This window comes from Mycobacterium sp. P4_H6 (assembly GCF_056400845.1).
Genome location: NZ_JBFUKN010000019.1, coordinates 1 through 85,761 on the forward strand (window position 1 = coordinate 1; position 85,761 = coordinate 85,761).

Annotated in this window: 85 protein-coding genes; 55 read left to right on the forward strand and 30 right to left on the reverse strand. The window is 68.5% G+C overall.

All coding sequences use genetic code 11. The features are described from left to right. Window positions 1–233: 233 nt before the first annotated feature. Together AC1DTF_RS10270 and AC1DTF_RS10275 are read right to left on the reverse strand one after the other, a co-directional pair. Window positions 234–839, reverse strand: coding sequence for a fasciclin domain-containing protein (locus tag AC1DTF_RS10270; RefSeq protein ID WP_235571324.1), 606 nt, complete (start codon window positions 837–839; stop codon window positions 234–236). A 124-nt stretch (window positions 840–963) separates the two neighbouring features. Continuing rightward, window positions 964–1,644: a fasciclin domain-containing protein gene (locus tag AC1DTF_RS10275; RefSeq protein WP_477474004.1), complete on the reverse strand. Its 681-nt coding sequence runs from the start codon at window positions 1,642–1,644 to the stop codon at window positions 964–966. Between the two features lie 85 nt (window positions 1,645–1,729). Between AC1DTF_RS10275 and dxr the strand changes: the two genes are divergently transcribed. The 6 genes from dxr (at window position 1,730) to AC1DTF_RS10305 (ending at window position 8,779) form a co-directional block, all read left to right on the forward strand. Next, window positions 1,730–2,935, forward strand: coding sequence for a 1-deoxy-D-xylulose-5-phosphate reductoisomerase (gene dxr, locus AC1DTF_RS10280; RefSeq protein WP_477474005.1), 1,206 nt, complete (start codon window positions 1,730–1,732; stop codon window positions 2,933–2,935). Beyond that, window positions 2,932–4,167: a M50 family metallopeptidase gene (locus tag AC1DTF_RS10285; protein WP_057168645.1), complete on the forward strand. Its 1,236-nt coding sequence runs from the start codon at window positions 2,932–2,934 to the stop codon at window positions 4,165–4,167. The genes dxr and AC1DTF_RS10285 overlap by 4 nt, the downstream gene beginning before the upstream one ends. A gap of 29 nt (window positions 4,168–4,196) precedes the next feature. After that, on the forward strand, window positions 4,197–5,354 hold the full coding sequence (gene ispG / locus AC1DTF_RS10290) for a flavodoxin-dependent (E)-4-hydroxy-3-methylbut-2-enyl-diphosphate synthase (protein WP_057168646.1): 1,158 nt from the start codon (window positions 4,197–4,199) through the stop codon (window positions 5,352–5,354). 56 nt (window positions 5,355–5,410) lie between these two features. Continuing rightward, window positions 5,411–6,265: a GNAT family N-acetyltransferase gene (locus tag AC1DTF_RS10295; RefSeq protein WP_057168647.1), complete on the forward strand. Its 855-nt coding sequence runs from the start codon at window positions 5,411–5,413 to the stop codon at window positions 6,263–6,265. 75 nt (window positions 6,266–6,340) lie between these two features. Further along, a complete protein-coding gene (locus AC1DTF_RS10300) occupies window positions 6,341–8,185 on the forward strand; it encodes a penicillin-binding transpeptidase domain-containing protein (RefSeq protein ID WP_057168648.1) in 1,845 nt (614 codons plus the stop codon). A 12-nt stretch (window positions 8,186–8,197) separates the two neighbouring features. Beyond that, on the forward strand, window positions 8,198–8,779 hold the full coding sequence (locus AC1DTF_RS10305) for a DUF1707 SHOCT-like domain-containing protein (RefSeq protein ID WP_057168649.1): 582 nt from the start codon (window positions 8,198–8,200) through the stop codon (window positions 8,777–8,779). On the opposite strand, the gene AC1DTF_RS10310 is transcribed toward AC1DTF_RS10305, so the two are convergent. Then, window positions 8,776–9,153: a PaaI family thioesterase gene (locus AC1DTF_RS10310; RefSeq protein ID WP_477474006.1), complete on the reverse strand. Its 378-nt coding sequence runs from the start codon at window positions 9,151–9,153 to the stop codon at window positions 8,776–8,778. The two genes, AC1DTF_RS10305 and AC1DTF_RS10310, sit on opposite strands and share 4 nt — an antisense overlap. Before the next feature lie 104 nt (window positions 9,154–9,257). Here AC1DTF_RS10310 and map point away from each other — a divergent pair, with 104 nt between their 5' ends. From map to AC1DTF_RS10365, 11 genes are all read left to right on the forward strand, one after another. After that, window positions 9,258–10,115 carry a type I methionyl aminopeptidase gene (map, locus tag AC1DTF_RS10315; protein ID WP_057168651.1) on the forward strand — a complete coding sequence of 286 codons (858 nt, stop codon included), beginning with the start codon at window positions 9,258–9,260 and terminating at the stop codon, window positions 10,113–10,115. After that, window positions 10,112–11,602: a cobyric acid synthase gene (locus tag AC1DTF_RS10320; protein WP_477474007.1), complete on the forward strand. Its 1,491-nt coding sequence runs from the start codon at window positions 10,112–10,114 to the stop codon at window positions 11,600–11,602. The genes map and AC1DTF_RS10320 overlap by 4 nt, the downstream gene beginning before the upstream one ends. A 5-nt stretch (window positions 11,603–11,607) precedes the next feature. Beyond that, the gene (locus AC1DTF_RS10325) at window positions 11,608–12,270 is read left to right on the forward strand and encodes a hypothetical protein (protein WP_477474055.1); all 663 of its coding nucleotides are present in this window, start codon (window positions 11,608–11,610) and stop codon (window positions 12,268–12,270) included. A gap of 64 nt (window positions 12,271–12,334) precedes the next feature. Beyond that, window positions 12,335–12,910 (forward strand): alpha/beta hydrolase, encoded by a 576-nt coding sequence (locus tag AC1DTF_RS10330; RefSeq protein ID WP_057168653.1) that lies wholly within the window; start codon window positions 12,335–12,337, stop codon window positions 12,908–12,910. 102 nt (window positions 12,911–13,012) lie between these two features. After that, the gene (locus AC1DTF_RS10335) at window positions 13,013–14,377 is read left to right on the forward strand and encodes a glutamine synthetase family protein (protein WP_477474008.1); all 1,365 of its coding nucleotides are present in this window, start codon (window positions 13,013–13,015) and stop codon (window positions 14,375–14,377) included. Next, window positions 14,364–15,122 (forward strand): gamma-glutamyl-gamma-aminobutyrate hydrolase family protein, encoded by a 759-nt coding sequence (locus AC1DTF_RS10340; RefSeq protein WP_477474009.1) that lies wholly within the window; start codon window positions 14,364–14,366, stop codon window positions 15,120–15,122. Before AC1DTF_RS10335 ends, AC1DTF_RS10340 begins: the two co-directional genes overlap by 14 nt. Next, a complete protein-coding gene (locus AC1DTF_RS10345; protein WP_477474010.1) occupies window positions 15,119–16,486 on the forward strand; it encodes an aldehyde dehydrogenase family protein in 1,368 nt (455 codons plus the stop codon). Before AC1DTF_RS10340 ends, AC1DTF_RS10345 begins: the two co-directional genes overlap by 4 nt. Further along, window positions 16,486–17,268 (forward strand): 3-oxoacyl-ACP reductase, encoded by a 783-nt coding sequence (locus AC1DTF_RS10350; RefSeq protein ID WP_057168657.1) that lies wholly within the window; start codon window positions 16,486–16,488, stop codon window positions 17,266–17,268. The genes AC1DTF_RS10345 and AC1DTF_RS10350 overlap by 1 nt, the downstream gene beginning before the upstream one ends. A 13-nt stretch (window positions 17,269–17,281) precedes the next feature. Then, window positions 17,282–18,004 (forward strand): FadR/GntR family transcriptional regulator, encoded by a 723-nt coding sequence (locus AC1DTF_RS10355; protein ID WP_477474011.1) that lies wholly within the window; start codon window positions 17,282–17,284, stop codon window positions 18,002–18,004. A gap of 10 nt (window positions 18,005–18,014) precedes the next feature. Further along, window positions 18,015–18,335, forward strand: coding sequence for an ArsR/SmtB family transcription factor (locus AC1DTF_RS10360; RefSeq protein ID WP_057168659.1), 321 nt, complete (start codon window positions 18,015–18,017; stop codon window positions 18,333–18,335). A gap of 48 nt (window positions 18,336–18,383) precedes the next feature. Then, window positions 18,384–19,214, forward strand: coding sequence for a class I SAM-dependent methyltransferase (locus AC1DTF_RS10365; RefSeq protein ID WP_477474012.1), 831 nt, complete (start codon window positions 18,384–18,386; stop codon window positions 19,212–19,214). 2 nt (window positions 19,215–19,216) lie between these two features. On the opposite strand, the gene mtr is transcribed toward AC1DTF_RS10365, so the two are convergent. Both mtr and AC1DTF_RS10375 read right to left on the reverse strand, forming a co-directional pair. Beyond that, the gene (mtr, locus tag AC1DTF_RS10370) at window positions 19,217–20,611 is read right to left on the reverse strand and encodes a mycothione reductase (RefSeq protein WP_057168661.1); all 1,395 of its coding nucleotides are present in this window, start codon (window positions 20,609–20,611) and stop codon (window positions 19,217–19,219) included. Between the two features lie 11 nt (window positions 20,612–20,622). Further along, window positions 20,623–21,642, reverse strand: a complete 1,020-nt coding sequence (locus AC1DTF_RS10375) for an alpha/beta hydrolase (protein ID WP_477474056.1) — start codon at window positions 21,640–21,642, stop codon at window positions 20,623–20,625. A 67-nt stretch (window positions 21,643–21,709) separates the two neighbouring features. Between AC1DTF_RS10375 and mqo the strand changes: the two genes are divergently transcribed. From mqo to AC1DTF_RS10410, 7 genes are all read left to right on the forward strand, one after another. Next, window positions 21,710–23,203 (forward strand): malate dehydrogenase (quinone), encoded by a 1,494-nt coding sequence (gene mqo / locus AC1DTF_RS10380; RefSeq protein ID WP_477474013.1) that lies wholly within the window; start codon window positions 21,710–21,712, stop codon window positions 23,201–23,203. Further along, window positions 23,200–23,661 (forward strand): GNAT family N-acetyltransferase, encoded by a 462-nt coding sequence (locus AC1DTF_RS10385; RefSeq protein WP_057168663.1) that lies wholly within the window; start codon window positions 23,200–23,202, stop codon window positions 23,659–23,661. The genes mqo and AC1DTF_RS10385 overlap by 4 nt, the downstream gene beginning before the upstream one ends. Before the next feature lie 17 nt (window positions 23,662–23,678). After that, window positions 23,679–25,574, forward strand: a complete 1,896-nt coding sequence (locus AC1DTF_RS10390; RefSeq protein ID WP_477474057.1) for a magnesium chelatase subunit D family protein — start codon at window positions 23,679–23,681, stop codon at window positions 25,572–25,574. Window positions 25,575–25,582: 8 nt separating this feature from the next. Continuing rightward, window positions 25,583–26,197 carry a cob(I)yrinic acid a,c-diamide adenosyltransferase gene (gene cobO / locus AC1DTF_RS10395; RefSeq protein ID WP_057168665.1) on the forward strand — a complete coding sequence of 205 codons (615 nt, stop codon included), beginning with the start codon at window positions 25,583–25,585 and terminating at the stop codon, window positions 26,195–26,197. Next, the gene (locus AC1DTF_RS10400) at window positions 26,191–27,558 is read left to right on the forward strand and encodes a cobyrinate a,c-diamide synthase (protein WP_477474014.1); all 1,368 of its coding nucleotides are present in this window, start codon (window positions 26,191–26,193) and stop codon (window positions 27,556–27,558) included. The genes cobO and AC1DTF_RS10400 overlap by 7 nt, the downstream gene beginning before the upstream one ends. After that, complete coding sequence (gene cobA, locus AC1DTF_RS10405; RefSeq protein WP_477474015.1) at window positions 27,555–28,760, forward strand: uroporphyrinogen-III C-methyltransferase; 1,206 nt, start codon at window positions 27,555–27,557, stop codon at window positions 28,758–28,760. The genes AC1DTF_RS10400 and cobA overlap by 4 nt, the downstream gene beginning before the upstream one ends. A gap of 129 nt (window positions 28,761–28,889) precedes the next feature. Further along, window positions 28,890–30,380, forward strand: a complete 1,491-nt coding sequence (locus AC1DTF_RS10410; protein ID WP_235571327.1) for an MFS transporter — start codon at window positions 28,890–28,892, stop codon at window positions 30,378–30,380. On the opposite strand, the gene AC1DTF_RS10415 is transcribed toward AC1DTF_RS10410, so the two are convergent. Further along, on the reverse strand, window positions 30,343–31,245 hold the full coding sequence (locus tag AC1DTF_RS10415) for an alpha/beta fold hydrolase (protein ID WP_477474016.1): 903 nt from the start codon (window positions 31,243–31,245) through the stop codon (window positions 30,343–30,345). The genes AC1DTF_RS10410 and AC1DTF_RS10415 overlap by 38 nt on opposite strands. Before the next feature lie 237 nt (window positions 31,246–31,482). Here AC1DTF_RS10415 and AC1DTF_RS10420 point away from each other — a divergent pair, with 237 nt between their 5' ends. The 3 genes from AC1DTF_RS10420 to AC1DTF_RS10430 are packed head-to-tail and all read left to right on the forward strand — an operon-like array spanning window position 31,483 to window position 35,395. Beyond that, complete coding sequence (locus AC1DTF_RS10420; RefSeq protein ID WP_156409275.1) at window positions 31,483–32,967, forward strand: MFS transporter; 1,485 nt, start codon at window positions 31,483–31,485, stop codon at window positions 32,965–32,967. Then, window positions 32,964–33,626 carry a VOC family protein gene (locus AC1DTF_RS10425; protein ID WP_477474017.1) on the forward strand — a complete coding sequence of 221 codons (663 nt, stop codon included), beginning with the start codon at window positions 32,964–32,966 and terminating at the stop codon, window positions 33,624–33,626. Before AC1DTF_RS10420 ends, AC1DTF_RS10425 begins: the two co-directional genes overlap by 4 nt. An 11-nt stretch (window positions 33,627–33,637) precedes the next feature. Further along, window positions 33,638–35,395, forward strand: a complete 1,758-nt coding sequence (locus tag AC1DTF_RS10430) for a proline--tRNA ligase (protein WP_477474018.1) — start codon at window positions 33,638–33,640, stop codon at window positions 35,393–35,395. On the opposite strand, the gene AC1DTF_RS10435 is transcribed toward AC1DTF_RS10430, so the two are convergent. Together AC1DTF_RS10435 and AC1DTF_RS10440 are read right to left on the reverse strand one after the other, a co-directional pair. Continuing rightward, window positions 35,392–35,874 (reverse strand): ferritin-like domain-containing protein, encoded by a 483-nt coding sequence (locus AC1DTF_RS10435; RefSeq protein ID WP_477474019.1) that lies wholly within the window; start codon window positions 35,872–35,874, stop codon window positions 35,392–35,394. The two genes, AC1DTF_RS10430 and AC1DTF_RS10435, sit on opposite strands and share 4 nt — an antisense overlap. Continuing rightward, entirely contained in the window at window positions 35,871–36,410 is a 540-nt protein-coding gene (locus AC1DTF_RS10440) for a hypothetical protein (protein WP_477474020.1), read from the reverse strand. The genes AC1DTF_RS10435 and AC1DTF_RS10440 overlap by 4 nt, the downstream gene beginning before the upstream one ends. A gap of 136 nt (window positions 36,411–36,546) precedes the next feature. On the opposite strand from AC1DTF_RS10440, the gene rimP reads away from it, so the two are divergent. The 7 genes from rimP to AC1DTF_RS10475 all read left to right on the forward strand — a co-directional run bounded on the left by rimP (window position 36,547) and on the right by AC1DTF_RS10475 (window position 44,337). Beyond that, entirely contained in the window at window positions 36,547–37,098 is a 552-nt protein-coding gene (rimP, locus tag AC1DTF_RS10445; protein WP_477474021.1) for a ribosome maturation factor RimP, read from the forward strand. Next, window positions 37,095–38,099, forward strand: a complete 1,005-nt coding sequence (gene nusA, locus AC1DTF_RS10450) for a transcription termination factor NusA (RefSeq protein ID WP_477474022.1) — start codon at window positions 37,095–37,097, stop codon at window positions 38,097–38,099. Before rimP ends, nusA begins: the two co-directional genes overlap by 4 nt. A gap of 167 nt (window positions 38,100–38,266) precedes the next feature. Then, the gene (locus AC1DTF_RS10455; protein WP_442928733.1) at window positions 38,267–38,497 is read left to right on the forward strand and encodes a YlxR family protein; all 231 of its coding nucleotides are present in this window, start codon (window positions 38,267–38,269) and stop codon (window positions 38,495–38,497) included. A gap of 112 nt (window positions 38,498–38,609) precedes the next feature. Next, entirely contained in the window at window positions 38,610–41,393 is a 2,784-nt protein-coding gene (gene infB / locus AC1DTF_RS10460; protein ID WP_477474023.1) for a translation initiation factor IF-2, read from the forward strand. Window positions 41,394–41,396: 3 nt separating this feature from the next. Next, window positions 41,397–41,882 (forward strand): 30S ribosome-binding factor RbfA, encoded by a 486-nt coding sequence (rbfA, locus tag AC1DTF_RS10465; RefSeq protein ID WP_477474024.1) that lies wholly within the window; start codon window positions 41,397–41,399, stop codon window positions 41,880–41,882. Window positions 41,883–42,032: 150 nt separating this feature from the next. Beyond that, window positions 42,033–43,031, forward strand: coding sequence for a DHH family phosphoesterase (locus AC1DTF_RS10470; protein WP_477474025.1), 999 nt, complete (start codon window positions 42,033–42,035; stop codon window positions 43,029–43,031). Beyond that, window positions 42,994–44,337: an MATE family efflux transporter gene (locus AC1DTF_RS10475; RefSeq protein ID WP_477474026.1), complete on the forward strand. Its 1,344-nt coding sequence runs from the start codon at window positions 42,994–42,996 to the stop codon at window positions 44,335–44,337. The genes AC1DTF_RS10470 and AC1DTF_RS10475 overlap by 38 nt, the downstream gene beginning before the upstream one ends. Here AC1DTF_RS10475 and AC1DTF_RS10480 read toward each other — a convergent pair. After that, the gene (locus tag AC1DTF_RS10480) at window positions 44,334–45,293 is read right to left on the reverse strand and encodes an alpha/beta hydrolase (RefSeq protein ID WP_057168684.1); all 960 of its coding nucleotides are present in this window, start codon (window positions 45,291–45,293) and stop codon (window positions 44,334–44,336) included. The genes AC1DTF_RS10475 and AC1DTF_RS10480 overlap by 4 nt on opposite strands. A 107-nt stretch (window positions 45,294–45,400) precedes the next feature. Between AC1DTF_RS10480 and AC1DTF_RS10485 the strand changes: the two genes are divergently transcribed. Then, complete coding sequence (locus AC1DTF_RS10485; RefSeq protein WP_477474027.1) at window positions 45,401–45,955, forward strand: dihydrofolate reductase family protein; 555 nt, start codon at window positions 45,401–45,403, stop codon at window positions 45,953–45,955. A gap of 9 nt (window positions 45,956–45,964) precedes the next feature. Here the strand turns inward: AC1DTF_RS10485 and AC1DTF_RS10490 are convergent, their stop codons facing one another. The 4 genes from AC1DTF_RS10490 to AC1DTF_RS10505 form a co-directional block, all read right to left on the reverse strand. Next, window positions 45,965–46,777 carry an ABC transporter ATP-binding protein gene (locus AC1DTF_RS10490; RefSeq protein WP_477474028.1) on the reverse strand — a complete coding sequence of 271 codons (813 nt, stop codon included), beginning with the start codon at window positions 46,775–46,777 and terminating at the stop codon, window positions 45,965–45,967. Window positions 46,778–46,788: 11 nt separating this feature from the next. After that, window positions 46,789–47,832: an ABC transporter substrate-binding protein gene (locus tag AC1DTF_RS10495; RefSeq protein WP_477474029.1), complete on the reverse strand. Its 1,044-nt coding sequence runs from the start codon at window positions 47,830–47,832 to the stop codon at window positions 46,789–46,791. A gap of 29 nt (window positions 47,833–47,861) precedes the next feature. Beyond that, window positions 47,862–48,737 (reverse strand): ABC transporter permease, encoded by an 876-nt coding sequence (locus AC1DTF_RS10500; RefSeq protein WP_057168688.1) that lies wholly within the window; start codon window positions 48,735–48,737, stop codon window positions 47,862–47,864. A gap of 134 nt (window positions 48,738–48,871) precedes the next feature. Then, complete coding sequence (locus AC1DTF_RS10505; RefSeq protein WP_477474030.1) at window positions 48,872–49,903, reverse strand: LacI family DNA-binding transcriptional regulator; 1,032 nt, start codon at window positions 49,901–49,903, stop codon at window positions 48,872–48,874. 185 nt (window positions 49,904–50,088) lie between these two features. Between AC1DTF_RS10505 and AC1DTF_RS10510 the strand changes: the two genes are divergently transcribed. Genes AC1DTF_RS10510 through AC1DTF_RS10525 form a run of 4 tightly spaced genes read left to right on the forward strand, consistent with a single transcriptional unit; the run spans window position 50,089 to window position 54,375 of the window. Further along, window positions 50,089–51,255, forward strand: a complete 1,167-nt coding sequence (locus tag AC1DTF_RS10510) for a Gfo/Idh/MocA family protein (protein WP_057168690.1) — start codon at window positions 50,089–50,091, stop codon at window positions 51,253–51,255. Continuing rightward, window positions 51,252–52,448, forward strand: a complete 1,197-nt coding sequence (locus AC1DTF_RS10515; RefSeq protein WP_477474031.1) for a dihydrodipicolinate synthase family protein — start codon at window positions 51,252–51,254, stop codon at window positions 52,446–52,448. The genes AC1DTF_RS10510 and AC1DTF_RS10515 overlap by 4 nt, the downstream gene beginning before the upstream one ends. Continuing rightward, entirely contained in the window at window positions 52,445–53,275 is an 831-nt protein-coding gene (locus AC1DTF_RS10520) for a sugar phosphate isomerase/epimerase family protein (RefSeq protein ID WP_477474032.1), read from the forward strand. Before AC1DTF_RS10515 ends, AC1DTF_RS10520 begins: the two co-directional genes overlap by 4 nt. Continuing rightward, window positions 53,272–54,375 (forward strand): glycerate kinase, encoded by a 1,104-nt coding sequence (locus AC1DTF_RS10525; RefSeq protein ID WP_477474033.1) that lies wholly within the window; start codon window positions 53,272–53,274, stop codon window positions 54,373–54,375. The genes AC1DTF_RS10520 and AC1DTF_RS10525 overlap by 4 nt, the downstream gene beginning before the upstream one ends. Here the strand turns inward: AC1DTF_RS10525 and deoC are convergent. The 8 genes from deoC to AC1DTF_RS10565 all read right to left on the reverse strand — a co-directional run bounded on the left by deoC (window position 54,369) and on the right by AC1DTF_RS10565 (window position 63,151). After that, window positions 54,369–55,058 (reverse strand): deoxyribose-phosphate aldolase, encoded by a 690-nt coding sequence (gene deoC, locus AC1DTF_RS10530; RefSeq protein ID WP_057168693.1) that lies wholly within the window; start codon window positions 55,056–55,058, stop codon window positions 54,369–54,371. The two genes, AC1DTF_RS10525 and deoC, sit on opposite strands and share 7 nt — an antisense overlap. A 39-nt stretch (window positions 55,059–55,097) precedes the next feature. Beyond that, window positions 55,098–56,102 carry an ABC transporter permease gene (locus AC1DTF_RS10535; protein WP_477474034.1) on the reverse strand — a complete coding sequence of 335 codons (1,005 nt, stop codon included), beginning with the start codon at window positions 56,100–56,102 and terminating at the stop codon, window positions 55,098–55,100. Beyond that, the gene (locus AC1DTF_RS10540; protein ID WP_235571329.1) at window positions 56,095–57,567 is read right to left on the reverse strand and encodes a sugar ABC transporter ATP-binding protein; all 1,473 of its coding nucleotides are present in this window, start codon (window positions 57,565–57,567) and stop codon (window positions 56,095–56,097) included. Before AC1DTF_RS10540 ends, AC1DTF_RS10535 begins: the two co-directional genes overlap by 8 nt. 10 nt (window positions 57,568–57,577) lie before the next feature. Beyond that, a complete protein-coding gene (locus AC1DTF_RS10545) occupies window positions 57,578–58,549 on the reverse strand; it encodes a sugar-binding transcriptional regulator (protein WP_057168696.1) in 972 nt (323 codons plus the stop codon). Beyond that, window positions 58,549–60,102 carry an FGGY-family carbohydrate kinase gene (locus AC1DTF_RS10550; RefSeq protein WP_477474035.1) on the reverse strand — a complete coding sequence of 518 codons (1,554 nt, stop codon included), beginning with the start codon at window positions 60,100–60,102 and terminating at the stop codon, window positions 58,549–58,551. Before AC1DTF_RS10550 ends, AC1DTF_RS10545 begins: the two co-directional genes overlap by 1 nt. A 2-nt stretch (window positions 60,103–60,104) precedes the next feature. Next, window positions 60,105–61,193: a galactitol-1-phosphate 5-dehydrogenase gene (locus AC1DTF_RS10555; RefSeq protein WP_477474036.1), complete on the reverse strand. Its 1,089-nt coding sequence runs from the start codon at window positions 61,191–61,193 to the stop codon at window positions 60,105–60,107. Between the two features lie 51 nt (window positions 61,194–61,244). Continuing rightward, window positions 61,245–62,246: a substrate-binding domain-containing protein gene (locus tag AC1DTF_RS10560; protein WP_477474037.1), complete on the reverse strand. Its 1,002-nt coding sequence runs from the start codon at window positions 62,244–62,246 to the stop codon at window positions 61,245–61,247. 137 nt (window positions 62,247–62,383) lie between these two features. After that, on the reverse strand, window positions 62,384–63,151 hold the full coding sequence (locus tag AC1DTF_RS10565) for an enoyl-CoA hydratase (protein ID WP_477474038.1): 768 nt from the start codon (window positions 63,149–63,151) through the stop codon (window positions 62,384–62,386). 44 nt (window positions 63,152–63,195) lie between these two features. Between AC1DTF_RS10565 and AC1DTF_RS10570 the strand changes: the two genes are divergently transcribed. Together AC1DTF_RS10570 and AC1DTF_RS10575 are read left to right on the forward strand one after the other, a co-directional pair. Beyond that, window positions 63,196–63,459: a DUF2277 domain-containing protein gene (locus AC1DTF_RS10570; protein ID WP_057168991.1), complete on the forward strand. Its 264-nt coding sequence runs from the start codon at window positions 63,196–63,198 to the stop codon at window positions 63,457–63,459. Then, window positions 63,456–64,004: a DUF1802 family protein gene (locus tag AC1DTF_RS10575; RefSeq protein WP_477474039.1), complete on the forward strand. Its 549-nt coding sequence runs from the start codon at window positions 63,456–63,458 to the stop codon at window positions 64,002–64,004. Before AC1DTF_RS10570 ends, AC1DTF_RS10575 begins: the two co-directional genes overlap by 4 nt. Here AC1DTF_RS10575 and AC1DTF_RS10580 read toward each other — a convergent pair. Then, window positions 63,993–65,642, reverse strand: a complete 1,650-nt coding sequence (locus tag AC1DTF_RS10580) for a CocE/NonD family hydrolase (protein WP_477474040.1) — start codon at window positions 65,640–65,642, stop codon at window positions 63,993–63,995. The two genes, AC1DTF_RS10575 and AC1DTF_RS10580, sit on opposite strands and share 12 nt — an antisense overlap. Before the next feature lie 20 nt (window positions 65,643–65,662). Continuing rightward, window positions 65,663–66,235, reverse strand: a complete 573-nt coding sequence (locus AC1DTF_RS10585) for a DUF3558 domain-containing protein (RefSeq protein WP_057168703.1) — start codon at window positions 66,233–66,235, stop codon at window positions 65,663–65,665. A 140-nt stretch (window positions 66,236–66,375) separates the two neighbouring features. On the opposite strand from AC1DTF_RS10585, the gene AC1DTF_RS10590 reads away from it, so the two are divergent. The 4 genes from AC1DTF_RS10590 to AC1DTF_RS10605 all read left to right on the forward strand — a co-directional run bounded on the left by AC1DTF_RS10590 (window position 66,376) and on the right by AC1DTF_RS10605 (window position 69,814). Then, entirely contained in the window at window positions 66,376–67,332 is a 957-nt protein-coding gene (locus AC1DTF_RS10590) for a metallophosphoesterase family protein (protein ID WP_057168992.1), read from the forward strand. Continuing rightward, window positions 67,332–67,988 carry a 4'-phosphopantetheinyl transferase PptT gene (gene pptT, locus AC1DTF_RS10595; protein ID WP_477474041.1) on the forward strand — a complete coding sequence of 219 codons (657 nt, stop codon included), beginning with the start codon at window positions 67,332–67,334 and terminating at the stop codon, window positions 67,986–67,988. Before AC1DTF_RS10590 ends, pptT begins: the two co-directional genes overlap by 1 nt. Continuing rightward, window positions 67,985–68,914, forward strand: a complete 930-nt coding sequence (truB, locus tag AC1DTF_RS10600) for a tRNA pseudouridine(55) synthase TruB (protein ID WP_477474042.1) — start codon at window positions 67,985–67,987, stop codon at window positions 68,912–68,914. The genes pptT and truB overlap by 4 nt, the downstream gene beginning before the upstream one ends. Before the next feature lie 279 nt (window positions 68,915–69,193). Continuing rightward, on the forward strand, window positions 69,194–69,814 hold the full coding sequence (locus tag AC1DTF_RS10605; protein WP_057168705.1) for a type II toxin-antitoxin system Rv0910 family toxin: 621 nt from the start codon (window positions 69,194–69,196) through the stop codon (window positions 69,812–69,814). On the opposite strand, the gene mntR is transcribed toward AC1DTF_RS10605, so the two are convergent. Then, window positions 69,811–70,509 (reverse strand): manganese-binding transcriptional regulator MntR, encoded by a 699-nt coding sequence (gene mntR, locus AC1DTF_RS10610; RefSeq protein WP_477474043.1) that lies wholly within the window; start codon window positions 70,507–70,509, stop codon window positions 69,811–69,813. The two genes, AC1DTF_RS10605 and mntR, sit on opposite strands and share 4 nt — an antisense overlap. A gap of 81 nt (window positions 70,510–70,590) precedes the next feature. On the opposite strand from mntR, the gene AC1DTF_RS10615 reads away from it, so the two are divergent. The 7 genes from AC1DTF_RS10615 (at window position 70,591) to AC1DTF_RS10645 (ending at window position 78,036) form a co-directional block, all read left to right on the forward strand. Then, window positions 70,591–71,565: a bifunctional riboflavin kinase/FAD synthetase gene (locus AC1DTF_RS10615; RefSeq protein WP_477474044.1), complete on the forward strand. Its 975-nt coding sequence runs from the start codon at window positions 70,591–70,593 to the stop codon at window positions 71,563–71,565. A 98-nt stretch (window positions 71,566–71,663) separates the two neighbouring features. After that, window positions 71,664–71,933, forward strand: coding sequence for a 30S ribosomal protein S15 (gene rpsO / locus AC1DTF_RS10620; RefSeq protein WP_057168708.1), 270 nt, complete (start codon window positions 71,664–71,666; stop codon window positions 71,931–71,933). Window positions 71,934–71,983: 50 nt separating this feature from the next. Beyond that, window positions 71,984–72,433, forward strand: a complete 450-nt coding sequence (gene lppU, locus AC1DTF_RS10625; protein WP_057168709.1) for an LppU family putative lipoprotein — start codon at window positions 71,984–71,986, stop codon at window positions 72,431–72,433. Between the two features lie 271 nt (window positions 72,434–72,704). Further along, window positions 72,705–74,942 (forward strand): polyribonucleotide nucleotidyltransferase, encoded by a 2,238-nt coding sequence (locus AC1DTF_RS10630; protein ID WP_477474045.1) that lies wholly within the window; start codon window positions 72,705–72,707, stop codon window positions 74,940–74,942. Next, a complete protein-coding gene (locus AC1DTF_RS10635; protein WP_477474046.1) occupies window positions 74,884–76,263 on the forward strand; it encodes a M16 family metallopeptidase in 1,380 nt (459 codons plus the stop codon). Before AC1DTF_RS10630 ends, AC1DTF_RS10635 begins: the two co-directional genes overlap by 59 nt. Window positions 76,264–76,277: 14 nt before the next feature. After that, window positions 76,278–77,180: a class A beta-lactamase gene (bla, locus tag AC1DTF_RS10640; RefSeq protein ID WP_477474047.1), complete on the forward strand. Its 903-nt coding sequence runs from the start codon at window positions 76,278–76,280 to the stop codon at window positions 77,178–77,180. Window positions 77,181–77,235: 55 nt separating this feature from the next. Then, window positions 77,236–78,036 (forward strand): VOC family protein, encoded by an 801-nt coding sequence (locus tag AC1DTF_RS10645; RefSeq protein ID WP_057168713.1) that lies wholly within the window; start codon window positions 77,236–77,238, stop codon window positions 78,034–78,036. Window positions 78,037–78,107: 71 nt separating this feature from the next. Here the strand turns inward: AC1DTF_RS10645 and ald are convergent, their stop codons facing one another. Beyond that, window positions 78,108–79,235, reverse strand: coding sequence for an alanine dehydrogenase (gene ald, locus AC1DTF_RS10650; protein WP_057168714.1), 1,128 nt, complete (start codon window positions 79,233–79,235; stop codon window positions 78,108–78,110). Window positions 79,236–79,327: 92 nt separating this feature from the next. Between ald and aldR the strand changes: the two genes are divergently transcribed. Both aldR and AC1DTF_RS10660 read left to right on the forward strand, forming a co-directional pair. Beyond that, a complete protein-coding gene (gene aldR / locus AC1DTF_RS10655) occupies window positions 79,328–79,843 on the forward strand; it encodes an HTH-type transcriptional regulator AldR (protein ID WP_057168715.1) in 516 nt (171 codons plus the stop codon). Then, window positions 79,840–80,625: a hypothetical protein gene (locus AC1DTF_RS10660; RefSeq protein WP_477474048.1), complete on the forward strand. Its 786-nt coding sequence runs from the start codon at window positions 79,840–79,842 to the stop codon at window positions 80,623–80,625. Before aldR ends, AC1DTF_RS10660 begins: the two co-directional genes overlap by 4 nt. Here the strand turns inward: AC1DTF_RS10660 and AC1DTF_RS10665 are convergent. After that, entirely contained in the window at window positions 80,603–81,163 is a 561-nt protein-coding gene (locus tag AC1DTF_RS10665) for a TetR/AcrR family transcriptional regulator (protein ID WP_477474049.1), read from the reverse strand. The two genes, AC1DTF_RS10660 and AC1DTF_RS10665, sit on opposite strands and share 23 nt — an antisense overlap. A 50-nt stretch (window positions 81,164–81,213) precedes the next feature. On the opposite strand from AC1DTF_RS10665, the gene AC1DTF_RS10670 reads away from it, so the two are divergent. Next, window positions 81,214–82,158 carry an SDR family oxidoreductase gene (locus tag AC1DTF_RS10670; RefSeq protein ID WP_477474050.1) on the forward strand — a complete coding sequence of 315 codons (945 nt, stop codon included), beginning with the start codon at window positions 81,214–81,216 and terminating at the stop codon, window positions 82,156–82,158. Here AC1DTF_RS10670 and AC1DTF_RS10675 read toward each other — a convergent pair. The 4 genes from AC1DTF_RS10675 to AC1DTF_RS10690 are packed head-to-tail and all read right to left on the reverse strand — an operon-like array spanning window position 82,155 to window position 85,653. Then, window positions 82,155–83,057: an NAD-dependent epimerase/dehydratase family protein gene (locus AC1DTF_RS10675; protein ID WP_477474051.1), complete on the reverse strand. Its 903-nt coding sequence runs from the start codon at window positions 83,055–83,057 to the stop codon at window positions 82,155–82,157. The genes AC1DTF_RS10670 and AC1DTF_RS10675 overlap by 4 nt on opposite strands. 9 nt (window positions 83,058–83,066) lie before the next feature. Then, window positions 83,067–83,822, reverse strand: coding sequence for an META domain-containing protein (locus tag AC1DTF_RS10680; RefSeq protein WP_477474052.1), 756 nt, complete (start codon window positions 83,820–83,822; stop codon window positions 83,067–83,069). Next, window positions 83,813–84,646 (reverse strand): DMT family transporter, encoded by an 834-nt coding sequence (locus tag AC1DTF_RS10685; RefSeq protein WP_477474053.1) that lies wholly within the window; start codon window positions 84,644–84,646, stop codon window positions 83,813–83,815. Before AC1DTF_RS10685 ends, AC1DTF_RS10680 begins: the two co-directional genes overlap by 10 nt. 44 nt (window positions 84,647–84,690) lie before the next feature. Next, entirely contained in the window at window positions 84,691–85,653 is a 963-nt protein-coding gene (locus AC1DTF_RS10690) for a tripartite tricarboxylate transporter substrate binding protein (protein ID WP_477474054.1), read from the reverse strand. Window positions 85,654–85,761: the final 108 nt, after the last annotated feature.

Here is an 85,761-nt window from a genome sequence, read left to right on the forward strand (position 1 = left end):
GGCCACCGCGCCCGACCCTGCGGCTGCGGTGGTCCCGGCCGGGGCGCCGGAGAAGAAGATCACCGGCAGCACCGGCAGGATGCACGGCGAGATTCCGGTGATGAGACCGCCGAGAAAGCCGATCGCGATCAGAGTCGTCATATGAGTTATTCGTCACCACAACACTTTTGGATGGCCAGACAGCGAATCAGCCCGGCCGTGGAAACGGCCGGGCTGATATCGGTGAGTGTGGATCACATCGGGGGCATCAGCACCGTGTCGACGAGGTAGACGGTCGCGTTGGCGGTCTGCACGCCACCGCACGCCACGGAGGCGTCGTTGACCTTGAGGTCGGCGGGCATCATTCCCATGGCCGCGTTGGTGACGGTCACGTCGGCGCCCTGCATGGTCTTGTGCACGCCGACGACCTGCTCGGGGCTGGCCTGTCCTTCGACCACGTGATAGGTAAGGATGCTGGTCAGCAGCGCCGAATCGGTCTTGAGCTTGTCGATGGTGGCCGGATCGATCTTCGCGAACGCCTCATCGGTGGGCGCGAACACCGTCAGCGACGGCGCGCTGTTGAGCGTGTCGACCAGGTTGACGTTCGGGTTCAGCTGACCGGAAAGGGCCTGCGTCAGGGTCTTGAGCATCGGGTTGTTGGACGCCGCGACGGCGACCGGATCCATGGCCATGCCGGTCACCGAGGCCGGGCCTTCCGGGTTCTGCGCAGCGTAGGCGGCACAGCCAGGGCCGACGAGTTCGGCGTTCGCGACACCGGTGGAGGCGAACAGCAGGCCGGAGGCCGCTGCCGCGGCACATGCGACGCCGGCGATCTTCTGGGTGTTCATCGAGAAATTCATCGAGTTGATCCTTCGTGTGATCGTCTTGGCTTCTGGTTGGTGGAAACGGTTCCGATGGGGCGAGGCAGCCAGGTCGGGGGAAAAGGCTGCCTCGCCGGCTCATCGGTCACCCGTGCAGCGCGGCTCAGGCTGCCGGGGGCATCAACACCGTGTCGATCATGTAGACGGTGGCGTTGGCGGTCTTCACGCCACCGCACACCAGGCCGGCGTCGCCGACCTTGAGGTCGTCACCGGCACCGGTGACGGTGACGGTCTCGCCCTGCACGGTCTTGTGGTCACCGGCGACCTGGTCGGGGCTCGCCTGGCCGGGCACCACGTGGTAGGTGAGGATCGACGTCAGCAGGTCCGAGTCGGTCTTCAGGGTCTCCAGCGTGGCGGGGTCGATCTTGGCGAACGCATCGTCGGTCGGGGCGAAGACGGTGAACTCGCCGCCGTTGAGCGTGTCGACCAGGTTGACATTGGGGTTCAGCTGGCCGGAAAGGGCCTGCGTCAGGGTCTTGAGCATCGGGTTGTTCGACGCGGCGACGGTGACCGGATCTGCGGCCATGCCCGTGACCGAACCGGGGCCGGTCGGCACCTGCTCGGCGTAGGCGGCGCATCCGGTGCCGATCAACGCACCGGCGGGCGCGGCTGCGGCGGAGCTTGTGGTCTCCGGCGCCATCGACGACGTCATGGAGGAGACCGACGAGCTGGCCTCACTGGCACTGCTTTCGGTGGACGAACTTCCGCCCGAACACGCGGACAACCCGAGAGCTGCCACCGCGGCAACTCCGGCGATGGCGATCCGATGGGGTGTGAGAGTCATAGGGCTCAACTTCCTTGTTGGCGGGCCGGCCGGTGCCGGGCCCGTGTCGCCGTACATCAGTCATTCGGCGCACCGGGGCGTCCGGATGGGTCGGACTTCACATCAGGGGCACAATGAACCGGTGACTTCTTCCGGCGCACGCTGTCGCGTCCTGATCCTGGGCAGCACGGGATCCATCGGTACCCAGGCGCTCGAGGTCATCGCCGCCAACCCGGACCGCTTCGAACTCGTCGGGCTGGCCGCCGGCGGTGCCAACCCCGAGGTGCTCGCCGCGCAGCGCGCGCAGACCGGGGTGACCAACATCGCCGTCGCCGATCCGCGGGCCGCCGATCAGCTCGGCGACGTGCCGTATGTCGGGGAGCAGGCGGCCACCCGGATCGTCGAGGAGACCGAGGCCGACGTGGTGCTCAACGCACTGGTCGGCGCGCTCGGGCTCAAACCGACGCTGGCCGCGCTGCACAGCGGAGCCCGGCTGGCGCTGGCGAACAAGGAGTCACTGGTCGCGGGCGGGCCGCTGGTGCTTAAGGCCGCCGCGCCCGGTCAGATCGTGCCGGTGGATTCCGAGCATTCCGCGCTGGCGCAATGTCTGCGATCGGGGGGCGCCGATGAGGTGGACCGGCTGGTGCTGACCGCCTCGGGCGGGCCGTTCCGGGGCTGGGCCGCCGCGGACCTGGAGGCCGTCACCCCCGAACAGGCCGGCGCGCATCCGACCTGGTCGATGGGCCCGATGAACACCTTGAACTCGGCGTCGATGGTGAACAAGGGCCTGGAGCTCATCGAGACGCACCTGCTGTTCGGGATCGACTACGACCGCATCGACGTGGTGGTGCACCCGCAGTCCATCGTGCATTCCATGGTGACCTTCACCGACGGTTCGACCATCGCCCAGGCCAGCCCGCCCGATATGCGGCTGCCCATCGCGCTGGCGCTGGGCTGGCCGGAGCGGGTGCCCGGCGCCGCCACGGCGTGTGACTGGACGACCGCGTCGACCTGGACGTTCGAGCCGCTGGACGATGCGGTGTTCCCGGCGGTGAACCTGGCCAGGGAGGCCGGGCGGCGGGGTGGGAGCCTGACCGCCGTCTACAACGCCGCCAACGAGGAGGCCGCCGAGGCGTTCCTGTCGGGGCGCCTCAAATTCCCCGCGATCGTGCGGACCGTGGCCGATGTGCTGCACGCCGCAGATCAGTGGGCGGCCGAACCCGCTACCGTGGAAGAGATACTTGATGCGCAGGACTGGGCCCGCGACCGGGCCCGGAGTGCGGTAAACCGGGAGGTAGTAGCAAGCCGATGATGTTCGCGTTCGGCATCGTGGCGTTCGCGCTGGCCATCCTGGTGTCGGTGGCTCTGCACGAATGCGGCCACATGTGGGTGGCCAGGGCCACCGGAATGAAGGTGCGCCGCTACTTCGTGGGCTTCGGGCCCACGTTGTGGTCGACGCACCGGCCCAACAGGCTCGGCAGCACCGAGTACGGCGTGAAGGCAGTGCCGCTGGGCGGCTTCTGCGATATCGCGGGCATGACCTCGGTGGAGGAGATGGCCCCCGAGGACCGCCCGCACGCGATGTACAAGCAGAAGGTGTGGAAGCGCGTCGCGGTGCTGTTCGCCGGACCGGCGATGAACTTCATCATCGGGCTGGTCCTCATCTACTCCATCGCCATCATCTGGGGCCTGCCCAACCTGCATCCGCCGACCACCGCGATCGTCGGTGAAACCGCTTGTGTGGCACCGCAGGTCGCCAAGGGCGGGGAAGATCCCTACGGTCCCTGCCCGCAGCCGGGACCGGGGCCTGCCGCGCTGGCCGGCATCCAAGGCGGTGACACCATCGTCAAGGTCGGTGACACCGATGTGGCGACGTTCGCCGATATGGCGGCCGCCATCCGTCAGCTCGACGGCCCCGTACAGGTGGTCTATGAACGCGACGGGCAGCGCCTGTACACCGTCGTCGACGTCGCGCAGACCCAGCGCTTCACCTCGACCGAGGCCGAGACCCCCGACACCGTCGGTGCCATCGGCGTCAGCGCCGCGCTGCCGCCGGGCCCCACGCACTACAACCCGCTGTCGGCGATCCCGGCCACCTTCGCGTTCACCGGCGACCTCGCCGTCGAACTCGGCAAGGCGCTGGCCAAGATCCCGACCAAGATCGGCGCCCTGGTGGACGCCATCGGCGGCGGCGAACGCGATCCCGAGACGCCGATCTCGGTGGTCGGTGCCTCCATCATCGGCGGCGACACCGTCGACCACGGTCTGTGGGTGGCGTTCTGGTTCTTCCTCGCGCAGCTGAACTTCGTCCTCGGCGCCATCAACCTGATCCCGCTGCTGCCGTTCGACGGCGGTCACATCGCGATCGCCGTCTTCGAGAAGATCCGCAATATGATTCGGGCGGCACGCGGCAAAGTCGCCGCGGCGCCGGTCAACTACCTCAAGCTGATGCCCGCCACCTATGTCGTGCTGGTGTTCGTGGTCGGCTACATGCTGTTGACCGTGACTGCGGACCTGGTCAATCCCATCCGACTCTTCCAGTAGCTCTGCACAGCCAGTAGGAGACGATCCATATGACGTCCATCGGTCTGGGCATGCCAGCCCCGCCACCGCCCACGCTGGCCCCGCGCCGCAAGACCCGTCAGCTGATGGTCAAGGATGTCGGCGTCGGCAGCGAGTACCCGATCGCGGTGCAGTCGATGTGCACCACCAAGACGCACGACATCAACGCGACGCTGCAGCAGATCGCGGAACTGACCGCATCGGGCTGCGACATCGTCCGCGTCGCCTGCCCCCGGCAGGAGGATGCCGACGCGCTGCCGGCGATCGCCAAGAAGGCCAACATCCCGGTCATCGCCGACATCCATTTCCAGCCCAAATACATCTTCGCCGCCATCGACGCGGGCTGCGCCGCGGTCCGGGTGAACCCGGGCAACATCAAGGAGTTCGACGGCCGGGTCAAGGAGGTCGCGAAAGCGGCTGCGGCAGCCAACATCCCGATCCGTATCGGGGTGAACGCCGGTTCGCTCGATCCCCGGCTGATGAAGAAGTACGGCAAGGCCACCCCGGAGGCGCTGGTCGAGTCGGCGCTGTGGGAGGCCTCGCTGTTCGAGGAGCACGGCTTCGGCGACATCAAGATCAGCGTCAAGCACAACGACCCCGTCATCATGGTGGCCGCCTACGAGCAGCTGGCGGAGCGGTGTGACTACCCGCTGCACCTCGGCGTCACCGAGGCCGGGCCGGCCTTCCAGGGCACCATCAAGTCCGCGGTGGCCTTCGGTGCGCTGCTGTCCAAGGGCATCGGCGACACCATCCGGGTGTCGCTGTCCGCGCCGCCGATCGAGGAGATCAAGGTCGGCAACCAGATCCTGGAGTCGCTGAACCTGCGTCCCCGCGGGCTGGAGATCGTGTCCTGCCCGTCGTGTGGGCGGGCCCAGGTGGACGTGTACAAGCTGGCCAACGAGGTGTCGGCGGGCCTGGAGGGCATGGAGATCCCGTTGCGCGTCGCGGTGATGGGCTGCGTGGTCAACGGACCCGGAGAGGCGCGCGAGGCCGATCTCGGGGTGGCCTCGGGTAACGGCAAGGGCCAGATCTTCGTCAAGGGCGAAGTGATCAAGACGGTGCCGGAGGCGATGATCGTCGAGACGCTGATCGAAGAGGCGATGCGGATCGCCGAGGAATCCGACGCGCAGGGAAGTCCCAGCGGCCCGCCGGTTGTCACCGTAAGCTGAAGCTCGACCCTGTGAGCGGGGTCACCTGATCCGGCTGGCCAAGAAAGAGTGCTCCAATGTCGGCTCCACCGCTGTCACGTGTCACAGACGACCGACAGGTGTCGGTGGTTCGCGACCTGGATGCGGTGCGTGGGGTGCTCGAAGCCGATCCGGTCGCGTCGTGCATGGTGGCCTGCCGGGTGCTCGACTTCGGTGTCGACCCCAATGCGATCGGTGGCGAGCTGTGGACGCGCCGGAACCCGGCCGAATCCCTGTGCTACGCCGGAGCGAACCTGATTCCATTGCGCGGCAGTGCCGATGACCTGTCAGCCTTCGCCGACAAGGCGCTCAGTGCGCCGCGCCGATGTTCCTCGCTGGTGGGCCGGGCCGAACTGGTGCTGCCGCTGTGGCAGCGGCTGGAGCCGGGCTGGGGAACCGCCCGCGATGTGCGGGCCGATCAGCCACTGATGGCGCTGAACGGGCCTTCGCACTGCGAGGCCGACCCGGCCGTGCGGCCGGTCCGGATGGAGGAGTTGGACGCCTATCTGGTCGCGGCCATCGAGATGTTCATCGGTGAGGTGGGCATCGACCCGCGTCTCGGTGACGGCGGCCGCAGCTACCGGCGCCGGGTGGCCGGGCTGATCGCGGCGGGCCGGGCCTGGGCGCGGTTCGAGCGCGGCGAGGTCGTCTTCAAGGCCGAGATCGGTTCGCAGTCCCCGACGGTCGGCCAGATCCAGGGCGTCTGGGTGCACCCGCGGTGGCGGGGCCGCGGCCTCGGAGCGGCCGGCACCGCCACGGTGTCGGAAGCGGTACTGCGCAGCGGGCGGATCGCCAGCCTGTACGTCAACGGGTTCAACGAGGTCGCCCGGGCCACCTACGCGAAGATCGGCTTCACCGAGGTCGGCACCTTCGCGACCATCCTGCTCGACTGAGTCTCAAGGCCGTAACGGTTCCGTCTCGGTGCGCCTCCGACGGATGCGGCCGTCACACTCTTAACATCAGCCACAATGACATCGCTGGCATCAATAACCTCAACAGCATCACGGGCATCGCGCGTGCTGAGTACGGCCGCGATCCTCGTCGCCGTCGCGACGGTTGCTTCTCTGACTGCCTGCACCCCCAAACCCGATGGGCCCGAACCGGTTGCCGCGCAGTTCTTCGAGGCACTGGTCACCGGGGACACCGCGGGTGCCGCCCACCTGTCCGACAAGCCCGCCGAGGCGCAGTCCGCCCTCAACGAGGCCTGGTCCGGGCTGCAGGCCCGGCGGCTGGACACCCAGATCACCGGCTCCAAGTACGCCGTCGACACCGGCACCGTGAAGTTCCGCTACACCTGGCACCTGCCCAAGGACCGGACCTGGACCTACGACGGCGAGCTGAACATGGTGCGCAACGAGGGCCTGTGGCAGGTGCGCTGGAACACCACCGCGCTGCACCCGGGCCTGGGCGCCAACCAGACGCTGGCGCTGCGCGCCGATCCGCCGGGACGGGCCTCGGTCAACGAGCGCGGCGGCAGCGATGTGCTGGTGCCCGGCTACCTCTACCACTACGCGTTGGACGCCCGCGCCGCTGGCGCCGACCTGATGCCGACCGCCCGCGCGGTGGCCGATGCGCTGCGCCCGTTCGACCCCGCCATGGACGCCCAGCGCCTCGCCGAGGAGGCCAGCTCGCGCACCACCCCGCTGAGCCTGATCACCCTGCGCAAGTCCGACTATGACCGGGTGTTCCCGGCCCTCGGCAACCGGCCCGGTGTGGTGATCACCCCGCAACCCGAAATGCTGGCCACCGACGACACTTTCGCGCCCGCCATCGTGCAGGAGGTCAAGAAGGCGGTCACCGAGGACCTGGTCGGGGAGCCCGGCTGGCGGGTGGTCAGCGTCAACCAGAACGGCGTCGACGTCGCGGTGCTCAACGAGCAGTCCGGCACCCCGGCGCCCTCGGTGACGATCAGCCTGGACCGTGCCGTGCAGAACGCCGCCCAGGATGCGGTGGACATGGTCGGCAAGAAGGCGATGATCGTCGCGATCAAACCGTCGACCGGTGAGATCCTGGCCGTCGCGCAGAATTCCGCCGCCGACGTCGACGGGCCGACCGCCACCATGGGCCTGTACCCACCGGGCTCGACGTTCAAGATCGTCACCGCCGCCGCGGCGCTGGAACGCGATATGGCCACCCCGAACACCCTGCTGGGCTGCCCGGGCACCCTCGACATCGGCCACCGCACCGTCACCAACTACAACGCCTTCGATCTCGGTACGGTCCCGCTGTCGCGGGCCTTCGCGAACTCCTGCAACACCACCTTCGCCGAACTCGCCAGCACCATGCCGCCGCGCGGACTGACCACCGCGGCCGCCCGGTACGGGCTGGGTCCGGACTTCGTCGTCGACGGGGTGCCCACGGTGACCGGGTCGGTGCCCCCGACGGTGGATCTGGCCGAGCGCACCGAGGACGGCTTCGGGCAGGGCAAGGTGCTGGCCAGCCCGTTCGGCATGGCCATGGTCGCGGCGACCGTCGCGGCCGGCAGGACGCCGGTGCCACATCTGATCGAGGGACGCGAGACCGAGGTCAAGGGGGAGACCGGTGAGCCGGTCAGCCCGGAGATCATGGACGGCCTGCGCCCGATGATGCGGCTGGTGGTGACCAACGGCACCGCCAAGGATCTCAACGGCCTCGGCGATGTCCGCGGCAAGACCGGTGAGGCCGAATTCAACGGCGGCTCGCACGCCTGGTTCACCGGGTACCGCGGCGACATGGCCTTCGCGGCCCTGATCGTCGGCGGCGGCAGTTCGGAGTACGCGGTGCGGATGTGCCGCGACATGCTCAACGGATTGCCGCCGGATTATCTGGCCTAATCTGTCTGTGGGATGAACAACGACGACCTCACGACACTGCGGGTGTCCGACGCCGACCGCAACGGCACCCTGCGCCGGCTGCACAATGCGGTGGCGCTCGGGCTGATCGACATCGGTGAATTCGAGGAACGCTCGGCGCTGGTGTCACAGGCCCGGCTGCACACCGATCTGGAAGCACTCGTCGGCGACCTGCCCGGACCCGGCGCCATCATCACCTCGGCCGCCGACCGGGTGGAACTGCGCGGTGTGCTGGGTTCGCTGAAACGTCATGGGGAATGGGTGGTCCCGACCCGGCTGGCGCTGCACCGCCGGATGGGTTCGGTGGATCTGGACCTGACCCGGGCGCGTTTTGCGGGCCCGATGATCGTGGTCGAACTCGATCTGCGGTTCGGTGGGCTGGACCTGCGTCTGCCCGACGGCGCGAGCGCCTCCATCGACGATGTCGAGGTGGTGGTGGGCAGTGCCAATGACCACCGCCGCGACGCGCCGGCCGAGGGCTCCCCGCACATCGTGCTCACCGGCAAGGTGGTGTGCGGTTCGGTGGATATCCGCGGGCCACGCCGGAACTGGAAGCCCGGTTTTCGCCGGTCCTAACGCGGTTCGAGCACCGCGAAGGTCAGCGTCGCGCGCGCGGCGAGCCGGTCGCGGGTGACATCGGTGACATCGACCGAGGTCACGATGAGCCGTTTTCCGGCCCGCACGATCTTGGCCTCGGCGCGGGCGGTGCCCATGATCGGGGCCAGGAAGTGGATGTTGAGATCGGCGGTCGTCACGTCGTGGCCGACGCCGGTGGCGTTGCCGGCCAGGATGCCCGCCGCGATATCGATGAGCGTCGCGACCAGCCCGCCCTGCAGTGCGCCACGGACATTGGCGAGATCGGGCCGGTTCTCCATCTCCAGCACCAGCCGGTCATCGGTCGATTCGATCTCCCGGTAGCCCAGCCGGTCCAGGATGTGGGTTTCGCTCACCGCCGTACGGTAACACCATTACCGCATCCGGAGAATGGTGCTCTCCGCGGGTCGGTGCCCCGCGCTGCAGGCACCGCCCGTGAGCCGACGATTAGGCTGTCCCCATGCCTGTGCGCGCGCCCCTTCGGTCCGGTGAGCTCTCCCCGACACTGCCGGTGCCCAAGTCCATCCCGCGTCCCGAGTACGCATGGAAGCCGACGGCGGTCGAAGGCCACGAACCGTGGGTGCAGACGCCGGAGGTCATCGAGAAGATGCGGGTGGCCGGACGGATCGCGGCCGGCGCCCTCGCCGAGGCCGGCAAGGCGGTCGCGCCCGGGGTGACCACCGACCACCTGGACCGCGTCGCGCACGAGTACATGCTCGACCACGGCGCGTACCCGTCCACCCTGGGCTACAAGGGATTTCCCAAGTCCTGCTGCACCTCGCTGAACGAGGTCATCTGCCACGGCATCCCGGATTCCACCGTCATCGAGGACGGTGACATCGTCAACATCGACGTCACCGCCTACCGCGACGGGGTGCACGGCGACACCAACGCCACCTTCCTGGCAGGCGATGTCTCCGAGGAGCACCGCCTGCTGGTCGAACGCACCCACGAGGCGACCATGCGTGCCATCAAGGCGGTCAAACCCGGCCGGGCATTGTCCATCGTCGGCCGGGTCATCGAGGCCTACGCGAACCGGTTCGGCTACAACGTGGTACGCGATTTCACCGGTCACGGCATCGGCGAGACCTTCCACAACGGCCTGGTCGTGCTGCACTACGACCAGCCCGCGGTGGAGACCGTCATCGAACCGGGCATGACCTTCACCATCGAACCGATGATCAACCTCGGCGCCCTGGACTACGAGATCTGGGATGACGGCTGGACGGTGGCCACCCGCGATCGCAAGTGGACCGCCCAGTTCGAGCACACGCTGGTGGTCACCGAGGACGGTGCCGAGATCCTGACGCTCGTGTGAGCGCACTGCTGATCGCCGGCACCACCTCCGACGCCGGCAAGTCGATGGTGGTCGCCGGGCTGTGCAGACTGCTGGCGCGCAGGGGAATTCGGGTCGCGCCGTTCAAGGCGCAGAACATGAGCAACAACTCCGCCGTCACCGTCGAGGGCGGTGAGATCGGCCGCGCCCAGGCCATGCAGGCGCGTGCGGCCGGGCTGGCGCCCAGCGTGCGGTTCAACCCGGTGCTGCTCAAACCGGGCAGCGACCGGACATCGCAACTGGTGGTGCGCGGTCAGGTCGCGGGCACCATGGCCGCCGGCGACTACCTGACCAAACGGCGTCAACTCGCCGATATCGTCAACGGCGAATTGGCCGCACTGCGAACAGAATTCGACGTGGTCATCTGCGAGGGCGCCGGGTCGCCGGCGGAGATCAACCTGCGGGCCACCGATCTGGCGAACATGGGACTTGCCCGCGCCGGCGATCTGCCGGTGGTGGTGGTCGGCGACATCGACCGCGGTGGCCTGCTGGCCCACCTGTTCGGGACCGTCGCGGTGCTCGAACCAGAGGATCAGAAGCTCATCAGCGGATTCCTGGTGAACAAGTTCCGCGGTGACCCGGCGCTGCTGGAACCTGGGCTGCACCAACTGCGCGACCTGACCGGGCGGCCCACCTACGGCGTCATCCCGTACCTGGACGGGCTGTGGCTCGACACCGAGGATTCGCTGTCGGTGCAGGCCGGGCAGAGCCTCGGGCAGCCGATCCCGCCTCGCGGCGCGGACTGGCTGACGGTGGCCGCGGTGCGCCTGCCGCGCATCTCGAACTCCACCGACGTCGAGGCGCTGGCCTGTGAGCCGGGGGTGGCGGTGCGCTGGGTCGCCGACCCTGCCGAGGTCGCCGAGGCCGATGTGGTGGTGCTGCCCGGCAGCAAGGCGACGGTCTCCGACCTGGCATGGCTGCGCGAGCGCGGCCTGGCCGCGGCGGTGCACGCGCACGCGGCGGCGGGCCGGCCGGTGCTCGGTGTGTGCGGCGGCTTCCAGATGCTGTGCCGGTCCATCGACGACCCGGTCGAATCCGGCGCCGGTGCCGTCGACGGGCTCGGCCTGCTCGACGCCGACATCGTGTTCGAGCCGGAGAAGACGTTGCGGCACTGGGAAACTCCGCTGCACGGCTACGAGATCCACCACGGTCAGGTCCGTCGCAGCGGCGACGACGACTGGCTGGGCGTCGGGATCCGCCGCGGTGCGGTCTACGGCACGCACTGGCACGGCCTGCTCGACAACGACGAGGTCCGGCGCGCCTGGCTGACCGAGGCCGCCGCGGCGGCGGGCCGGTCCGGCTTCGAGGTGGCCGGCGACGTCAGCGTGGTCGCCCGCCGCGATGCCCAGCTGGACCTGATGGCCGATGCGCTGACCACCCACGTCGATCTCGATGCGCTGCTGGGTCTGCTCGGCGGTGCTCCGCGGCGACCGGTCATCGCCTCGGCGCTGGGTAGCCTGGGCCCATGACGCCCATGGTTCGGTGGCTGCCGGCACTGCTCGCGGTGATGGCCACCGCGCTCACCGGTTGCACCAGCGCCGTACAGGGCAGCCCGACCTGGCCGGGGGAGCGACTGGAACGCGTGCTGCTGAGCTCGGCCGACTTCCCGGCGGGCGTGCAGTTCGACCGCATCATCGAGAACCCCGGCGAACCCGACGGCACCGGGGCGCCGCCGGCGATGCTGTCCGATCCGCCCGGGTGCAGCGAGGGCTTCACCAAGGTGATCACCGCGTCCGCCGAGCGCGGCGCCGGCAGCGCGGCCAAGTACACCGTCAGCTACGACGGGGCCCGGATGCTGGTGACGGTGCTGAGCTGGCCGCTGGACATGGAGGGGCTGGACGCCACCGCGCAGCGGTGCGCGAGCTTCGCGACCTACTTCGACCGCAACGCCGCACCCATCCCGATGACCACCGAACGACTGGACACCGAGCGCCCCGACGCGCTGGTCTATCAGCAGACGATGGATCTCGCCGGTGCGCAGAGCAGTGTCTGGTTCTCCTTCGAGAACGTCGATTCGATGGCCGTTTTCGCCGTCGCGTTCCCGACGGCCAACCCGTCGATCCCCGTCAAAGCCACGCTGCCGCAGACCTTTCTGGATGTCACCGGCAAACAAGCGCAACGTCTGCGGACACCCTGATGGCCGACGTGCAAGACCGGGAAAACGCCTGCGCCGAGCCCGCGGATGTCCTAGCGTGACCGACATGCCCCCCGAGACCGCTGGGTCGACCGTGACCGTCGACGGTTTCGCATTCCCGGTCGAGGTCGCAGGTCCGGAGAACGCCGGAGTGGTGGTGCTGCTGGGGTCCGTCCAGCATGCGCCGGCGGCCTACAGCGCGGTGTGTGAGCGGCTGCACACCGCATCGCTGCGCACCGTCGTCATCGCCCCGTCGCCCCGCCTGACCGCGGTTTCAGTTATCGCCATCCTGGACGCGCTGCAGGTGCGCTGGGGCACCCTGGTCGGCGACCGGGTCGGGGCCGAACTGGCCTGGGAGCTCGCGGCCACCCGGCTGGACCGGTTCACCGGGCTGGTGGTGATCGACCGCGGACATCCGCGCGCCCCCGATGAGGCCGGCGCCATCCGCGACGAGAACTGCCCGCCGGTGGAGGTGGCCACCACCGCGTTGGTGAGCACCGCCGCGGCGGCGAAAGTGGCGCGCGCCAGCCAGCGCTTCGTCTACGGCGACTTCCGTCTGGTCGAGCTGCTGGGGCGGCGCAACGCCGGCGAATCCACCGCGCAGCTGGCCGCCGAGATCGTGATGCGCACCAGCACCTGGTGACGGCGGGGCCCTCTCGCATTCCATTGGTCTGATGGCCTACCTTTAGAGGTGGCGCCGGGTCACCGCCGATCCCGCGCCGTAGCCGACGAGGGAGTGCGCCCCATGGTTGACACCGGAATGCTGTCGCAGGCCGATCTGGAACAGCTCGTCGCCGCCCGCGAGATCGACACCGTCATCGTCGCGTTCCCCGACATGCAGGGCCGTCTCATCGGTAAACGGGTGTCGGCGCGGCTGTTCGTCGAAGAGGTCGCCGCGCACGGCGCCGAGTGTTGCAACTACCTGCTGGCCGTCGATGTCGACATGAACACCGTCGACGGCTATGCGATGTCGAGCTGGGAGACCGGCTACGGCGACATGGTCATGACCCCGGATTTCGCCACCCTGCGCCTGCTGCCGTGGCAGCCGGGCACGGCGCTGGTGATGGCCGACCTGTCCTTCACCGACGGCCGGCCCGTCGCGGTTTCCCCGCGCACCATCCTGCGCACCCAGCTCGACCGGCTGGCCGAGCGCGGCCTGAGCGCGTTCGTCGGTACCGAGCTGGAGTTCATGGTCTTCGACGACACCTACCGCGAGGCCTGGAAATCCGGCTACCGCAACCTGACACCGGCCACCGATTACAACATCGACTACGCGATGCTGGCGTCCACCCGGATGGAGCCGCTGCTGCGCGACATCCGCCTCGGGATGGATGGCGCGGGCATGTACTGCGAGGGCGTGAAGGGCGAGTGCAACCTGGGTCAGCAGGAAATCGCGTTCCGCTATGACGAGGCCCTGGTCACCTGCGACAACCACACCATCTACAAGAACGGCGCCAAGGAGATCGCCGATCAGCACGGCAAATCGCTGACCTTCATGGCCAAGTTCGATGAGCGCGAAGGCAACAGCTGCCACATCCACATCTCGCTGCAAGCCACCGACGGGGCGGCGGTCTTCGCCGACGAGGATGATCCGGACGGCATGTCGGCGATGTTCCGCAGCTTCGTGGCAGGCCAGATCGCCACCCTGCGCGAGCTCACCTTCTTCTACGCACCGAACATCAACTCCTACAAGCGTTTCGCCGACGGCAGCTTTGCCCCGACCGCGATCGCCTGGGGGATGGACAACCGCACCTGCGCGCTGCGGGTGGTCGGTCACGGCCCCGGGATGCGGGTGGAGTGCCGGGCACCCGGCGGTGACGTCAACCAGTACCTGGCCGTCGCGGCGCTGATCGCCGGCGGTCTGCACGGTATCGATGAGGGCCTGGAACTGGAGGAAGCCTGCACCGGCAACGCCTACACCGGTGGCGCGCAACGGCTGCCGAGCACCCTGGCCGAGTCGGCGGCGCTGTTCGAGCACTCCGAGATCGCCAAGGCCGCGTTCGGTGACGAGGTGGTCGCCCACTATCTGAACAATGCGCACATCGAGCTCGCCGCGTTCAATGCCGCGGTGACCGACTGGGAGAGGGTGCGCGGCTTTGAGCGACTCTGAAGCCAGAGCGGTCCCGAGACCTGTCCTGGGCCTGACCACCTACCTGCAGCGCGCCCAGACCGGCGTCTGGGATGTCGACGCCAGCTTCCTGCCGGCCATCTACATCGACGGGGTGAACCGCGGCGGCGCCACCGCGCTGCTGCTGCCGCCGCAACCCGGCGGCACCGAGGTGGCCGACCGCGTCCTCGACGGCATCGACGGCCTGATCATCACCGGCGGCCGCGACGTCAACCCGGAAAGCTATGGCAGTCAACGGCACCCGACCACCGATGAGCCGATGGGCGAGCGGGACTCCTGGGAGTTCGCACTGCTCAACGCGGCGTTGCGGCGCGGTATGCCGGTGCTCGGAATCTGCCGCGGCGCCCAGGTGCTCAACGTCGCGCTCGGCGGCACCCTGCACCAGCACCTGCCCGATGTGCTCGGGCACAGCCGCCACCAGCAGGGCAACGCGGTGTTCAGCACCTCCTCGGTACGCACCGTGGCCGGGACCCGGCTGGCGGCCCTCATCGGTGAGACCTCCGATGCGCAGTGCTATCACCATCAGGCCATCGACGCGCTCGGTGCCGGGCTGATCGTCAGCGCCCGCGACACCGCCGACGGTGTCATCGAGGCGGTTGAACTCGAAGGCGACAGCTTCGTGCTCGCCGTGCAGTGGCATCCCGAGGAGCGCCTCGACGATGTGCGGCTGTTCACGGCGGTGGCCGACGCGGCACGCGAATACACAACAGAAAGGGTGTCCCGATGAGCACCTCGACGGTCATCAACCCGGCCACCGAGGACGTACTGCGCGATGTCGAACTGCTCGACATCGAGGCGGTGGACGATGCGGTGGCCCGCGCGGTCGCCGCGCAGCGGCGGTGGGCCCGGCTGGCGCCCGCCGAACGGGCCGGCGCGCTGCGGGCCTTCGCTGCGGTCGTCGACGCGCATATCGGTGAGCTCGCCGCCCTGGAGGTCGCCAACTCCGGGCACCCGGTCGGGCAGGCCGAATGGGAGGCCGGGCATGTCCGCGACGTGCTGACCTACTACTCGGCCGCCCCGGAACGCCTGCTGGGACAGCAGATCCCGGTGGCCGGCGGTATCGACATCACCTTCAACGAGCCGCTCGGGGTCGTCGGGATCATCACCCCGTGGAACTTCCCGATGACCATCGCGTCGTGGGGTTTCGCCCCGGCGCTGGCCGCCGGTAACGCCGTGGTGCTCAAACCGGCCGAATGGACGCCGCTGACCAGCCTGCGCCTGGCCGAGCTGGCGGTGGCGGCCGGGCTGGACCCCGACCTGTTCCAGGTGCTGCCGGGCGCCGGAGGGGTGGTCGGCGAACGCTTCGTCAGCCACCCCGATGTGCGCAAGATCGTGTTCACCGGATCGACCGCCGTCGGCACCCGGGTGATGGCCGGTGCGGCCGCGCAGGTCAAACGCGTCACCCTGGAACTCGGGGGCAAGAGCGCCAATATCGTGTTCGACGACTGCGACCTGGAGCGCGCGGCGGCCACCGCGCCCTACGGCGTCTTCGACAATGCCGGCCAGGACTGCTGCGCGCGCAGCCGAATTTTGGTGCAGCGCAACGTCTACGACCGGTTCATGGAACTGCTGGAGCCCGCCGTCGCGGGTGTGAAGGTCGGTGACCCGACCTCCCGCGACACCGAGATGGGACCATTGGTGTCGCGCACACACTGGGAATCGGTGCGCGGCTACGTCCCCGACGGTGCCCCGGTGGCCTTCCGCGGATCGGCACCGTCAGGTCCCGGCTTCTGGTTCCCGCCAACGGTGTTGACGCCGCAGCGCACCGACCGCACCGTCACCGAGGAGATCTTCGGGCCGGTGGTCACCGTGCTGCCGTTCGAGGACGAGGCCGACGCCATCGCGCTGGCCAACGACACCAGCTACGGGCTGTCCGGCTCGATCTGGACCGAGAACGTGTCGCGGGCACTGCGGGTTTCGCGCGCCGTGGAGGCCGGCAACCTGAGCGTCAACTCACACTCCTCGGTGCGCTACAGCACCCCGTTCGGTGGCTTCAAACAGTCCGGCCTCGGCCGCGAGCTGGGTCCCGATGCGCCACTGCACTTCACCGAAACCAAGAACGTCTTCATTGCGATAACGGAGAACATCTAATGGAAAACGTAGATCTGACCCAGCGACTCAAGGACAAGGTCGCCGTCATCACCGGCGGCGCCAGCGGTATCGGGCTGGCGGCCGCCAAGCGCATGCAGGCCGAAGGTGCGATCGTCGTCATCGGCGATGTCGACCCGGCCGCGGGCAAGACCGTCGCCAACGATCTCAATGTCCAGTTCGTCCAGGTCGATGTCTCCGACCCGGCTGCGGTGGACAACCTGTTCGACACCGCCTTCGACGTGCACGGCGGGGTGGACATCGCCTTCAACAACGCCGGAATCAGCCCGCCCGACGACGATCTGATCGAGAACACCAGCCTCGACGCGTGGCAGCGGGTACAGGACGTGAACCTCAAATCGGTGTTCCTGTGCTCGAAGGCGGCGCTGCGGCACATGGTGCCCGCCCAGAAGGGGTCGATCATCAACACCGCATCGTTCGTGGCGGTGCTCGGCTCGGCCACCTCGCAGATCTCCTACACCGCCTCCAAGGGCGGGGTGCTCGCGATGTCGCGCGAGCTCGGCGTGCAGTACGCCCGCCAGGGCATCCGGGTCAACGCGCTGTGCCCGGGCCCGGTGAACACCCCACTGCTCAAGGAACTGTTCGCCAAGGATCCCGAGCGCGCCGCGCGCCGGCTGGTGCACGTCCCCGTCGGCCGGTTCGCCGAGCCCGAGGAACTGGCGGCCGCGGTGGCGTTCCTGGCCAGCGACGACGCGTCCTTCATCACCGGGTCCAGCTTCCTGGTCGACGGTGGTATCAGCTCGGCCTACGTCACGCCGCTGTGAGATAGCGAACACCATGACCTCCCCGCCGGATCCGCAGACCACCTCGGAGAGCCTGCTGCGACCGGTGCGGCTGGGCAATGCCTTCGAGGACACCGTGGCGCGGTTGCTGCAGACCATCCGGCTCGGGGTGCTGGCGCCCGGCGAGTCGCTGCCACCGGAACGCGAGTTGGCCGCGCGCCTCGGCGTCAGCCGGGACACCGTGCGGGAGGCCATCAAATCACTGGCCGAGGCCGGCTATCTGGTGTCGCGGCGCGGACGGTACGGCGGCACGTTCCTGGCCGACGAGATACCCAGGCTGGCACCCGGCACCGAGGACGTCACCCGGGCCGATATCGACGATGCGCTGCGACTGCGCGAGATCCTGGAGGTGGGCGCCGCGCGGTCGGCGGCCGGCCGCACGCTGACCGAGACCGAGCGCGGCGAGCTGTGCGCCCGGCTCGACGATGTGCGCGGGGCCGCCCCCGAGGACTACCGCCGACTGGACTCCCGGCTGCACCTGGCGATCGCGGAGGCGGCGGGTTCGGTGTCGCTGGTGCCGCTGGTGGCCGAGAACCGGATGCGGGTCAACGCCCTGCTGGACCAGATCCCGCTGTTGCCGCGCAACATCGCGCACTCCGACGAGCAGCACGAGGCGATCGTCGGCGCCATCCTGGCCGCAGACGCCGCCGCGGCGGCCGACGCCATGTGCGCGCACCTGGCCGGCTCGGCCGCGCTGCTGCACGGGTTCCTGGACTAGATTGCCTTCCATGGAGGACGCGTCGGTGGTGCAGAAGGCGTCATCGGCGCTTGCCGACGTCGACACCTCCGAATGGGCGCGCCGGTTCGACCTGCTCTCGGACCCGCATCGCCTGGAGATCCTGCTCAGCCTGCACCGGGTTCCGGGCATCTGTGTCAGCGACCTGGCCGCCGCGCTGGGGCGATCCGAAAATGCGGTGTCGCAGGCACTTCGGGTGCTGCGCGGGCAGGGCTGGGTGACCAGCAGCCGAGCGGGCCGTTCGGTCAGCTACCGGCTCGCCGACGACATCGTGCACGACCTGCTGCATTGGATCGGTGCGGGTCACAACTGATCCGCGATTTCCGGACATTTCCGGCCAGGTTCGGATCAGCATGGATTCATGAACGCCACCGAGACGGATTCTGCCGACGCCGACCGCGCACTCAAGCTCAGACACCGCGCCCTGTGGGCCTCCGGCGACTACGTCGCGGTGGCCACCGAACTCATCCCCGAACTCGGCTCCGAACTGGTCAGGGCCTGCCGGGTCGGCGCCGGTGACCGGGTCCTCGACGTCGCCGCCGGCGCGGGTAATGCCGCCATCCCGGCCGCGTGCGCCGGGGCATCGGTCACGGCCGCCGACCTCACCCCCGAACTGTTCGCCGCGGGCCGCACCCGCGCCGCGCAACAGGGCGTCGGGCTGGACTGGGTGGAGGCCGATGCGGAGGCGATGCCGTTCGCGGACAACGCCTTCGACATCGTGATGTCCTGCGTGGGCGTCATGTTCGCGCCCCGGCACCAGGCCAGTGCCGACGAACTCGTGCGGGTATGCCGTCCGGGCGGCACCATCGGGCTGATCAACTGGACGCCGACGGGTTTCATCGGGCAGCTGTTCGCCACCATGAAGCCGTTCGCGCCGCCGCCCCCTCCCGGTGCGAGTCCGGCACCGTTGTGGGGTGACGAAACCCATGTGAGCGAATTGTTCGGTGACCGGGTCACCGGCGCCGACATGCAACGCCGGACGGTGCGCCTCGATCACTGCAGCGAACCGCTGGAGTTCCGCGAGTACTGGAAGCGCAACTACGGACCCACCATCGCGGTCTACGCAGCCAACGCCGACCGGCCCGACCGGCTTGCCGCGCTGGACGACGCCTTCCTCGAATTCCTGGCGTCATCCCGGCGGGATGACGGCTGGGAGGCGGAGTACCTGCTGGTGACGGCGACCAGGCGCTGAACTCAGTCCAGCAGACCCAGCAGTGCGTTCTCGATCACCTCGGGCAGCGCGGGGTGGATCCAATACTGGCCGGTGGCAACCTCTTTGGCGGTCTGGCCGAAGCTGATCGCCTGGATCAGCGGCTGGATGATGGAGGACGCCTGATGGCCCATGATGTGGGCGCCCAGCAGCTTGCCGGTGGCGCGGTCGCCGATGAGTTTCGCGACGCCGGTGTGGTCCTCCATGGCCCACCCGTAGGCGGTGTCGCTGTAGTCCTGCACCTTGACCACGATGTCGTGGCCGGCCTCGCGGGCCTCGGCCTCGGTGAGCCCGACGGTGGCCATCTGGGGATCGGTGAACACCGCCGACGGTACGAACCGGTGATCGCTGGCCACCATGGCCGCGGTGTCGTCCCAGTCGCGCAGCAGGTTGTGCCGGACCACCCGCATCTCGTGATTGGCCACATGTTTGAGCTGATACGCCGAGGACACGTCGCCCAGGGCCCACACCCCGCGCGCGGAGGTGCGCTGGTACTCGTCGACCACGACCATGCTGCCGTCGAGCTGGACCCCGGCCAGATCGGCGTCCAGCTGATCGCCGTTGGGCTTGCGGCCGGTGGCCACCAGCAACATGTCCGCGACCAGCTCGGAACCGTCGTCGAGTTCCAATACGACACCGTCACCGCCCTGCGGGCGCGACCCGACCACGTTGGTGTGCGTGCGCAGATCCCACTTGGCCGCCGCCAGATCGGTGAACCGGTGGCAGACCGTCTCATCGCAGTGGGTCAGCATTCCGGGTCCGCGCACCACGACGGTGATGCGCACTCCGAGCGCGGAGAACACGTGCGCGAATTCCGCGGCCACGAAACCGCCGCCGACGATCACCAGGTGCTCGGGCAGCGCCGCGATCCGCATGATGTTGTCGCTGGTGTAGTACTGCACACCGCATTCGGTGATGGCCGGCGGCACGACGGCGCGGGCCCCGGCGGCGATCACCACCTGATCCGAGCTGAACTCCGCACCGTCCTCGGCGCGCAGTGTGTAGCGTCCGTCGGCGGCGCCGGTGAACCGGGTGTGGCTGCCGTACACGTCGATGTTGGTCATGCTGCGCTTGTAGGCTTCGCCGCCGGCCGCGATCGGGTCGATACGGCCGAAGACCCGCGACACGATGTCGGGCCAGCGCACCTTGTCGATGTGGGAGTCGATGCCGAAGCGGGAACTCTCCCGGATGGTCTGCGCGACCTCCGCGGCGTAGACGAACATCTTGGTGGGGATGCAGCCGACGTTCAGGCAGGTGCCGCCGAAGGTGCCCTGTTCGCAGATCGCCACGCGCATATCGCCGTAGCGGGCGTCGAACTCGGCGTTGGGGATGCTGTTCCCCGAGCCGGTCCCGATGATGGTCAGGTCGTAGTGCTCCACGCGGGCCGTCCTTATCCGGAATGTGGTGTGGTCGATGGTGCCCCGGTCCTGAGATACCAGTCCAGCCACCTGTCCAGTTCGTAATAGGCGGCCGACCGCGGCTCGGCGAGCGACAGGAAGACATCGTGTTTGGCGTCGGTGATCGGTACCACCGTAAGCCGGTTGCCGACACAGCCCGCCCACCGGGCGATCTGGGCGACGTCGAGCACGGCGTCGCCGCGCTGGATGAGTTCCGGTTCGGGGGATTCGGTGACGCTGTGATCCGAGCGCAGGATCAGGCTGGGCACGCCGACGTCCAGGCCGCGGTGCAGTCGCAACTGGGCGCGCCGGATCGCGTTGATCCAGCCGAACGTCACCGGGAATCCGCCGACCGGCTTCCACTCCAGGTTGTATTCGAACTCCCCGGAGTAGTCGCGGTGCAGGCTGGTCCCGTATCCGCCCGCCGTCGGTTTGCGGACCACCTGCATCTTGCGCAGCCGAGCCAGCGCGATCAGCGCGGCCGAGGTCGGCGGGGTACGCAGGATCGCCGGTCCGTGCAGGTCGAGGAACGGGCTGTTGAGCACCAGCCCGCTGATCGGGGTGCTCACCTGGCGGCTGCGCAGCCGGTCCAGCCACAGCGACACGATCAGCCCGCCCGCCGAATGCCCGTACATCAGCACGTCGGCGGCGCCGACGGCGTCCAGCGCGGCTTCCAGCGCGCCGTCATAGTGCGCCAGATTGGAGGTGAAGTGCGGGGTCTGGCCGTCCCGGCGGGACCGGCCGCACTTGGGCAGATCGAGGGCATAGAAGGCGAATCCCCGGCCGGCGAAGTGATCGGCCAGCTCGGTGTGGAAGAAATAGTCGGTGTAGCCGTGCACCGCCAGCACGGCGCGCTCCCGGTGATTCTCCCCGTCGCTTCGCTCGCCCCGACCCGGCGGTTCACCACGACGGATGAGGGTGGCCACGAGGTCGCCCTCCCCATCGGGATCGGCGCCCAGGGCCAGCGGCCGCTGCCAATAGCCAGGTAATACGTCAGGCTCCCAGCCGGTCACCTCAGCCACTCTAGTGACCTGCACGGCCCGACCGCTTCTCTTGTCACCGGCGGGATAACCTTATTGCGTGTCTGACCCGAAAGTAGCCAAGACAGACGTCGTGCTCGTCGGCGCTGGAATCATGAGCGCCACGCTCGGTGCGCTGCTGCGCCTCCTGGAACCCGACTGGTCGATCACCATGATCGAACGCCTCGACGGTGCCGCCGCCGAGAGCAGCGATCCGTGGAACAACGCCGGTACCGGTCACTCCGCGCTCTGTGAGCTGAACTACACGCCGCAGAAGTCCGACGGCTCCATCGACACCGCCAAGGCCATCACGGTCAACGAGCAGTTCCAGGTGTCGCGCCAGTTCTGGGCCTACGCGGTGGAGAACGGTGTGCTGCCCGATGTGCGCAGCTTCCTCAACCCGATCCCGCACGTGAGCTTCGTGCACGGTGCGGCGAACGCGCAGTACCTGAAGGCCCGGCACGCGGCGCTGGTGACCAACCCGCTCTTCGCCTCGATGGAGTACATCGACGACAAGGACGAGTTCGCCCGCCGGCTTCCGTTGATGGCGGCCAAACGCGACTACACCGATCCCGTCGCGCTGAACTGGACACAGGCCGGCACCGATGTGGACTTCGGCTCGTTGTCGCGTCAGCTGATCGGCTACACCGCCAACAACGGCATGACCACCCTGTTCGGCCACGACGTGCGCGATCTGCACAAGGAATCCGACGGCAGCTGGACGGTGAAGGTCGTCAACCGGCGCACCGGCGCCAAGAGCAAGATCAACGCCAAGTTCGTGTTCGTGGGCGCCGGTGGCGGCGCGCTGCCGTTGCTGCAGAAGGCCGGTATCCCGGAGGCCAAGGGCTTCGGTGGTTTCCCGGTCGGCGGGCAGTGGTTGCGTACCGACAATCCCGAGCTCGCGGCAGCCCACCAGGCGAAGGTGTACGGCGCACCGCCGCTGGGTGCTCCGCCGATGTCGGTGCCGCACTTGGACACCCGCGTCATCAACGGCCGGTCCTACCTGCTGTTCGGTCCTTTCGCGGGCTGGACGCCGAAGTTCCTCAAGCAGGGAAAGTTCACCGACCTGCCGCTCTCGGTCAAGCCGAACAACATCGGTTCCATGCTCGGCGTCGGGCTCACCGAGATGAGCCTGGTGAAGTATCTGCTCGGCCAGCTTGCCCTCAGTGAGGCCGACCGTGTGAACGATCTGCGGGTATTCGCGCCCAGCGCACAGGATTCCGACTGGGACCTCGCCATCGCCGGTCAGCGGGTCCAGGTGATCCGCCGCAAGGGTGCCGGTGGTGTTCTCGAGTTCGGCACCACCGTGCTCACCGCCGGTGACGGCAGCATCGCCGGTCTGCTGGGCGCCTCCCCGGGCGCCTCGACGGCCGTGCCCGCCATGCTGGAGGTGATGGAACGTTGCTTCGCCGATCAGTACGAGGGCTGGCTGCCCAAGCTCAAGGAGATGGTCCCCTCGCTCGGCATCAAGCTGTCGGGGGAGCCCGCGCTGTTCCAAGAGGTGTGGGATTACGGCACCAAGGTCCTCAAGCTGGATGCGCCCGCGCCCGTATGACGGTCGCGCTGCGCCGAAGCTGGGCCAAGGATCTGGATGCGGCGACGCTCTATGAGCTGCTGAAGCTGCGCGTCGAGGTCTTCGTCGTCGAACAAGCCTGTCCGTACCCGGAACTCGACGGCCGCGATCTGCTCGCCGAGACGCGCCATTTCTGGCTGGAAGGCGTTGACGGTCAGGTGATCTCGACGCTGCGCCTGATGGAGGAACATCCCGGCGGGGAGAAGGTGTTCCGGATCGGCCGGGTGTGCACCAAACGCGCCGACCGCGGGCACGGGCACACCTCACGGCTGATGCAGGCCGCCATCGCCGAGGTGGGCAACTATCCGTGCCGCATCGATGCCCAGGCCTATCTGCAGGACATGTACAGCGCGCACGGGTTCGTGCGCGACGGTGACGAATATGTGGAAGACGGTATCCCGCACGTGCCGATGATCCGGCCGGGAGCAGTGGCGCTGTGACGCGATCTGTTGCCCCCGTGCACTATCCCTTCAGCGCGCTGGTGGGCCACGACCGGCTGCGCCTGGCATTGGTGCTCTGTGCGGTGCGCCCCGATATCGGCGGTGTGCTGATCCGCGGCGAGAAGGGCACCGCGAAATCGACTGCGGTGCGCGCGCTCGCGGCGGTCTTGTCCCAGGTCGACGACGATGCCCGACTGGTCGAGTTGCCGATCGGCGCGACCGAGGACCGGGTGGTCGGTTCACTGGACCTRCAGAAGGTGCTGCGCGACGGCGAGCACGCCTTCTCACCGGGCCTGCTTGCCCGTGCCCACGGTGGCGTGTTGTACGTCGACGAGGTCAACCTGCTGCACGACCATCTGGTCGATGTGCTGCTCGACGCGGCCGCGATGGGCCGGGTGCACATCGAACGCGACGGCGTATCGCATTCCCACGACGCGCGTTTCGTGCTGATCGGCACGATGAATCCCGAAGAGGGTGAACTGCGCCCACAGCTGCTCGACCGTTTCGGGTTGACCGTCGACGTGGCCGCCTCGCGTGATGTCGATGTCCGGGTGCAGGTGATCCGCTCCCGGCTGGCCTTCGAGGCCGACCCGCCGGGATTCGCCGCCCGCTACGCCGAGGCCGATGCCGAGCTGGCCAGGCAGATCGCTGCAGCGAGGCTGGCATTGGCCGATGTGGTGCTGCCGGACAACGAGTTACGGCGCATAGCGGCCCTGTGCGCCGCCTTCGACGTGGACGGTATGCGCGCCGATCTGGTGCTCGCGCGCACCGCGGTGGCGCACGCGGCCTGGCGGAGGAGTCAGGACGGGGACGAAGCGACGGGGAAGATCACCGTCGAAGAGGAAGACATCCGGGTGGCTGCCGAGCTGGCGCTGCCGCACCGCCGCCGGCGCGACCCCTTCGATGACCCGGGCCTGGACCCGGATCGTCTCGACGAGGCGCTCTCGCAGACCGAAGAGGCCCCCGAGGACCCCGAACCCGACCCGGAGCCGCCCGGTGGCGGCGGCGTGGATGATCCCGCGGAAAGCTCAGCGCCACAGACCGATTCGTCGGGCAACGGCCAGCAGAAGGACGGCGGGCAGCCGTCGGGTAACGGTGCCCCGCCCACCCGGTCCAGCGCACCGCCGTCGGCCACCTTCCGCACCAAGGCGCTGGTGGTGCCCGGTGTCGGCGAGGGCGCCCCGGGCCGGCGTTCGCGGGCCCGCAACCGCACCGGCAGTACCGTGGGCTCCACCGAGGTGCCCGGCGAGGGGCACGGCACCCACGTGTTCGCGACGCTGTTGGCCGCGGTCAACAACCAGCGCCGGCCGGGCCGGCCCCGGGTGCAACCCGATGACGTCCGCCGCGCCGTGCGGGAGGGCCGGGAAGGCAACCTGGTGATCTTCGTGGTCGACGCCTCCGGGTCGATGGCGGCGCGGGACCGGATGTCCGCGGTCGGCGGCGCCACGCTGTCGTTGCTGCGCGATGCCTACCAACGCCGCGACAAGGTCGCCGTCATCACCTTCCGCGGTCAGCGCGCCGATGTGCTGCTGCCGCCCACCTCCTCGGTGTACATCGCCGGACGGCGGCTGGCCCGCTTCGACACCGGCGGCAAGACGCCACTGGCACAAGGGCTGCTGGCCGCCCGCGATGTGGTGCTGCGAGAGAAGGCGCGCGATCGGGCCCGTCGCCCGCTGGTCGTGGTGCTCACCGATGGGCGGGCCACCGGTGGCCCGGACCCGCTGGGCCGGACCCGGACGGCCGCCCGCCTGCTTGTCGCCGAGGGCGCCGCTGCCGTCGTGGTGGACTGCGAGACGTCCTTCGTGCGTCTGGGTTTGGCCGAGCAGTTGGCCCAGCAGCTGGAAGCGCCCGTGGTCCGCCTGGCCCAGCTGCAGGCCGGCGAGCTGACATCGCTGGTCAAGACCGCCGCGTAGGAGGCACCGTGCCACAGGGACAACCGCTGACCGTGCCCGATGACGGGCTGACCACCAGGGCGCGCCGCAACGCCCCGCTGCTGGCGGTGCACACCGGTCCCGGTAAGGGGAAGTCGACGGCGGCGTTCGGGATGGCGTTGCGCGCCTGGAACCAGGGTTTCGATATCGCGGTGTTCCAGTTCGTGAAGAGTGCGAAATGGAAAGTGGGCGAGGAGAGCGCCTTTCGGGAGCTCGGCAAGCTGCACGAGGAGCACGGCACCGGCGGGCCCGTGCAGTGGCACAAGATGGGGTCGGGCTGGTCCTGGACCCGTAAGCAGGGCAGCGATGTCGACCACGCCGAGACCGCGCGCGACGGGTGGGCCGAGATCAGCCGCCGGATCGCCGAGCAGCGCCACGACTTCTATGTGCTCGACGAGTTCACCTACCCGCTCAAGTGGGGCTGGATCTCCACCGACGAGGTGATCGCGACGCTGGCCGACCGCCCGGGTAACCAGCATGTGGTGATCACCGGCCGGGACGCCCCGCAGGCGCTGATCGAGGCCGCCGACCTGGTGACCGAGATGACCAAGGTCAAGCACCCGATGGACGCCGGCCGCAAGGGCCAGCGCGGTATCGAATGGTGAGCACCCCCGCCGTCATCGTCGCCGCGCCCGCTTCCGGTAGCGGAAAGACCACCGTGGCAACGGGTTTGATGGGTGCGCTGCGCCGCGCCGGGCACCGGGTGGCACCGTTCAAGGTCGGTCCCGACTTCATCGATCCCGGGTACCACGCGCTGGCCACCGGTCTGCCCGGCCGCAACCTGGACCCGGTGATGCTGGGGGAGTCGTTGATCGGCCCGCTCTACCGGCACGGCACCGCGGGTGCGGACATCGCCGTCGTCGAAGGGGTGATGGGGTTGTTCGACGGCCGCATCTCCGAGGACGGGGTGGGCCCGGCCCGCGGATCCACCGCACACGTCGCCGGCCTGCTCGGCGCCCCGGTGGTGCTGGTGGTCGACGCGCGCGGCCAGAGCCACAGCATTGCCGCGCTGCTGCACGGCTTTTCGACCTACGACACCTCGATCCGGCTGGCCGGGGTGATCCTGAACCGGGTCGGGACCCCGCGCCACGAGCAGGTGCTGCGCCAGGCGTGCGAACACGCCGGTGTGCCGGTGCTCGGGGCGATTCCGCGCACCGCCGAACTCGAGGTGCCCTCACGCCACCTCGGACTGGTGACCGCCGTCGAATACGGTGCGCTGGCCGAACGTGCCGTGGGCGCAATGACCGATCTGGTGGCCCACCATGTCGATATCGCGGCCCTGGTCGCCGCCGCTGCCAGCGGGGTGAGCGCGGATCCGTGGTCGCCGGCGGCCGTCGAACCGAGCAGCAGGGTGACCGTCGCGCTGGCCGCGGGGCGGGCGTTCAGCTTCGGCTATGCCGAACACCGGGAGCTGCTGACCGCCGCGGGCGCCGACGTCGTCGACTTCGATCCGCTGGTCGACGGGCTGCCCGAAGACACCGCCGCCCTGGTCATCCCGGGTGGCTTCCCCGAGCAGTTCACCGCCGAACTGTCGGCCAACGAGACCGTGCGTGCCCAGATCCGGTCGCTGGCCGGCGCCGGTGCCCCGGTGCACGCCGAATGCGCCGGCCTCACCTATCTGGTCGATGACCTCGACGGAGTGCCGATGTGCGGGGTGCTCGCCGGTTCGGCCCGGTTCACCGAGCGGCTCACCCTGGGGTACCGGGATGCCGTGGCGGTCACGGATTCGCCGCTGCATACCGTCGGCGAGCGCGTCAGCGGCCATGAATTCCACCGCACCGCAGTGACTTTCGGCCAGGATTATCCCAGTGCCTGGGGTTTCAGCTCGGCGGCCGGCGCGCGGGTGGCCGACGGTGCGGTGCTCGGCGGTGTGCATGCCGGTTACCTGCATACACACCCGGCGGCGCACCCCCATGCCAGCTCCCGCTTCGTCGCGGCGGCCGCAACCTTTAAGCTCGGCGGGTGACAGAGAACGCCTACCTGGTCGGCCTGCGTCTGGAAGGCCGCAAGGTCGTGGTGGTGGGCGGCGGCACGGTGGCCCAGCGGCGGCTCCCGTTGCTGATCGCCGCCGGTGCCGATGTCCATGTGATCACCCGCGCGGCCACCCCGTCGGTGGAGGCGTTCGCGCCGATCACGTTGACGTTGCGCGATTTCCGTGACGAAGATCTCGACGGCGCCTGGTATGTGCTGGCGGCCACCGATGATGCCGACGTCAACGCCGCGATCGTGGCCGGCGCCGAACGCCGCCGCATCTTCTGCGTGCGTGCCGACGTGGCCATCGAGGGCACCGCCGTCACCCCCGCCTCCTTCGACTACGACGGACTGTCGGTCGGCGTGCTGGCCGGCGGCGAACACCGCCGCTCTGCGGCCATCCGCAACGCCATCCACGACGCCCTGCAGACCGGTGTGATCGCCGACCGCAGCGGTGACCCCGACGATGTGGTGCGCGAGGGCGTGGCGCTGGTCGGTGGCGGGCCCGGCGACCCGGAGCTGATCACGGTGCGCGGCCGCCGGCTGCTGGCGCACGCTGACGTGGTGGTCGCCGACCGGCTCGCCCCGCCGGAACTGCTCGCCGAGCTGGGACCGCATGTCGAGGTGATCGACGCCGCCAAGATCCCGTACGGCCGCGCGATGGCGCAGGAGGCGATCAACAACGTCCTGATCGACCGCGCCAAGGCGGGCAAGTTCGTCGTCCGGCTCAAGGGCGGGGACCCGTTCGTCTTCGCGCGCGGCTATGAAGAGGTGATCGCGTGCGTCGAAGCCGGGGTTCCGGTCACCGTGGTGCCGGGTGTGACCAGCGCCATAGCGGTTCCCGCGCTGGCCGGCGTCCCGGTCACCCACCGCCACGTCACCCATGAGTTCGTGGTGGTCAGCGGCCATGTTGCGCCGGACCACCCCGAATCGTTAGTGAATTGGGATGCGCTGGCCGCGATGTCGGGCACGATCGTGTTGCTGATGGCCGTCGAGCGCATCGAGCTTTTCGCCGCCGTGTTGCTGGCAGGCGGTAGACCAGCGGATACGCCGGTGATGGTGGTCCAGCACGGCACGACCGCCGCGCAGCGAACGGTGCGCGCGACGCTTGCCGATGTCGGCGAGAGGGTGCGTTCGGAGGGGATTCGACCGCCCGCAATCATCGTGATCGGGCCCGTGGCGGGCTTCGGCAGTTAAAGGATTCTTAAGATTACTGTAAGGTAACCCGGTATGACTGCTCTCAACGACGCTGGGCGCAAAGCCGGCCGCCGAGACGACGCAGATGGCAGCAACCGGGCCCTTCCAGTACACGTCGGCCGGGGGGATATGCGGCAAAACAGCAGGTTACCGGCATGGGTGCCGCCCTGGAACTTCATCGCCGCGGTCATTGCCATCGGCGGCATGCAGCTGCTCGCGACGATGGACAGCACCGTTGCGATCGTGGCGCTTCCTAAGATCCAGGATGAGCTGGGCCTCTCCGATGCAGGTCGTAGCTGGGTCATCACCGCCTACGTGCTGACCTTCGGTGGCCTGATGTTGCTGGGTGGACGCCTCGGCGACACCATCGGCCGCAAGCGCACCTTCATCGTCGGCGTCGCGCTCTTCACCATCGCCTCGGTGCTGTGCGGCGTCGCGTGGGATGAGGCCACTCTGGTCATCGCGCGCCTGCTGCAGGGCGTCGGCGCCGCCATCGCCTCACCGACCGGCCTCGCGCTGATCGCCACCACCTTCCCCAAGGGCCCCGCCCGGAACTCGGCCACCGCGGTGTTCGCCGCCATGACCGGCGTCGGCTCGGTCATGGGTCTGGTCGTCGGCGGCGCGCTCACCGAGGTGTCCTGGCGCTGGGCGTTCCTGGTGAACGTGCCGATCGGCCTGATCATGCTGTACCTGGCCCGCACTCACCTGACCGAGACCCACCGCGCCCGGATGAAGCTGGACGCCACCGGCGCGATCCTCGCGACGCTGTTCTGCACCGCCGCGGTGTTCGGATTCTCGATGGGACCGGAGAAGGGCTGGCTGTCGCCGCTCACGCTGGGCTCGGGTGCCGCGGCCTGCGTGTTCGGACTGGCATTCCTCTACGTCGAACGCACCGCGGAGAACCCGGTGGTGCCGTTCTCGCTCTTCCGTGATCGCAACCGGGTGGCCACCTTCATCGCGGTGTTCCTGGCCGGCGGCGTGATGTTCACCCTGACCGTGCTGATCGGCCTGTACGTGCAGGACATCATGGGTTACAGCGCGCTGCGCGCCGGTATCGGGTTCATCCCGTTCGTGGTCGCCCTCGGCGTGGGCCTGGGGTTGTCCTCGCAACTGGTCTCGCGGTTCGCGCCGCGCTGGCTGGTGATCTCCGGTGGCGTGTTCGTGCTCGCCGCGATGATCTACGGCTCCACGCTCAACGGCGACATCCCGTACTTCCCGAATCTGGTCATCCCCATCACGGTCGGTGGGTTCGGTATCGGCATGATCGTGGTTCCGCTGACCGTCTCGGCGATCGCCGGGGTGGGCTTCGACGAGATCGGCCCGGTCTCGGCGATCGCGCTGATGCTGCAGAACCTCGGTGGACCCGTGGTGCTGGCCATCATCCAGGCCGTCATCACCTCGCGGACGCTGTACCTGGGCGGCACGACCGGCCCGGTCAAGAACATGAACGAGGCGCAGCACAACGCGCTGGACGCCGGCTACACCTACGGCCTGCTGTGGGTGGCCGCGGTCGCCGTCGTGGTCGGTGCGGTGGCGCTGTTCATCCGCTACACCGCGGAGGAAGTGGCGCACGCCCAGGAGGTCAAGGACGCGATCGACGCCGGAGAGCTGGACGGCTGAGGAAGTCCCGCACCAGCGGCACGACCTCACCCAGATGCGTCTCCAGCAGCCAGTGCCCGCCGTCGAAGGTGTGCAGCTCGGCGTCCGGCAGATCGCGTAGATAGGCCCGCGCGGACGCTTCGGGCATGTACCCGTCGTGGATACCCCACACGATCAGCGTGGGTGGACGGTGCTCACGCAGGTAGGCCTGTTCGGCGTCGAATCGCTTGAGGGTGGATGGTTGGTCCTCCAGCAGCCGGATCAGGTTGGCGATGCGCTGCGGGGTCGACATCAGACCCCAGTGCAGGGTCCACAGATCGGGGCTGATCCGGTCCGCGAGTGCCGCGGGCAGTTCGCCGACGAACTCACTGCGAAACCCCTCCGGTGTCACGTGCTCGGCGATGGTGCGCCGGGCCTGCGGGCCGGGGTTCTCCCACGCCGCTTTGAGGAAGTCGTACTTCGGGCCGAACACGTCGGGGTAGATGTCGCCGTTCTGGATGATCAGACCGGTGACGCGGTCGGGCGCCGACATCGCCAGCTGCAGACCGAATTGCGAGCCGTAGTCGTGCAGCCAGAGTGTGTAGGAGTGCAGACCCACACCGTCGGCGAAGGCGCCCAGAAAGCGGGCGTAGGCATCGAAGGTGTAGCCGAAGTCCCGCGGCGCGGGCGTCGCACTGTGGCCGAAGCCCGGCAGGTCCGGTGCCAGCAACCGCCAGCGATCGCCCAGCGCCGGCAGCAGATTGCGGAACGCGTAGGACGAACACGGATAACCGTGGGGGAGCAGCACCACCGGCGCATCCGCGGGGCCTGCCTCCCGGTAGAAGGTGTCGATCCCATCGATGACGATGCGACGGTGCCGGACGGGGACGGGTGCCGGATCGGTCATGTGAGGTGTCTTGCCCACCGCCCAGGACACCAAACACGGAGCGAAAAAAATTCGCGGAATGCATGTTTGGCCCCGTGCGTTACAGGGTAGAGGCTGGTTGATGCCATCTTCGTGCGCCACATTGTGCGCACCCGGTAGTGCTGTGCGTCGAAATTACACCCATGTAACTTGTCCACACCTGTGCATGAATCGTGTGGATAACCTTCCCGTCGGTCGCCGTCGGTAGGGTTGGAACCCATGTCTGGGTCGCAGAGTTCGGGTACGCGGCTGTCGGAAAGCGTGCTCGGTCCGGCCATCGTCGCGATCACCGGAATGCAGCTGATGGCCACGCTGGACGGCACCATCGTCATCGTCGCCTTACCCCGCATGCAGGCCGAATTGGCGCTGTCTGATGCCGGCAAGAGCTGGGTCATCACCGCGTATGTCCTCGCGTTCGGCGGCCTGCTGCTGCTCGGCGGCCGGATCGGGGACGCGGTCGGGCACAAGCGGGCGTTCCTGGCCGGCGTCGGCACCTTCACCATCGCCTCTCTGGTGTGCGGCCTGGCCACCGACGAGATCACCCTCATCGCCGCCCGTGCGCTGCAGGGCGTGGGCGCCGCGGTGGCCGCGCCCACCGGCCTGGCTCTGATCGCCACCACCTACGCCGTCGGGCACGCCCGGAACAAGGCACTGGCGGTATCGGCCGCGATGCAGGGCCTCGGCTCGGTGCTCGGGCTTATCTTGGGCGGTGCGCTGACCGAGCTGTCGTGGCGCTGGGCCTTCCTCATCAATGTGCCGATCGGCATCGCCATCATCTTCGTCGCGACGGTGTGGCTGGCCGAGACCCGGCACGAACGGCTGACTCTCGATGTCTCCGGCGCGCTGCTGGCGACGCTGGCCTGTACCGCCGCGGTGCTGGTGTTCACCCAGGGCCCGCCGCGCGGCTGGGTCGATCCGTGGGTCTTCGCCGCGGCTGCCGCGACGGTGCTGGCGCTGGTCGCCTTCGTCGTCGTCGAACGGCGAGCGGACAACCCGCTGGTGCCGTTCTCGGTGTTCGACAACCGCAGCCGCGTCGCGACCTTTGTGGCGTACTTCCTGGCCGGTGGCGTGATGCTGACGGTCAGCGTGATGATCGGCCTGCTGGTCCAGGATGTGCTCGGTTACTCCGCGCTGCACGCCGGCATCTGCTTCATCCCCTTCGCGCTCGGTATGGGTGTCGGCAACCTGGCGGCCACCCGGTTCGCGCCGCGCTTCGCACCGCGCTGGCTGGTCATCGGGGCGGGCAGCCTGGTGCTGGCCGCGATGCTGTTCGGGTCGACGCTGGAACGCGATGTGCCGTACTTCCCGGATCTGGTGGTGCTGTTCGTGCTGGGCGGCCTCGGCATCGGGGTGATCTCGGTGGTGCTGCCGCTGTGCGCGGTCGCCGACGTCCCGCCGCGGGACATCGGACCGGTGTCGGCGGTGACCCTGATGGTCTACAACCTGGGTGGCCCGATCGTGCTCGTCGTCATCCAGGCGGTGCAGACTTCCCGCACGCTCTACCTGGGCGGGACGACGGGCCCGGTGCACGATATGACGCCGGCCCAACTCGACGCGCTCGGTCACGGCTACACGTACTCGCTGCTGTGGGTGGCCGGTATCGCGGTGTTGGTCGGTGTCGCCGCGCTGGGCATCGGATTCACCGCCCGCCAGATCGCCAGCGCGCAACACACCAAAGAAGCCGTCGAGGCAGGGGAACTGTGAACCCGACACGTCAGCAGATCTCCGATGCCACCGGCGCGCTGGGCTGGCGGCTGGTCCTGGGGGCGCTGCGGGCACAGGTGCGGGTGAGCACACTGGCCGAAGCGGCCGAGGTCGCCACGCTGGCCGCGGCGGCGTGCCCGGATGCCCCCGGGCAGCTGTCGCTGGACCTGCGCGACGATCGCGTGCTGCTGGCAGTGCAGTCCGAGGCGCACGGTGCGGTGACCGATCAGGATCTGGAGCTCGCCGGGCAGCTGGCCGGCGCGCTGCAGGCCGCACGCAGGACACTCGAACCCGGCGCCGGTCTGCAGGCGTTCGAGATCGCCATCGACGCCCTCGACATCGCCGCGGTGCGGCCGTTCTGGAAGGCCGTCACCGGCTACACGGACGCGCGCAGCACGACAGATCTGCACCGCGGCCTGGTCGACCCGGCCGGGCGCGGACCGGCGATCTGGTTCCAGCAGATGGATTCGCCACGCCCGCAACGCAATCGGATTCACATCGATGTCGACGTCCCACACGATGTGGCCGCCGCTCGCATCGAGGCGGCGCTGGCCGCGGGCGGTGTCCTGCTCAGCGATCACGCCGCTCCCGCGTTCTGGGTGCTCGCCGACGCCGAGGGTAACGAGGCATGCGTCTGCACCTGGCAGGGCCGCGACTAGGCTGGCCCGCTGTGATCACCCGTATGTCCGAGCTGTTCCTGCGAACCCTGCGTGACGATCCCGCAGACGCCGAAGTCCCCAGCCACAAGCTGCTGATCCGCGCCGGCTACGTGCGCGCCATCGGTCCCGGGATCTACAGCTGGCTGCCGCTGGGCCTGCGGGTGCTGCGCAAGATCGAGAACATCGTGCGCAGCGAGATGAACGCGATCGGCGGCCAGGAGATCCTGCTGCCCGCCCTGCTGCCGCGCGCCCCCTACGAGACCACCAACAGGTGGACCGAGTACGGCGACACCCTGTTCCGGCTGCAGGACCGGCGCAACAACGACTACCTGCTGGGCCCGACCCACGAGGAACTGTTCACCTTGACGGTCAAGGGGGAGTACTCCTCCTACAAGGACCTGCCGGTGCTGCTCTATCAGATCCAGACCAAGTACCGCGATGAGGCGCGTCCGCGCGCAGGCATCCTGCGCGGCCGCGAGTTCGTCATGAAGGACTCCTATTCCTTCGACGTCGACGAGGACGGACTCAAGACCGCCTACCACGCGCACCGCGAGGCCTATCAGCGCATCTTCAACCGGCTGAAGGTGAAATACGTCATCGTCTCGGCGGTGTCCGGGGCGATGGGCGGGAGCGCATCGGAGGAGTTCCTCGCCGAGAGCGAGGTCGGTGAGGACACCTTCGTGCGCTGCCTGGAATCCGGCTACGCCGCCAACGTCGAGGCCGTGATCACCAGGGCTCCCGCCGATGTGCCCATCGAGGGCCAGCCCGCCGCGCAGGTCCACGACACCCCGGACGCCCCGACCATCGCCACCCTGGTGGACTGGGCCAACTCGGCCAACCTCGCGCAGTTCGAGGGGCGCGCGGTCACCGCGGCGGACACCCTCAAGAACGTGCTGGTCAAAACCCGTGAACCCGGGGGCGAGTGGGAGCTGCTCGGGATCGGTGTGCCCGGTGACCGCGACATCGACGAGAAGCGCCTCGGTGCGGCGCTCGAACCGGCCGAGTTCGTGCTCCTCGACGAGGCCGACTTCGCCGCCAACCCCTTCCTGGTGAAGGGTTACGTCGGTCCGAAAGCGCTGCAGGACAACGGTGTCCGCTATCTGGTGGACCCGCGGGTGGTATCGGGCACGTCCTGGATCACCGGCGCCGACGAACCCAACAGGCATGTGGTGGGCCTCGTCGCCGGCCGCGACTTCACTCCCGACGGCACGATCGAGGCCGCCGATGTGCGCGACGGCGATCCGTCGCCGGACGGCGCCGGGGTGCTCACCTCCGCCCGCGGAATCGAGATCGGCCACATCTTCCAGCTGGGCCGCAAATACGCCGACGCGTTCGGCGCCGATGTGCTCGGCGAGAACGGCAAGCCGGTGCGGCTCACCATGGGCTCCTACGGCATCGGGGTGTCACGGATGGTCGCGGTGATCGCCGAGCAGCAGCACGACGAGATCGGGCTGCGCTGGCCGGCTTCGGTCGCGCCGTTCGACGTGCACGTCGTCATCGCGAACAAGGACGTCGGTGCTCGCGAGGGCGCCACCGAGTTGGCCGGCGAACTGTCCCGGCTGGGATTCGAGGTGCTGTTCGATGACCGCACCGCCTCGCCCGGGGTGAAGTTCAAGGACGCCGAACTGCTCGGTATGCCGTGGATCGTGGTGGTCGGGCGCGGCTGGGCCGACGGTGTCGTGGAACTGCGCAACCGGTTCACCGGTGAGGCCCGTGAACTCGCGGCCGACGGTGCGGCCGCCGAGGTGGCCGCCCAGCTGCGGGCCTAACCGGTCTTCTCGGGCCCGCCCGGGAAAGCCGTGGTGATCTGGGGGACACCCAGCACCTGGTTCCAGCGGGCGGCCAGCACCGCGGCCTGGGTCATCGCGGTCACCGCGAAGCCGCGATCCTCCGGTGTCTGTGCCTGTTCGGCCACGGCCCGCCACGCGGTGGCGGTGTCGGACTCCATCCGCACCGCCAGCTCGGCGGCGTCGCCGGGGTCGGTCACCTCCAGCGGCAGCTCGTAACCGGCCGCGGGCAGCGGCGGGGTCACCGAGTTTTCGGCCAGCATGACCAGGGCCTCCTCCCGGCGTGTCCGGTGCTGGGCCATCGACTCGGCCACCAGGGCATTGTCTTCGGGTGTGGAATGCGCCGACACCACGCCGTAGCCGTAGATCGCGCCGTGTTCGTTCGCGACCGCGTCGAACAACGAGGCCCGGGCGGCGTCGGTTGGCCGGTCCGGGTCGGGAGCGGGCTGCGGTGAGGTCATGCCTTCTTCTCCGGATCACCCAGTGCCACTTGGTAGGCGGCGGTGCAGGAGGCAGCGATGGAGCCCAGTAGTCCGGCCCGGTAGCCGGCCATCTGGGTGGCGACCCGGGCGGCATCCTCGGCCGACATGCGCAGCGCCTTGGCGACGTCGGTGACGGTCGGTTTCGCGGCCGGGGCCGTCGCGGCGCCGGTGGTCGTGGTCGGTGCTGCACTGGTGGTGGGCGTCTCGCCGTCGGTCAGCCGGGTGATCTCATCGGCGAGGGCACGGGCGTGCGCGGTGCGCTCGGCGGCGATGGCGGTGAGGGTGGCCACCATGTCCGGTGTGAGGGCCCGTCCGGGCGGCACCGTGGCGGCCTCACCGGCGAGCAGACTGTCGGCATTGGCGCGGTCGAACTGGGTCCGCAGGTCGGCAAGATCGGCCGGTGGAGGGGGCGGTGAACAGGCCGTCGTCCCGGCGAGCAACCCCACTGCCAACGTCGCGGGGACCGCGGCGATCAACAGGCGGCGCCGGGTCAGGGTGGGTGGGGCGCTCGGCACGCCCACATCCTGCCATGTTCTCCTGCACCCCTCGTTTGGTGATTGGCGGGACGCGCCTGGCGTATCGTTTGGTAACCGAACCCGGGTCCAGCCGACCGGGGAATGTGTCCGCACAACTCAAGATGAGGAGCTCGCCGTGGCATCGGATGACCCGCTGCGGTCTGCGCGATTACCGTCGCGGGAGCAGGTGATCGAACTCCTCGACGAGGAGTTCGCCCGGGCGGGCTACGAAGTCGAAGACGTGGTGCTCGGCGGTGGGCGTCCGCCCCGCCTCACCGTGATCGCCGATGCCGATGACGGTGTCGATCTGGATGCCATCGCCACCCTGTCGAAGGTGGCCTCGGCGGCCCTGGATGCCGCTGAGCAGGCCAATGGTGACTACGGCGCATACGTGCTGGAGGTGACCTCCCGCGGCGTCGACCGCCCGCTGACCACCGAAAAGCACTTCCGCCGGTCCCGCGGCCGCAAGGTCGAGGTCGCGCTGGCCGACGGGTCGAGCCTGACCGGCCGGATCGGGCAGACCGCCGACGGGGTGGTGCACCTCGTCGTCGCGGTGGGCAAGGATTACGAGGTCCGTCCCGTCGACGTCAGCGGGATCACCAAAGCAATTGTGCAAGTTGAGTTTTCGCCGCCGAATCGGCGTGAGTTGGAATTGTCCGAGCAGTCTGGAAAGGGGGGCGACGAATGAACATCGACATGGCGGCGCTTCATGCCATCGAGTCCGACAAGGGGATCTCGGTCGATATCGTCGTGGACACCATCAAGTCTGCGTTGCTGACCGCGTATCGGCACACCGAGGGCCACGAGGCCGACGCGCGTATCGACGTCRACCGCAAGACCGGTGTGGTCAAGGTGATGGCCAGGGAAAYCGATGACGACGGCAACCTGATCAACGAATGGGACGACACCCCAGAGGGATTCGGCCGTATCGCGGCGACCACCGCGCGTCAGGTGATCCTGCAGCGGCTGCGCGACGCGGAGAACGAGCGGATGTACGGCGAGTTCTCGGCGCGCGAGGGCGATATCGTCGCCGGCGTCGTGCAGCGGGACGCCCGGGAGAACACCCGCGGCAACGTGGTGGTCCGGGTCGGCACCGAGGCCAAGGGCTCCGACGGCATGATCCGGCCCGCCGAGCAGGTGCCCGGTGAGGGCTACGAGCACGGCGATCGGCTGCGCTGCTACGTCATCGGGGTGTCCCGCGGTGCCCGCGAGCCCAAGATCGAACTGTCGCGCACCCACCCGAACCTGGTGCGCAAATTGTTCGCGCTCGAGGTGCCCGAGATCGCCGACGGATCCGTCGACATCGTCGCGGTGGCGCGGGAGGCCGGTCACCGCTCCAAGATCGCCGTGGCATCGCGGGTGCCGGGTCTGAACGCCAAGGGGGCGTGTATCGGCCCGATGGGCCAGCGCGTCCGCAATGTGATGAGCGAACTGTCCGGCGAGAAGATCGACATCATCGATTACGACGAGGACCCGGCCCGGTTCGTCGCCCACGCGCTGTCGCCGGCCAAGGTCGTGTCGGTGACCGTCATCGACGAGAGCACCCGGGCGGCCCGGGTGGTGGTGCCGGACTTCCAGCTGTCGCTGGCGATCGGCAAGGAAGGGCAGAACGCCAGGTTGGCGGCCCGCCTCACCGGCTGGCGCATCGATATCCGCAGTGACGCGGCACCCGAACCCGCGGCCGGGTGAGCTATCCCGACACGCGATTGAAGTCTGGACGTCCGGGAACGGTAGACTGAGCCGTGATCCAGCGCGAGACTTCGGCCATCCCGGCTCGTGCGCATCGGAGCCCAGACGGACCGGTGCGGACGTGTGTGGGATGCCGGAAGCGAGAACTGGCCGTCGAACTGCTTCGAGTGGCCGCTGTATCCGACAGGCCCGGCAATTGCGCCGTGACTGTGGACTCAGCGGGTAACCTGCCGGGGCGGGGTGCTTGGTTGCATCCCGACCAGCAGTGTCTTGATGCGGCACTCCGTCGGCGAGCGTTCGTCCGAGCGTTGCGTATCACCGGTTCACCGGACACATCCGCGGTGGTCGAGTACGTCAACGCCTCACCGGGCGCTGAGGAATCCGGCCCCACCGGCTAGAGAACAGGTAGCGAAGAACATGAGCACACCGTGAAGTCCCGATGACCATGCGTCATAGCTAAACCCGAGGCGCGGCCCCACCACCGCTGTCGCCTCCAAACGAGGAGAAGTAGTGGCAGGTAAGGCCCGCGTGCACGAGTTAGCGAAGGAACTCGGTGTCACCAGTAAGGAAGTTCTCGCCCGTCTGAGCGATCAGGGCGAATTCGTCAAATCGGCGTCGTCGACGGTGGAAGCCCCCGTCGCACGCCGTCTGCGTGAGTCGTTCGGAGGCGGAAAATCCGCCCCGGCAGATGCTCCCGCAGCCAAGGCGCCCAGCAAGCCGGCATCGTCCGGCGGCGGCCCCAAGCCCGGCCCGAAGCCGGCACCGCAGGCTCCGCCTGCACCCCCGGCCCCGGCGGCCCCGGCCCCCGTGGCTCCCGCAGCCCAGGCCCCCGCGCCTGCTGCACCGGCGGCTCCGGCAGCTCCGGCCGAACCTCAGGCACCGGCTGCACCGGCGGCTCCCGCCGCATCGGCCGGTACCCAGACCCCCGGGCCCCGTCCGGGACCGACTCCGGGACCCAAGCCCGCGCCGCGCGCCCCGCGCGTCGGCAACAACCCGTTCTCCTCGCAGGCACCGGCCGAGCGTCCGGCCCCGCGTCCGCAGGCCGGCCCCGGCGGTCCCCGTCCGGGCCCCGGCCCCGGCGGCCCGCGTCCGGGCGCACCGCGTCCCGGTGGAGCCTCACCAGGCAACATGCCTCCCCGCCCGCCCGGCGCGCGTCCCGGTGCGACCGGTCGCCCAGGCGGTCCGCGTCCCGGTCCGGGCGGTCGTCCGGCTCCCGGTGGCCGTCCCGGTGGCGGTGGCGGCGGCGGTAACTACCGCGGCGGCGGCGCAGGCGGCGGTGCCGGTGCAGGTGCCGGTGCCGGCGGAGCAGCAGCCGGCGGTTTCCGCGGTCGTCCCGGCGGTGGTGGCGGCGGTGGCCGTCCCGGCCAGCGCGGCGGTGCCGCAGGTGCCTTCGGTCGTCCCGGCGGCGCGGTCCGTCGTGGACGCAAGTCGAAGCGGGCGAAACGCGCCGAATACGAGAACATGCAGGCCCCGGTCGTCGGTGGTGTGCGGTTGCCGCACGGCAACGGTGAGACCATCCGGCTGGCCCGTGGCGCATCGCTGGTGGACTTCGCCGACAAGATCAACGCCAACCCGGCATCGCTGGTGCAGGCCTTGTTCAACCTCGGTGAGATGGTCACCGCGACRCAGTCGGTGGACGATTCGACCCTCGAACTGCTCGGCAGCGAGATGAATTACGTCGTGCAGGTCGTGTCCCCGGAGGACGAGGACCGCGAACTGCTGCAGTCCTTCGACCTCACCTACGGCGAGGACGAGGGCGGCGAGGAAGATCTCGAATTCCGTCCGCCGGTCGTCACCGTCATGGGTCACGTCGACCACGGCAAGACCCGCCTGCTGGACACCATCCGGAACGCCAGCGTGCGCGAGGGTGAAGCCGGTGGCATCACCCAGCACATCGGTGCCTACCAGGTTGCCGTCGAGCATGAGGGTGCCGAGCGTCTCATCACCTTCATCGACACGCCCGGTCACGAGGCCTTCACGGCCATGCGTGCCCGTGGTGCGAAGGCCACCGATATCGCGATCCTGGTGGTCGCCGCCGACGACGGTGTCATGCCGCAGACGGTGGAGGCCATCAACCACGCGCAGGCGGCCGATGTGCCGATCGTGGTGGCGGTCAACAAGATCGACAAGGAAGGCGCGGACCCGCAGAAGATCCGGGCCCARCTCACCGAGTACAACCTGGTGGCCGAGGAGTATGGCGGCGACACCATGTTCGTCGACATCTCGGCGAAGAACGGCGTCAACATCCAGGCGCTCGAGGAAGCGGTCCTGCTGACCGCCGACGCGTCGCTGGACCTGCGGGCCAACCCCGACATGGAAGCCCAGGGTGTGGCGATCGAAGCGCACCTGGACCGTGGCCGTGGCCCGGTGGCGACCGTGCTCATCCAGCGCGGCACGCTGCGGGTCGGCGACTCGATCGTGGCCGGCGATGCCTATGGACGTGTTCGTCGCATGGTCGACGAGCACGGCGAGGACATCCACGAGGCGCTGCCGTCTCGTCCGGTCCAGGTCATCGGCTTCACGTCGGTGCCCGGTGCCGGTGACAACCTGCTGGTGGTCGACGAGGACCGGATCGCCCGGCAGATCGCCGATCGCCGCAGTGCCCGCAAGCGCAACGCGCTGGCGGCCCGCACCCGCAAGCGCATCAGCCTGGACGATCTCGATGCAGCGTTGAAGGAGACTTCGCAGCTGAACCTGATCCTCAAGGGCGACAACTCCGGCACCGTGGAGGCGCTGGAGGAGGCCCTGCTGGGTATCGAGATCGACGACGAGGTGGAACTGCGCGTCATCGACCGCGGTGTCGGTGGTGTCACCGAGACCAACGTCAACCTGGCGTCGGCGTCGAATGCCATCATCATCGGCTTCAACGTGCGTTCCGAGGGCAAGGCCACGGAGCTCGCCAACCGCGAGGGTGTCGACATCCGGTACTACTCGGTGATCTACCAGGCCATCGACGAGATCCAGAGCGCGCTCAAGGGCATGCTCAAGCCGGTCTACGAGGAGAAGGAGCTCGGCCGCGCCGAGATCCGGGCCATCTTCCGGTCGTCGAAGGTCGGCAACATCGCCGGCTGCCTGGTCACCTCCGGCATCATGCGCCGCAACGCGAAGGCGCGCCTGCTGCGTGACAACGTGGTGGTCRCCGAGACGGTCACCATCTCGTCGCTGAAGCGGGAGAAGGACGATGTCACCGAGGTGCGCGACGGCTACGAGTGTGGTCTGACGCTGACCTACAACGACATCAAAGAGGGCGACGTCATCGAGGCGTACGAACTCGTCGAGAAGGAACGCACCTAAGTCATGGTTGATGTTGGACGTGCACGCCGCCTGTCGAAGCGCATCGGCACGGTTGTGGCCTCTGCCATCGAGTTCGAGATCAAGGATCCCCCGTTGGCCTTCGTGACCGTCACGGACACGAAGGTGACGGGAGACCTGCACGACGCCACCGTCTACTACACGGTGCGCGGTGCGACGTTGCAGGACGAACCCGACTACGAGGGTGCGGCCGCGGCGTTGGAGCGGGCCAGGGGCATTCTCCGGAGCAAGGTCGGTGCGGCCACCGGAGTGCGCTTCACGCCGACGCTGGCTTTCGTGCTGGACAAGGTGCCCGAGACCTCGGCGCACATGGAGGCCCTGCTGGCCCGGGCCCGGGAGGCGGACGCCGATCTGGCCCGGATCCGGGAAGGCGCCAAGCCGGCGGGGGAGGCCGACCCGTACCGCGTGACTGCGGCCGACGGTGACGAGGCGACCGATGAAGAGGATGCGGGAGACCCGCGGCCGAACTGACGGTCATCACGACTGAGAGGTCCCGCACACCCCGGTGTGCGGGACCTTTCCGTGGGGAGGGTGCCGATGTCCACCGCGGCCTCGACCCGTAACGTGGACCGTGCGGTGGGGAAAGCGGGGGACCGAACGCGTACGACTCCGAGGACAACGATGACGGCGATCGATCCGATGACTGATATAGCCTCAGTGGGCTCCCGTGTCGATGCGGGCGGGGCCGCCGACGTGCTGAGCGGCGCTGAAACCGTCGTCATCGTGGCGCACGTCTATCCCGACGCGGACACCATCGGTGCCGGACTGGCCCTGGCGCAGGTGCTGGAGCAGGCGGGCAAGAGCGTGGCGGTCAGCTTCGCCACACCCGACGAACTGCCCGAGTCATTGCGCACGCTGCCCGGCGGGCACCTGCTGGTCGCCCCGGAACTCCTGCGCCGCGACGCCGATCTGGTCGTCACCGTGGACATCCCGACCCTCAATCGGCTCGGCAGTCTGWGTGAACTGGCCGAGGAAGCCCGCGAGCTGCTGGTGATCGATCACCACGCCTCCAACACCCTGTTCGGCACCGCCAATTTCGTGGATCCCAAAGCAGATTCGACGACCATGCTGGTGGCCGATCTGCTCGACGCGTGGGACAAGCCGATCGACGGTGCCGTCGCGCACTGCCTGTATGCCGGGCTGACCACCGATACCGGTTCCTTCCGGTGGGCCAGCGCGCGGGCCCATCGGCTGGCATCACGGTTGCTCGACATCGGCGTGGACAACGCCGGTATCAGCCGGACCCTGATGGACACCCACCCGTTCGCGTGGCTGCCGATGCTGTCCCGGGTGCTGGGCTCGGCCCGGCTGCTGGAGGAGGCGGCCGACGGACGCGGCCTGGTCTATGCGGTTGTGGCGCACGAGGAATGGGCGAAGGCGCGGCCGGAGGAAGTGGAGAGCATCGTCGACATCGTGCGGACCACGGCCCAGGCCGAGGTTGCGGCGGTCTTCAAGGAGATCGAGCCGCAGCACTGGTCGGTGTCGATGCGTTCGAAGTCACTGGACATCGCGGCGGTGGCCGGCCGGTTCGGGGGTGGCGGGCACCGCAAGGCGGCCGGCTACTCGGCCACCGGTTCCGCCGATGAGGTGGTTGCCGCCCTGCAGGGTGCACTTGGCTGACGAACCTGTCACCGCCCGGCGGATCGCGGGTCTGGCGCTGCCCGCTCTGGGAGTGCTTGCCGCCGAACCCGTCTATCTGCTGTTCGACCTGGCGGTCGTGGGGCGCCTCGGTGCGCTGAGCCTGGCCGGCCTGGCGATCGGCGGGCTGGTGCTGGCGCTGGTCAGCTCGCAACTGACGTTCCTGTCCTATGGCACCACGGCCCGTTCGGCGCGGTTCTTCGGCTCCGGTGACCGGCAGGCGGCGGTCGGCGAGGGGGTGCAGGCCACCTGGCTGGCGCTGGGTCTCGGACTGATCGTGGTGGTCGCCGTCCAGGCATTGGCCGTCCCGATTCTGGACGTGATCTCCGGTGGCGGCGAGATCGCCGACGCGGCGCTGCCCTGGCTGCGGGTCGCCATCCTCGGCGCCCCGGCGATCATGATCTCGATGTCGGGGAACGGCTGGATGCGCGGGGTGCAGGACACCATCCGCCCGCTGCGCTATGTCCTTGTCGGCTTTGGCGTTTCGGCGGTGCTGTGTCCTTCGCTGGTGTTCGGTTGGCTGGGGCTGCCGCAGCTGGGGCTGACCGGGTCGGCGGTGGCCAATGTCGTCGGGCAGTGGATCGCCGCGGTGCTGTTCTGCCGGGCCCTGTTCGCCGAGCGGGTGGGGCTGCGGGTGCAGCCCGCGGTGCTGCGCGCCCAGATGGTGATGGGCCGCGACCTGGCGCTGCGCACGCTGGCGTTCCAGGCCTGTTTCGTATCCGCCGGCGCGGTGGCCGCGCGGTTCGGTGCGGCGGCGGTGGCTGCCCACCAGGTGGTTCTCCAGCTGTGGAATTTCCTTGCCCTGGTGCTGGATTCACTGGCCATCGCCGCGCAGTCCCTCGTCGGCGCCGCACTCGGCGCGGGCCAGTTCGCCCACGCCAAGTCGGTGGCCTGGCGGGTCACCATCTTCTCCACCGCCGCGGCGGCGGTGTTCGCGCTGGTGTTCGCCGCCGGTTCCGCGGTGCTGCCGGGACTGTTCACCACCGATCGGGCGGTACTCGACGAGATCGCGGTGCCCTGGTGGTTCCTGGTAGGCCAGCTCACCGTCGCCGGCATCGTCTTCGCCCTCGACGGGGTGCTGCTCGGTGCCGGTGACGCCAAGTTCATGCGCAACGCGACCCTGCTGAGCGCCCTGCTCGGGTTCCTGCCGCTGATCTGGCTGTCCCTCGGGTACGGCTGGGGGCTGGTCGGCATCTGGTCCGGCCTGTCCCTGTTCATGGTGCTGCGCCTGGTGTTCGTCGGCTGGCGCACCTTCTCGGGTCGCTGGCTGGTGGCCGGTACCGGTTAAGCCCCCAGGGTGCGCTGGATCTCGCCCTTCATGGCGTTGAGCTGTCCGCCCCAGTAGCCCCAGCCGTGGGTGCCGTTGGGCGGGAACTCGAAGGTGCCGTTGGTGCCGCCGGCGTTCTGGTACTGACGGGCGAAATTGCGGTTGCTGTCCAGGGTGATGGTCTCGAGCACCTGCCCGGCGATGTCGCCGCCGCCGCCCAGCTCACCCGGGCGCCCGGTGCCGCAGTACACCCAGATGCGGGTGCCGTTGGCGACGAGCTTGCCGACGTTGACGGTCGGATCGTTGCGCCGCCAGGCCGGTCCGCCACCGAGTCCCCACATGGCGACCGAGTTGAAGCCGCCCGCGTCGCCCATGGCGAAGGTGACCAGCAGCGGCCACAGGCCCTGAGAGAGGTTGAGGTAGCCCGAAAGCGATGCCGCGTAGCTGAATTGGCCGGGATGGTAGGCGGCCAGCGTCAGCGCGGCGCTGCCCGACATGGACAGCCCGACCACGGCGTTCCCGCTGGGGGAGATGCCCTTGTTGGCGGCCAGGTAGCCGGGCAACTCGGAGGTGAGGAACGTCTCCCACTGATAGTTCTGGGTGGTGCCGTTGCCGACGGCTGGTCCCTGCCAGTTGGTGTAGAAACTGGACATGCCACCGACCGGCATGACGACCGAGACACCGGACTCGAAGAAGGTCTCGAAGGCGGCGGTCTCGATGTCCCAGCCGCTGTTGTCATCGCGGGCCCGGAGCCCGTCGAGCAGGTAGACCGCGCGTGGCCCGCCGCCCTGGAAGCGCACCGGGATATCGCGGCCCATTGCCGCCGAGGGCACCATCAGCGTCTCCACCGGCAGACCGGGACGGGAGAACGCCGCCGCGGTCGCAGACTGGCCGGCGACCGCGATCAGACCTGGCAGCAGGATCGCGGCCAGCAGGCCGGCCAGCAGCCGGCGGGGCAGGTTGTGCAAGGGTTTCATGGGTGCAGTCCTGTCTGAGCGAGCCCCCCGACCCACCGAATACGTCGTGTGGTGACCACTTTTCGTTACGGCGATGAGTTCACTGTCGGCGAACAGTCAGTACTGACATGCGCTCCTTGATCATCACGCAGAACATGACCATCGACGGCTCGGTCGAGATGCTGGTGGACTGGTTCGATCCGCAGTCGCAGGACGATGAACTGCTCGCCGAGATGAGACGCCAGGATTCGACCGCCGATGCGCTGCTGCTGGGCCGCAAGACCTTCGAGGACTTCCGGAGCTACTGGCCGGCGCAGACCGACGACACCACCGGTGTGACCGACTACCTGAACACCGTCGACAAGTATGTGGTGTCGGCCACGCTGTCCGAGCCGGGCTGGCAGAACTCCACGATCCTGGCCGGCGACCCGGTGGACCACGTACGCAAGCTGGTGGCAGGCCGGGGTGGTGACATCGTGGTCACCGGGAGCATCACCCTGTGCCAGGCCCTGATCGCCGCCGATGTCGTCGACGAGTACCGGCTGTTCCTGTACCCGTGCGTCCAGGGTGCCGGCCGACGGCTGTTCCCGGACGGCACAATGCTGTCGGGGTTCTCGCCGTCGGCCGCACCGCGCAGCTTTCCCGGCGGCGTGACCCTGGTGCGCTGGTCCCGCATCCGCTGATAGAGCGGGTCAGTCCGCGGTGCCGGAGCTGCCCAGCAGGTCGCGGACCCGGTTGGCCACCTTGATGAACTCCGGGCGTTCCATCGTCTCGGCGTACTCGCGCTCGGCGGGCAGGTCGACATCGAGGGTCTCGACGATGCGGCCCGGGCGGGGGCTCATGACGACGACCCGGTTGGCCAGGTACACCGCCTCGGCCACCGAGTGGGTCACCAGCACGACGGTGGTTCCGGTCTCACGCCAGATGCGGTGCAACTCGACGTTCATCTTCTCCCGGGTGAGCGCGTCGAGCGCACCGAACGGTTCGTCCATCAGCAACACACCGGGCTCGTGCAACAGCGCGCGGCACAGCGAAACACGTTGCTGCATACCACCGGACAGCTCGTGCGGCAGGGCGTTCTCGAATCCGGTGAGCCCGGTCATCTCGATCAGGTAGTCGCAGCGGGCCTGGGCGGCCTTGCGGGGCATGCCGCGCATCTCGGCCTGCAGCAGGATGTTGCGGCGCACCGAGCGCCACTCCAGCAGGGCGGCCCGCTGGAAGACGTAGCCGATCTCGCGCTGCGGGCCGCGCACCGCCTTGCCGCGGAGCCGGACATCGCCGGAGGTGGCGTCGGTCAGACCGGCCACCACCTTGAGCAGTGTCGATTTGCCGCAGCCGGAGGGCCCTGCGATGGAGACGAATTCACCGTCGGTGACCCGCAGGCTGACGTTGTCGACGGCGGTCACGGTGGACCGTTTCGACGAGAAGGTCACGGTGAGGTTGTCGATGGTGATGGCGTCGGAGGTCACGGTGGTCCTCGGTGCGGTGATGGTTGCGGAGGTCATGGTGGGTTTCCCTATTCTCCGGCCGCGGGAACGAACGAGGAGGCCCAGTAGTCGGCCGGGGCCTTGTTGGACGTGAGCAGGCCCGCCTCGTTCAGCGTGGCGATGGTCGAGGTCCAGTCCTCATCGGCGTTGGTGCCGGGGGCCTTACCGGTGGTGGCCGGCGTGGTCAGCAGCGGAATGGTCTCCTGCCACTGCTGCAGCAGGACGTGCTCGGGCGGGGTCTGCGGATCCACGCCGACCATGGCCTTCGCCGCGGCCTCGGGGTCTTCCTTGGCCGCCGCATAGGAAGCGCTGACGGCGTCGAGCATGGACTGGACCAGTTCGGGCTTGTCGCTGATCGTCGAATTGTGGGTGATCAGACCGTTGCTGAAGAAGTTCAGGCCGGCATCGGAGTAGCGGAAGTAGCGCATCTCCCGTCCGCTCTTGTTGGCGATCGTCGGGCCCTGGTCGTGGGCGAAGCCGATCAGCCCGTCCACCCGGCCGGCCATCAGCGCGGCCATCTTGCCCGCGGAGTCCAGGTTCTGCTCCTTGACATCGCCGGGCGCCAGGCCGACGTCGGCGAGGAACATCGGGAAGGTGGTGGTGGGGGCGTCGCCGGCGGAGACGGCGATGGTGCGCCCGGCCAGGTCGGCCGGTTCCTCGATGCCGGAGTCGGCGAAGACCTGCACCGCCGAGGGGGTGGTCTGCAGGAACACCCCGACACTCTTGATGTCGACGCCCTGGTCGATATTGCTCAGCACCGCGGCGGTGTCGGACCAGCCGAAGTCGACCTGCTTGCCGCCGACCGCCTGGGCGGTGCGGGTGGAGCCCTGCCCGGGATCGATGGTCAGGTCGATACCGTGCTCGGCGAAGATGCCCTCCTGCACGCCGTAGTAGAGCGGGGCGTGCTCACCGTAGGGATACCAGTTGAGCATCAGCGTGACCGGTGTCGTGCCTTCGGCGCCCTCGGCGGCCGAGTTGTTCTCGCCTGCACCTCCGCCGCCACAGGCGGCCAGGGTGAGCATGGCGGTGGTCGCGGCGACCGCGGTGGTGACGCGACGGCTGAATGAAAACATGTGTGTCTCCTGATCGGGTTTCGGAAGGGTCAGACCGCGGTGGAGGCGGAGTTGGAGGTCCGGCGTGAGGCGTGCCAGGGGATGAGGAGCTTCTCGGCGATCTCGATGATCGCGAACAACACGATCCCGAGCAGCGACATGATGATCAGCGCGGCGAAAAGCATTGCGGTGTCCAGGCTTCCGTTGGCCTGCAGAATGACGTAGCCGAGACCTTCGTTGGCGCCCACGAATTCGCCGACCACCGCACCGGTGACGGCCAGGGTGGCGGCCACCTTGAGCCCGGACATCAGCTGCGGCAGCGAGGCGGGGAAGCGGACCTTCATGAAGGTCCGGAACTTGCTGGCACCCATGGTCGAGGTGAGTTCCAGGATCTCCGGGTCCACCGAACGCAGGCCGGCCAGCCCGGAGATGACGATGGGGAAGAAGGCCATCAGCACGGCGACCAGGATCTTGGGGGAGGGGCCGAAACCGAGCCACACGATGAACAGTGGTGCGATGGCGATCTTCGGAATCACCTGGGCGAACAGGATGAGCGGGTAGACGGTCTTCTCGAAGCTCGACGAGTAGATCATCATCACCGCGAAGAAGATGCCGACCACGGTGGCGATGACGAAGCCGATCACCGTCTCCCAGGTGGTCACCCAGGTGTTCTGGGCGAGGTAGGCGGCGTTCTGCTGCGCCGCCGCCCAGGTGTCTCCGGGGGACGGCAGGATGTAGGGCGCGACGAGTTCGGCCTCAGTGGCGGCCCACCAGCCGGCCAGGAGCGCGACGACCAGCACGACGGGTCGCCACAGGTTGGCCGCGGTGCGGCGCGGGGAGAAGGACCAACGTGCTCGTGGGGGTGCCGGCCGGGAGGCCGGGCCGGAGTCCGGTGACTGGACGCGGGCCGATGCGGTGACCGCCATGGATTGTCCTCAAGGTCGCAGTGGAACGGGTCTGGTTTCCACCCGTTGGGAATGCGCTTTCCGAAGCGAATCCGACACTAACGTGACCTGGCGCACACTGTCAACCAAGAGGTGACCCGCGCCTGAAGATCTACTCAGCCAAGGCGCGTGCTGTCCCGCAGCACGATCCGCCCCGGGATCCGTTCCCGCAGGTCATCGGCATCGGTGTCGATACGCAACGCCAATTCGACTGCGCGCGCGCCGATCTCCTCCAGTGGCAGCGCGACCGTGGTCAGGCTGGGGGTGTGGTCGCGCAGTGTCGGAATGTCGTCGAAACCGGCGATACACACGTCGCGCGGCACGCTGAGGCCCAGCTCGCGCCAGGCGGCGATGGCCCCGATGGCCATCACGTCGGTGACCGCGAACACGCAGACCGGTTCGCGGGTGCCGCCGGGGCTGAGATCGAGCGCGGCGGCGAGCCGGCGGGCGGCGGAATGGCCCCCGTCGCGGGTGAAGTCTCCGGACACCTCCACCAGCGTGGTCAGCCCGTGTCTGCCCAGCGCCTCGGTGAAACCGTTGCGGCGGTCAACCGAGGTCCGGATGTTTCCGGGCCCGCCGATCACGGCGAACTGCCGGTGCCCGGCGGCCACCAGTGCATCGGCCAATTCGCTTGAGGCAAAGTGATTTTCCGGCTCGACGGCGCCGCCGAAGGCCAGTGGCTGCCCGATCACGACCACCCGCCCGCCGTTGGCGCGGTAGTGGCCGAACTCGGCTTCGAGTTCGCGGTCCAGGTCGCCGCTCTGCCGGGAGCCCGCGAGCACGATGGCGTCGGCGCGGTGGGCGATGAAGGTGCTGACGGATTCCCGCTCGATGTCGAAGTCGCGGTCGGTGCCGGCCAGCAGCACCTGCTTGCGGGCGGCGCGGGCGGCGGACTGCACACCGCGCGCGATCGAGGAGAAGTACGGGTCGGCGATATCGTGCACGATCAGGCCGAGTAATCCGGTGGAGGCCCGCGCCAACGCCTGTGCCTGCGCGTTCGGCACATAGCCGAGCTCACGCGCCGCGGTGCGCACCCGATCGGCAACCCCCTCGCCGGGAACCCGATTCGAGCCGTTGAGCACGCGTGATGCGGTGGCCTGGGAGACCCCGGCCCGCGTTGCCACGTCCAGCAGAGTGACCGCCGCCATGCCCGCTCCCGCCCTTGTCGCCGAACCCCGGGGTTGACCGGAGCGCTCGCACAGCTTACCTTGGAAAGCGCATTCCGAAGTGCTGACGGCGCCGCCGACTCCGTGACGAGTTCGGTGGGGGCGCCGGATCCCCTGTTCGCAACGTCCCGATAAGACGCCGTCTTCATCAGACAAGGAATTCGCACATGCCTGCATCTCCCGAAACGCCTCGCCGCACGCTGCGCATCGCCATGAACGGCGTGACCGGCCGGATGGGCTACCGCCAGCACCTGCTGCGCTCCATCCTCCCGTTGCGCGAGACCGGCCTGCTGCTCGAAGACGGCACCCGTGTCGACGTGGAGCCGATCCTCGTCGGGCGCAACGCCGAGAAGATCGCCGACCTCGCCGCCGAGCACGGCATCGACGCCTGGACCACCGACACCGCCTCCGTGATCGCCGACCCGACCGTCGACGTGTACTTCGACGCGCAGGTCACCTCGCGGCGGATGGAGGCGCTCTCCGGCGCCATCAAGGCCGGCAAGCACGTCTACACGGAGAAACCGACGGCCGAAACGCTCACCGAGGCAATCGAACTCGCTCGTATGGCGGAGAACGCCGGGGTGGTGGCCGGGGTGGTACACGACAAGCTGTACCTGCCGGGTCTGGTCAAACTGCGCAGACTCATCGACGAAGGCTTCTTCGGGCGCATCCTGTCGATGCGCGGCGAGTTCGGCTACTGGGTGTTCGAGGGCGACGGCCAGCCCGCCCAGCGGCCCAGCTGGAACTACCGCGCCGAGGACGGCGGCGGTATCACCGTCGACATGTTCTGCCACTGGAACTACGTGATGGAGGGCCTGCTCGGCACCGTGCAGTCGGTGACCGCGCGCACCGCCACCCACATCCCGACCCGCTGGGACGAGCAGGGCAACGCCTACAAGGCGACCGCCGACGACGCCGCCTACGGCATCTTCGAGATCGAAGGCGGCGTCATCGCCCAGATCAACTCATCCTGGGCGGTCCGGGTACACCGCGACGAACTCGTCGAGTTCCAGATCGACGGCACGCACGGCTCGGCGGTCGCCGGGTTGCGCGGCTGCGTGGCACAGCAACGTGCCCACACCCCGAAACCGGTGTGGAATCCCGACCTTCCGGTCACCGAGAAATTCCGCGACCAGTGGCTCGACGTCCCGGCCAACGCCGACCTCGACAACGGCTTCAAATTGCAGTGGGAGGAATACCTGCGCGATGTCGTCGCAGGACGGTCCCACCGTTTCGGCCTGCTGTCCGCCGCCCGCGGTGTGCAATTGGCCGAACTCGGCCTGCGCAGCTCCGTCGAAGGACGCCGCCTGGATGTCCCGGAGATCGTGCTGTGACCGCCACGATCCGAGCCGACGACACCGCGYTGCGGCTGCCGATCGACGGTGCGCTGCGTACCCACGTCCTGGGTGAGCCCGGTCCGTGGCGGCGGCCCGGCGGTCCGATCACCTCCCGGATCGCTTACGCGGCAGCCCATGTCGTTCCCAAGGCCACCGCCGACAGCAGCCCCGGCGCGCCCGCCGACCTGGACTGGGACATCACCATGGCCTACCGCCACGAGCTGTGGTCCTACGGACTGGGCGTGGCCGACGCGATGGACACCGCGCAACGCGGGATGGGACTGGACTGGGCCGCCACCCGCGAGCTGATCGCGCGCAGCGGCCGGGAAGCCGCCGCGGTGGGCGGACGGCTCTCCTGCGGCGCCGGTACCGACCAGCTGGTCATTGCCGACCTCCCGGCCGGGGCGGCGGGGCTGGCCGCCATCACCGATGCCTACCGGGCGCAGATCGAGGTGGTGCGCGACGCGGGTGCCCAGGTGATCCTGATGGCCTCCCGGGCCCTGGCCACGGTTGCCGAGTCGCCAGCGGACTATCTGTCGGTGTACGGCACGCTGCTCGCCGAGGTGGACCGACCGGTGATCCTGCACTGGCTGGGGGACATGTTCGACCCGGCGCTGCGCGGCTACTGGGGCAGTGCCGATATCGACTCGGCGACAGCAACCTTCCGCGAGCTCATCGAAACCCACGCCGACAAGGTCGACGGCGTCAAGGTGTCGCTGCTGGACGCCGGACACGAGGTGGCGTTGCGCTGCGCGCTGCCCGCCGGGGTCCGGCTCTACACCGGAGACGATTTCAACTATCCCGAGCTGATCATCGGTGACCAGGCCGGGCATTCGGATGCCCTGCTGGGCATCTTCGCCGCCATCTACCCCGCGGCCTCGACCGCCCTGCAGGAACTCGATGCAGGTGACAGTGCGCGGGCGCACAAGATCCTGGCGTCCACCCAGGAACTGGGCAGGCACATCTTCGCCGCGCCGACCTATTACTACAAGACCGGGATCGCCTTCCTGTCCTGGCTCAACGGTCACCAGCCCGGGTTCTCGATGGTCAACGGACTGGCGTCCGGCCGGTCGGTGGGGCACCTGTGCCGGCTCTTCGTGCTCGCCGACCGTGCCGGCCTGCTCGCCGATCCCGCGCTGGCCGCCGCGCGGATGCGCACCTATCTCGCACTGAACGGAGTCCACGGATGAGCACAACCTTCGCGCGGTTGTCACTGAACACCATGACGACGAAGTCCTGGAATCTGCGCCAGGCGGTCGAGGCGACCGCGGCGGCCGGCCTGCCCGCGATCGGGTTGTGGCGCGACAGGGTCGCCGAGGCCGGTGTGGACGAAGCGGCGAAGCTGGTACGTGACAACGGTCTTCGGGTGTCCAGCCTGTGCCGCGGCGGGTTCCTCACCGGAGTCGGGGACGGTGAGGCCGCACTCGCGGACAATCGCCGGGCCATCGATGAAGCCGCCACCCTGGGCGCACCGGAGCTGATCATGGTCGCCGGCGGCATCCCCGATCGCGATCTGCCCGGTGCGCGCGCCCGGTTGGCCGACCGGTTGGCCGCATTGGTTCCGTACGCCGCCGAGCGCGACGTGCGACTGGCGCTGGAGCCCCTGCATCCGGTGTTCTGCGCCGACCGTGCGGTGATCTCGACGCTGGGTCAGGCGCTGGCACTGGCCGCACCGCACCCGGCCACCGCGGTAGGGGTGGTTGTGGACACCTTCCACGTCTGGTGGGATCCGGATCTGGCGACGGGGATCGCGGCCGCCGGCGCGCAGGGCCGCATCAGTTCCTTCCAGATCTGCGACTGGCTGGTCCCGATGGCCGCCGACCCGCTGGTATCCCGCGGGATGATGGGCGACGGCGTCATCGACTTCGGCGCTGTCGCCGCATTGGTGACCGCCGCCGGGTACGACGGCGATATCGAGGTGGAGATCTTCAACGAGGAGGTCTGGGCGACCGACGGTCACACCGTGCTGGACACCATGAAGAACAGGTACCGCGACCTGGTGCTGCCCGGGCTGTGAAGGTCCTGATCGCCCCGGACTCGTTCAAGGGGACCGCCTCGGCCACCGAGGTGGCCGAGGCGCTCGCCCAGGGTTGGTCGGGGGTGTACCCCCATGATCACGTCATCGCACTGCCACAGGCCGATGGCGGCGAGGGCACGCTGGAAGCGGTTGCGGCGTCGGGGGTTTGGCGGTGGCACCAGAGCGAGGTCGACGGCCCGGACGGCCGGCCGGTGTCCGCACGCTGGCTTCTCGACCACGACGGGCAACGCGCCGTCATCGAGCTTGCCGAACCCTCCGGGATCGCGTTGCTGGACCGGCTGGAACCCTGGCGGGCCGACACCCACGGACTGGGCCGGCTCATCGGCACCGCGCTGGCCGCCGGTGTCCGGTCGGTGCAGATCGGGCTGGGCGGCTCGGCCAGTACCGACGGCGGTGCCGGCGCCCTGACGGCGCTGGGTCTCAAGGCCTTCGATGCGTCGGGCCGACCGATCGACCGTGGGGCGCACGGACTTCGCACCGTCGCATACGTCGACACCGACGGCCTGGCCCCGCTGCCCCCGGACGGTGTCGAGTTGCTGGTCGACACCGCGGCCCCGCTGCGTGGCCCACAGGGTGCCGCGGCGGTGTTCGGGCCGCAGAAGGGTGCGACACCGGCCGACGTCGAGCAGCTCGATGACGGGCTCATCCGGTGGGCCCGGATCCTGAATGCCGCAGGCCTGGAAGCCGACCCGGGCACCCCCGGCGCCGGCGCGGCCGGTGGTGCGGGCTTCGGCCTGATGGCCTGGGGTGCCGCGGCGACATCCGGTGCACAGCGCATCGCGGAACTCACCGGCCTGGAGGCCCAACTCGCGACGGCCGACCTGGTGCTCACCGGGGAGGGACGTTTCGACGGCACTTCATGGACCGGCAAGCTCGTCGGCCACGTACTTGACGCGGCCGCCCGCCACGAGGTGCCCGCCGTGGTGGTGGCCGGGCAGGTCGCGGCGCGATGCGAAGTGCCGACGGTGTCCCTCACCGATATCGCGGGGTCGCCGGGGGCCGCGATGACCGACCCGCTGCACTGGCTGCGCGCAGCGGGTTCGGTGGCGGCGCGACGATTCGCCGGGACGATTCAGTAGCCCGACCCGGCCTCGCCACCGGCCGACGACAACAGCGCCCGAGACCCGGACACACCGAGCCGGGTAGCACCGGCGGCGATCATCGCGCGTGCCTGCTCGAGCGTGCGCACCCCGCCCGAGGCCTTCACGGCCAGTCCCGCATCGGCGACCGTGCGGTGCATCAGTTCCACGGCGTGCACGGTGGCACCGCCGGAGGGATGGAAGCCGGTCGAGGTCTTGACGAAATCGGCACCCGCGGCGACCGCTGCCCGGCAGACACCCACGATCTCGTCGTCGGTCAGGGCGGCCGATTCGATGATCACCTTGAGCACCACCGGAGCGGGTGCGGCCGCGCGCACCGCGGCGATATCGGATTGCACCAGGTCGAAAGCACCGGCCTTGGCGGCGCCGATGTCGATGACCATGTCGATCTCGTCGGCGCCGTTGGCCAGCGCCTCGGCCGCCTCGGCGGCCTTTACCGCCGAGGTGTGCTTCCCGCTCGGGAAGCCGCACACCACCGCGACTTTCAGGGTGTCGGGCACGGTGATCGGCAGCATGGACGGCGAGACACACACCGAGTAGGTGCCGAGCTCGGCGGCCTCGGCCACCACGGCGGCGACATCGGCGGCGGTGGCCTCGGGCTTGAGCAGGGTGTGGTCGATCATCGCGGCCACGTCGGCGGCGGTGTCGGTGGGCGTGCTCATGAATTCCTCTGTTCTGTCGTACGTGGATGAAAGGGAGTGTCAGGCGGCGCTCTTGGACTGCCTGTCGATCAGGTAGTTCATGATGAGCGCGGCGATCAGGATCAGACCGGTCACCAGCATCTGGAAGAACGAGCTCAGCCCGAGCAGGTTGAACAGGTTGCGCAACACCGACAGCAGTAGGACGGCGATGAACGTGCCGAGCACACCGCCCTTTCCGCCGAACAGACTGGTCCCGCCGAGCACCACCGCGGCGATCGCGTCGAGTTCCAGCCCGGTGTTCGCGGTCGGCTGACCGATGGTAAGCCGTGCGGTCAGCAACACGCCGGTGAGGGCCGCCAGCCCGCCGCAGATGACATAGGCCGCGGTGGTGATGCGCTGCACCGGCAGGCCGGACAGGCGCGCGGCCTGCGCGTTGCTGCCCACCGCGTAGATGTGTTCACCGAAGGTGGTGCGGCGCAGCACGAATCCGACGATGAGTGCCGTCGCGACGAAGATGACGCCGACCACCGGGATGCCGGCGATGGAGCCCGCGCCCAGGAACCGCAGGCCCATCGGGATTTCGGCGGTCGTGGGCGTGCCGTTGGTGGTCAGGTAGGTCATGCCCCGGATGCTCTGCATCCCGGCCAGGGTCACCATGAAAGCCGGCAGCACCAGATACGCGCTGAGACCGCCCATCACGCCGCCGAGCACCAGACCCGATCCGATCGCCAGGGCCATGGCCACCGGCCAGGGCAGTCCGATGCCGATGAAGATCGCCACCAGCATCCCGGACAGTGCCGCGACGCTGCCCACCGACAGGTCGATGCCCGATGTCAGGATCACCACGGTCATACCGATCGCGACGATGCCGGTGAGACTGGACTGCTGCAGCAGGTTGGCCATGTTCTGGGTGGTGAGGAACTGCGGTGCGGACACCGAGGCCACCACGAACAGTGCGATGAAGATGAACAGCAGGTTGAAGCGCATGATGATGCCGCGCCGCTGGCTCTTCGGTGTGACGGCCGCCGGTTCAGGGGTGGCGGCGCGGTCGATCAGATCAGTCATTGGCGTACTTCGTTCTTCCGGTGACGATGCAGCGGGCGATATCCGCTGAGGGGGTGGTCAGGGGCTCGTACTGGGCAATGTTGAGTCCCTCGTGCAGAACCCAGATCCGATTGCAGTTCTCGGTGAGTTCACTCAGTTCGCTCGATGCCATCAGCACACCGACGCCCGCATCGGCGAGCGCATGGACCTGTTCGAAGAGGTCGGCCTTGGCGCCGATGTCCAGACCGCGGGTGGGCTCGTCCAGCAGCAGCAGGTCGATCCCGCGCGCCATCCACTTGGCGAGCACCACCTTCTGCTGGTTGCCGCCGGAGAGCTGGCCCACGGGCTGGTCGACGCTGGCGAATTTGACCCCCAGCCGGGTCAGCGGAGGGTGGCACACCTCGCGGGCCCGGGCCATCGGGTTGATCCGGAACGGTTTGAGCGCCGCGATCGCGGCATTGCGCAGAATGGACTGCTCCAGGAACAGGCCCTGCCGTTTGCGGTCCTCGGGCACCAGTCCGATACCGAGCCCGACGGCGGTCCGTGGCGTCAGTGACACGATCTGCTGATCGCCCAGCGTCATGTCGAGTTCGGCCTTACGGTCACCGAAGATGGTGGCCAGCAAGGTGGATCGGCCGGCTCCGCCCAGGCCGGCGAGACCCACGATCTCACCGCGACCCACGGTGATGTCGCGGATGTCGATCACGCCGGGGATGCTGGCCCGACGCACGTGCAAGAGCGGGCCGGACCCGGGGCTGTGCCGCCGGGGCGGACGAACCTGCACGGCGCGRCCGATCATCGACTCGACGAGTTCCTCCTTGGTCACCGAGGCGATGTCGAACACACCCACCGTGGCGCCGTCACGCATGACGGTGGCCCGGTCACCGATCTCCTTCACCTCGTCGAGCCGGTGTGAGATGTAGATGACCGACTTTCCGGCCGCGGTGAGTTCGCGGATGACCCGGAACACCGCCGCCAGATCGTGATCGGTGAGGGTGGCGCTGGGCTCGTCCATCACCACGATGCGGGCATCGGTGGTGAGTGCCTTGGCGATCGCGGTGAGCTGCTGATCCGATACCGACAGTTCGCCGACGACGGCGGTCGGGGAGAAGATGCCGCCGACCCGCGCGATCGCCTCGGCGGCACGCTCGTCGCGTTCCCTGCGGTTGACCAACGGGCCCCGACGCGGTTCGTGGCCGAGGAACAGGTTCTGCGCGACCGTCAGGTCGGGCACCAGGTCCAGCTCCTGGTAGATGGTGTTGATCCCGGCGCGCACCCCGTCGATCGGCGAGGTGAACGTCATGGGCTTCCCGCCCAGGGTGATGGTCCCGGAATCGGCTGTGTAGGAACCGGAAAGGATCTTCATCATGGTGCTCTTGCCTGCGCCGTTCTCGCCGAGCAGGCAGTGCACCTCACCCTGGGAGACCTGCAGGCTCGCGCCGTCACAGGCCTTGGTGCCGGGAAAGGCCTTGACGATATCGGTCATCGTCAGCATGTCATGCCTCCAATGCCTCGGCGGTGCTGTGCTCCAGCACTGCGTTCACGGTGGGTTCGTCGGTGATCAGCACGGTGCACAACCCGCTGCGCAGCGCCGCGCGCACCACCGCAACCTTGTTCGGGCCTGCCGCGACGGCGATGGCGCATTTGGCGTTTCTGACGTCATCGAGACCCAATCCCACTGTCCTGCTGTCGATATCCGGATGAGCGATCTCACCGTCGGCGGTGAGGTAGTGGGCCAGGATGTCCCCGCAGGCGCCTCGCGCCTCGAGCTCACGCAGTTCGGCGGGGGTCACCGCGCCGGACTCCACCAGCACCGAGGTCGGCCCCGGGGCGCCGAGTGAGAACAGCAGCGCGTCGGCCTGGCGGGCACCGGTGAGCACGTCACCGACAAAGCCCTCGGCGTAGAGCGCGTCGCGGGTCTCGATGCGTTCCACGATCGCCGGCACCGGGAGCAGTGTGGCGCGCCCGTTTCCGCTGTGCGCGATGCTGGTGGCGATGTTGGCCGCGGTGGTGGGGCGCACCGACCGGCTCACCCCGCCGTTGGCCTGGATGACCTCGATGCCGCTGGTCCATCCGGCCGGCAGTACGGCGGCGATGTGCTGCAACGTGTTTCCCCACGAGACGGCCAGCGTGGAGATGCCTGACGAGTTGGCCTGCAGATAGCCGGCGGCCGCCGCGGCGATGTGGGTGTCGGAGCCCGGCGACTCCGGTCCCGGGACCACGATGCATTCGCGTAGCCCGAACTCGCTGCGCATGGCGACCTCGAGCTGGGTGCGGCGGGCCTGCGGGTGCACGATCCTGATCTGCACGATGCCCACCTCGCGGGCCTCGTCGAGCAGCCTGCCCACCTTCCACCGGGTCAGGTGCAGTTCGCGGCCGATGTCCTCCTGGGTGCGGCCCTGCTCGTAGTAGTGCTGGGCCACGTGCAGCATGAGTTCGACGTGGCTCTTCTCGTGGGGTTGGGACATCAGCTCGGAACCCCCGTCGGAGCCGCGACCGGAACTCCGGCCAACCGGTCGGCACTGTCATGCATGAATGGCTGCAGAATCGCCGTCAGCCGTTGGTAGTCCTCGAAGGTGCTCTGATACAACGCGATCCGGTCCGGATCGGGTTCGATCAGCCGGACCTTCGGGGCGAAGAGCTGTGCGCCGTCGTGCAGCGAACCGGCGACGCCGGCCGCGGTGGCGGCAATGACCGCGCAAGCCCGAAGTGTCAGGTTCTCCCCGACGACGAGCTCGGCGGGCCGGCCGAGGACATCCACGGTGACCTGCTGCCACAGCGGGTTCCGCTCGATACCTCCGGAGAACACCAGTCGTTCACACGACACTCCGGACCGCTCGAAGGAGTCGATGACGCTGCGGGTACCGCAGGCCACCGCCTCGACCATGGCGCGATACAACTCGGCCCTGGTGGTGCCCAGCGACAACCCCACCACGGCGCCGCGCAGCCGTGCCTCCCGGTACGGGGTGCGGTTACCCATGAAGTAGTCCAGCGCGCGTAGGCCGTGCGCGGCCGGATCGACCAGGGCGGCCTCGTCGATGAGCGTCGACAGCTCGCCGCGGGGGACACCCATCACCGACTCGCCGGTCCACTTCAGCACCGAACCGCTGGTGACCTGCCCGCCCTCCACCAGCCACTTGTTCTGGCGCAACGCCCTCGGGTACGGGCCCCAGATCTCGTTCGTGCTGGTCGGCACGTCGATCTCGGCGGTGATCGCCGAGGAGGTGCCCGCGACCACGGAGACGAGCCCGTTCAGTTCACCTCCGCACGCCAGCAGGGAGACGTGCGCGTCGATACCGCCGACGGCGATGACCGGACGGGCGGTTATGCCGAGTTCGGTTGCGGCGGAGGCGGACAGCGTGCCCGCGACACCCCCGACCTCGACGATGCGGTCGGGCAGCTTGTCGGCCAGATCCTGCACTCCCAGCGCGGCATACAACTCGACGGGCAGCCGCCCGGCGATCGGGTCGTAGTTGTACTTGCAGACGGCGTTCATCTGGGAGCCGACCCACTGGCCGGTGAGCCGGAACGTCACATAGTCGACGGCCTCGACGATCCGTGCCGCGCGGTCGTAGTTGTCCGGGTCGTGCGCCCGCAGCCACATCGCCTTGGGCACCAGCCACTCCGCGGCATCCGAGCCGCCCGACCATTCCAGGATCGGGTGGTCCGGTGCGAGCTGTGCGGTGCGCTCGGACTCCGCGCCGCTGCGGCAGTCCATCCACAGGATGGCCGGGCGCAGCGGTTCACCGGCAGCGTCGAGCACCGCCACGGTGGACGCGGTCGTCGCGGCGGCGATGGCGACGACCTCGCCGGCACGCCTGCACTCGTCGGAGCTCAGCAATTGGCGGGTGGCCGCGGTGATGGCCGCCCACCAGTCCCGCGGATCCTGTTCGGCCCAACCCGGTCTGGGGAACCGTGTCTGGTAGGGGCGGTGGGCGGTGCCCAGCGCGCGGCCGTCCTCGGTGAAGGCCCCGACCCGCGCACCCTCGGTGCCGAGATCGATCGACAGCAGAATTCCCATGCTCAGTCCTCGTTGGGTAGGAAGAGCACCTTCGAGGAGAAGATCGAACGCTCACCCAGTTGTTGCATGGTCTGCGGAAGTTCCGACAGCGGTAGCTCGTGGGTGATCATGAACTCCCACTCGAGTTGCCCGGTGGCCATCATCTTGGCCGATGTCCGCCACTCGTCGCCGGGGAACGGCGCAGAGAACGAGTTCCACGATCCGTGCAGTGTGGCCTCCTGCCGCATGAATTGGTTGAACGTCTCCTTGCCCAGCGGTACGGGTGCGTGCGGGATACCGATGAACACGGCGTGGCCGTGCGGCCCGGTCAGGTTGGCGGCCATATCGGCGGTCGCCGGCACACCGGCGGATTCCAGCACGATGTCGAAACCGCGCCCGCCCAGTGCGCGGGCTTCCTCGGCGCCCTGGACCGCGGCCCCGGCACCGGCCTGGCGCGCCATGGCCGCCTTCTCTTCGCTGAGGTCGACCGCGACGACCTCGGTGGCGCCGTGCAACCGGGCCCACTGCACGGCGAAAAGCCCGATCGGGCCGGCACCGATGACGAGTACCCGGTGCCCGGCCCGCAGGCCGGTTTTCCACAATCCGTGCAGAGCGATCGCGGCCGGGTCGAGCATGGCCGCCGCCCGCGGGTCGATACCGGYGGGCATCTTGAGCAGGTTGCCCACCGGCGACACCGTGTACTGCGCGTAGGCACCGTCGCAACGGCTACCGAAGTAGTCGTAGTTCTCGCAYAACCCGAACGCACCCTTGAGGCAGTAATCGCATGTGCGGCAGGGGATCAGCGGCGGCACCGAGACCAGTTCGCCGATCTCGAAACCTGTGACACCGTCCCCGAGTTCGACCAACCAGCCGGAGAACTCGTGGCCGCAGATGATCGGCATGATGTAGCCACCGTTGCGCAGCATGCGCGGGATGTCGGACCCGCAGACCCCGCAGGCGGCGATCTTGAGCAGAACCTGGCCGGGCCCCGGGCGGGGCACCGCGACCTGTTCGACCCGGATGTCACCGGGTGCGTGCATCACGGCGGCGGTCATCGTCTGGGGAAGGGTCTCCCGGGTGGACAGATCCCGGGTGGGCGCTTCGGTTGTCATGAGGTGATGGCTCCTGAGGTGCTTCGTGGAAAGGGGGTGGCGGTGCGTGGATCAGGCCGGAGGGGCCTGCGGCGCCTCGGCGAAGGTGGTGTCGCCCACCAGCGCCGGCGCGTTGGACTTGTTGATCAAACCCGTTCCGGCGTCGATGAATTCGGCCACCGATTCACCCTTGGCGACCTTGACGGCCGTCTCGACCGCGAGCCGGCCTTCAGCATTGGGGTCATTGAGGGCGGTCGCGGTGTACTGGTCGCCGTCGTCGATGGCGCGTACCGCCTCCATCAGTCCGTCGACGCCGAACACCTTGACGTCGCTGCGATTGTTCTCGGCGAGCACCTGCAGCGCACCGAGCGCCATATCGTCGTTCTGCGCGTAGACGGCTCGCAGATCCGGGTGCGCCTGCAGCAGATCCTGCATGGCGGTGACGGCGTTGGACCGGATGTAGTCGCTGTACGGGCCGTCTATCACGGTGATGGTGGGCTGGGCTGCGACCGCGGCGGCGAATCCGTCGTGACGGTCGCGGGCCACCGCACCGCCGGCGTCGCCCTGGATCTCGATGATCTTGCCGCCCTCGGGGCCCAGCGCTGCGACAGCGGCCTCGCCGACGATCTGGCCCATGGCCTTGTTGTCGCGTCCGACGAACGACGCCGCGCCCGACTCGATGGGGCGGTCGACGGTGACGACCTCGATGCCCGCGGCGTCCGCGGCGGCCAGCGAGGGCGCGATGCCCTTGGGGTCGACGGGATTGATCACCAGCACGTTGATCCCGCGGGTGATCAAATCCTGCACATCGTTGTTCTGCTTGGTGACATCGCCGTTGGCATCGGCGAAGAAGAGCTCATTGCCGTCGCGTTCGGCGGTCTGCTTGGCCGCATCGGTGAGCGCCACATAGAACGGGCTCTGCTGGGTGGCTTGGCTGAAGCCGATCTTCAGTGCTCCCTCGGCGGGGGCGCTGCCGCCACCGGCGGTGTTCTCGCCGGGCATCGTGCACGCGGACGAACCGATCGCCACCGCGGCAGAGATTGCGCACCCCGCCATGACCTTTGCGAATCGCATTGTTGCTCCTTACTGGCGCCTCGACGTCGAAGCGCGTGACCTCCATCACCGTAGGAAGCATCGCCGTAACACGTCAACATATGCGCATAACTTTGCTCATATGAGCAAAGCGAAGGAGTGGCGGGGCGCGGGGACCTCTACGCCTGCACTTGCGACCTACCCCGCTCGATCACCGATGCCCGGCTCGCGGCGATATCGTCGCCGGTCGCGACGGACATCCAGGCCCGCGCCGATTCGGCCTCGATCCACAGTCCGGCCTGGGTCTGCTCGGCGTCGATGCGGTGGTAGGAATCCAGCAGCGCTGCGACGGCGCGCTGGTTGTTGCCCACGATGGATGCGGCGATCCGCCGCGCCGCCGGCAGCAGATCGTCGTGCGCGACGACCTCGGTGACCAGTCCGGTGCGCAGCGCATCGGCCGCCGAGAGGTAGTCACCGGTCAGGCTCATCCGGCGGGCCATGCCGACGCCGACCTTCTGCGGCAGCCGCACCGACAGCCCCCAGGTCGGCAGCAGCCCAACCCGGGCGTGGGTGTCGGCGAAGCGGGCCTGCTCGGAGGCGATCAGCACGTCGCAGTACAGCGCGATCTCCAGGCCGCCGGTGACCGCGGCGCCGTTGATCGCCCCGATCACCGGTTTATCCATGGCCGGCCACTTGGGGGAGATGTCGGGCAATTCGGTGGTGTCGCCCAGTTCTTTGAGATCGAGGCCTGCGCAGAACACCGGATCGGCGCCGGTCAGGATCACCACGTCGACCGCGTCATCGGTCTCGGCGGCGCGCAGCGCGGCGAACAGTTGGGTGCGCAGCGCCAGGGATAGCGCGTTACGCGCCTGCGGCCGGTTCAGCGTCAGGGTGCGCACCCGGTCGGCGGTCTCGATCAGCAGGACGTTTTCGGCAGCGTTGCTCATCGGCACACCGTATCGACACCCGTCAAGCGCCTATCGTGGAGGTCATGTGCCGAAACATCACCGAGCTGCGTGGTCTGGAACCGGCAGCGACATCCGAAGAGATCGAGGCCGCCGCGCGGCAGTACATCCGCAAGATCAGCGGTGTCACCCGTCCCACCGCGGCCAATGCCGACGCGTTCGAGGCCGCCGTCGCCGAGGTCACCGCCACCACCGAACGGCTACTGGCGCAGTTGCCGCCGCGCAGGCAGCCACCCAAGACGGTGCCGCCGCTGCGTCGCCCCGAGGTGCGGGCCCGGCTGGGTCTGTGACGACCACCGCGCTCAAGGAATGGGGCGCGGCCGTGCACGCTCTGCTCGACGGCCGCCAGACGGTGCTGTTGCGCAAGGGCGGTATCCACGAGAAACGCTTCGATCTGGCGGCCGGGGAATTCCTGCTGTTCCCGACGGTCGCGCACAGCCACGCCCAGCGGGTGCGTCCCGAGCACCGTGAACTGCTCGACAGCGCGGCCGACAGCACCGAACAGGCGATCGTCGTGCGCGCCGGCGCGAAAGTGGTTGCCGCCATTGAGGTCAACCGGCCGGAGGCGATCGCCGACATCGCCGATCTGCACATCTGGACCGAGGAGTCGGTGCGGGCCGACCGGCTGGATTTCCGCCCGAAGCGCCGGCTGACGGTGCTGGTGGTGCAGGCCCGTGCGCTGGCCGAACCGGTGCTGCTGCCACGCATCCCCGACTACGGCGGCTGCTCCAGCTGGGTGCAGCTGCCGGTGCCCGAAACCTGTTATGCCGCACCGGTGCACGACATCGACACCCTCAGCGCGGTCGCGCAGCGGGTACGCGACTCAGTGGGCTGACGGCGGTCCCGCCGCGGCGGGCAGGATCAGCCTGGATCGGGCGTCATGGACGACGGTGTGGGTCGCCGGACGCAGCGCCTCGCCGGAGACCGCGGGTTCACCGGTGCCGAGGTTGCGGGCGTAACGCGGATGCGAGCCGCCGGCCACCAGCACGCGGATCCGGGAACCCGCCGGGAAGCGATGGGCGAGAGCATCGAGTTCGATACGTAACAGCCCTGATTCGGCACCGGCCGAGAATCTGCGGTACCCGTCGCTCACATTGGTCGAGCGGCCCCGGGCGTCGACCTCGCTGATCCGGACGAACACATCATGGTGCGGGTTGTCGGAGCGATGCGCGAGTTCCAGCACCGGGACACCGACGGTATAGAGGTCGGCGGCCAACGGCTCACCGGTGAAGGTGAGCACATCGGGGCGGGTGGCCAGTGCCGAGTCGTCGCGGTAACCGCCGTCGGGGGACAGCAGCCGGCCACCGAGCGTGGGGGTGGGGTCCGCGGGGTGATAGGTGAAGCTCGAGGTCGCCCCCGGGTCGGCGGGCGGCGCATCGCCCAGCTGTGCCCCGGGCAGCAGGTACAGGTCGMGGTGTTCGGTGGCCGGCGGCCAGTCGGGCAGATCCACCCAGCCGTCACCGTGGATGTTGATGCGCACCGGATTGCGCCGGGTATCTCTACCGCCGGAGGCCAGATGAGTGTCCAACCACTGCAGGGTCTCCCGGATCACCGTCGGGCCGCCCTTGGTCATCATCTGGCTGTGCGTCCAGGGGCCGATGGTCATCGCGGTCGGCACCTCGCGTGCGCGCAGATGGCGGTACTGGTCCAGCGTCTGGTCGAGGAACAGGTCCTGCCACCCGCTGAGCAGCAGCACCGGGATGTTCACCCGGTCCAGTGCCTCGGTGGCGGCCAGCCGCCGCCAGTGCTCGGGGTCCTCCTCGGGTGGTTGCAGCCAGGACTCGTACCACTGGGCGCCGTCTCCGAGCAGGGCCCGTCCACCCGCGCCCAGCGGTAGATCCAGCGCGGCCGCGCCGACGCGGCGGCCCGCGGTGGCCTGACGGACCACGGCCTGGGCCAGGCCCGGCTCCTCCTGATGCGACACCATGTCGCTCCAGCCCAGGAAGTCGTTGAGCGAGAACGACCCGGTGCCCCATGAGGATTGGGCGAAATCGTGCGGACCGACGGTGATGACGGCGGCGGCCAGCTCCGGCGGTGGATCGGTGAGCAGTGCCCACTGGGTGAACCCCAGATAGGACAGGCCGATGGTGGCGAAGGTGCCGGTGAACCAGGGCTGTTCGCGCAGCCACCCCACGGTGTCGGCGCCGTCGTCGGCCTCGTTGACCATCGGGGTGAACTCGCCGCCGGAGCCGAATGTGCCTCGCACGCTCTGGAATACGACGTGGTAGCCACGCGTGGCATAGATGCTGCCGAACAGCACGGTGAACGGGAACCGTCGGCCGTAGGGTGCGCGGACCAGCAGGGTGCCCGCCGGGCGCGCGGTCAGCGGTTCGTAGTGGTCGGCGAGCAGTTCCACGCCGTCGCGCATCGGCACCGGGACCCGGCGATGTACGACGTAGTCGGTGGTCGGGGTGGGCAGGTGCAGGGCCCGACTCAGTGCGTTCCGGGCATACCGCGAAGTTCGTGAGCTCACCTAATAAAGGCTACGCGGGGCTAGAACTTGTAGTACGGCACCAGTTCGTGGGCCCGCTGCATGTTGATCTGCAGGCAGTCCGGCCGGTCCGGCGAATGGATCGGGGAGTAGAACACCGACTGCTGCAACACGCCGTAGCTGGTCTTGAAGGCGATCATGCAGGTGACCCACCAGCGGTCGTTCCAGTCGGTGGGCTTCATGATCCAGAACTGGGCGGCGCGGTGCCCGTCGATGTCGAGTTCGACGGCGTCGGCGGGCAGGGTCGCCTCATAGGTTCGCCAGACGAATGCCTCGACGGCCATCTGATAGTTGCCTGCGTCGTAATGGCAGCGCAGCCCGTCTTCGGGTGTGGGCGGGGTGACCGCCAGCCCGATCCGCTGCACGACGTCGAGCGGAATCTCGGCGCACGGGTCGAACGGCTTGGGGTCGACGGTCTCGATGACCGGCCACTTGATGGTCGTGGACACGTTGGTCATCGGCAGGTCACTGGCCCGGACCTGGGCGGGAGTCCCGACCGGATTGGCCTGCCACACCACGATCACCGCGGCGACGAGCGCACACAGCGCCGACAACAGCCGCAGCTTGGCAGCCATCACACCCCCATACATCGTCATCCGACCCGAGGGTCCGAGCGGAGCCCTGCCGGGAGTCTAAACGAGAACAGGTTCTAGTTTGCCTCCTTCGGTCATCTCGAAGGCAACCGGGGCTGCCAGTAGGCTGGACCGTTGTGTCCATGCCGTCACGAGAACAACGCCGACCGGTGCTGTGGGCGATCAGCGACCTGCACACCGGTCACACCGGTAATAAGCCCGTCACCGAGTCGCTCTACCCGTCGAGCCCGGACGACTGGCTGATCGTCGCCGGCGACGTCGGGGAACGCACCGATGAGATCCGCTGGGCGCTCGATCTGCTGCGGAAACGGTTCGCCAAGGTGATCTGGGTGCCGGGCAACCACGAGCTGTGGACCACCAACAAGGACCCGATGCAGATCTTCGGGCGGGCCCGCTACGACTACCTGGTCGACATGTGCGACCAGATGGGCGTCGTGACGCCCGAGCATCCGTTCCCGGTGTGGAACGAGGAGGGCGGACCGGCGACCATCGTGCCGATGTTCGTGCTCTACGACTATTCGTTCCTGCCCGAGGGCACGGCCACCAAGGCTGAAGGTCTGGCGCTGGCCAAGGAGCGCAATATCGTGGGCACCGACGAATATCTGCTCTCGGCCGAGCCGTACGCGACGCGCGACGCCTGGTGCCGCGACCGGGTGGCGCACACCCGCAAGCGGCTCGAAGACCTCGACTGGATGACGCCGACGGTGCTGGTGAACCATTTCCCGCTGGTGCGTGAACCCTGCGATGCGATGTTCTATCCGGAGTTCGCGCTGTGGTGCGGCACCACGGCCACCAAGGACTGGCACACCCGCTACAACGCCATCTGCTCGGTGTACGGGCATCTGCACATTCCGCGGACCACCTGGTATGACGGGGTGCGGTTCGAGGAGGTCTCGGTCGGCTATCCGCGAGAATGGCGGCGCCGCAAGCCCTATCGCTGGCTGCGACAGATTCTGCCGGACCCGAAGTACGCCCCCGGGTATCTCAACGATTTCGGGGGACACTTCGAGATCACCGAGGAGATGCGGGAGAACGCCCAGAAGATGCAGGACAGGATCAAGTCGCGGAGGGGCGTCTAGTGCTGCTGCCCGCCGTGGTGCCGGACCTGGTGTTCACCGCCGAGTTGTACGACGATCCGCCGGACCTGGTGCCGCTGCCGGAGGAGGAGCCGCTGGTGGCGCGCTCGGTGGCCAAGCGCCGCAACGAGTTCGTCACCGTGCGGCACTGTGCCCGGATCGCCCTCGGTGAGATCGGGGTGGCGCCGGTGCCGATTCTCAAGGGCGACAAGGGTGAGCCGTGCTGGCCCGACGGCGTCGTCGGGAGCCTCACGCACTGTGACGGTTTCCGCGGCGCGGTGGTCGGGCGCCAGAGCGAGATCCGGTCGGTGGGTATCGATGCCGAGCCGCACGATGTGCTGCCCAAGGGAGTGCTGGACGCGATCAGCCTGCCGGTCGAGCGCACGCAGCTCTCGACGCTTCCGAACGATCTGCACTGGGATCGAATCCTGTTCTGCGCCAAGGAGGCCACCTACAAGGCCTGGTACCCGCTGACGCATCGCTGGCTGGGTTTCGAGGATGCGCACATCACCTTCACCCTCGACGCCTCCGGCAGCGCGGGCACATTCCGGTCCCGCATCCTGATCGATCCCGCGGCTGAACACGGTCCGCCGCTGACCGCGCTGGATGGTCGGTGGTCGGTGGCCGAAGGTATTGCGCTGACGGCGATCACACTGTGAGCAGGCCGCCGGCGGGCAGGAGCGCAGCGACCGGGGGATCGACGCAGCCCGAACCCGGTCTGGTGATCGTCGACAAGCCGGGCGGGATGACCAGTCATGACGTCGTGGGCCGCTGCCGGCGCCTGTTCGGCACCCGCAAGGTCGGCCACGCGGGCACGCTGGACCCGATGGCCACCGGGGTGCTCGTCATCGGGATCGAGCGCGCCACCAAGATCCTCGGCCTGATCACCGGCACCGACAAGTCCTATGCCGCCACCATCCGGCTGGGGCAGACCACGTCCACCGAGGACGCCGAGGGAGACGTGCTGCAGACCGTCCCGGCCGAACAGGTGACCGATGACCAGATCGCTGCCGCGGTATCCGCGCTGCGCGGCAGCATCGACCAGGTGCCCTCGACGGTCAGTGCGATCAAGGTGGCCGGAGAGCGTTCCTACACGTTGGCCCGCGAGGGCCGCGCCGTCGAACTGCCCGCCCGGCCGGTGCGTATCGAACGCTTCGACGTGCTCGCGGTGCGCAGACACTCGGGCTTCGCCGATGTGGATGTGGTGGTCGACTGCTCGTCGGGCACCTACATCCGGGCGCTGGCCCGCGACGTGGGCGACACCCTCGGGGTGGGTGGGCATCTCACGGCGCTGCGGCGCACCGCGGTCGGCCGGTACGGACTCGGCGAGGCCCGCACGCTCGATGATCTCGCCGAGCAGGCCCAGTTGTCCTACAGCCTGGACGAGGCCTGCCTGCTGGGCTTCCCGCGCCGCGATCTCACCGAGTCGGAGGTGGTCGACACCAGTCACGGCCGCCCGCTGGCGCCGGCCGGGATCTCCGGGGTGTACGCGGCCACCGCCGCCGACGGACGGGTGATCGCGCTGCTGGAGGACGGCACCTCGCGCACCAAGCCCGTGGTCGTGGTGCGGCCGGCCACGCTCTGAGGAGCGAGCGTTGTGCGCCGCGCGCAGTTTGCTGAAGCACCGGCTCGACGCCCCCGTACCGGGCTGCGGGACGGGTGCGGTTCGGCGCACAACCGTTCACCCAAACTGCGACCCTGAACACACGCCACGGGCCATTTCCGGCCCCGCCGCATGTCCATATGCCCCTTGCTGTGGAACGCAAACCCCGTTATCAGGTTCCCGTCAGCTTCCGGTGCGTTTTATTAGCCAAATCCCAGGCTTTCGGCGAACTTTTGCCGAACCTCGGGCGTTGTAACAGTCATGAGCGCACATGCACCGATTTGCGACCACCCGCTGTTCAACTACCAGCCCGCGTGGGCACAGGGCCGCGGCGCCGCCGTGGGCCACGTGACCCGGCACGCGAACCTGTCGGCCACCCCGGCCGCGCTGTGGTCGGTGCTCGCAGATCCGCGCACCTGGTCCGACTGGCTCACGGTGCACCAGCGCTGGATGGCCGAGCCGCGCGCACAGTTCGTGCCCGGCGCCCGCATGACGGCCGAGACCGTGATGCTGGGGGTCTCCAACACCGTCGAGTGGACGGTCGAGTCGGCGATCGCGCCCGGGACGCTGGTTCTCATCGGCGCCGGCGAGTCCGGCATGCGCACCCGGCTGACGTTCTGGATCAGCCCCGCCGAGGAGGGCTCGCGGCTCACCATCACCTCCGAGGTGGCCGGTGAGCTGCTGAACGACGCCATCGTCGGAGCCATCGAGCAGGACGGCGCCGAGCAGCTGGATCGCAGCATCGCGCTGCTGGAGGACCTCGCCATCGTGGTGCCCGAGCAGCAGCCTGTCCGTCCGTCGCTGCGCCTGGTGCATTCCGCGCCTGCCGCCACCGACGAGCCCCGGCGGACCGGCAGTGCGCACCTGAAGATGGCGCGTTAGACGACCCAGATCGCTTCTGCGGCAGGGCTGCCCAAGTCCACCGTGGTGACGGATCCCTCGGTGTCGGCCGGACTGTGCACGGCCACCGAGATCATCCCGGCGAAATCGCGGCGGGCGACCACCTGYAGACGCGAATCCAAGGCGATACCGACACTGTCGAAATAGCGCAGCATCTCGGGGTCGGCATCGGAGATGCGGGCCACGGTGCCGTCCTCGCCGTCGGCGCAGATGGAGAGCTGGCGTGCCGGGGGTGTCGGAACCCGCCCGTCGGGCGCCGGAATCGGATCGCCGTGCGGATCGCGGGTCGGGAACCCCAGCTTGGCGTCGATCCGGTCCAGCATCCGGTCGGACACCGCGTGTTCGAGGATCTCGGCCTCGTCGTGCACCTCGTCCCAGCCGTAGCCGAGTTCGCGCACCAGGAACGTCTCCATCAGGCGGTGCCTGCGCACCATCGCCAAGGCGGCCTGCCGGCCCGCTTCGGTGAGCGTCACCGCGCCGTACTTCGCGTGATCGACCAGCCCCTGATCGGCCAGCTTGCGGRTGGATTCCGATGCGGTGCTCGCCGAGACGCCGATGCGCTCGGCCAGCAGCTTGGTGCTGACCTTGTCCGGTGACCATTCCTGGGCCGTCCAGATCACTTTCAGGTAATCCTGCGCAACCGTCGTCAAGTCCTGCGGGTTGCTGTTGGAATCCACGGTTACTGAGTTTAGGCAATCTTTGCCTCATCCGGGTATCCGAAGCTGACGGCGGCGACCGCGCGCCGTAGGCTTGCGGCTGTGCAGCGGTGGCGGGGCCGGGACGACATCCCCACAGACTGGGGCCGATGTGTCCTCACGATCGGCGTGTTCGACGGTGTCCACCGTGGCCACGCCGAACTGATCAGCCATGCCGTGAAGTCCGGGCGGTCGCGCGGAGTTCCCACGGTGCTGATGACCTTCGACCCGCACCCCATGGAAGTGGTGTTCCCGGGCAGTCATCCGGCGCAGCTGACGACGCTGACCCGGCGGGCCGAACTCGTCGAGGAAACCGGCATCGACGTCTTTCTGGTGATGCCGTTCACCGCCGACTTCATGAAGCTCACCCCGGAGCGCTACATCCACGAGCTGCTCGTCGAGAGCCTGCATGTGGTCGAGGTCGTGGTGGGGGAGAACTTCACCTTCGGCAAGAAGGCCGCGGGCAACGTCAACCTGCTGCGCAAGGCCGGTGAACGATTCGGTTTCGCCGTGGAAGGGATGACGCTGGTGTCCGAGTCTGACCGCGACGAGTCCGTCACCTTCTCTTCCACCTATATCCGGTCCTGCGTGGACGCCGGTGACGTGGTCGCCGCCGCCGAGGCGCTGGGCCGACCGCACCGGGTCGAGGGTGTCGTGGTCCGCGGTGACGGCCGCGGCCGGGTCCTGGGTTTCCCGACCGCCAATGTGGCGCCGCCCATGCATTCGGCCATTCCGGCCGACGGCGTGTACGCGGCGTGGTTCACCGTGCTCGGGCACGGACCGGTGGTCGGCACCGTGACTCCCGGGGAGCGCTATCAGGCGGCGGTGTCGGTGGGCACCAACCCGACGTTCTCCGGGCGCACCCGCACCGTTGAGGCCTTCGTGCTGGACACCGAGGCCGACCTGTACGGCCAGCATGTCGCCGTCGACTTCGTGGCGCGCATCCGCGGGCAGGAGAAGTTCGATTCGGTCGACGATCTGGTGGTGGCCATGGGTGCCGACACCGACCGGGCCCGCACGATTCTCGCCGCGGGTTGACCAGCTGCTAATATCTCCTGCGACCCAGCGCGCGCTGCAGTTCGCGGCGGCCGCGCCTTCGATTAACCTTCGCGGACCTATTTTGATGGAGTTGTTTCGTGGCGCTCACAGCCGAACAGAAAAAAGAGATCCTCGGCCAGTACGGCCTGCATGACACCGATACCGGTTCGCCGGAGGCTCAGGTCGCACTGCTGACCAAGCGGATCTTGGATCTCACCGAACACCTCAAGCTGCACAAGCACGATCACCACTCGCGGCGGGGGCTGCTGCTGTTGGTCGGTCGCCGGCGCCGGCTGCTCAAGTACGTCGCTCAGGTCGACGTCGCGCGCTACCGGTCGCTGATCGAGCGCCTCGGTCTGCGTCGCTGACACAGCGTCGCTCAACCTGCGCCGTTCTCGGCGTCCTGGTTGTTGGAGTCATGGGGGGACTCACCGGTTGTTCGTCGGCCGCTGCCGCCGCCTTTCAGGCCGGAGACTGCCTGAAAGTGGGCGGCACTCCCGACAAGCCGGACGCTGTCAAAGCCGAATGCGGTACCCCCGACTCGACTTTCAAGGTCATCGCCACGGTCGCCGACAGTGATCAGTGCCCCACCGATGTGGATTCCTACTACGCCACGCACAGCACGTTCAGCGATACCAGCAACACCGTGTGCATGGATATCGACTGGGTGGTGGGGCAGTGCATGAGTATCGATCCCGAGAACGGCAGGGATCCGGTGCGCGTCGACTGCAGTGACGGCAACCAACCGCACCGCCAGCGGGCCACCGAGATCCTGCAGGGGGTGGCCAATGCCGACCAGTGCCGCAGCGGCACGGGCTATCCCTATGACCAACGGCAGTTCACCGTGTGCGTCGACGACGTCGATTGACGGTCGGTGATCAGCCCCGGTGTAGCATGGAATCGTTTTGGGCCACCAATTCTGTCGAGTGGTCCGAACAGGGTGCGGTTCGCGCAGTACCGCGTGCACCGTTCCCGCGCGTCACAGCAGTACCCGCCTGATCGGGCGGTCTTCGGTAGTGGTGGCCGGAGCGTTCCTTCAATGGATCCGCCCCGGCCGCTTCGATCGACGGCCGTAGCCGAGTTCAGGGCATCGCTGGCGCGTGACGACGCAAAACAGTTGAATACCCAGAAAGGCTGCTATGTCTGCAGTTGAAACCGACGAAGGCGTGTTCGAATCCACCGCCGTCATCGACAACGGGAGCTTCGGCACCCGCACCATCCGTTTCGAGACCGGCCGGCTGGCCCAGCAGGCCGCCGGCGCCGTCGTCGCCTACCTCGACGACGAGACCATGCTGCTGAGCGCCACGACCGCCAGCAAGACCCCGAAAGACCATTTCGACTTCTTCCCGCTGACCATCGACGTCGAGGAGCGGATGTACGCCGCGGGCCGCATCCCCGGCTCGTTCTTCCGGCGTGAGGGCCGTCCCTCCACCGATGCGATCCTGACCTGTCGCCTGATCGACCGGCCGCTGCGCCCGACCTTCGTGTCCGGTCTGCGCAACGAGATCCAGGTCGTCGTCACCATCCTGAGCCTGGATCCCAAGGATCTGTATGACGTGCTCGCCATCAACGCCGCGTCGGCATCCACCCAGATCTCCGGCCTGCCGTTCTCCGGCCCGGTCGGCGGTGTGCGCGTCGCGCTGATCAACGGCCAGTGGGTGGCGTTCCCCACCGTCGAGCAGCTGGAAGACGCCGTGTTCGACATGGTGGTCGCCGGCCGTAAGGCAGGCGACGACGTCGCGATCATGATGGTCGAGGCCGAGGCCACCGACAAGGTCATCGAGCTGATCGCCGGCGGTGCCGGTGCCCCGACCGAGGCCGTCGTCGCCGAGGGACTGGAAGCGGCCAAGCCGTTCATCGCTGCGCTGTGCACCGCGCAGGAAGAGCTGCACGCCGCCGCCGGTAAGGCGACCGCGGAGTACCCGCTGTTCCCCGATTACCAGGACGACGTCTACACCCAGGTCGCCGCGGTGGCCACCGATGCGCTGTCGCAGGCGTTGACCATCTCCGGCAAGGCCGAGCGCGATGACCGCACCAACGAGCTCAAGGGTGAGGTGCTCGAGCGCCTGGCCGACACCTTCGCCGGTCGTGAGAAGGAGATCGGCGCGGCGTACCGCTCGCTGACCAAGAAGCTTGTGCGCCAGCGCATCCTGACCGACCACTTCCGCATCGACGGCCGTGGCGTCACCGATATCCGCGCGCTGTCCGCCGAGGTCGCCATCATCCCGCGGGCGCACGGCAGTGCTCTGTTCGAGCGCGGCGAGACCCAGATCATGGGTGTCACCACGCTGGACATGGTCAAGATGGCCCAGCAGATCGACTCGCTGGGACCCGAGACCTCCAAGCGCTACATGCACCACTACAACTTCCCGCCGTTCTCGACCGGTGAGACCGGCCGGGTGGGCTCGCCCAAGCGTCGCGAGATCGGCCACGGCGCGCTGGCAGAGCGGGCCCTGATGCCCGTGCTGCCGAGCGTCGAAGAGTTCCCCTACGCCATCCGCCAGGTGTCGGAAGCGTTGAGCTCCAACGGTTCCACCTCGATGGGCTCGGTGTGCGYCTCGACGCTGTCGCTGCTGAACGCCGGTGTGCCGCTGAAGGCTCCGGTCGCCGGTATCGCGATGGGTCTGGTCTCCGATGAGGTCGACGGTGAGACCCGCTACGTCACGCTCACCGACATCCTCGGTGCCGAGGACGCGTTCGGCGACATGGACTTCAAGTGCGCAGGCACCAAGGACTTCGTCACCGCCCTGCAGCTGGACACCAAGCTCGACGGCATCCCGTCCAAGGTGCTGGCCGGTGCGCTGGCCCAGGCCAAGGACGCGCGTATCACCATTCTCGAGGTCATGGCCGAGGCCATCGACGAGCCCGACGAGATGAGCCCGTACGCGCCGCGCATCACCACCATCAAGGTGCCGGTCGACAAGATCGGTGAGGTGATCGGGCCCAAGGGCAAGATGATCAACTCGATCACCGAGCAGACCGGGGCGTCGATCTCGATAGAGGACGACGGCACCATCTTCGTCGGCGCCAGCAATGGCGAGTCGGCTCAGGCCGCGATCGATCTGATCAACGCGATCGCCAACCCGCAGCTGCCCAAGGTCGGCGAGCGGTTCCTCGGAACCGTGGTCAAGACCACCGATTTCGGTGCGTTCGTGTCGCTGCTCCCGGGTCGCGACGGCCTGGTGCACATCTCGAAGCTGGGTCGCGGCAAGCGCATCGCCAAGGTCGAGGATGTGGCCACGGTCGGCGACAAGCTGCGCGTCGAGATCGCCGATATCGACAACCGCGGCAAGATCTCGCTGGTGCTCGTCGCCGAAGATGAGGCAACCGAGGCTCCGGCCGAGGCCCCCACTGAGGCCGCGACCGCTGACGCCTAAGCCGGCTTTACGCCGCGCAACCCGCGGCGCAGACACCTCCGAGGCAGTGCGGGTGACCGCACTGCCCGGAGGGTTGCGGGTGGTCACCGAATACATTCCCTCGGTGCACTCGGCCTCGGTGGGTGTGTGGGTGGGTGTCGGTTCACGCGACGAGGGAAGTTCGGTCGCGGGGGCCGCACACTTCCTGGAACACCTGCTGTTCAAGTCCACGCCGACGCGCAGCGCGGTCGAGATCGCCCAGGCCGTCGACGCGGTCGGTGGTGAGCTCAATGCCTTCACCGCGCGCGAACACACCTGCTACTACGCGCATGTGCTCGATTCGGATCTGGAATTGGCCGTCGACCTGGTGGCCGATGTCGTCCTGCGTGGCCAGTGCGCCGCTGATGATGTCGAGATCGAGCGTGACGTCGTGCTCGAAGAGATCGCCATGCGCGACGACGATCCCGAGGACACCCTGGGTGATGTTTTCCTGTCGGCGATGTTCGGCTCGCACCCGGTCGGACGGCCCGTCATCGGCAGTGTGGAGTCGATCTCGGCGATGACCCGCACGCAGTTGCATTCGTTTCACCAGCGCCGCTACACGCCGGAGCGGATGATCCTCGCGGTGGCGGGCAATATCGATCACGGCGAGGTCGTTGCCCTGGCGCGTGAGTACTTCGGGCCACGGCTGGTCCGCGGCCGCACCGCGGTCCCACACCGCAAAGGCACCGGACGGGTGACGGGCAAGCCTGGTCTGCAACTGGTCAACAAAGATGCCGAGCAGACCCATCTGTCGCTCGGGGTCCGGACACCGGGCCGGCAGTGGGATCACCGCTGGGCCCTGTCGGTGCTGAACTCCGCACTCGGCGGCGGCCTGAGTTCGCGTCTGTTCCAACAGATTCGGGAAACCCGCGGGCTGGCGTACTCCGTCTACTCCACGATCGACACATTTTCCGACACCGGGGCGTTCTCGGTGTACGCGGCCTGTCTGCCGGAGCGTTTCGACGAGGTCGTGCGGGTGGCGACCGACGTGCTGGCCGATGTGGCTCGTGACGGCATCACCGAATCCGAATGCCGGATCGCCAAGGGATCGCTGCGTGGCGGCCTGGTGCTCGGCCTGGAGGATTCCGGGTCGCGGATGCACCGGATCGGCCGCAGCGAACTGAATTACGGAGCGCACCGCACCATCGCGCAAACCCTTGAGCAGATTGACGCGGTGAGCCTCGACGAGGTCAACAGCGTGGCACGCCGTTTGCTGGCGCGGCCGATGGGCGCGGCGGTGCTGGGCCCGCACAGATCCAGAAAGTCCTTGCCGCAGCGGCTTCAGGATATTGCGGGGTAGGTGGGTACAGTCGGGTGATGCTCCTGTCACGACGAAGAGTTCTGTTCGGCGGTATGGCATTGGCGGCGGCAGGGGCGCTGGCCGGCTGCGCGGACGAATCCGCGTTGGCGGCTCCGGCGCTCACACTCGAAGAGCAGATCCGTGAGCTCGAGGCGCGCTACAACGCCTTCGTCGGTCTGTACGCGGTGAATCTGCAGTCCGGCTTCGCGGTGGAGAATCGTGCCGACGAGGCCTTTGCGCTCTGCTCGACCTTMAAGACCTATGCCGCCGCCCGGGTGCTACGCGGCGTCGCCGACGGTGAATTGGCCTTGGAGCAGCAGGTTTTCGTGAAACCCGAAGGCTTGCTGCCGAATTCGCCGGTGACCGGCGAACGTCTGGGCCAGGAGATGACGCTGGCCGAGCTGTCCCAGGCGGCCCTGCAGCGCAGCGACAACCTCGCGGCGAATCTGTTGTTGGAGACCATCGGCGGACCGCAGGAGATCACCGCGTTCGCCCGCAGCGTCGGCGATGACCGGACCCGGCTGGACCGCTGGGAGATCGAGTTGAACTCGGCGATACCGGGGGATCCCCGCGACACCACCACACCGCGGGCACTGGCGGCCGGCTTCCGCAATCTGTTGGCCGGTGACGCTTTACCGCCCGCGCAGCGCGAAATACTCGACGGCTGGATGCGCGCAAACCAGACCTCCAGCATGCGGGCCGGTCTACCGCCCGGGTGGACCACCGCCGACAAGACCGGTAGCGGGGACTACGCGACCACCAACGATTCCGGTGTGGCGTACGGGCCCGACGGCGCACGGGTGCTCCTGACCATCATGACCCGGACACAGTCCGCCGATCCCGAGGCCGAAGGCTTGCGACCGTTGGTCGGTGAGGTCACGGCCCTGGTGCTACCGCATCTGCTCGGGCGGCGATGAGTTTTCGTCGGCGCCGCCGTCTGTTCTGATGACGATGCCGACGAAAGGAACTCAGATGTCCGATTACTCCGCCCCCGTGGGGGCACCCGTCTGGTTCGACCTGGTGAGCAGTGATCCCGCCGTGGCCGCCGAGTTCTATCGGGCGATCTTCGGCTGGGAGCTCGAGGGGCCGGCCCAACCGGAGTTCGGTGGATACCAGAACTTCCTGCACCACGGGAAGCGCGTGGCCGGCCTGGTCCCGTACATGGCCGAGGCCGGCGGCGTCGCCAACGTGTGGTCGGTGTATCTGCACACCGAGGACGCCAGGGCGACCGCCGACACCATCGTGGCCGCCGGTGGGTCGGTGATGGTGCCGCCGATGCCCGTCGGCGACATGGGCTCGATGATGGTCGCGACCGACACCGCGGGCGCGGTCATCGGTTTCTGGCAGCCGGGAACGCACGTCGGCTTCACCGAGTGGGGCGAGCACGGCACGCCGTACTGGTTCGAGTGCCAGAGCAAGGACTATGACAAGTCGGTGGCGTTCTACTCCGATGTCATCGGGGCACGCCTGGAGGAGATCGGCACCGGCGGCGATCCCGCCGCGGTGGGCCCCGACCGCTACTCACAGGTGTTCGTCGGCGAGAGCGCCTATTCGGGGATCATGGATTCCGCCACGCTGTTTCCGCCCGAGGTGCCGTCGTTCTGGCAGGTCTACGTGATGGTCGACGATGTGGCGGCGACCGTCGCGCTGGCCGAGTCCCTGGGCGCGGAGAGCCCCATGCCGGGCGAAGAGACCCCGTACGGCACGTTGGCCGTGATCAAGGACCCGCTCGGCGCGATCATCTGCCTCGGTCATCCACCGGCCGGCATGTGAGATACACCGGTATCTGAAATACACGTCGCCCGGCCGGATTGCTCCAGCCGGGCGACGGTGGGGGTCGGCGGTTACGCCAGCAGTTTCGCGGGGTCGGTGAACGGCAGATCCAGGTCGGCCGCCACCTGCTCGGACAGCAGTGCGCCCTCGTGGGTGGACAGACCCTTCGCGAGGGCACTGTCAGCACGACTGGCCTCGCGCCAACCCTTGTCGGCCAGCTTGAGCACGTAGGGCATCGTCGCGTTGGTGAGCGCGTAGGTCGATGTCCGCGGCACGGCACCGGGCATGTTCGCCACGCAGTAGAAGACCGTGTCATGCACTGCGAACGTCGGGTCGTCGTGGGTGGTGGGCCGGGAATCCTCGAAGCAGCCACCCTGGTCGATCGCGATGTCGACCAGTACCGCACCGGACTTCATCTGGGCGACAGTCGCATTGGTGACCAGCTTGGGGGCCTTGGCGCCGGGCACCAGGACCGCACCGATGACCAGGTCGGCCTGCTTGACCGCGTCCTCCAGGTCCAGGCTCGACGAGTAGCGGGTCTCGATGGCGCCGCCGTACTCGGCGTCGATCTTGCGCAGGATGTTGATGTTGAGGTCGAACACGGTCACGTGCGCGCCCATGCCCCAGGCCACCGCGGCCGCGTTGTCGCCGGCCATGCCGCCGCCGATGACCACGACCTTGGCCGGGGCGACACCGGGAACACCGCCCATCAGGACGCCGCGACCGCCCTGGGTGCGCATCAGGTGGTAGGCACCGACCTGTGCGGCCAGTCGTCCGGCGACCTCGCTCATCGGTGCCAAGAGAGGAAGTGCGACAGAGTTGTCCGGGCCGGCGGTCTGCACGGTCTCGTACGCGATGGACGTGGTGCCGGAGGCCAGCAGCGCGTCGGTGCACGGCTTGGACGCGGCCAGGTGCAGGTAGGTGAACAGCGTCTGGCCCTTGCGCAGGCGCGCGTATTCGGCCTCGATCGGTTCCTTCACCTTGAGCAGCAGGTCGGCCTCGGCCCACACCTGTTCGGCGGTGGCGACGATCTGCGCGCCGGCAGCCTTGAAGTCGTTGTCGGAGATGGCAGAACCGTCACCGGCGCCGGCCTGGATGACGACGTCGTGGCCGCGGCGGCTGAGTTCGGCAACGCCGGCCGGGGTGATGGCGACGCGGAATTCGTTGTTCTTGATCTCGGTCGGGATGCCGACGAGCATGATCGCTCCTTGCGATTGAGGTGGTGAGACAATTGTGAAGAAACTCCGGGACTGTGGCAATAAATATGGCGACACTTCGTTAAAGTMGTCCTATGGGTGAACAATCATCAACGCCGAGGGCTCGCCTGGCACCAGCTCCGAAGGATGTTCGGCCGGCCGAGCTCGACGACATCGACCGGCGCATGCTGCTGGCGCTGCACGCGGACGCCCGCATCTCCAACAGTGCGCTGGCCGAGACTGTCGGCATTGCRCCCTCGACCTGTCACGGTCGGCTGCGGCGGCTGCAGGATCTGGGCGTGATCCGGGGTTTCTTCACCGATATCGATCCCGCGGCGGTCGGGCTGACCCTGCAGGCGATGATCTCGGTGAGCCTGAATTCCACTGCCCGGGGCCGGATCCGCGATTTCATCCAGCAGATCCGCCGGCGACCCCAGGTGATGAACGTGTACTTCCTGGCCGGCGGCGATGACTTCATCCTGCACGTCGCCGCGCGCGACACCGAGGATCTGCGAGCCTTCGTGGTCGAGAACCTCAACGCCGACGCCGATGTCGCGGGCACCCAGACCTCGCTGATCTTCGAGCATCTGCGCGGGGCCTCGCCGCTGTGAGCGTCCAGGACGAGTTGGAGACCCTCTACGGCGTACCGCCCGAGGAGTTCACCGCGCTGCGCAAGGAACTGGCGAACGCGGCCAAGAAGCGCGGCGATACCGACGCGGCGCGGGTGATCGCAGCCGCTCGGCGCCCGACCACGGCGGCCTGGGTGGTCAACGAACTCATCCGGTCCGACCGGACCGCAAAAGACCGGATCGCGGAGTTGAACGCACAGCTGCGGGCCGCGCACGCGGCGATGGATGGTGTCCGGATCCGCGAACTGTCCACGCAGCAGCGAAAACTGGTGAGTCAGTTGGCGCGTACCGGGTTCGCAGCGGTCGGTATGCCCAACCCGTCGGCGGCGATCCGCGAGGATGTCACCGGCACGCTGCAGGCCGCGATCGCCGACCCCGAGGTGGCGAAACAGCTGGGCCGGCTGGAGAAGGCCCAGGAGTGGTCGGGTTTCGGCGACTTCGGCGCTCCGACGGAAATTGCCTCACCGCGCCGGAAGGCCGAACCGGAACCGGCACCGGAACCCAAGGTCGACCGTCGCGCGGCCGAGAAGCGGCGTCGCGCCCTGGCTGCCGCCCAACGTGCACACCACGACGCGACGGCGGCGGTGTCGGACCGGACGACCGCCCTCGCGACGGCGCGGCGCCGCTACGAGGAAGTGCTGCACGCCCTGAGCACCGCGGAGCAGGCCGTGGCCAGTGCGGAGGAACAGCTGCAGAGGGCGAATGTCGATCTCGACCAAGCTGATTCGGCGCTCGCCGAGCTCAGGGGTGAGTCGCCGACCTGAGTTCGGCCAGTGACTCGCCGATGAGATCGGTCAGCGGCCGGTCGGCGAGATCATCGAGCCAGCGCTCGAATGCCACCTTGAAGACCGCCACACCCGTCTGGGCCAGCAGGTCGGCCGCCGGGTCGCTGACACCGCGTCTGCGCAGCGCATCGGCCATGGTCGTGGCCAGGGATGCAAGCTTGATGAGCTCACGCTCCTGCAGGGCGGGGTGGGCATTGATGACGGTCTGGCGGGTGCGGGCGTGCGGGCGGCGGTCGCGGAAGAAGTCCGATGTCGCATCGAGTGCCGCGGCCACCGCGTCCAGCGGTGCGGTTCCCTCGGGCACGGCGTCGATCGCGCCGGCCATGGCCTCGGCGAGTTCGTCACCGCGGAACAGCACCTCGCGTTTGTCGGTGAAATGGCGGAAGAAGGTGCGCTCGGTGAGTCCGGCGCGGCCGGCGATCTCGGCGACCGTCGTCTGGTCGTAGCCGCTCTCCAGATAGAGCTCGAGCGCGGCCCGCTCCAGGCGTCCGCGCGCATCCGGTTCCCAGCGACCCATGTACGGAGTCTAGGTGATGACAGCGACTGACTTCGCGAGTAGCGTCGGTGATGTCATTGACTGACATCGACGAGGGAGAAGTGCACATGCGTGTTTTCGTCACCGGCGCCAGCGGCCACATCGGTTCGCTGGTGGTCACCGAACTGCTCACCGCCGGCCATCAGGTCACCGGCCTGGCCCGATCCGACGCGTCGGAGGCGGCGTTGCGGTCGGCCGGGGCGCAGGTCCGGCGCGGAGCGCTGCAGGATCTCGACGTCCTGGCCGCGGGGGCGGCGGATGCCGACGGCGTGATCCACCTGGCGTTCAGCCACGACTTCGCCGACTACGCCGCTGCCGGAGCCGCCGACCTGGCGGCCATCGAGGCCATCGGATCGGCCCTGGCCGACTCGGGCAAACCGTTCGTGACCACCTCGGGAACGGCGATGCTGGCTTTCGGGTTCGGCGGTTCCGCCAGCCTGGGCGCCGAGGACAGTGAAGTCGATCCGTCCGGGCCGCGGGTGGCTTCCGAGAACGCCACCGTCGCACTGGCCGGCCGCGGGGTGCGCTCCTCGGTCATCCGGCTCGCGCCCACGGTCCACGGCCCGACCGACCGGCGGGGCTTCGTGCCCACCCTCATCGCGAACGCGCGTGAGACGGGCCGGTCACTCTATATCGGCGACGGGGCCAACCGCTGGCCCGCTGTGCACAATCTGGATGCGGCACACCTCTACCGGCTGGCGCTGGAAACCGCACCCGCCGGATCGCGGCTCCACGGCGCGGCGGAGTCGGGCATCGCCTTCCGTGAGATCGCGCAGGTGATCGGTGACCGTCTCGGGGTACCCACACTCAGCGTCACCGCCGAGCAGGCGCTCGACGAGATCGGTTTCGTGGGCGCGATTGCGGCACTGGACAATCCAACGTCCAGCGATGTCACCCGCACGCTGCTCGACTGGCATCCCGAGCACCCGGGGCTGCTCGAGGATCTGCGTTCGGGACGCTACTTCGACGCGGCCTAGGCTCCGACCAGGTCGGGGTGGAACTTCGTCACCATCCGGCGGATGCCGTCGCGCCAGTCCACCGAGGTGGTGCCGACCAGCTCGTGCATCCGCGTCGTATCGGTCGGGCCACCGCGCAAGGCCTGCGCACTCTCCTCGAACACCGGTGCGCTGCCGACGAGTTCGCCGATGTAGGCACACCACTCCTGCAGACTGACCGTCTGGTCGCCACACCAGTTGACCGTCGTCGCGGGCACCGACGCGGCTTCCAGCATCTTCGGCAGCGTCGCGATGATGTCGTCCTCGTGGATCGGGTTGTAGCGGGCGGGTCCACCGGGCGGGACGGGGATCGGCACGCCGGCGCGCAGCATCTCCATCTGATAGAACGGCCAGCCGCCGTTGTCGCCGTAGGGCACGTTCAGCCGGGCGATCACCGTCGGCACACCCAGCGCGCGGGCCATCGTCCGGGCCACCACCTCGCCGGCGATCTTGGAGATCGAGTACGTCGGGAACAGCGCCTTGTGGTTGTCGCCGAGTGCCGCGGTCTCGGTGCGGGGTTCGTCGTCCGGCGGGTCGTACACCGCGGCCGACGAGCAGTGCAGGAAGGCTTTGGCGTCCGCGCAGTGCGCCATCAGCAGGCCCACCGATTCGGCGTTGGCGCCCAGGTCCTTGTCCCAGCGTCCGCTCTTGGCGACCGCCAGGTTCAGGACGTAGTCGAAATCCGACGGGATGCCGCYGAAGTCGCCGGCGGCCAGGTTGACCTTCTCGCAACGAATTCCGGCGCGCTCCAGGTTCTCCCGGGCCGCGGCATCGGTGAAGCGGGCGATACCCCACACCTCGTTGTCGGCCGCCAGCGATAACGCCAGCGGTGCCGCGACCTGTCCGGTGGGGCCGGTGATGAGGATCTTTGAGCCACGCATGGCCAGATGCTACTCGGCGCGCAGCACCAGTCCGTCGCCTTTGGCGCCGCTCAGTGTCAGCCGGTCGGCATCGACGATGGCCTCGACGGGACCGTCGAGCACGCGCCGAATCGCCTGTTCGATCTCGCCGACTTCACCGGCACAGACCGGGCCGCTGACGTTCATCGGCCCGAACGTGATGGTGTCGTCGAGTACGTCGGCGCGGCCGTAGAAGGTGTTGCAACCGGTCCAGCCGGTGACGCTCTGATCGGCGCGGATGGTCAACCCCGGCCTCGACTGCTCCAGTGCCACCGAGGTCATCACGGCCTGGCCGGAGACCAGACTGTCCACCCGCCAGCTGGTGCCGACGAGCGGACGATCCGGGTGCACCACCGCCTTGTCGCGCAGCGTGACGGTGGCGGCATCGGTGGTCAGCGTCAGGGTGTCCGCGCTCAGCGACCATGCCGGCCGGGCCTCCAGGAACCGCCCCATCCACGCATCGGCGTCCCCGAAGGGCGGCGGGCAGCCCATCATCGTGGTCGCCAGCCGGGTGCTCAGGTGCCCGTCGGAGAGTTCGGCCGGGCCGGATCCGCGGTTGCAGCCCGCGTAGGCCGAGAGCCGGCCGTCGGCGAAGCTCAGCGTCAGCGGGCCGCCGCCGGGGATCTGCTCGCCCGCCACCGCCACCGACACGAAGGTGCGGCCTTCCGGCGAGGTCTCGTCGGCCGCGGCGGTACTCGTACCGCCGGCGGTCACCAACGCGGCCAGGAGCAACACGATCAGACGCATGGGTCCACGGTACGTCGGCTACGGACGGCGACGATACCGCCGGCGATGACCAAGGCCGACCCGAGATAGCTGAACAGGGTCGGCGGATGGTCCCAGATGACCCAGTCGATCACCGCGGTGAACACGATGACCGAGTAGATGAACGGGCCGACCTTCTCGGCCGAGGCGTACCGGTAGGCCAGCACGATGAGGGCCTGCGAGAGCAGCTGTGCGACACCGAGTCCGATCAGCCATCCCCATGCGGGCACGGGAATCGGAGCTCGGTCGATCGCCGCAATGGGAATGGACAGGACGGTGGACAGCAGGAAGTAGTAGAACAGGACTCTGGTGATGGGTTCGGTGGCGCCGAGCCAGCGCACCGACATCATCGCGATAGCCAGCATGAGTGCGCCTGCGAGAGCCGAGATTTCGCCTAGCCCGAAGGTTCGGTTCTGCGGCTGCAAGACGAGCAGTACTCCGACGAATCCGATGCCGGCTCCCAGCCAGGTCCGCCCGGCCACCGGTTGGCGCGTCACCGCCCAGGCGATCAGCGGCATCCACAGTGGGGCGCTGTAGGTCAGCAAGGTGGCATTGGACAACGGAATTCGGGTGATGGCGAAGAACAACGCATACCAGCACGCGGTACCCGCCGCCGCCCGCATGACGTGCAGCCAAGCCCGGCTGGTCCGCAGTGACGCCCAGCCGCCGCGCGCGGCCACCGGGATGATGAAGACCAGGCAGATCGCGTTCTGGAAGAGCAGCAGCACCCCGGTCGAGGTGTACTGTCCCGCCACCTTCGCCAGCGTGCCGACCATTGCGACACAGAAGAACGCCGCCGTGGTCAAGACCGCTCCCCGCGGCAGGTTCTCGGGTCTGCGGCCGGCCCGGGTCACCGGCCCGCTTCCGCGAGGGCCTCCTCGACATCGGCCTGGGTTTCGGCCAGAAAGCCCTCGAACTCCGCCCCGGTCATGAAGGTGGTGGTGAACCCGCTGCGCTCGGCGATCCGCTGCCAGGCGGGTGTGGCCACCATTGTTTGGAGTGCCTGCTGCCAGTAGGTGACCGCCGTCGGCGGCATGTCCGGCGGTCCGTACAGGCCACGCCAGTTCGACAGGGTGACGTCGAATCCCTGCTCGGCGGCGGTGGGTACGTCGAGTCCGGGCAGCCGTTGCTCGGCGAGCACCCCGAGACCCTGTAACTCCCGGTCGCTCAACAGGTCGACGAACTCGCTGACCCCGCCGATGGCCACGCTGATGGTTCCGTCACGGAGGGCGGCGATCTGGTCGCCGCCGCCTTCGAAGCCGACGTAGCCGACCGAGGAAGGATCGCCCCCGGCGGCCGCCACCAGCAGGTCGAACGGCGCCTGATCGTCGTTGGCGGCGCCGACGGTGACGCTGCCAGGGTCGGCGGCGACGGCCGCCATCACCTCGCCGAGAGTCTTGAGCGGGGAGTCCGGACGCGTGACGACGACGTAGTACTCGGTCATCAGGCGGGCGATCATGGTGACATCGGGGTATCCGTAGTCGGACTGCCCGCGCAGCTTGTTCATCATGATCGACAGCGAGGTGACCGAGATCTGGTCATCGTGGCCGCGGTACTGCTCGACCATGGTGGCCAGGAAATCGGCGCCGCTGGCACCGGGACGGTTCTGGATCGGCAGCGCGACCTCCACGATCTTGTCCTGTTGCAGGGCCTCGACAACCCCGCGGATGGTCAGGTCGAAGCCGCTTCCCGGGTTGGCCCCGGCGGTCATGGTGACCGGGCCCGACGGATAGTCCTGGGCCTCGGCCCGCTGGCAGCCGGTCAGCACCACGGCCGCGGTCAGCGCGATGCCCATGGCGGTTTTGATCCTCAATGTGGTTCTCTCCCTCTGGAGTTCATCCGATCGGTTTCGCGCTCGAGCAGCTCGTTCAGCAGGCGCGGCGCCACCACGTCGAGCGCCCGCAGTGCGAGGGCCTTGCGG

Excerpts from the sequence above, each read along its gene's own strand:
- AC1DTF_RS10270 (WP_235571324.1), bottom strand. The coding sequence starts at position 839 with ATGAATTTCTCGATGAACACCCAGAAGATCGCCGGCGTCGCATGTGCC.
- AC1DTF_RS10275 (WP_477474004.1), bottom strand. The coding sequence starts at position 1,644 with ATGACTCTCACACCCCATCGGATCGCCATCGCCGGAGTTGCCGCGGTG.
- dxr (WP_477474005.1), top strand. The coding sequence starts at position 1,730 with ATGGGTCGGACTTCACATCAGGGGCACAATGAACCGGTGACTTCTTCC.
- AC1DTF_RS10285 (WP_057168645.1), top strand. The coding sequence starts at position 2,932 with ATGATGTTCGCGTTCGGCATCGTGGCGTTCGCGCTGGCCATCCTGGTG.
- ispG (WP_057168646.1), top strand. The coding sequence starts at position 4,197 with ATGACGTCCATCGGTCTGGGCATGCCAGCCCCGCCACCGCCCACGCTG.
- AC1DTF_RS10295 (WP_057168647.1), top strand. The coding sequence starts at position 5,411 with ATGTCGGCTCCACCGCTGTCACGTGTCACAGACGACCGACAGGTGTCG.
- AC1DTF_RS10300 (WP_057168648.1), top strand. The coding sequence starts at position 6,341 with ATGACATCGCTGGCATCAATAACCTCAACAGCATCACGGGCATCGCGC.
- AC1DTF_RS10305 (WP_057168649.1), top strand. The coding sequence starts at position 8,198 with ATGAACAACGACGACCTCACGACACTGCGGGTGTCCGACGCCGACCGC.
- map (WP_057168651.1), top strand. The coding sequence starts at position 9,258 with ATGCCTGTGCGCGCGCCCCTTCGGTCCGGTGAGCTCTCCCCGACACTG.
- AC1DTF_RS10325 (WP_477474055.1), top strand. The coding sequence starts at position 11,608 with ATGGTTCGGTGGCTGCCGGCACTGCTCGCGGTGATGGCCACCGCGCTC.
- AC1DTF_RS10330 (WP_057168653.1), top strand. The coding sequence starts at position 12,335 with ATGCCCCCCGAGACCGCTGGGTCGACCGTGACCGTCGACGGTTTCGCA.
- AC1DTF_RS10335 (WP_477474008.1), top strand. The coding sequence starts at position 13,013 with ATGGTTGACACCGGAATGCTGTCGCAGGCCGATCTGGAACAGCTCGTC.
- AC1DTF_RS10345 (WP_477474010.1), top strand. The coding sequence starts at position 15,119 with ATGAGCACCTCGACGGTCATCAACCCGGCCACCGAGGACGTACTGCGC.
- AC1DTF_RS10350 (WP_057168657.1), top strand. The coding sequence starts at position 16,486 with ATGGAAAACGTAGATCTGACCCAGCGACTCAAGGACAAGGTCGCCGTC.
- AC1DTF_RS10355 (WP_477474011.1), top strand. The coding sequence starts at position 17,282 with ATGACCTCCCCGCCGGATCCGCAGACCACCTCGGAGAGCCTGCTGCGA.
- AC1DTF_RS10360 (WP_057168659.1), top strand. The coding sequence starts at position 18,015 with ATGGAGGACGCGTCGGTGGTGCAGAAGGCGTCATCGGCGCTTGCCGAC.
- AC1DTF_RS10365 (WP_477474012.1), top strand. The coding sequence starts at position 18,384 with ATGAACGCCACCGAGACGGATTCTGCCGACGCCGACCGCGCACTCAAG.
- AC1DTF_RS10385 (WP_057168663.1), top strand. The coding sequence starts at position 23,200 with ATGACGGTCGCGCTGCGCCGAAGCTGGGCCAAGGATCTGGATGCGGCG.
- AC1DTF_RS10400 (WP_477474014.1), top strand. The coding sequence starts at position 26,191 with ATGGTGAGCACCCCCGCCGTCATCGTCGCCGCGCCCGCTTCCGGTAGC.
- AC1DTF_RS10410 (WP_235571327.1), top strand. The coding sequence starts at position 28,890 with ATGCGGCAAAACAGCAGGTTACCGGCATGGGTGCCGCCCTGGAACTTC.
- AC1DTF_RS10415 (WP_477474016.1), bottom strand. The coding sequence starts at position 31,245 with ATGACCGATCCGGCACCCGTCCCCGTCCGGCACCGTCGCATCGTCATC.
- AC1DTF_RS10420 (WP_156409275.1), top strand. The coding sequence starts at position 31,483 with ATGTCTGGGTCGCAGAGTTCGGGTACGCGGCTGTCGGAAAGCGTGCTC.
- AC1DTF_RS10435 (WP_477474019.1), bottom strand. The coding sequence starts at position 35,874 with ATGACCTCACCGCAGCCCGCTCCCGACCCGGACCGGCCAACCGACGCC.
- rbfA (WP_477474024.1), top strand. The coding sequence starts at position 41,397 with ATGGTTGATGTTGGACGTGCACGCCGCCTGTCGAAGCGCATCGGCACG.
- AC1DTF_RS10475 (WP_477474026.1), top strand. The coding sequence starts at position 42,994 with ATGAGGTGGTTGCCGCCCTGCAGGGTGCACTTGGCTGACGAACCTGTC.
- AC1DTF_RS10480 (WP_057168684.1), bottom strand. The coding sequence starts at position 45,293 with ATGAAACCCTTGCACAACCTGCCCCGCCGGCTGCTGGCCGGCCTGCTG.
- AC1DTF_RS10485 (WP_477474027.1), top strand. The coding sequence starts at position 45,401 with ATGCGCTCCTTGATCATCACGCAGAACATGACCATCGACGGCTCGGTC.
- AC1DTF_RS10490 (WP_477474028.1), bottom strand. The coding sequence starts at position 46,777 with ATGACCTCCGCAACCATCACCGCACCGAGGACCACCGTGACCTCCGAC.
- AC1DTF_RS10495 (WP_477474029.1), bottom strand. The coding sequence starts at position 47,832 with ATGTTTTCATTCAGCCGTCGCGTCACCACCGCGGTCGCCGCGACCACC.
- AC1DTF_RS10500 (WP_057168688.1), bottom strand. The coding sequence starts at position 48,737 with ATGGCGGTCACCGCATCGGCCCGCGTCCAGTCACCGGACTCCGGCCCG.
- AC1DTF_RS10505 (WP_477474030.1), bottom strand. The coding sequence starts at position 49,903 with ATGGCGGCGGTCACTCTGCTGGACGTGGCAACGCGGGCCGGGGTCTCC.
- AC1DTF_RS10510 (WP_057168690.1), top strand. The coding sequence starts at position 50,089 with ATGCCTGCATCTCCCGAAACGCCTCGCCGCACGCTGCGCATCGCCATG.
- AC1DTF_RS10520 (WP_477474032.1), top strand. The coding sequence starts at position 52,445 with ATGAGCACAACCTTCGCGCGGTTGTCACTGAACACCATGACGACGAAG.
- deoC (WP_057168693.1), bottom strand. The coding sequence starts at position 55,058 with ATGAGCACGCCCACCGACACCGCCGCCGACGTGGCCGCGATGATCGAC.
- AC1DTF_RS10535 (WP_477474034.1), bottom strand. The coding sequence starts at position 56,102 with ATGACTGATCTGATCGACCGCGCCGCCACCCCTGAACCGGCGGCCGTC.
- AC1DTF_RS10545 (WP_057168696.1), bottom strand. The coding sequence starts at position 58,549 with ATGTCCCAACCCCACGAGAAGAGCCACGTCGAACTCATGCTGCACGTG.
- AC1DTF_RS10550 (WP_477474035.1), bottom strand. The coding sequence starts at position 60,102 with ATGGGAATTCTGCTGTCGATCGATCTCGGCACCGAGGGTGCGCGGGTC.
- AC1DTF_RS10560 (WP_477474037.1), bottom strand. The coding sequence starts at position 62,246 with ATGCGATTCGCAAAGGTCATGGCGGGGTGCGCAATCTCTGCCGCGGTG.
- AC1DTF_RS10565 (WP_477474038.1), bottom strand. The coding sequence starts at position 63,151 with ATGAGCAACGCTGCCGAAAACGTCCTGCTGATCGAGACCGCCGACCGG.
- AC1DTF_RS10570 (WP_057168991.1), top strand. The coding sequence starts at position 63,196 with ATGTGCCGAAACATCACCGAGCTGCGTGGTCTGGAACCGGCAGCGACA.
- AC1DTF_RS10585 (WP_057168703.1), bottom strand. The coding sequence starts at position 66,235 with ATGGCTGCCAAGCTGCGGCTGTTGTCGGCGCTGTGTGCGCTCGTCGCC.
- AC1DTF_RS10590 (WP_057168992.1), top strand. The coding sequence starts at position 66,376 with ATGCCGTCACGAGAACAACGCCGACCGGTGCTGTGGGCGATCAGCGAC.
- AC1DTF_RS10605 (WP_057168705.1), top strand. The coding sequence starts at position 69,194 with ATGAGCGCACATGCACCGATTTGCGACCACCCGCTGTTCAACTACCAG.
- lppU (WP_057168709.1), top strand. The coding sequence starts at position 71,984 with ATGGGGGGACTCACCGGTTGTTCGTCGGCCGCTGCCGCCGCCTTTCAG.
- AC1DTF_RS10635 (WP_477474046.1), top strand. The coding sequence starts at position 74,884 with ATGAGGCAACCGAGGCTCCGGCCGAGGCCCCCACTGAGGCCGCGACCG.
- AC1DTF_RS10645 (WP_057168713.1), top strand. The coding sequence starts at position 77,236 with ATGTCCGATTACTCCGCCCCCGTGGGGGCACCCGTCTGGTTCGACCTG.
- ald (WP_057168714.1), bottom strand. The coding sequence starts at position 79,235 with ATGCTCGTCGGCATCCCGACCGAGATCAAGAACAACGAATTCCGCGTC.
- AC1DTF_RS10665 (WP_477474049.1), bottom strand. The coding sequence starts at position 81,163 with ATGGGTCGCTGGGAACCGGATGCGCGCGGACGCCTGGAGCGGGCCGCG.
- AC1DTF_RS10670 (WP_477474050.1), top strand. The coding sequence starts at position 81,214 with ATGTCATTGACTGACATCGACGAGGGAGAAGTGCACATGCGTGTTTTC.
- AC1DTF_RS10680 (WP_477474052.1), bottom strand. The coding sequence starts at position 83,822 with ATGCGTCTGATCGTGTTGCTCCTGGCCGCGTTGGTGACCGCCGGCGGT.